Origin of the sequence: Bradyrhizobium sp. SZCCHNRI3052 (assembly GCF_032484895.1) — a bacterium.
In the GTDB taxonomy this organism is placed as follows: Bacteria; Pseudomonadota; Alphaproteobacteria; order Rhizobiales; family Xanthobacteraceae; genus Bradyrhizobium.
This window is the reverse complement of sequence record NZ_JAUETW010000009.1, coordinates 112,885-227,146: the sequence shown is the minus strand read 5'-3', so window position 1 is coordinate 227,146 and position 114,262 is coordinate 112,885. Positions and strand designations below refer to the sequence as shown.

Sequence of the window (114,262 nt, the reverse complement as noted above, 5' to 3'; positions counted from 1 at the left end):
GGAGCAATCCAGAGTCGGGTCCTGAGCCCTGGATTGCTTCGTTTCGCTCGCAATGACGTGCTCCTTAGTTGGCAACTCGCCGCCTGATCGCGACCAGCCAGATCAGTTCGAGCATCAGCACGCCCAACCCGAGCAGCATGCTCAGCTCGGCATCGGTCGCCGTCTTCGGCAGGGTGATCGTCGCGGGCGACGCTGGCACCACCGGTCGCTTCACCGCGGCGAGCTGGACGTCGCCGTTGGCCTCAGCGCGGCGCTCGTTCTGCATTGCCGGCACCCGGCCGTGCTCGCCGAACACCTTCTCGAAGTCCCAGCCGGCCGGCAGGTTGATCGGCAACTCGGCGAGCCTCAGCGGCTCGCCGTCGGGACGGCGCGGCGTCTTGTCGACGGCGACGAGGCTGGTCAGGCGCGTCACCAACTGATGCTCCAGCGCCAGCTTGAGAATGGCGCCGTCGGCTTCCTCCGGCGTCATCTGCCGCATGGTCCTGGCCACCTCGGCGTCGCCGATCTTGCGCCGCGCCCACAGCTTTGAGAGGCCCTTGCCCTCGGCGGCGCCGGACAGCGGCAACGTGATGGTCCATGGCTGGTCGCCGATGCGGCCCTTGAGCTGCAGCGATCCGGCGAGACGGTCGATCTTGGCGGCGAGCACGAGCGGCTCGTTGCGATAGACGTCCGGCAGCACGGCTGGCGTGAGATCGGCGGAGGCTTCCGAGAAGCTCGCGCTGAGCCCGGTCACGATCGGGTTCTCGAGCTTGGCGAAGAGATCGCGCATGCGCCCCTCGACCTGCTCGACCGAGCCGATATGGGTGAAGGCGCCGCGGCCAAGCTCTGAGGCGCGGGTCATCAGATAGGTGTTCGGCGCCGAGCCGATGCCGACCATGAAGATGCGCGAGCGGCCGCGCATTGCGGTAATGGTCTCGAATAGCTGCTGCTCGTTGCCGATGGCGCCATCGGTGAGGAATACCACCTGTCGCACGCGGTCGCTGTCGCTGCCATCATCGGTCAGCGCCGCGCGCATCGCCGGCACCATCTCGGTGCCGCCGCGCGCGTCCAGCGAACTCACGAAGCTGGTGGCGCTGCCGACATGCTCGGCATCGGCCGGCACCGAGGCGGGGAAGAGCACCGTCATGGTGTCGTCGAAGCGGATCACGTTGAAGCGATCGTTCGGCTGCAGCCGTCCCAGCGCATAGAGCAGGCTGGCCTTGGCCTGGCGGATCGAGGTGCCGCCCATCGAGCCGGAATTGTCGATCACGAAGATGACGTCGCGCGGCTGCGGGCGCTGCGCCGTTGCAGCCACCGCCGGCGGCGTGACGAAGGCGAGCAGATAGTCGGCGTCGCCGACCTGCTCGTGAAACAGCCCGACCGACGGCATCGTCGCAGCGGCCGGCTTCCAGGTCAGCTCGAAGTCGCGGTCGGCCGGCACCACGCCCTCGGCCAGGGTGACGACTCGCGTCTTCGCATCGGGGCTGTCGATCGTCACTTGGTGATGGTGGCTCTTGACCTCGCTGAGCGCAAAGCCGGCCTGCAGCCGCACCGCGATCCTGGTTGGATTGACCGGATCATTCTTGGCCGGATCGAGCACCTCCGGGGAGATGCGTTTGCGGTCCGGTACCGGATCGTTCGCAGCGGCGCCCCAGCCGTTGCTATCAGGGCGCAAATCGACGCTCTGCACGATCGGCGCCGGATTGTAGCGCGGCGCGACGACCAGCGGCACCCGCAGCGAGAATTCGCCGGCCGCCTGCGCCACCGGCTGCTGATATTCGATCTGCACCAGCACGGTTTCGCCGGGGCCGATATTGGCGAGCGAGTTGGTGAAGATGTTCGGCCGCTCCTGCTCGGTCAGCGCCGCGGTCTTGCCGTCGCGCTTGGCCTGCTCGTAGATCACCTTGGCCTGTTCGCGCGGCTTGATGTCGCCGACCACGACGCGGTCGCCGACGATCATCTTCAGCGTGTCCACCGCGCTGTCCGGCGGCAGCGGATAGACATAGACCGCCTCCATCCATTGCGAACTCGTGTTCTTGAACAGTTGCGTCACGCGCGCCCGCGCCGTCGGCCCCGACACGACGATATCGACGTCGATGCCGAGCCGCGGCGCCTCGGCGTAACCGGCGTCGCTCTTGAACAGCAGCGCCCCGGAGCGGGCATCGCCCGGCCTGGTCAGCGGCGCCAGCGGCCCTTCGGCGGACCAGCCAGGGGTGACGCTGAGAAACAGCGCCGTGAAGCCGACCAGCAGCACGGCGGCGGCCTGCAGCAGCAGGAATAGCAGCATGGTCACGATCCACGACCGGACCGGATGGGTGCTGCTTCTGATATCGTGGTCCATCGTCTCGCTCATCATTGGCTCCGCAACGAACAATTTCGGCATGCCGACACTGAGCGCAGCCCGCCAGCGCCGCGAGCGGAATGGTCGGTCTTGTTCGGCCGCCGCCCGCCCGCGCATGTCCGGTGGTGGTCGAGAGCGCGGCTGATCTGTCCGGGTTTGTGCTGATTTGTCCGTCTGCTAGAAGAGGTGCGCACCACGCGGCAGGGGACAGGATGTCGATACCGGACAACAGCGAGCTTTCCGACGAACAGAGCCGGCAGGTCGCGGAGACCATCCGCGAGGAGATTGCGCGGCGCCGGATGTCGCGGCAGGCGCTGGCGGAGCAGGCCAAGCTGAGCCTCTCGACCCTGGAGAAGGCCCTCGGCGGCCGCCGCCCGTTCACGCTCGCTACCATCGTCCGGCTCGAGCAGGCGCTCGGCATGTCCCTGCGCAAGCCGCCGAGTGCACCTCTCGCCGCACCTGCCGCAAGCGGCGGCATTGCGCCCGACAGCCTCGGCTCCTATTCGCGGCGGGCTGTGGAGTGGATCGAGGGCACCTACGTCACCTTGCGGCCGTCATTCGGCGACAAGGACGCCGTCTATGCGTACCGCACCGACATCGTCTGGGACGATGCGGCGTCGTCGCTGGTGTTTCGCGAGGGCGCGCGGCTCGATGCGGCGTTCACGCAGTTCGGCGAGGTCGCCGTGCCCAACCAGTCCGGCTTCGTCTACCTCGTCACCAACCGCCACGGCCAGCACCGGCTGATCACGGTGTCGCGTCCCACCATTACCGGCGAGATGTACGGCATCATCACGACCTTGCTCGCCGGCCGCGGCTCGCTGCTGACACCGATCGCCGCGCCGATCGCGCTGCTGCCGCTGCGCAATGTCGATGAGCCGAGCTTCGGCCGGCTCGGCGCGGATGACCGGCACTACCCGCTGTATCGCGAGCACCTGCGCAAGACGGTCGAGGAGCCGTTCGCGCTGTTCGTGCAGGGCGTGCCGTGACGTGTTGGGCGCAAAACTCACCACCGTCATTGCGAGGAGCGAAGCGACGAAGCAATCCAGAGTCTCGCACTCAGCCTGGATTGCTTCGCTTCACTCGCAATGACGGAGCATGTTGGGGGGGGCGGCATCGCCTCAACGCACCCCCGTCATCCCGGCGAACGCCGTGATCCATAACCATAGGGCGTGGGTTGAGGCAGGATAGTCATGAGCATCTCGCCCCTCATGTCTGCTGCGGCGTATAGGTCCCGGATCGGCGCCGCGGCGTGCTGGCGCACGTCACGGCTTGTCCGGGACGACGGGAGGGGAGATCGGATTCACATCTCAAACAGCGCGAACGTTGCGAGCAATTCGGGTCTCAGCAACGCTCGGAAATTGTGAAAGAGGGGCATAAAGATACAGTCTCGCGGCGGGTGACGCCCGAGCTATGCGACCGGTTCGTCCCTCCTGAAAGTGCAGAGGGCGCAGGGAATGCCGGGTGAAGGCCTCACCCATGGCCCGCCTGCGAAAAGAATGCAGGCGGCAGGTACCACAGGCAAAGCCGAGCACGCCGGCATTCCCTGCGCGATGGGTTGAACGCTTATACGCAGTCTCCCTGGTGCGCCGGCTTGTTGGCCACCATGGCGACAATGCGCTTGCGCGCATTGCGCTGGACACCAGCTTCGGGGTGTCAGGACGCTGCGACTTCACGTCCGCGAGCGATCGTTCGTCCGCGCCCTCGTGAGAAGACGCTGCGATCTCTCGCGGCCACCGCATCCCCGCCTCGCGTGTCGTGACGATCGCGCGCAACGCCCCTCTGCGGTGAGGCGGGATGTCGAGAGATGATCATGGATTCGGAAAAATAGCAATAAGTTTTTGGATGGCAGAATGTTGCGTCACGGGCAGTCTGCTCCCCTCCCCCTTGCGGGGAGGGGTCGGGGGTGGGGGTCCACGAAGACCGCTCGAAGTATTGGGGTGATGAGAAGGAATTGTTCTGGGGGGGTGGTTGCGGCGCCGAAATGCGCTGTGCCCTTCACGGCCTTTGGAGTGCGGAGACCCCCACCCCCAACCCCTCCCCGCAAGGGGGAGGGGAGCCGATCGTCGGCGTAGAGAGAGGGGGGCTCAAGCGATGCGGCGCGTCGTTGGACGATTCCGAGTGAGGCGCCGCAGCGACGCTGCTATCCCCCGACGTCCGCGCTGATGATGTCGCCGAACAGGTCCCATTTGCCGCCCTTGAACTGCATCATCTTGAGCTGCTCGATCGGGGCGAAGTCGTTGGGGCCGGTGTTGACCTTGATGCCCGGGATCAGGGTATCCGGCGCGAAGTCCTTGAGGCTGGCGGCCTGCTTCATGACGTTGTCGCGGGTGAGAGTGTCGCCGCACTGTTTCAGGGTCTGCACCATGGTCTGGGCCGCGGCATAGCCATAGGCGAGGTTGGCGTCGGAGATGTTGGCGCCCGGCATGTACTTGTCGATGAAGGCCATGAACTTCTTCATGCCCTCGTCGTCCTTCCACTGGGGGTCCGACGGATCCTTGAGATAGCCGGCGGACAGCACGCCCTCGGACGCCTCGAGGCCGGCCGGCTTCATCACCGCGCCGATCGAGATCGAGACGTCGGTCATCAGATGCATCGGCTTCCATTCCAATTCGGCGATCTTCTTGATCGCCTGCGCCGCGAATTTCGGCGTCGAGATGTTGACGAACACGTCGGCGCCGGTGCCCTTGAGCTTGACGATGTGGGAGTCGATCGACGGCTCGGTGGTCTCGTAGCTCTCCTCGGCGACGATCATGGTCTTGGCCTTGTCGCCGAGCACCTCCTTGATGCCGAGGACGTAGTCCTTGCCGAAATCGTCATTGGCATAGAAGATCGCGATCTTCGCGTTCGGCTTCTCCTTGAGGATGTACTTGGCGAAGATCCGCGCCTCGACGCGGTAGCTCGGCTGGAAGCCCATGGTCCAGGGGAATTCCTTCGGGTCGTTCCATTTGCTGGCGCCGGTGGCCAGGAACAGCTGCGGCACCTTCTTGGCGTTGTGATATTTCTGCACGGCGGTCTGGGTCGGCGTGCCCAGCGCGTTGAACACCAGGAACACCTCGTCGCTCTCGATCAGCTTGCGCACCTGCTCGACCGTCTTCGGCGGGCTGTAGCCGTCGTCATAGGAAATGAAGTTGATCCGGCGGCCGTTGATGCCGCCCTGATCGTTGATCATCTTGAAATAGGCCTCCTCGGTCTTGCCGATGATGCCGTAGGCCGAGGCCGGGCCGCTATAGGCCTCGACGTTGCCGATCCTGATCTCGGTGTCGGTGGCGCCAGTGTCGTATTTCTTTTGCGCAAGCGCGCTCTGGCTCGCCAGTACGGAAAAGGCGGCCGCGGCCGCGAATGAGAGCAGTGTCCTGGTCGTCATCGGCAACATTCCCTGGGCTTCCTCTGGTTGAATTTTCGTGATTGTCGTTCTTGTTCTTGGCTTGCGGCGATGGCGACCATGGAAGGCCGCTCACGGCAACGAGTGGGCAGATGTGTGCAATGCACTGTCTTGCGTCCAGGCGCTGGCCCCGGGAGGCCGGCCGGGCCGACCGGGCGCGCCGCAGGTGATTTTGCCGGTCAGCCACTCCACGCAAGTTGATGCGGGCGTTTCCGGCGCATCTTCGGAAGCGCACGAAGCAGGATGCTCCCGGCACCGCCATGACGAAAAGCCCGTTCTACACGGCCGAGCACGAGGCCTTCCGCGACGTCATCAAGCGCTTCGTCGACAAGGAGATCGCGCCGTTCGCGAGCGCGTGGGACGAGGCCGGAGAATTTCCGCGCGCGCTATATCTGAAGGCGGCGGAGATCGGCCTGCTTGGGCTCGGCTTCCCGGAGGAATTCGGCGGCGTGCCGGCCGACCAGTTCATGAAGATCGTGTCGTCGCAGGAACTGGCGCGTGCGGGTGCCGGAGGCATCAGCGCCAGCCTGATGAGCCATACGATCGGCGCGCCGCCGATCGCGCGCGCCGCGCAGCCGCAGGTGAGGGCGCGCGTGCTGCCGGAGATTCTGGCTGGGCGCAAGATCTCGGCGCTGGCGATCACCGAGCCGAGCGGTGGCTCAGACGTTGCCAATCTCAGGACCCGGGCCGTCCGCAACGGCGATCGCTATGTCGTCAGCGGCGAGAAGACATTCATCACCTCCGGGATGCGGGCCGACTACATCACGGTCGCGGTGCGCACCGGCGGACCGGGGCCGGCGGGCGTCAGTCTGCTGCTCGTGCCGGGCGACACGCCGGGGCTGACGCGCACCAGGCTCGACAAGATGGGCTGGTGGGCGTCGGACACCGCGACCCTGCATTTCGACGGCTGCCGCGTGCCCGTCGAGAACCTGATCGGAGAGGAGGGGCAGGGCTTCAAGCTGATCATGCACAATTTCAACAGCGAGCGGATGGGCATGGCGGCGAGCTGCACGGCCTACGCCCGTGTCTGCCTCGACGATGCGATTGCCTACGCCAAGGAGCGCCAAACCTTCGGCAAGCCGCTCGCGCAGCACCAGGTCATCCGCCACAAGCTGGTCGACATGGCGCAGCGCGTGGCGGCATCGCAGGCGATGCTGGAAATGCTGGCGTGGCGGCTCGAACAGGGTGACAATCCGGTCGCCGAGATCTGCATGATGAAGAACCAGGCGACGCAGACGATGGCCTACTGCGCCTCCGAAGCCGTGCAGATCTTCGGCGGCGCCGGTTTCATGCGGGGTGTCCGCGTGGAACGGATCTATCGCGAGGTCAAGGTCAACGCCATCGGCGGCGGCACCGAGGAGATCATGAAGGATCTGGCGAGCCGGCAGATGGGATTGTGACGCGCGCCTTCTCAGCACGTCATTCCGGGGCAGCCCGCAGGGCTGAACCCGGAATCTCGAGGTTGTTGCAACGAACGCAAAGCAATCTCTGGATTCCGGGTTCAAGGCCTGCGGCCTTGCCCCGGAATGACGAGCGTGACTCGGTCAAATGAGACCATATCGAGATTCCCGGTTCGGTCGCTCGCGATCGCCCCGGAATGACAGGGAATGAAACATGCTCTTCACCGCCGACCACGACGAACCGCGCCGCATCCTGCAGAAGTTCATCGCCGCCGAGATCAATCCTCACGTCGACGAATGGGAGGAAGCCGGCATCTTCCCCGCGCATGAGCTGTTCAAGAAGCTCGGTGACCTCGGCTTTCTCGGCCTCAACAAGCCGGTCGAGTTCGGCGGCCAGGGGCTCGACTATTCCTACGCGCTAATGATGGCGGAAGAGCTCGGCGCCATCAATTGCGGCGCGATCCCGATGGCGATCGGCGTACAGACCGACATGGCGACGCCGGCGCTGGCGCGGTTCGGCTCGGACGAGGTGCGCAAGGAGTTCCTGGCGCCCGCGATCTCAGGCGACTACGTCGCCTGCATCGGCGTCTCCGAGCCCGGCGCGGGCTCCGATGTCGCCTCGATCAAGACCCAGGCGCGCGGCGATGGCGACGACTACGTCATCAATGGCGGCAAGATGTGGATCACCAACGGCACCCAGGCCGATTTCATCTGCCTGCTCGCCAACACCAGCGACGGACCTGTCCATCGCAACAAGTCGCTGATCTGCGTGCCGATGAAGAGCAAGGGTGTGCAGGTCGCGCGCAAGCTCGACAAGATGGGCATGCGCGCGTCGGATACCGCGCAGATCTTCTTCGACAATGTCCGGGTGCCCAAGCGCAACCGCATCGGCGAGGAGGGGCAGGGTTTTACTTATCAGATGATGCAGTTCCAGGAGGAGCGACTGTGGGCGGGCGCCGCCTGCCTGAAGGCGCATGAGTCCATCATCAACGCGACCATCGAGTACACGCGCAACCGCAAGGCCTTCGGGCGCTCGATCCTCGACAACCAGGTCGTCCATTTCAAGCTCGCGGAAATGCAGACCGAGGTCGAGCTGCTGCGCGCGCTGACCTACCAGGCCGCGGAGGCGCTGATCGCCGGCGAGGACGTGACGCGGCTCGCGACGATGGTGAAGCTCAAGACCGGCCGGCTCGGCCGCGAGCTCACCGACGCCTGCCTGCAATATTGGGGCGGCATGGGCTTCATGAACGAGACCCCGGTCAGCCGCGCCTATCGCGATTCGCGCCTGAGCTCGATCGGCGGCGGCGCCGACGAGGTCATGTTGACCATCCTGTGCAAGATGATGGGGACTTTGCCCGGCACCGGCAAAGCTGGGAGCGCCTGATGATCACGCTGTATCATTGCGACGGCGCCCGCTCGTTTCGCCCGTTGTGGATGCTGGAAGAGCTTCGACTTAACTACGAGTTGAAGATGCTGCCGTTCCCGCCGCGGGTGCTGGCGAAGGAGTATCTGGCGATCAATCCGCTCGGCACGATCCCGTTCATGATCGACGGCGAGACGAAAATGACGGAGTCCTCGGGCATCTGCCATTATCTCGGCATCAAGCACGGCCCGACGCCGCTGATGGTCGGGCCTGAGGAAAAGGACTACGGCGCGTTCCTGAACTGGATGTATTTCTCCGACGCCACGCTGACGTTCCCGCAGACGCTGGTATTGCGATACACTCAGCTCGAGCCGGAGGAGCGTCGCTCGCCGCAGGTCGCCACGGATTATGCCAAGTGGTTCCTGGGACGGCTGCGCGCCGTGGAGGCAGCGACCGCGAATGCCGAGTTCTTGTGCGCGGGTCGTTTCACCGCGGCCGACATCGTGATCGGCTATGCATTGCGTCTCGCAGACACGCTTGGGCTCGCCAAGGATTTTGGGCCGAATGTGGCTGCCTATTGGGTGCGATTGCAGCAGCGCGAGGGCTATCAGCGGGCACGCGCCGCCGAGCAGCGTGCGGGCGTGGAGCAGGGCATCGAGCCGCGGGTAAGGCCGTAGCTTTGGGCACGTCATTCCGGGGCGATGCTCACGCGCGCCCCGGAATGACGATCATCTCGGATCGGTGAGTTAACCGCGACAAAAATCGGCAATCGTCGCCGATGACAGGGGCGCGAATTGCGCTATGGTTCTTCTCCAAAGAAGCGGCCGACAGAGCCGCGCCTCAGGAGGAAGACCATGGATGTGACCCGCCGGGACTCCGGCCATCTCATGCTGATCACGCCCGAGCGCGTCTTCTACGCCGGGCTGCTCGGCCGTCCGCGCCAGCGCTGCTCGGGCGCGTGCCATATCTACGTCGCGCTCACCGGCAGCCTGCGGCTGATTCCCGATGGCGGCGAGGAGCGTTGCGGCGAGCTGCTGGTCGTGCCGCCCAACAGGCCGCACACGATCGAGAGTGACTATCGGACCGTCATCGTCGTAACGATCGAGCCGGAGAGCGTGCCGATCGGCACCTTGGATCGCTTCGCGAGCAAGGTCACCCGCGAGGCGGAGGCCTATGCCGGCCGCATCCGCGCCGCCTATGAGGAGCTGGTGCAGCGGCCGCTGAGCGGCGACGTCACCAGCGCCGTGTTCGACCGGCTGTGCTTCGGCGAGGTGCTGCCGCAGCGGACGCTCGATCCCCGCGTGGTCAAGGCGATCGGCCTGATCAGCCGCTTCTCCGGCGAGCCGGCCACGGCCGAGAGCTGCGCCGCCGCCGTCGGGCTCTCGACGTCGCGCTTCCTGCATCTGTTCAAGGAGGAGACCGACATCTCCTTCCGCTCGTTCCGCGCCTGGAAGCGCGCGCGGCATCTGCTCAACTACGCCAACCAGGACCTCAACCTGGCGCATCTCGCGCAGGACATCGGTTATCCGGATTCCACGCATTTCAGCCACTCGATCCGCCGCTTCTACGGGCTGAAGCCGCGCGCGATCTTCTCCGGCTCGCGCGATCTCGCGATCTACCGCGCCGGCGAGGTCGCCTTGACCTGACCTTTCCTGGCTGCGTGCCGCGCGAGCGCGGCGCGCAGCGGAAACTTCGACAGTTCGAGCAGGATCAGCGTGGTCAGCGCGGCTGTCGCGGTCAGCGCGAGATCGTCGGCGTGCAGCGGTCCGAACCGGAACAGCCCCGCGGCGGCGGGCAGCGTCAGGCTGGTCGCGAGCACGGCGACGACGAAGCCGATCACCAGCAGCAGCATGCGGTTCGGCCGCAGCAGCGCCTCGCGCAGCGAGCTCGAGAACGAGCGGTTGACGAAGATCAGGCTGACGATCACCGACACCAGGGTGAAGAACACCAGCGCGCGGAGCTCGTCGTCCGGCATGCCGTTGCGGTGTGCCAGCAGCAGGACGCCGCCCGTGGTGAGCATCGCCAGGATGCCCTGCAGCGCCCCCCACAGCACCAGCGGCCGCGGCAGCAATGGCTCCTGCGGATCGCGCGGCGGCCGCCGCATGATGTCGCTTTCCTCGGTCTCGGCCTCGAACACCAGCGAACAGACGGGATCGATGATCATTTCGAGAAAGGCGATGTGCACGGGTCCGAGCAGCAGCGGCAGGCCCGTGACGAGCGGCAGCAGCGCCAGCCCGGCGATCGGAAAGTGCACGGCGAGGATGAAGCTCATCGCCTTGCGCAGATTGTCGTAGATGCGCCGGCCGAGCCGGATCGCCTTGACGATCGAGCCGAAATCATCGTCGAGCAGCACGATCGCCGAGGCCTCGCGCGCGACGTCGGTGCCGCGGCCGCCCATCGCGATGCCGATATGCGCGGCCTTGAGCGACGGCGCATCATTGACGCCGTCGCCGGTCATCGCGACGATCTCGCCGTCGGCCTTGAGCGCGGTGACGATGCGCAGCTTCTGCTCCGGCATGATGCGCGCGAACGCCGTCGGCGCGCGCGCCGCAAGCGCCAGGGCGTCGTCGTCGAGATCGGCAAGCTCGGGGCCCGCGATGACGCGCTCGGGATCGATCCCGGCCTGCCGCGCAATGGCGGTGGCCGTCGCGGGATAGTCGCCGGTGATCATGATGACGCGGACGCCGGCGGAGCGGCACTCGGCGACGGCATCCTTCACCTCCGGACGCAGCGGGTCGGCGAAGCCGACGAGACCGCGGAACGAGAACGCGAAGTCCTGCTGTGTGTCGGGGAGCGCCTCGCCGCTCCAGCTCGCCTGGGCGACGCCGAGCACGCGCAGGCCCTCGGCGGCGAGCGTCTCGACGCGCGCCTGCAGCGCCGCCAGCTCGCCGCCATCGACGCCGCAGAGCGATGCGATCGCTTCCGGCGCGCCCTTGGCCGCAGCGACGCCGGCGCCGTCGCGCGACCAGACGTTGGTCATCGCCAGCAGGTCGGGGCGCAGACCGTAGCGCCGCTGCAACGTGGCGCCCGCGGTGGTGTCGGCGCCGAGCGCGTGCAGCGCCTGCTCCATCGGATCATGCGACTGCGGGTCGCAGGCGAGCACGGCGGTGGCGACGAGATCGCGGAAGGGCGGTGTGATGGCGTCCGGCGTCGCCGTCGCAGGCTGCAGCGCGCCGCCGTCCGGCAGCACCAGCCGGGCCACCATCATGCGGTTCTGCGTCAGCGTGCCGGTCTTGTCGGTGCACAGCACGGTGGCGGCGCCGAGCGATTCGATCGCCGAAGCGCGCCGCGTCAGCACCCGCGCCTGCGAGATGCGCCAGGCGCCCATCGCCAGAAACACCGTCAGCACCACCGGGAATTCCTCCGGGAGCATCGACATGCCCAGCGCGATGCCGGCGAGGATTCCCTCCAGCCAGCCGCCGCGATACACCGCATAGAGCACGACCGTGATCGCAACCACGATGGCGCCGGCGATCGCGAACGCCAGCACCAGGCGCCGGGTCTGCTGCCGCAACCGCGGCGTCTCGGTCTCCAGGGCGGTCACCGACTGGCCGATCCTGCCGATCGCCGTGTGCGGCCCGGTCGCCATCACCTCGGCAATGCCGCCGCCGCGCACCACCAGGCTGCCGGAGAACACGAAGGGCTGGTCGTCGCCGCCGGCCACGGTTGCCGCGTCCATCGCTTCGCCGGCGGCCGGCCGCTTGCGCACCGGCACGGATTCGCCTGTCAGCAACGATTCATCTGTCAGCAGATCGTCGCATTGCCGCAGCACCGCATCGGCTGCGACGCGATCACCTTCCGCCAGCACGATGAGATCGCCGCGCACCACCTCGCGGCCGGCGATGCGGATGCGCTCGCCGTCGCGGATCACCAGGGCGCGCGGGCTTGACAGGTCGCGCAGCGATTCCAGCACGCGCTCGGTCCGCGCCTCCTGCACGATGGTGATGAAGACGGAGGCCGAGGCGAACACGCCGAGCAGCATCGCTTCCGCCGCGTCGCCCAGCGCGAGATAGATGCCGGCGCCGCCCAGCAGCAGGAGAAGCATCGGTTCCTTCAGAACGTCGGCGACGAGGCGCAGGATCGAGCGCGAGCCCGGCTGCGGCAGCTCGTTGAAGCCTTCCGTCCGCAGCCGACGCGCTGCCTCCGCCGCGCTCAAGCCATTGGGAAACATCGGCGCAGGTTGTGGGTCGATCGACATTGCACGCCCGTGAGGAGAAGCAGGAACCGCTTAGCGCCGTTTCCGGCCGCGGACTTGATGCAAAGCAATATCCGGTTGCGCCGCATGTCACCAGCGAGTCAACGCAAGCAGATCCCGGCGTGCGGCCGTCATATACGGACCCTGTCAGCACAGCGCCGCCTGCGCGCAGCCCATCGAACGAGTGCCATGAGCGACAAAGCCGTCATCACCTGCGCGCTGAACGGCGTGCTCACCGATCCCAGGCAGCACCATGTGCCGGTCACGCCCGAGGAGATGGCGCGCGAGGCGCGGCGCGCCTATGACGCGGGTGCTGCGATCATGCACATCCATCTGCGCCAGCAGGCGCCGGGCAAGGGGCATCTGCCGTCCTGGGACGTCGACGTCTCCCGCGAGATCCAGCAGGCGATCCGGGAGGCCTGTCCCGGCGTGATCATCAATCACACCTCGGGCGTGTCCGGACCGAACTATCAAGGCGCGCTCGACTGCATCCGGCAGACCCGGCCGGAGATCGCGGCCTGCAATGCCGGCTCGCTGAACTATCTGAAGGTCAAGGCCGACAACAATTGGGCCTGGCCGCCGATGATGTTCGACAACTCGGTCGAGAAGATCCAGGACTATCTCGCCGCGATGAAGGACGCGCACACGATCCCGGAATTCGAATGCTTCGATGTCGGCATCGTCCGCTGCGTCGGCATGTATCGCCAGGCCGGCATGTATGACGGCCCGCTCGAATACAACTTCGTGATGGGCGTCGCCTCCGGCATGCCGGCCGATCCCGAGCTGCTGCCGATCCTGCTCAAGCTGAAGCTGCAGGAAGCGCACTGGCAAGTCACGGCGATTGGCCGGGCGGAGATCTGGCCGCTGCACCAGCGCTGCGCCGAGCTCGGCGGCCATCTCCGCACCGGGCTGGAAGACACGTTCTATCTCGCCGACGGCACCAAGGTGACCTCGAACGGCCAGCTGATCGAGGCCATCGCGGCGTGCGCGCGGCGCGCCGGCCGCGAGATCGCAAGCCCGGACGAGGCGCGGCAGATGTTCGGCACGGTGAACTGACGCAGGCAGACGCCGTCATTGCGAGCGCAGCGACGCAATCCAGAGTTCTGCATGACGCCCTGGATTGCTTCGTCGCCTTCGGCTCCTCGCAATGACGTGAATGGGGAGGGAACAGACCAATGACCAATCTCGACGCCACCGGCGGCGTGTCCGGTCCCGGCCGCATCGGCCGGGTTGCGATCGGCGACCTCCTGAAGCGCGCGGCGCGCCGCTTTCCCGAGCGGGTGGCGATCACCGATGGCGCCCGTCAGGTGACGTTCACCGAGCTCGAGCGCGATGCCAATCGGTTTGCGAACCATCTCGTCGCCAAGGGGCTGAAGCCGGGCGAGAAGATCTCGACCGTCTGCAACAACTCGATCGAGTTCGTCAAAGCGCTGTTCGGCATCCATCGCGCCGGTCTCGTCTGGGTGCCGATCAATACGATGCTCGGGCCCGCCGACATGGATTACATCCTCGGCCATGCCGAGGTGCGCTTCGCGCTCGTCGATGACAATCTGTTTGCGCAGCCGGAGCGGCGGGCGGCGCTGGAACAGCGCGGCGTCGAGCTGGTCGCCGTCGATCTCACCGGCACGGCGAGGACCTCGGGGCTCGCCAGCTTCACCGACCTCATCCAGGGGCATTCGGACGTCGAGCCCGAGATCGAGATCAACGATCGCGATCTCGCGATGATCATCTACACGTCGGGCACGACGTCGCGGCCGAAGGGCGCGATGCACTGTCACCTCGCCGTGGTGATGGCCGTCATGAGCAACTGCATCGAGATGCAGCTCTCGCGCGACGACGGCATCACCGGGCAGTTCCCGCTGTTCCACTGTGCCGGTCACGTGCTGCTGCTCAGCTATCTCTCGGTCGGCGGCCGCATGGCGCTGATGCGCGGCTTCGACCCGGTCGCCTGCATGGAGGCGATCGTACGCGATCGGCTGACCGTGTTCGTCGGTCTGCCGCTGATGTACCAAGCCATCCTCGATCATCCGCGGCGGAAGGAGTTCGATCTTTCGCATCTGCGCACCTGCCTCTACACCATGGCGCCGATGGGCCGGCCGCTGCTGGAGCGCGCGATCAAGGAGCTGTGTCCGAACTTCGCGCTGACCAGCGGTCAGACCGAGATGTATCCGGCGACGACGATGTCGCGGCCCGAGGTCCAGCTCGACCGCTTCGGCAACTACTGGGGCGAGTCGCTGTTCGTCAACGAGACCGCCATCATGGACGATGCCGGAAATCTGCTGCCGCCCGGCGAGATCGGCGAGCTGGTGCATCGCGGGCCCAACGTGATGCTGGGCTACTACAAGGATCCGAAATCGACCGAGGACGCCCGCAAGTTCGGCTGGCACCACACCGGCGACCTCGCGGTCATCGACAAGGGCGAGGTGCTGTTCCTCGATCGCAAGAAGGACATGATCAAGTCCGGCGGCGAGAACGTCGCCTCGGTCAAGATCGAGGAGACCCTGCTGGCGCATCCGGCGGTGCAGAATGCCGCCGTCGTCGGCCTGCCGCATCCGCAATGGGGCGAGGCCGTCTCGGCCTTCGTCAAGCTCAAGCCCGGCGCGCAGGCCAGTGAGACCGAGCTGCTCGAGCACTGCCGCAAGTCGCTTGGCGGCTTCCAGGTGCCGAAGCTGGTGCGGGTGCTCGAGGAGATGCCGATGACGGCTACCGGCAAGCTGCGCAAGGTCGAGCTGCGCCAGGCCTACGGCGAGCATTTCGCGAAGAGCGCGTGAGCCGTATCAACGACTTCCGCCGTCATTCCGGGATGGCCCGAAGGGCCAGGCCCGGAATCCATAACCACCATCGGGAGTATGGATTCCGGGCTCGCGCTCCGCGCGCCCCGGAATGACGGCCAAAAGAGAGAACCTCGTTCGTGGCAGTGATCGACAACACCATCTCTCCCGCCGGCGCGGCCTTCCAGGCCAACCGTGACGGCATGCTCGACCTGATCGCGCGGATGCGCGATCTGGAGGCGCGCACGCGCAATGCCTCGGCGGCGGCAAAGGAGCGCTTCCATCAGCGCGGCCAGTTGTTGCCGCGCGAGCGCGTCGCCTTGGTGCTCGATCCCGGCGCGCCGTTCCTGGAGCTATCGACGCTTGCCGGCTACATGTTCGATACGCCGGACCCGGCCAAGAGTGTGCCGGGCGGCGGCGTCGTCGCCGGCATCGGCTTCGTGTCCGGCGTGCGCTGCATGGTCTCGGCGAACGACGCCGGCATCGATGCCGGCGCGCTGCAGCCTTACGGCCTCGACAAGACCCTGCGCGTGCAGGAGCTGGCGCTGGAGAACAAGCTGCCCTACGTGCAACTGGTCGAGAGTGCCGGTGCCAACCTGCTGCGCTACCGCGTCGAGGATTTCGTCCGCGGCGGCAACATCTTTCGCAACCTGGCGCGGCTATCGGCGGCGGGCCTCCCGGTCGTCACCGTGACGCATGGTTCGTCGACCGCGGGCGGCGCCTATCAGACCGGATTGTCCGACTACATCGTGATGGTGCGCGGGCGCACCCGTGCCTTCCTCGCCGGGCCGCCGCTGTTGAAGGCCGCGACCGGCGAGATCGCCACCGAGGAGGAGCTCGGCGGCGCCGAGATGCACACCTCGATCTCCGGGCTCGGCGACTATCTCGCCGAGGACGATCGCGACGCGCTGCGCATCGCGCGCGAGATCATGGGCAAGCTCAACTGGGACCGGCCGTCGCGGGAGTCGTCGCCGGTACAGCCGCCGCGCTACGATCAGGAGGAGCTGCTCGGCATCATGGCGCTCGACCACAAGCGCCCCGTCGACATGCGCCAGGTCATTGCGCGCATCGTCGACGACAGTGACTTCGTCGAGATGGCGCCGAACTACGGGCCTGCGACGGTGTGTGGCCATGCCCACATCGAGGGCCAGGCGATCGGCATCGTCACCAACAATGGCCCGCTCGATCCGGCGGGCGCCAACAAGGCGACGCACTTCATCCAGGCCTGCTGCCAGACGCGCACACCGATCCTGTATCTCAACAACACCACAGGCTACATGGTCGGCCGCGCCTATGAGGAGGCCGGCATGATCAAGCACGGCTCCAAGATGATCCAGGCGGTGACGTCGGCGACCGTGCCGCAGATCACGATCTATTGCGGGGCCTCGTTCGGGGCGGGCAATTACGGCATGTGCGGCCGTGGATTCCACCCGCGCTTCTGCTTCTCCTGGCCCAACGCCAAGACCGCAGTGATGGGTGGTGAGCAGGCGGCGGAGACGATGGCGATCGTGACCGAAGCGGCCGCGGCGCGCCGCGGCAAGCCGGTGGAACGCGAGAAGCTCGACGCCATGAAGGCGCAGATCATCGGCGTGTTCGACAGCCAGATGGACGTGTTTGCGACTTCGGCGCGCGTGCTCGACGACGGCGTGATCGATCCGCGCGACACCCGCGCGGTGCTGTCGGAGGTGCTGGCGATCTGCCGCGAGGCGGAGGCGCGGCAGCCGCAGCGCATGCAGTTCTCGGTGTCCAGGCCATGAGCGGAGAGATGACGGGAATGCAACGCAGGCCGTTCCACAAGGTGCTGATCGCCAACCGCGGTGAGATCGGCTTGCGGATCATGCGCACCGCGCGCCGGCTCGGCTACGGCGTGGTCGCAGTCTATTCCGATGCAGATTTTGAGGCGCCGCATGTCCGGCTCGCCGATCAGGCGGTCCGCATCGGCGCGCCGCCGCCGGCACAGTCCTATCTCAACATCGCAGCGATCATCGCCGCGGCAAAGGCGACGGGCGCGGATGCCGTGCATCCCGGTTATGGCTTCCTCGCCGAGAACGAGGATTTTGCGCAAGCGTGCAAGGAGGCCGGTCTGGTGTTCATCGGGCCATCGCCCGAGGCGATCAAGGCGATGGGCAACAAGGCCGGCGCCAAGGTGATCATGAGTTGCGCCGGTGTGCCCTGCGTACCCGGCTATCAGGGGGAGGACCAGGGCGACGACGCAATGCTGCGCGAGGCGCGCCGCATTGGTTTCCCGGTAATGATCAAGGCCGTCGCCGGTGGCGGCGGCCGCGGCATGCGGCTCGTGGCAGACGCCGGCGCGTTCCCCGATTTGCTGCGCAGTGCGCGCTCCGAAGCGGCCGCCGCGTTTGGTGACGGCACCGTCATCCTGGAGAAGGCGATCGCCAATCCGCGCCACATCGAGATCCAGGTGTTCGGCGATCGGCACGGCAATGCCATCCATCTCGGCGAGCGCGACTGTTCGGTGCAGCGCCGGCACCAGAAGCTGATCGAGGAGGCGCCGTCGCCCGCGGTCGGGCCGGAGCTGCGCGCGCGCATGGGCGCCGTGGCGGTGCAGGCGGTGAAGGCGCTCGGCTATGAGGGCGCGGGCACCCTGGAATTCCTGCTCGACGGCGACGGCCAATTCTACTTCATGGAGATGAACACGCGGCTGCAGGTCGAGCATCCCGTGACAGAGGCACTGACGGGACTCGATCTCGTCGAATGGCAATTGCGCATCGCCGCCGGCGAGCCCCTGCCGTTGCGCCAGGAGCAGGTCAGCTTCTCGGGGCACGCGATCGAGGTGCGACTGTGCTCCGAGGATGCGGCGCACGACTTCATGCCGCAGTCCGGGCGGATGACGCTGTGGCAGATGCCCGGGACGATCCGGGTCGAGCATGCGCTGGAGTCCGGCGCCGACATCCCGCCCCATTACGATTCGATGATCGCCAAGCTGATCAGCCATGCTGCGACTCGTGAGGAGGCGCGCGCAAGACTGATCGCCGGATTGGAGCAGGCCGTTGCCTTGGGCGTCCCGACCAACCGGGCCTTCCTCATGTCCTGCCTGCGGCATCCGGCCTTCTCCGCGGGCAAGGCGACCACCGCATTCATCGCGGCGCATCGTGACGAGCTGCGTGCGCCGGCGGTCGAAGCGGCAGACCTCGCGCTGGGTGCGTTGCTGCTCTCCGTCAGCCATCCGCTCGCGCATCCCGTCCGCCGCGGCCGCTCGCTCGCGGCAGCCTTCGCGACGCCGCTCCGGTTCGAGATCGCCGGTGAGGTGGCCGAGTGCGAGCTGCTGCGCGAGCGTGACGGAATCTATCGCGTGACGCGTGGCGATGCAGAGCATCGCTTCGAGATCGTGTCGCTCACGGATGATGCGATCCGCGTTCGTCACGCCGAGATCGTCGAGAGCGCCCGCTTCGTCCGCGACAACGATCGGCTGTTCGTCCAGCATCGCGACCAGACGCTGGCGCTGCGCGACGTGACGTTGGCGAGGCCGCAATCCTCAGCCGCTGGCGGCGGTGATGGCAGGGTTCGCGCGGCGTTGAATGGTCGTGTGGTCGCGGTGCTGGTGAAGCCGGGCGACAGCGTGGCTGTGGGACAGCCGGTGGTGACGCTCGAGGCGATGAAGATGGAGCACGTCCACACCGCCGGCATCGCCGGAACGGTGACCGCGATCGAGGTCGCCGAGGGCGACCAGGTGACGACGGGGCGGATCGTGGCGGAGATTGCGGCCTGACCGTCGGGCAGGTGGGCGTGAGTTGCCTGCCTGCGTCCTTTCAGGGCGCGACGTCGATGTGGATGGCCGGGACAAGCCCGGCCATGACGACGTGGAAACAGACGGTCGAAAGACGGAGACCGCCACAAGCGATTGCGCTGGCAGTTGCGGGGAGAGGTCGGCTTGTCTCGAAGATGCAACCGCTGCAGCCACGTCACGCGGAAGGTCGTCTCCCGCTGCAACAGACTTCACTGATGCAATTGCCGCTTCAGTGCGGCTACCAGCCGCGACGTCTGGAACGGCTTCGACAGCAGCGGTGCCGTGGCGAATTCTTCCGGGCATTGATCGACGGAATAGCCGGTGACGGCGACGAAGGGCACGCCGGCCGCGACCAAAGCGCGCGCGATCGGCGCCGATGTTTCCTGCCCGAGATTGACGTCGAGCACGGCGAGATCGCAGTGATTCCGCTCCAGCAGATGGAGGGCTTTGTGCACGGTCGCCGCCACGCCGACGACCGTGAATCCGGCGGCTTCGAGCTCGACCGCGAGGTCGAAGCCGATCATGGGATCGTCCTCGACGATCAGGAGATGAGTCTTCTCACTGTCGCGCATGATGACGGTCGCGGCAGAGGCGTTGCAGGGGGCACCTCAGGTGCCAGCGTAGTCCGGTCGGCAGGAACTCGACCTCGACCGTTCCATCCAGGCCGGCGCGTACCAGATCGGAAATCACCCGGCTGCCGAAGCCGGTGTGCTCCGGCGGCGCGACCTCAGGTCCGCCGCTTTCGACCCAGGTCATGTCGAAGCTGTCGTCGATGCGCGTCCAGCGGACCGCGATCCGTCCCTCGTCGTTCGACAGTGCACCATATTTGGCGGCGTTGGTGGCGAGCTCGTGGACTGCCATGCCGATCGACTGCGCGGCCTCCGGCGTCAGCTCGATCGGCGGCCCGTCGATCGCGATGCGGTCGCCGATCAAGTCGCTGAACGCCCCGAGCTGCGAGCGGACCAGGCCGCCGAGTGGAATGAAACGCCAATCGTTCTGGATCAGGAGATCCTGATTGCTCGCGATCGCCTGCAGGCGCTCCAGAAAGCGGTTGAGGTCGAGCTGGCGGCCGTGACGGGTCATCTGCCGGGCGATCGCCTGCACCAGCGACAGCAGGTTCTTGCTGCGGTGGTTCACCTCGGCCAGCAAGGTGCGCAACTGCTCCCTTGTCTGGCGCTTGTCGGTGATGTCACGCACGATCTTGGAGGCGCCGATGATGCGGCCGCTGGAGTCCCGGACCGGCGAGACCGTCACCGACACGTCGATGAGCGCCCCATCCTTGCGCAGCCGGATGGTCTCGAAATTGTCGATGATCGCGCCGGATAGGACGGTGGCGAGGATCCGGTCCTCCTCGGCCTGGCGCTCCTGCGGGATGATCGTGCGGATCGAGCGGTTGATCATCTCGCCTTCCGAGAAGCCGAAGATGCGTTCGGCGCTCTTGTTCCAGCTGGTGATCGTGCCGTCCAGCGTCTTGCTGACGACGCCGTCCGAGGACGAGGCGACGATGGCCGCGAGCATCGCCGCCGCACGCTCGGTCTTCTTCGACAGCGTGACATCGCGGATGACTTTGGAGATGCCGACAATCACGCCGGTGCTGCTGCGGATCGGTGAAAACGTGATGGAGACCTCGATCGGGCGTCCCTGCTTGGTCAGCCGGACGGTCTCGAAGCTCTCGATCGCTTCGCCCGCGTTGACCCTGGCGCGCAAGGCGCTCGCTTCTTCCGCCAGCTCGGGGGGGATGATCTCGGAGACGGATCTGCCGATCATTTCAGCCGCGGTGAACCCCAGCATCCGTTCGCTGGCCGCGTTCCAACTGCGGATGACGCCGTCGGCGGTGGTGCCGATAATGGCGTCGGCCGAGGACTCCACGATCGCCGCCAGATAGGCCGTATCGTCGTCGGTTACGCGTGGGACGGGGGAGGCGCCGGGCATTCCGTGCACGTCGCAGGCTCCTTGCTAACAGGTCGGCAGAGAAGACGCCGTGCACCGGATTACCAACTTGTTTGTGTACAAATGCAAGGGCTATCTCGATCGCTGCTTGTTGTTGGTTTTTCCGGCAACGAGGACAGGACGATTTGCCGTCGGCAGACCCCCTTGGGGCCGTGCGACGTGCTCCAGCTCACGACGGCGAACACAGAGAACGCAGGCATGGGCGTTTTGTTCCAGGGATTCTGCTAAATTGCCGCCGAACGTTCGGCGCCAGGGTCCGCTTGCATCCGGACGCCGCCGACCGGGGGGGGGGCTCAACCCATTGGCGAATGTCGTATCAACTACTTCCTCAGGCTGAGGATGTAGCCTGCCAGATCGGCCGCATCATTCGCACTGAGCGGATTGTTGGCCATCGTCGCGTGGGGAAGCAGGAGGAACTTGGCCAGCATCTCCTTCGTCACGTCATCCCTGGCCGCGATGGCGACGAACGGCCGGGCGCGCCGGAACTTGGTCGGCTCTGTGGCCACGGCGTGGCAGGCGGCGCACCAGCGCTCGGCGAGCTGGCGGCCGTGATCGAGATCCTCGGCGGCCGCCGGGGCGGACAGCAGGACCAGCAGCAGCAGCGATGGTACGGAGGCACGTCGCACGCCCGGCTCTCCTCACAGCGGCTGGTCGTCGTCGGTCGACGGCTGGTCCTGCAGCGAGACGATGTCACCGCCGCCGAACTCGTCCTCTGGCGGCGGATAGACCCACATGTGGTCGCGCACGTTCCTGACGCCCTGGACGCTCTTGGCCGCCACGATCGCCGTGGCCCGCTCCTTCTCGCTGCGCACCGCGCCCGTGAGATGCGCGATACCGTTGCGGACGACGACGTTGAAGCGGCAATGCTTGCAGGCGGCCTGGTCGAGTGAATCGAGGATGGCGTTGCGGATCCCGTCATCGTCAGGGGTGGGGCCTGGAACGGCAGTGGCGAGGTCGGCCACGGTTTGCAGGAAATCCGTATGGGTCACCACGCCGGCCAGCCGGTCGCCACTCATCACAGGGAGACGCTTGATGTTGCGCTTCTCCATGATCTCGGCGATCTCCGCCAGGCTGGCATCGACGCTGACCGTGACCGGAGGCTGGCTCATGATGTCGCCAACCGTACGGCCGTGGGAATGGACGAAGTCGGCGCCGATGCGGCCGCGGCCGACCAGGAGGTCGAGCCAGCGGCCTTGCCTGCGTTCGGTGCCGAGCTCGGCGCGGCGCAGGAAATCACCGTCCGTGACCATGCCGACGAGCGTGCCGGACGCGTCGACCACAGGCAGCCCGCCGATGTGGTTGCGCAGCATGATCCGCGCTGCCTCGGCCACCGGGGTTCCGGGCGTCACCGCGATCACGGATCTGGTCATGATTTGATGAGCGCGCATGTCGTCGTCTCGTGCTGCGATCGCAATTGGCGGAGAATAGCTGCGCGGCACCGCGCGCGCTTGACCAGGATCAATCCGAGGTCGTGCCGCCCTACACGATCCTTGACGTCTTGTTGCCCCAATAGCGGTCGCGCAGCAGGCGCTTGTAGAGCTTGCCGGTCGGCAGCCGCGGCAGCTCCTTCTCGAAATCGATCGAGCGCGGCACCTTCTGCCGCGACAGCGACTGCCGGCAGAACGCGATCAGCTCCTCTTCCAGCTCGGGCCCAGGCATGATGCCCGACATCGGCTGGACCACCGCCTTCACCTCCTCGCCGAGATCGGGGTTGGGCACGCCGAATACGGCGGCATCGGCGACCTTCGGATGCGTGATCAGCAGGTTCTCGCATTCCTGCGGATAGATGTTCACGCCGCCGGAGATGATCATGAAGGTGGCGCGGTCGGTGAGATAGAGATAGCCGTCGGCATCGACATAGCCGACGTCGCCCACGGTGCTCATGCTGCCGTCGGCCGAACGGGCCTCCTTGGTGCGCTCGGGGTCGTTGAAGTACTCGAACGGCGATCCCGTCTTGAACCACACCGTGCCGGCCGTTCCTGTCGGGCACGGCTGCATGGTCTCATCGAGAATGTGCAGGTCGCCGAACAGCACCTTGCCGACGGTGCCGCGATGCGCGAGCCATTCCGCGCTGTCGCAGGCGGTGAAGCCGAGGCCTTCGGTGGCGCCGTAATATTCGTGGATGATCGGCCCCCACCATCTGATCATGTCCTCCTTGACCTGTGCCGGGCAGGGCGCGGCGGCATGGATCGCGACCTCGAGCGAGGAGAGATCATAGCGCGTGCGGATCTCTTCCGGCAGTTTCAACATGCGCGAGAACATCGTCGGCACCAATTGCGTATGCGTGATGCCCCATTGCTCGACCAGTTGCAGGTAGCGCTCGGGGTCGAACGTCTCCATGATGATGGCGGTGCCGCCGACGCGGATGGTGAGGTTGACCGCGGCCTGCGGCGCGGAGTGATAGAGCGGCGCCGGCGACAGGTAGATCATGCCTTCGCGGTAGCGCCACAGTCTTTCCAGGAAGTCGAAGATCGGAAGCTGCTGAACCGGCGGCTGCTCGGGCAGCGGCCGCAGGATGCCCTTCGGCCGGCCCGTGGTGCCGGAGGAGTACAGCATCGCGGTGCCGACGCATTCGTCGGCGATCGGCGTCGCCGGCAGGCCGGCCGTGGCCTCGGCGAGGCCGACGATCCGCTCGCTCTCGCCAAGTTCGTCCCGTCGGCCATCGGCGACGATGCAGAGCTCGATGTCGGGCGCCTGCTTCAGCGCCTCGCGCGCGACGTCGAGCTTGGCGAGGGAGGTGATCAGAAGCCGCGACCGGCTGTTATTGAGGATGTAGGCCAGCTCGCCGGGCGTGAGGTAGGAGTTCACGCAGGTGAAATACAGCCCGGAGCGCTCGCCGGCGCCGCACGCCTCCAGATAGCGGCTGTTGTTCTCCATGAAGATCGAATAGTGGTCGAGCCGCTTCAGGCCGCGTTGGCGGAACAGATGCGCCAGCCGGTTGCTGCGCGCCTCCAACTCGCGATAGGTCACCGCCTCGCCGGTCGAGGCCATGATGAAGGCAGGCTGCAATGGGCGCAGCCGGGCGTGCTTGCCGGTGTACATGTGTCCTCCTGCCGATGCGCGCAGCTCGCCGCGGCGCGGCGCGCAGGCGGGAGGAAGGCGCCTGCCGCGGCACCTCGGCATGGCGACGCGATGCAGACGGTGCTGCCTCACGCGTCCAGGCGGTTTCCTTCCCTGCGCACCATCCCGGCGGGACGGCTCGTTGTTTGGACGCGAATGTAGCGGAGGAGCCTGCGTCTCTCAACATGGCTGTCAGCCGATTGGCTGAGGCGGGAAGGGATGGGCGTGGCCGGGGTTCTGGCATAACATGAGCGCGCATTCCAACGAATGACATCTCAAGACCAAGACATGCGGGGAGAGACCATATGAAATCGGGTTTGCTGGCTTTTGCGGCCGTCGGTGCGCTGCTGGCGGCGGCGCCGGCGTCGGCGCAGGTCAAGATCGGCATCCTCAATGACCAGTCCGGCGTCTATGCCGACTACGGCGGCAAATATTCCGTCGAAGCGGCCAAGATGGCGATCGAGGATTTCGGCGGCGAGGTGCTGGGGCAGAAGGTCGAGCTGGTCACCGCCGACCATCAGAACAAGCCCGATCTCGCCTCGTCGATCGCGCGGCGCTGGTACGACACCGAGGGTGTCGACATGATCACCGAGCTGACGACCTCCTCGGTCGCGCTGGCGATCCAGGATCTGTCGAAGGAGAAGAAGAAGATCGACATCGTCGTCGGTGCCGCGACCTCGCGCATATCGGGCGATGCCTGCACGCCCTACGGCTTCCACTGGGCCTATGACACCCGCGCGCTCGCGGTCGGCACCGGCGGCGCGCTGGTCGAATCCGGCGGCGATACCTGGTTCTTCATGACCGCCGACTACGCCTTCGGCTATGCGCTGGAGAAGGACACCAGCGACATCGTGACGTCGAAGGGCGGCAAGGTGCTGGGCTCGGTGCGCATCCCGCTCAACTCGTCGGACTTCTCCTCCTTCCTGCTGCAGGCGCAGAGCTCGAAGGCCAAGATCATCGGGCTTGCCAATGCCGGCCTCGACACCACCAACTCGATCAAGCAGGCGGCCGAGTTCGGCATCGTCAAGGGCGGGCAGAAGCTCGCCGGCCTGCTGATGACCCTGTCCGAGGTGCATGGTCTCGGGCTGGAGGCGGCGCAGGGCCTGATCCTCACCGAAGGCTTCTACTGGGATCGCGACGACAAGTCCCGCGCCTTCAGCGAGCGCTTCATGAAGCGCACCGGCCGGATGCCGAGCATGATCCACGCCGGCACCTATTCCGCGACATTGTCCTATCTGAAGGCGGTGAAGGCCGCCGGAACCAAGGACTCCGACGCGGTGGCGGCCAAGCTGAAGGAGCTGCCGGTCGACGACGCCTTCGCGCAGGGCAAGGTGCTCGCCAACGGTCGCATGGTCCACGACATGTACCTGTTCGAGGTCAAAAAGCCGTCGGAATCGAAGAAGCCGTGGGACTACTACAAGCAGCTCGCCACGGTGCCCGGCGACAAGGCGTTCTTCACCGCCAAGGAGAGCGGCTGTCCGCTGACGAAGTGATCGTCACACCATCGCCGCCGTCGCGGCGAAAGCCGGGGCGACGGCGATGGGTGCAGCAATCAGCCGTGCAGCATCCGCCACAGGATGGCGATCAGCGCGCCGGCGAGGAGTACGGATGCGGCGAGCGCCTGCACGCCGAAACCGGGGCCGCGCTTCTCCGCGGCCTTCGCATAGGACACCATGTACATCGCGCGACCCGCGATCCAGACGAGGCCGATCAGGGCCGCGATCGGGTCGCTGATATAGATCGCGAACAGCCACAGCGCCGGCAGGAAGATCGGCATCCATTCAAGCGTGTTCACTTGCACGCGATAGGTGCGCTCGAAATCGAGATTGCCGGTGACGGCCGGCGCCTTGACGCCGAACCTGGCGCGCGCTTGCGCGACGCGGACCCCCATGTAGAAATACAGCATGAGCGCGAGCACGGTGACGAGTGCGGTGAAGTGATACATGCGCGGTTCCCCCTGATGACGGCTTGTTAATATCCCGTCAGCTCGAGATAGCCCACCCCGGTGTGGCTGCCCTTGAAGCTGATCGGTCCCTCCCAATAGGGCACGCGGGTGCCCATCCAGGCCTTGGAGTTGAGCGGCGCGGTATCGATGGCGATGCCGAGCGCTGATATCTCGACGCGCCAGCCGACCGGCAGCCTGCGCTCACCGATCGCAACGATATCCTTTGGCGTCATCACGATGCCCCCGGGGCCGAGCGCGCGCGAGACGCCGTCCGCCGTGATCCAGGTGCCGGACGTGTAGTCGCCATTGCCCTGCCGCATCCGGTACAGCATTAGCTTCTCGCCGCCGGAGAAATGCAGCGCGAACCAGTCCCAGCCGCTCTGGTCGGCGGCCAGCGGCTGGCTGCTCCATTCGCGGTCGAGCCAGGCCACGCCTGTCACCTCGACCGGCGTGTCGTCGAAATTGATCTGGCCGCGGGCGCGGTAGAACGGCTGGCTGTAATAGTAAGACGCCTGGCCGCGCTCGGATTTGCGGCTGTAGCCGCCGATGCCCTGCAGCACCACCGGACGGTCGGCCTCCAGATGCAGCGCGTAGGAGAAGTCCGGCCCGGCGGCCGTCATGTCGAGCGGCGCCAGCGATCGATCGTCGGTCGCGGCGGTGCCGCGCAGCTGCCAGTCATCGATCCAGGCCTGGAACGGCTTGGCCTCGACGCCGGCCTGACCGACGCCGCCGCGCGCGAACTTTTCCGTCGATAGGTGACTGTCGGCACGCGTCACCGCGGCATGCGCCATCCAGAGCTGCTGATTGTCGAAACCTTCGCCCTGCGGTCCCGGCCGGGCCGCCGAGCGGAACAGGGTCCATTGCAGGCCATAGGCCTTGCCGCTGCTATCGCTGAGGTTTGCGGTGACGTACCACCACTCGATGCGGAAATCGTCGTGCGGCCCGTGATCCGCAGGGAAGCCGAACGCTCGTCCGGGCGTCACCGGCGCAAAGCCGTCGGCGCTGTCGCTCAGGCCCGCAAAGCCCTGTGCATGTGCGAGGCGCGGCAGGGCCAGCAGGCCGAGCCCGCCGATCAGGCCGCGCCGCGTGATCGTCGTTCTAGCGCTCAATGGTAAAGGTCCTGACCAGATCGGCCGGCTGCATCCGGGCCAGCCGCAGCACCGGCAGCAACGAGGCGATCACCGCCGCGACCAGCGTGACGACTAGCAGCCGGATGAGCTGCAGCGGGAACACGTCGAACGGCAGCCGCCAGCCGAACGCTTTGACATTGACGATCGCGATCAGGCACCACGCCACGACGAGCCCGAGCGGCAGCGCGAGCAGCGCGGTCAGGCCGGCGAGCGACAGCGTCTTCAACAGCTCGACTTCGGCGAGCCGCCGCCGCGTCAGCCCGATGGCCCATAAGGGTGCGAGCTGCGGCAGCCGCGAGTTCGCCAAGGTCAGCAGGCTGGTCAGCAGCGCGATCGCGGCGACGCCCAGCGTGAAGGTGTTGAGCGCGCCGGTGACCGCGAAAGTGCGGTTGAAGATCTGCTTCGACTCCTGCTTCACGGTGGCCTGGTCGATGACGTTGCGGCCGTCCAGGCCGAATTTGTCGGTCAGCGCGCTGATCAGTCCCGGCACGTCGGGCGGCGCTGCGCGCACGGCCATGCGCGTGATGGGCGTCGCCGGGAAGCGGCGCGTCAGCGCGGCGACGTTGACCGTGATCTGGCCCTTGGGATTGCCGTAGTCGGCATAGATGCCGGCGATCGTGATGCGCCAGTCGCCGCCGGATGCGGGGAGGTCGATGCTGTCACCGACAGACAGATGGAGCCGGCGCGCCAACTGCTCGCTGACGAAGCCGGCGTCGCCGCGCACCAGCTGCTTCCAGGCGCTGTCGCCGGCCTGCAGCAGCGGCCAATGGTCGCGATAGGTGTCGTGATCGGGCAGGCCGAGAATGTCGATCGGCGCGCCCGCCAACTGCGTTTCGGCGCGTCCGCCCGGCAGCACGGCCTGGACATCGGGCCGCGCGCGCAGCCAGGTCTGGATGTCGCGCGCCTGCGCTTCATCCGCGGCGCTGACGTAGACGTCGGCGGCGAGCCGGCCATCGAGCCAGACCAGGAAGGTGCGGCTGAAGGTCTCGACCATCGTGGCGACGCCGACATTGACGGCGAGCGCGAGCAGCAGCGCCATCAGCGCCAGCGACAGGCCCGAGATCTGCTGGCGGCTGTCGGCCCAGAACCATTGCGCCAGCGCCGCGCGCGCGCCGCGCTCGCCGAGCCGCAGCACCAGCTCCAGGATCGCGGGCAGCAGCAGCGCCGCGCCGAGCATCATCGCCGCGAGCACGCCGAAGCCGGCCAGCAGCGACTGCCCGAGCCACAGCAACAGGCCGGCGGCGACGAAGAAGGCGAGCGCGACCGCGCTCTGCAAGCGCAGCCAGCGCCGCTGTGCCTCCTGCCACGCATAGGGCTGCGCGGTGGAGAGGATCGGCAGCCGCATCGATTTGACCAGGCTGGTCGTCGCGGCTGCGAGCGCGCCGGCGATGCTGATGAGGAGGCCCGCAAACCACCATTCCGGCTGCAGGCTGAGCTCGCCCGGCACCTGCGCTCCATACAGGCCGCGCAGCGATGCCGCCACGTTCGGCAGCAGCGCGGCGGCGATGACGTAGCCGCACACCAGCCCGACGAGCCCTGCCACCAAGGCAAAGGCGATGAGCTCGCCGATCAGCACGCCGTTGAGCTGGCGCGCCGACACGCCGCAGGCGCGCAAGGTGCGCAGCACCGGCAGGCGCTGCTCGAAGGCGAGGCCGATGGCGGAATTGACGATGAACAGGCCGACGACGAAGGACAGCAGGCCGAAGGCGGTGAGGTTGAGGTGGAAGCTGTCGGTCAGTCGCTCCAGGTCGGTCTCGGCCTCCGGCTGCACGAGCTGTAGCCGGCCGCCCGCGAACGACTGCAACGGCGGTCGTTGGACCGACGTCTTGCCGACCAGCAGCCGCGAAATCTGGCCGGGCCTGTCGAGCAGCCGCTGCGCGTCGCTGATATCGACCACGAGCACGCCGGGCGCGAGCTGCTGCTGCGCCATCAAGGGTGGCAGCAGGGCGTCGTTGCTGAGCCGCGGCGCCGTGCCGTCTTTCAGTCCGAGATCGGCCAGCGTCTCCGGCGAGATCAAGGTGCGATGTGGCGGTGTGAGAAAGGCCTCGAGCTCGCTGCGCCCGACCATCGGCGCATTGCCGACCTCCCGGGGGATGCTGAACGGCTCGATGCCGAGCAGCCGCACCGAGTGGCCGTCGATCTGCACGCGGCCCTCGAGCACCGGCGACACCGGCCAGCGGGCGCGGCGCAATTCCGCGAACACGCTCTGCGGCAGCATCTTGCCGTCGGTCGCGACCAGCATCGGCGTGCGCGCGCCGCCGAAGATCGCCGCGGCGCGATCATAGGAGCTGCGCGCCTGCTGGTTCAGCGCCTGCACGCCGCTCCACAGCGCGGTCGCCGAGATCAGCCCGATCAGCAAGGTCGCGAGCTGCATCGGATGCCGGCGCCAGTGGCTGAGCAGCACGGCGAGAATCCACAGCGCGCGCCTCATGCGATGCGCCCGCCATGCAGGTGGACGCGGCGGTCGAGCATCGCCGCGAGCCGCGCGCTGTGCGTCACCATCAGGAAGCCGCAGCCGGTGCGCGCGACGAGGTCGCGCGTCAGCGCCATCACCTCGTCGGCGGTGTCCTCGTCGAGATTGCCGGTCGGCTCGTCCGCGAGCAGCAGGGCCGGCTTGACCGCCAGCGCGCGGCCGATCGCGACGCGCTGCTGCTGTCCGCCCGACAGTTGCTCCGGATAGCGCTTGAGCAGCGACTTCAGCCCGAGCCGCTCGACAAGCTCGGCGTGCCACGCCGGATCGTGCCGACCGGCCAGCCGCGCCTGGAAACTGAGATTGTCCTGAACCGACAGGCTCGGCACCAGATTGAACTGCTGGAACACGAGGCCGAGCCGCTCGCGCCGGACCGCCGCGCGTGCCGAATCGTCGAGCGCCCCGACCGAAACGCCGTCGAGCAGGATGTCGCCGCTGTCGGCGGCATCGAGCCCGGCGATGAGATGCAGCAGCGTGCTCTTGCCGGAGCCGGATTCGCCGGTCAGCGCGACGCGCTCGCCGGAGGAGACGTCGAGGTCGACGCCACGCAGGACGTGGATCGGCTCGCCGCCGGATCGATAGGACTTGGTGAGATGACGGACGCTGAGCACGAGCATGATCGGGGTTGTTGCGTCACAACATAACAAGGGCCAGCGCGAACATCACGCGCTCGTTCTTCATGACGCCCCTGATGTGATGCCGGCCGCGCGCAATCAGGTTGCGAGGGTATCGCGATGCAGCCCAAGAGGGCGGATTCCCGCGTTGCAGCAATAACTTAGCGCGCCAGCCGGTTGCCTGCGAAGCCGCTTCGTGGGTAGCATCGTCAAAACGCCCGGACGACAGGGGCGGATCATGACAGAATGGGGAAGGACCATGGCCGCGCCAACGACGCTGAAGGGCACATCCCGCGCAAGCGCGACGCCGAAAGGCGCCTGGAAGATCACCTTCCTGCTGTTCCTGTTCATGCTGGTGAACTTCGCCGACAAGATCGTGGTCGGGCTCGCCGGCGTGCCGATCATGACCGAGCTCAATCTGAACGCCGAGCAGTTCGGCCTGCTTGGATCATCCTTCTTCTTCCTGTTCTCGATCTCGGCGATCGTCGTCGGCTTCGTCGTCAACAAGGTGCCGACGCGCTGGGTGCTGCTGGTGCTGGCGCTGATCTGGGCGCTCGCGCAATTCCCGATGGTGGGCACCGTCGGCTTCACCACGCTGCTGATCTGCCGCATCATTCTCGGCGCCGGCGAAGGTCCCGCGGCGTCCGTCGCCGTTCACGCGGTCTACAAATGGTTCCCCGATGAGAAGCGGGCGATGCCGACCGCGATCCTGTCACAGGGATCCGCCTTCGGCGTCATCCTCGCCGTGCCCGCGCTGAACTGGATCATCGTGAATCACGGCTGGCACTATGCCTTCGGCGCACTCGGCGTGGTCGGGCTGATGTGGAGCGTGGCGTGGCTGTGGCTGGGCAAGGAAGGGCCGCTGGCGGAGGTCGAGCTCGCCGGCTTGCGCGAGCGGCGCGTTCCCTATCTGCAACTGCTGACGTCGCGGACCTTCGTCGGCTGCGTCGCCGCGACCTTCGGCGCCTATTGGGCGCTGTCGCTCGGGCTGACCTGGTTCACGCCGTTCCTGGTGAAAGGCCTCGGCTTCTCGCAGCAGCAGGCCGGCTTCATCTCGATCCTGCCCTGGATCTTCGGCGCGTGCGTGGTGCTGACCACGGGCTTTGTGTCGCAGACGCTGATGGCGCGTGGCGTCTCCACACGCATGGCCCGTGGCGTGGTCGGCGCGACGCCGCTCGTGATCGGCGGCGGGCTGATGGCGATGATGCCGCATGTCGACGCCGCTTCGGCAAAGATCGCGCTGCTCGTGGTCGGATCAGGATTGTGCGGCTCGATCTACGTCGTCTGCCCGCCGATGATCGGCGAGTTCACCCCGGTCACGCAGCGCGGCGCCGCCATGGCGATCTACGGCGCGCTCTATACGCTCGCCGGCATCGTTGCGCCCCTCGTGATGGGCAAGATGATCCAGGCCTCTGGCAGCCTGCTCGAAGGCTACATGTCCGGCTTCACCATCAATGCTGTCATCATGGTGATCTCCGGCCTGCTGGGTCTGGCGCTGCTCTGGCCCAACAGCGAGCGTGCGCGCCTGCAGGCGCAGCAGGGTGTGGCGCCGGAATTTGCGTGATACAACCCCCGCCCGGGGTCATCAGGAGGCGGCCTCGCATTCACCCGCGTGAGGTCCCGCATGATGCGCCTGTTCTCTCATATGCTGCAGTACTGGCGCGGCGTGCGATGCCTGACGATCGAGGACTTCTCGGGCGCCATCTTCCACTTCAGCAAGGTGGTTCAGCTCAATCCGCGCAACCATTACGCTTACCACAATCGCGGCGTGGCGCTCCAGGGCATGGGCAGCTACGCCAGCTCGATCGAGGATCTTGGTCTCGCGCTCAAGCTCAAGCCCAACGCGCAGACCTACGGCGCCCGCGGCGTGTCACGCAAATTCCTCGGCGACTTCGACGGCGCCATTGACGACCAGACGCGCGCTCTCGCGCTCGAGCCCAGGCTCGCGGCGGCTCATGGCGAGCTCGCGTACCTTCATCATGTGAAGGGCGATCTGGATCGCGCGATCGCCCAGAGCACGACAGCAGTCGGCCTCGCGCCCAAAGACCCGGTCATGCATCGGGGACGTGGCTATATTCAGTTCTGCCGCGGCAGGTTCGAAGCCGCGGCAGCTGACATGGAACGATCGCTCGCGCTCCAGTTCGAGCCCTATGCGGCCCTGTTTCGTTACCTGTCGCTGGCTCGGTTGCCGGGGCGCGCCAAGCCAGATCTCGCTTCTTTCGCGGCGTACTGGGCGGCGGGGCAGTGGCCCTGGCCCGTGTTCGATCTTCTCATGGAGCGTTCGACGGCGCAGCAGCTGTTGAACGCGGCGGCAACGGCTCCAGAACAGGCTGAAGCCTATTTCTACATCGGTGAGTGGCATCTCCTGCACGGCCGCAAAGACGAGGCCGGCAGGGCACTCGAGATCGCGCTGCGCTCGTTGCCACCCTGGTTCAACGAGCATCCCGCCGCGCAAGCCGAGCTTGCAAGGCTTGCCGAGACAGTCGCCGCGGCCAGTTGACGTCTCAGCTCAGCTGGCGCGCACCCCTCACCAGCCGCCCGGGCCGTGCGCCGGTGGCTTCGCCATGCCGGCGTGTCACCACGCCCGATACGATCGTCGCCTCATAGCCGTCGACCTCCTGCATCAGGCGGCGGCCGCCGACCGGCAGGTCGTAGTGCACCTTCGGCGGATGCAGATGCAGCCGGTCGTAGTCGATGACGTTCACGTCGGCCTTGTAGCCTGGCGCGAGCAGGCCGCGATCGTCGAGGCCGACGGAGAGCGCGGTCTTGCGCGACTGCGCGGCGACGACGAACGGAATGGAGAGCTTGTCACCGCGCCTGCGGTCGCGGGTCCAGTGCGTCAGCAGATAGGTCGGGAAGCTGGCGTCGCAGATGATGCCGCAATGCGCGCCGCCGTCGCTGAGGCCGGGCACGCTGCGCGGGTCGCGCAGCATCTCGTAGGTGGCATCGAGATTGCCGTCGGAATAGTTGAGGAACGGCACGTAGAGCATGCCGCGCCCGCCATCCGTGAGCATCGCGTCATAGGCCAGTTCCTCGGGACGACAGCCGCGCGCGCGGGCCTGGGCGCCGAGTGACCGCGCCGGCGGCTGCTCATAGTCCGGCGGATCGCCGAGCAGATACATCTTGTCGTAGTTCGGCTTGAAGAACAGCGGGTCGTCGGTCGCGCTGGCCTGCTCGCCTAGGATGGCCGCGCGCAGCGCCGGATCGCGCATCCGCGCGACGCGCTCATCCAGCGGCAGATGCGCGATCGCCTGGTAGCTCGGATGCGTCTGCAGCGGGTTGCGCGACAACTCCAGCCCAAGCAGCAGCCCAACCGGGCGCGCCGCGATCTGCGCCGTCACCGACAGGCCGCGCGCGGCGGCGGCGTTGATTTCGGCCAGCGTCTGCCGCCAGCGTTGCGGCGCGCGGTCGTTCTGCGTCACCGAGAACGAGATCGGGCATTTCGTCGTGTCGGCGATGCGCAGCATCATCGGCAGGTCTTCGTGGATGGTGGAGATGTCGAGCACGAATTGCAGCACGCTGCGGCCGGCGCCGTGCATGGCCTGCGCGATCGTCGTCAACTCGTCCTCGCCCGCCTTGAGCGTCGGCGTGTAGTCACCGGTCGATGTCCGATGGTTGAGCGTGCGCGAGGTCGAGAAGCCGAGCGCGCCGGCCTTGACCGCATCGCGTGCCAGCGCCGCCATGGCGCGGTTGTCGTCGGCGGTGGCCGGATCGCGGCGCGCGCCGCGCTCGCCCATGACATAGACGCGCAGCGCTGCATGCGGCAGCTGCGCGCCGATGTCGAGATCGAATTCACGCTTGCCGAGCCACTCCATGTAATCCGGAAAGCTCTCCCATTCCCAGGGAATGCCGGCTTCGAGCACCGGTTCGGGGATGTCCTCGACGCCCTCCATCAACTGGATCAGCCGCTGATGATCGGCCGGCCGGCACGGCGCGAAGCCGACGCCGCAATTGCCCATGATCGCGGTGGTGACGCCGTTCTGCGACGACGGCGAGATGTCATGGCTCCAGGTCACCTGGCCGTCGTAATGGGTGTGGACGTCGACGAAGCCTGGTGTCACGAGTTTGCCGCGTGCGTCGATCTCCTCGCGGCCGGATGCGTTGACCTTGCCGACCTCGACGATGCAGCCGTCCGCAATCGCCACATCAGCTTCGTAGAGTTCGCCGCCCGAGCCATCGGCAATGGTTCCGCCGCGGATCACGAGATCTGGCTGCGTCATGGCGTGTCTTCCCCGGGTGTTGTTGTTGGCCGCATCATCGGCCAGGGAACGGTGATGTCAACACGCCGGAAGTGGGGGCAGCGTTGCGAGAGAAGCCACCGCCGCAGTCATGGGGACTGCGCTCATCTCCTGTGTCCGGGCGCTTTGACGATAAGCTTGATAGTTGCGACTAACAGCTACGCCTTGGCCTTCTTCGGCTCGGTGAAGAACGCGAGCACGATCGTCAGCAGCATGAACACGACGGAGGTGCCGAACACCCAGCGCGGTGCGTTCATGTCCATGATCCAGCCGAACAGCAGCGGGCTGACCACGCCGGCGAAGTTGAAGCCGGTCGACACGATGCCGAAGGCGCGGCCGGCGGCACCCGGAGGGGCGGCGTTGCGCACCAGCATGTCGCGCGACGGCGCGATCACGCCGCTCATGAAGCCCGCGACCAGCATGATCGCCGTGAGCAGCACGGTCGGCAGGTTGATGAAAGTGATCATCAGCACCAGCACGGCGTTGATCGCATAGGCGACGGCCGCGACCAGGTTGTGATGGCGGATGCGGTCGGCGAGCTGGCCGCCGGCGAGCACGCCGACGGCGCTGGCGCCGAGGAACGCGGTCAGTGCGATGTTGGCGGTCGAGAACGAGATGCCGTAGCCGTTCATGAGCGCGACAACGCCGAAGCTGGCGATGCCGGCGTTGGACAGGCTGAGCAGCATGAAGAACACGGTCAGCAGCATCAGCATCGGCGTCAGCAGGCTGGGCTGTTTGACCTTGCTGCCGTCGGCGCTGGCGTGATGCGGATGCGGCGGCACCTCGGGCACGTTGCCGACGAGCAGCAGCAGCGCGGCGAGCGGTCCGACCAGGCCGGCCGCGATCAGCGCGCCGGAGCCGCCGACGGTGGTGACCAGCGCCGCCATCACGGCGGGCGCGACGGCGCCGCCGAGATAGCCGGCGAAGGTATGCACACCGAACGCGCGGCCCATGCGCTTCTCGTCCATGTGTGCGGCCAGCAGCGCGTAGTCGGAAGGATGGTAGACCGCGTTGGCGAGGCCGAGCAGCACCGCCGAGACGACAAGGCTGGCATAGCTCAGGTAGACGCCGAGCATCGCCAGCGACAGGCCACCGAGCGTCAGGCCGATCAGCAGGATGCGGCGGGCACCGGCGCGGTCGACCAGATAGCCGACGGGCGCCTGGGTCAGGGCCGAGACGACCGCGAACACGGTGAGCGGAAAGCCGAGCTCGATGTAGCCGACGCCGAGCTTCTCCTTCAGGTAGGGAAACAGCATCGGCAGCACCAGCATGTGCAGATGGCTGACCCAGTGCGCCAGCGAGATCAGCGCCAATGTGCGCAGCGGCGAGGCGGCCCGGACCGGAGCATGTTGCGGTGCGGCGAGAACGTCAGCCATGGTCGATCCGTTGGCCCCCGGCGTCAGCGATGGAAAGGAGGGCGCGTTGCCGGCAAACCGCCGATGCTCCCGAAATCAGGGGCGCGCGCGACACAACGCCACACTATCGTAATGCGGTTCATTGTCCATGAACGCCCGCGCATGGCACCTGCGCGGGATGGCCGGCGGCCGAGGGGCGGCTTCCCTCCGCGGATGACGTTCCAGATGACGTGGGGCGGAGATGTAGGGTGGCAGCTCCAACACCGGTGTCGTCCCTGCGAACGCAGGGACCCATAACCACCGGCGGACGTTTGTTGCGCGACTCGTGCAACGGGCAGCCTGCCTCAAGTGAGATCACGCGGTATGGCCGGGTCGGCGCCCGCTGACGCTTCGCGTCAACGGGCTTGCCCAGGACGACAGCGAGAGAGCGTGACCTCCTACGGCACCACCGGCCCGCCGGCCTTCTTCCACGCGTCCAACCCGCCTTCAATATGCGCCGTATTCGCCAACCCCGCCGCCTGCGCCGTCTGCACGGCCATCGCCGAGCGCTCGCCATAGGCGCAGAAGAACACGATGCGGCGGCCGGTGGCGGCGGCGACCTCGCGCAGCATGCCGCCCGGCTTGAGATTGTCCTCGATCGCAGGATAGGGCGCGTGCAGTGCGCCGGACAGCGTGCCGTGCTTGGCGCGCTCCGCGGCCTCGCGCAAATCGACCAGCAGCACGTCGGGGCGTCCCAGGCACTCGATCGCCTCGCGTGCCGACAGCGACAGGCCCCGCTTCGCCAACTCCTCCTGATGCAGCCCGACGCGCATGTTGGCGGGCACCGCGACATCCATCATCTTCGGGTTCGGCAACTTCAGATTCGCCATTAGCGCGACGTAGTCGTCGACCGACTTGACCTGCAGGCGCGGATTGTAGCGGCGCTCCTCGCCGATCGTGGAGACGGTGTCGCCTTTGTAGTCGTGTGCGGGATAGACCAGCGTGTCGTCGGGCAGCCGCAGCAGCTTGTTGAAGATGGAGTCGTACTGCTGCCGCGCATCACCGTTCTGGAAATCGGTGCGGCCGGTCCCTCGGATCAGCAGCGTGTCGCCGGTGAAGACGCGGTCGCCCAGCGAGAAACTATAGGAATCGTCAGTGTGCCCGGGCGTGTACATCACGTCCAGGCTGATGCCCTCGATGGCGATCCGGTCGCCCTCGCTGACGCGCATCGCCACCACGTCGGCCTTGGTCTGCTCGCCCATGATGGTGACGCAATGGGTTCGGTCGCGCAAAGCGCCGAGGCCGGTGACGTGATCCGCATGCAGGTGGGTGTCGACGGCCTTCACCAGGCGCAAATCGAGCTCGCGCAAAAGCTGGCAATAGCGCTCGACCTTCTCCAGCACCGGATCGATGATGACGGCCTCGCCGCCGCTGCGGCTGGCGAGGATGTAGCTGTAGGTGCCGGAGACGCTGTCGAACAATTGGCGGAAGATCATCAGCGCCTCCTTCCGATCTGGATCATCGTGGCATTAGCACGACCGGCCCGATGTCACCAATGCGGCGAACGCTCGGTAGGTCGGATTGCATCGCGCAATCCGCTGTCACGATTGCGATGCAAATCCGGGATTGCCGTCGACACCCGAGAGCGTGACCTTGTTCGTTCCGACCAGCACCAGTTGGCCGTTGCGCAGGTGGTTGGCCACCACGTCCCACACCGGCTTGCCGTCCTGCGCGTTCATCGAGGCCCAGCCGGCGACCTTGTAGCTCTTGCGGGCGTCCAGCGGCCGGCCATCGTCGAGCGTGAGATCGGAGATGCGGCGGCCGATCGGCTCGGCGGGCGCGCAGCGGTAGGATAGCCCTCCGGTTCGCACCATGTCGCCGCCCTGCTGCAGATAGGGGTCGGCGTTGAACAGGTTGTCGCAGACGTCCTCGAGCACGTCCTTGATCTCTGCGCCGGACATCCGCTGCACATAGGTCTCGGGATAGGTGATGGCGGTCTGCGCCAGCACGTCCTCGAGCAGGATGGATTGGTTCGCGAGCAAGGTCGGGCCCCAGCGGAATCCGGGCGACAGCGCGATCTCGGCATCGAGCTCGCGGCGCAGCGCCGCGCAGATCAGGTCGTCGGTCGCGCCTTCGAAATTGCCGCGCCGGTAAAGCAGCCGGTCGGACGTCGCGAGCTTCTCGCTCCAGGCCGCGACCTGCGGCTGCTGCGTCTGATCGATCAGCGCCTGCATCGCCGGGTCCGGCTTCAGCAGCTCCGAGTAGACGGGCAGCAGCCGGTAGCGCACATCGGCGACGCGGCCCTTGCCGACGTCGAGATCGAGCACGGCGAGGAATTTGCCGTTGGAGCCGGCATTGGTGACGAGCGTCGCGCCCTTGGAATTGCTGACCGCGACCGGCTGCGGAACCGCGTCATGGGTATGGCCGCCGAGGATGACGTCGATGCCGGTGACGCGGCTCGCCAGCTTGAGGTCGACATCCATGCCGTTATGCGACAGCAGGATCACGGCATCGACCTTGTCGGCGCCGCGGAGGCCATCGACCAGCTTCTGCAGCTCCTCCTCGCGGATGCCGAACGTCCAGTCCGGCGTGAAGCGGCGCGGATGCGCGATCGGCACGTAGGGAAAGGCCTGGCCGATCACGGCAATGCGGGCGCCGCCGATCTCCTTGATGGTGGCCGGCTTGAACACGCGGCCGGAGCCGGGATCGAACGCCTTGGCGTCGTTGAACGCCGCCTCCTCCGTCAGGAACACGTTCTGCGCCAGGAATTCGCCCTTGAAGCGGGCGAGGTTGGTGCGCAGCGCCTCCTCGCCATAGGTGAACTCCCAATGCCCGGTCATGGCGTCGATGCCGAGCAGGTTGGCGGCGCTCACCATGTCGGCGCCGCGCATCGCATTGGCGAGCCCGGTGCCCTGCCAGAGGTCGCCGCCATCGAGCAGCACCGAGCGATGGTCGCCGGCATCGGCGCGCAGCTTGTCGACCAGGGTCTTCAGATGCGCGAATCCACCCATCCGGCCGAAGCGGACGGCGTACTTCTCGAACTCGAACGAGGTGAACGCATAGGCCTCGGCGCTGTCGGGCCGGATGCCGTAGCGGTCGAGGAAGGCGCGCTCGACCAGATGCGGCGGCCGTCCCCACATTTCGCCGATGCCGAGATTGACGCTGGGCTCGCGGAACAACAGCGGCCGCAACTGCGCGTGCGTGTCCGTGATGTGCAGGATGCGCGCGTTGCCGAACTTCTCGATGTCGTAAAGGCTGACGGTGTCAGCGGCGCGGGCGCTGCGCAGCAACGCCGGCGCGGCGAGCGTGGCGACAACTGATGCCTTCAGAAAGTCCCGGCGCCGAATCATGGCTCGCGTCCTAGATCATGATGCGATTCCACGGAATCGCATCATGATCCATCCCTTTGTTTGAGCATGATCTCCGCACAAACGCCTTCGGCGTTCGTCGCGAGGGAAAACCGGTTGCCACTTCTCCGGATCATGCTCTAGCGGATCTCCATGTCCTTCCAGCGCTGCTTCTCGCTGGTGGCCTGGACGACCGAGGCCTTGGCGAGCGCCTCGGCCTCCTGCGCCGACTTCAGCGCAGAATCGAAATTGCCGGAATCCGCTGCCTTCTTCGCAGCGGTGAGTGCGGCCTGGGTCACGGTCCATTGGTTGCGCAGACGTCCGGCTTCCTTGTTGGCGCTCTCGGCCGCCGCGACAGCCGCGAGATAGTCGGCCTCCGACGCGGCCCGCGCGGAGCCGGCGCCGACCGCTGATACCATCATGGCGAACACGATCTTTTTCATGACGCTTGCTGTCGTGACGTTTTTCATGGCCGTGCTCCAGGTCCTGAAACCGGCAGGCCGTTCGACACGTAGGACAGGTAATATTCGAGGTTGCGGTATTCGTCCGATTGCGGCTCCAGCGGCACGGCGCGTGTCTGGCTGTTGCAGGTGACGAAGCGCCGGCTGATCGTGCCCATGCCGCTCCATTCCGAGCGGTAGATCGGCATCGCGTTGAGGATGCCGAGCGCCGGCGCCAGGATCTCGGCGCGGATTCGTTCCCCCGGGCTCTGCACGTGGCAGCTCGCGCAGGAGAAGTTCAACTGGCCGCGGCGGGTGTAGAAATACTCCTTGCCCTTTTCGAAGGCCTCGAGCGCACGCGGGTCGTCGGGGATCTTGATGTCGAAGCGCTTGCCGCGCGACGTGTACGCCATGTAGGCGGTCAGCGATGCCATCTCGTCCTTGACGTAGGAGTAGGGCTGCTCGCCATTGGCCTCGCGGCAGCGGTTCAGCGCCAGCTCGAGGGTGATGACCTTGCCTTCCTTGTCGTCGAAATAGGGATAGTTCTGGCGGATGCCGATGCCGCCGTTCGGGAAGCAGTCGGCATAGGTCTTGCCGTTCTTGAACGGCTTGGCGAACATCTCCCTGCCGGCATCGAGCGCGAACTCGTAGGGCGGAAACTGCTCCTTCTCCTCCCATTGCTTGCGCATGTCGGCGTTCATCGAATACGGCCCGTTGACGAAATCGTCGAACGCCACCTTCGGAAACTTCTTGACGAAGTAATCCTGGAACGCCTTGGCGTCGGCGGCCGGGTTCGGCTTGTCCGCGGCCGCAGCGCCGCAGGCGCCGAGAGCGAGCGCGGCCGCCACGGTCAGCGCGAGGCGCGGCACCCTCATTGGATCGTCGCCGTCAGGCTGTCGGTCGCGCCCTTGCTGTCGACCCAGCTCACCTTGAGCTCGTCGCCCTTGGCCGCGCCCTTGAAGGCGAATTTGACATAGGGGTCCTTCGACACCGCGGTGCCCCAATCGGCCAGGAACACCGTCTTGTCCTTGTGCACGAAGGTGACCTGCTGGATGTAGTGCGCCGGGATCACTTCGCCCTTGGCGTCCTTGACCAGGCCCGTATCCATCGGGTGCTGAATCAGTGTCTGGACCTCGGCGACGTCGCCATTCAGGACGGCGCGGACGCGGATGCTCGATGCCATGATGATCTCCTGATCTTAGCCGCCGCAGCCGCCGACGGTGACCTTGACCTCCTTGGTCGCGCTGTAGAGCTTGCCGCCGGATTCGACGAGCGCGATCACGTTGGAGGTCTTGGCCATCTTGAGCCGGTTCGCCACCGCGGGCACGGTGCCCTCGGGGATGTGGTACGACGCCGCCAGCGCGAACGGATTCTCGCTGACGATGAAGGCGATCGAGGTGACGTTCGGCAGCGACGTCGTCACCGCGATCGGCACCACGCCGCCGTTCTCGGCGATCTCCGGCGCGTCGAGCTTGATCTTGTCGGACGCTTCGTGGTCGCGGCCGTACAGCGCCTTGACCGCGTCGCCGGCATTCTTCTGCTTGAAGGCGTCTTCCGGATATTTGTTGTCATTGGTCGCGGCAAACACGGGGGTCGCGTGCAGCACGGCGTTGCCGAGGCCGATCAGCGCGACGAGGCCGGCGCCCTTCAGGAACAGGCGGCGGTGGGCCAACGGGCCGAACGAGGCAGTCATGGCGGTCTCCAAACGGAATCAGAGGGTCTGCAGGAAGTCGACGATGGCGCTGATTTCCTGCTCGGTCAGGATGCGGTTGCGGCCGAACGGCGGCATCACCGTCAGCGGATTGCGCCTGGTCTCGTCGTTGAGAATCGCGATCAGCTCGGCGCGGTCGTACCTCGCCTTGAGGTTCTCCAGCTTCGGGCCGATCGAGCCCGGCAGGTCGCCGCCCTTGATCTCGTGGCAGGTCAGGCAGTTGCCCTTGCCGCGGTCGAAGGCGAGCTTCTGGCCGTCGACGGCACCGGACTGGGCGTGAGCGGCCATGGACATGGCGAGCGAGAGCCCCATCGCCAGGGCGGTACGCAGGACAGGTGTGATCAAGGTGGAGTTCCGACGTCTCGGTGATCTCGGCAATATAGGCGCTGCAAAGCATAAAGACCATCGGCTGACAATGCAGCTATGGTGGCCGCCGCAACGCGGTTAACGAGGGCCGTCCATGGGGCGGCCGGGAGAATGGTCATGGCGGAATATGTCGTGGAGTTCGGCCGGGACGGTCGGCCGGTGGAACCGGACGGACGGCTGGACGCGGCCGCGTTCCACCGCAACCACCAGCCGATCTGGGCGGTGCTGGAACGGCTGCTGGCGGGCAAGACCGGCGACGTGCTGGAGGCCGGCAGCGGCACCGGCCAGCACGTCGTGCATTTCGCCTCGCAGCGCCCGGACCTGACGTGGTGGCCGAGCGATCTCAACGCCAACCACCTCGCCAGCATTGCGGCTTGGCGCAGCCATGCCGGGTTGTCCAACATCCGTGATGCCCAGCGCATCGACCTGTCAGATCCCGGCTGGCCGGCGGCGTTCCGCGCCGCGGGCGGGCCGTCGCAGCTCGCCGCGATCTTCTGCGCCAACGTGATTCACATCGCGCCGTGGTCGGTGGCGGAGGGATTGTTCGCCGGCGCCGGGCAGGCGCTGTCGGCGGACGGCGCACTGGTGCTCTACGGCCCGTTCAAGCGCGACGGCAAGCACACGGCGGTCAGCAATGCCGTGTTCGATACGTCGCTGCGCGAGCGCAATCCGGACTGGGGCGTGCGCGACATCACCGACCTCGAGGCGCTCGCCGCGCGCCACGGGCTCGCCTTGCGCGAGACGATGGAAATGCCCGCCAACAACATGATCCTGGTGTTCGGTCGGACTTCGTAGGTTTGCGACGGCGCCTCGCCGATCTCCGTCATTGCGAGCGAAGCGAAGCAATCCAGGGTCGCGTTGGGACTCTGGATTGCTTCGTCGCTTCGCTCCTCGCAATGACGGAAGATGGGCCGCTCACTTCGCCTCCAGCCCGACATGCCGCGCCAGAAACCGCGTGCCCAGCGTGATGAAGCTGGCGCGCTCACGGTTGTCGGTGCCGTAGCCATGGCCGCCGGCGGCGGGTTCGTAGAACCAGGCGTCGTAGCCCATGGCCTGCAGCTTGGCGGTCATCTTGCGCGCGTGGCCGGGATGGACGCGGTCGTCGCGCCGCGTGGTCGCGATCAGGATCGGCGGATAGGGCTGGCCGGGCGTTGCGGTGTGATAGGCCGAGTAGGTCGACAACCAGCTCCAATCCTGGTCGCTGTCGGGATCGCCATATTCGGCGATCCAGCTCGCGCCGGCGAGCAGCTTGGTGTAGCGGCGCATGTCGATCAGCGGGATGGTGCAGAACAAGGCGCCGAAGTGCTCGGGGTAGCGCACCAGCATGTTGGTGATCAGGATGCCGCCATTGGAGCCGCCTTGCGCCGCGATGCGCTTCGGCACCGTCACGCCGCGGCGGACGAGGTCGGCGGCGACCGCGGCGAAATCATCATGCGCGAGCCGCTTGCCCGCATAGCGGCCGGCGTCGTGCCAGGCGGTGCCGAACTCGCCGCCGCCGCGGATGTTGGCCTCCACGAGCGTGCCGCCACGCTCGAGCCACAGCTTGCCCAGCGCCGCATTGTAGGCCGGACGGAGCGTGTGACCGAAGCCGCCATAGGCGCTCATATGCACCGGCGCGTCGCCTGTCAGCTCGGCCGGCCCGGTCTGGGTGTAGGGAATACGCTCGCCATCCACCGAGATCGCCTCGTGTCGCGTGACGACGTGCCCCTCGGCGCTGAAGGTGCGAGGCGCCTGCTTCAGCACGATCGGCGCGGCCAAGCCCTCGATCAGTAGCAGCGACGGCGGCGTCAGCGGATCCTGGATGTTGGCGAGCAGGTCGCCGTTGCTTTCGGCCTCGTCGGTGTCGAGACGCCAGACGTCCACCGTCGCGATCTCCGGCAGGCCGGGAAGCCGCTCGCAGCTCCACTCCCCCGGTGACGGCGTCCACACCTCGAACCTTGCCCTGAGCTCGTCGAGGATCGACAGCACCAGCCGGTCGCCGGCCCAGGACAGGCCCTGCAGCGCGCGTCGCGGCGCGGGCTCGAACACGCGGGTGAAATCGCGGCGCCCGGCAAGGAATGCTGAGAGCTGGAGACCGAGCACCACATCTGCGGGATGGGTGACCTCGCCGACGGTCCAGGGCTGGCGCAGCTTGATGGCCATCCAGTCGCCATGCGCTGACATCCAGCAGTCGGTCGGCAGGTCGAGCCTGGTCCGCGCCCCGCCGCCGTCACCGAGCCATAGATATTGGTTGAAGAAGTCGATGCCCTCGGCAAACCACACCCGCGCCGGCGCGACGCTGCGATCGACACCGACATGCACCCATGTCGACTGACTGCCTTCGGCGGCGAAGATCACCTCCGCCTGCTCGACCGGCTGGCCGCGCCGCCAGCGCCGCACCGTCCGCGCGTAGCCCGACGGCGTCGCCATGCCCACGCCGAACGCGCTCGCCAGCAGCAGGGTGTCGGCATCGAGCCAGGCGGCGCCGCCCTTGGCCTCCGAGAGCGTGAAGCCGCCCGTCAGGAAGCGCTTCGTCGCGATGTCGAACTCGCGCAGCACCACGGCGTCGCTGCCGCCCCGCGACAGGCTCAGGACGGCGCGCTCATGCGCCGGCGGCAGGCTCGAGACCCCGTTCAGCGCCCAGTCCTCGCCTTCGTCGGCAGCGAGTCGGTCGATGTCGAGCAGGTCCTCCCATTGCGGTTGCGCCTTGCGGAACTCCGCCATCGTCGTGCGCCGCCACAAGCCGCGCGGATGCGCCGCGTCCTTCCATTGATTGTACAGCAGCCCGCCGCGGCGGCTGACGAACGGGACGTTGTCCGGCCGATCCAAGATGGCGGCCAGCGTGTCGCGGTCGCGTTCGAAGGCCGCATCGCCGAACGCGGCGAGCGTGCGCTGGTTCTGCGCCGCGACGAAGGCGAGCGCGCGCTCGCCGTCGATCTCCTCGAGCCACAGATACGGATCGTCATCGGGCGCCGCGATGGTCGGACGATCGTCGATTGACATGGCTCAAGCTCCGCGGGCGCCGTTGACGCGAGAATACAGCCGGCTTGATTAGCCGGGCAGGTCGGGAGTGTCGAATCACGCTCCGTGGCGCGTTCGCTGCCGCATGGCTTGTCTCCGTTCGCGCCCGTTGCCTCGGGCGCGCGCTTCCCGCAATAGTGCGGCTGAACCAGCAAGGCGGGAGCGTGCGTGCCACGCCTCCGGATACCTGAGATGATCGATCTGACCGTGAGCGAAGACACCTCCGATGATGCCCGCGCTCGCCGTAACGTGGCGCGGCTCGCGGCCGCCCAGGCGCTGACCGGCGCCAACTCGGCCGTGATCTTCGCCACCGGCGCGATCGTCGGTGTCACCATTGCCCCGAACATCGGGCTCGCGACGGTACCGATCTCGATGTACGTCGTTGGCCTCGCCGCCGGCACCTTGCCGACCGGCGCGATCTCGCGCCGCTATGGCCGCCGGGCGGCCTTCCTGATCGGTACCGGCTGCGGCGCCGTCACCGGCGTGCTCGGCTGCCTCGCCATCTTGCGCGGCTCGTTCGCACTGTTCTGCCTGGCGACGTTCCTCGGCGGCGTCTATGGCGCCGTCGCGCAATCCTATCGCTTCGCGGCGGCCGATGGCGCCAGCGCGACGTTCCGGCCCAAGGCGGTGTCGTGGGTGATGGCGGGCGGCATCTTCGCCGGTCTGCTCGGTCCACAGCTCGTGCAATGGACCATGGACGTCTGGCAACCCTATCTGTTCGCATTCAGCTATCTGGTCCAGGCGGCGGTCGCGCTGGTCGCGATGGGGATCGTCGCCGGCGTCGATCTGCCGAAGCCTGAAGCTGCCGATCTCCATGGCGGCCGGCCGCTGTCCGAGATCGTGCGCCAGCCGCGCTTCATCGCAGCTGCCCTGTGTGGCACCATCGCCTATCCGGTGATGAACCTGGTGATGACCTCGGCACCTTTGGCGATGCAGATGTGCGGGCTCACCGTGTCGGATTCCAATTTCGGCCTGCAATGGCACATCGTGGCGATGTACGGCCCGAGCTTCTTCACGGGATCGCTGATCGCGCGCTTTGGTGCGCCTGCCATCGTCGCGGTGGGCCTGGGGCTTGAAGCGGTCGCTGCCGTCATCGGCTTGTCGGGCCTGACCGCGATGCACTTCTGGGCCACCCTGGTCATGCTCGGCGTCGGCTGGAATTTCGGCTTCGTCGGCGCCTCCGCGCTGGTGCTGGAGACACATACATCCGCCGAGCGCAACAAGGTGCAGGCGTTCAACGATTTCCTGATCTTCGGCCTGATGGCGCTGGGCTCGTTCTCCTCGGGCCAACTGCTCGCCAATTTCGGCTGGTCGGCGGTGAACCTCGTGGTGTTCCCGCCGGTGCTGCTGGGATTGTGCGTGCTTGCACTGGTGTGGTCGTCGAAGCGGCGCGAGGCAGCGGCGGGCTGACTAAAACGGGCGTAGTAGTAACGAGGTCGCGCCGCACCCACGGTGCGCTCCCCTCCCCCTTGCGGGGAGGGGGCGGGGGTGGGGGTCCACGAACCGTGCTCTCTCAGATTACAAGGATCAAAGTCTCTCGCTCGGCCGAGCGGTGGATGCCCAGCCTTGAGAGCCGATAGCAGTGCAGATTGATAAGGTCGCACCTCACTTCGCGCAGCGCCCGGAGACCCCCACCCCCGACCCCTCCCCGCAAGGGGGAGGGGAGTGCACCGGCATCGTGGCGACAGCGGCGCATCGCAGCTCACGCGCTTCTCACTTCAACTCCGACACCTCGCCCTCCGGCAGGTCGAACTCGAACGCGTTCAGCGTCATCGACACCATCGTGTAGTAGCCGCACAGGCCGATGATCTCGACCAGGCCGCGTTCGCCGAGCAGCGCGATCGCTTCCTTGTAGAGCGCATCCGTCAGTCCATGGCCCTCATGCAGCGACTTGGCGACGTCGTAGATCATCTGTGCCTTGGGATCGGAGAATTCCGGCGTGCGACGGTCGCGGATGTCCTCGATGATCTCCAGGTCGAGCCCGCCGGCCAGCGCCAGACGCTTATGCGCGTACCATTCGTAATGCGCGGTCCAATGCCGCGCCGTCACCAGGATCGCGATCTCCGAGAGTGCTGCCGGAAACACCGTGTCGTAGCGCAGGAAGGCGCCGAGCCGCGTCGCGTGCCGCGCCATCTCCGGGCTGTTCAGCCAGGCCATCATCGGCGGCGGCGGCGAGCCGCGCTTGCTGGCGATCGACTCGTCATAGGTCTGGCGCTGGTCGGCGCTCATTTCGCCAGGCGAAAGAAGTTTCAGGCGCATGTTCGTTTCCTCGTATTTCACGCGGTGGCATCATGACCATAGAACGCCTGGCAAGGCGAGGGCGCCCGCGGCGACATCGATGTTGAATTCCCTGACGGGCTGAGGTTAGGTCGTTTCAAAGACAGCAATCATGGAAACGCGTGAGGACTTGGCATGGCCGATCTCGACACATTCCGCCGCGAAACCAGGGCCTGGCTGGAGGCCAATTGCCCGCCGGAAATGCGCCGGCCGATGACCTCCGAGGAGGACACGTTCTGGGGCGGCCGCAATGCAAAATTCTCCTCTGAGCCGCAGCGCGTCTGGTTCGAGCGCATGCGCGACAAGGGCTGGACCGTACCGCACTGGCCCAGGGAATATGGCGGCGGCGGTCTCGACGGCGAGGAGGCCAAGATCGTGCGCCAGGAAATGGCGGCGATCGGGGCGCGCGCGCCGATCACCTCGTTCGGCATCTCAATGCTCGGGCCGGCGCTGCTGAAATACGGCACGGACGACCAGAAGCGCGAGCACCTGCCGAAGATCACCGCCGGTCTCATCCGCTGGTGCCAGGGCTATTCCGAGCCGAACGCCGGCTCCGATCTCGCCTCCTTGCAGACGCGGGCCGAAAGCGACGGCGACGACTACATCATCAACGGCCAGAAGATCTGGACCTCCTATGCCAACTACGCCGACTGGATCTTCTGCCTGGTGCGCACCGATCCGGCGGCGAAGAAGCATGACGGCATCAGCTTCATCCTGTTCGACATGACGTCGAAGGGTGTGTCGACCAAGCCGATCCTCCTGATCTCCGGCCGCTCGCCATTCTGCGAGACCTTCTTCGACAATGTCCGCGTGCCCAAGGCGAACGTGCTGGGTACCGTCAACCGTGGTTGGGACGTTGCGAAGTACCTGCTGCAGCACGAGCGCGCGATGATTTCCGGCATGGGCGAGCGCGGCGGCAGCCGGCCGCTCGGCCAGGTCGCGGCGGATTCCGTCGGCAGCGATGCGCAGGGGCGGCTCGACGACGCGCTCTTACGTGCGGACATCGCGACCTTCGACGTCGACGAGGCCGCGCTTGCCGCCGCCGCCGAGCGCATGGTCGATCTCGCCAAGGCGGGACAGGGGCATCCGGCGTTCTCGTCGGCGATGAAGTACTACGGCACCGAGCTCAACAAGCGTCGCCACGAGCTGCTGATGGCGGCCGGCGGCATCGACGCGCTCGAATGGGAGAGTGAGCGCTCCCACGAAGGCGCGCGTCCCCGCGCCTGGCTGCGCACCAAGGCCAACTCGATCGAAGGCGGCACCTCCGAGGTCATGCTCGGCATCGTCGCCAAGCGCATCCTCGATCTGCCGGGGGCGTAGTTCGCACCCACGCCGTCATTCCGGGGCGCCGCGACGCGGCGAGCCCGGAATCCATAACCACGATCGTGAGTATGGATTCCGGGCCTGGCCCTTCGGGCCATCCCGGAATGACAAGACCAAAATTGATTGCCATCGTTGCAACGGGATCTCCCATGCCTCTCCTCCTCACCGAAGAACAATCCATGCTGCGCGACAGCGCGCGCGGCCTCATCAGCGATCACGCACCGATCGCGCACCTACGCAAGCTGCGCGATGATCGCGACGCGACCGGCTTCTCGCGCCAGCTCTGGGCCACCTTCGCCGAGATGGGCTTTGCCGGACTGCTCGTGCCGGAGGAGCACGGCGGCTCCGGCCTCGGCGCGGTCGAAGCCGGCGTCGTGATGGAGGAAATCGGCCGCACCTTGATGCCGTCGCCGTTTCTGGCGACGTCGGTGCTGTCAGCCTCGGCGCTCGCCCGCGCCGGCTCGGCGGCGCAGAAGTCCGAGTATCTGCCGAAGATCGCCAGCGGCGCGCTGCTCGCCGCGCTGGCGCTCGACGAAGGCGCCAAGCATCGTCCTTTGCACACCGCCCTGCAGGCCGTGCGCTCCGGCAACGGCTTCAAACTGAACGGCGCCAAGGCGATGGTGGTCGACGGCCATGTCGCTGATCTCCTGCTCGTCGTCGCGCGCAGTGCGGGCTCGCCTGGCGATCGCGATGGCCTCACGCTGTTCCTGGTCGATCCCAAGGCCAAGGGCGTGGCGATCGAACGCACCATCATGGTCGACGCGCACAACGCCGCGCGGGTCACGCTCGACAACGTCGAGGTCACCGCGGATCACGTGCTCGGCGAGGTCGATGGTGGCGCTGCCACGCTCAGCGCCGTACTCGATCTCGGCCGGGGCGCGGTTGCCTCAGAGATGGTGGGACTGAGCGAGGAGGTGTTCGGCCGCACCGTTGCCTATCTCAAGGAACGCAAGCAGTTTGGCAAGGCCATCGGCGAATTCCAGGCGCTGCAGCACCGTGCCGCGCAGCTCTATATCGAGATCGAGATCACCCGCGCCGCGGTGCTGAAGGCGCTGCAGACGCTCGACGCCGATTCCGCCGGCGCGACGGCCGCCGTGGCCGTCGCCAAGGCCCGCGCGGGCGCGACCGCGACCCGCGCGGTGCAGGAGGGCGTGCAGATGCATGGCGGCATGGGCATGACCGACCAGTTCGACATCGGCTTCTTCATGAAGCGCGCCCGCGTCTGTGAGGAGCTGCTCGGCGATGCGAACTATCACGCAGCGCAGCTGGCTCAGCTCAGGGGGTACTAAGCAAGGCCGCTTGTCGGCACCCGCCGACTCCACACGCTCAGCAGTCATCGTCCGCGAAGGTGGACGATCCAGTACACCGAGAGAGTTGTGATTGACCGAGAAGCCGCAGTGTACTGGGTACCCCGCCTTCGCGGGGTGACTATCGACGGCAACAGCAGACTTCGCAGAAAAAGAGCGCGCCATCACCGATGGCGCGCTCTCATTCGATCAATGATGCATCGCGGTCTTGGCCGGTGGCAGCAGCACCTTGTCGATGACGTGGATGACGCCGTTCGAGGCCATGACGTCGGCCTGCACCACATGCGCGTCGTTGACCTGCACGCCGAAGAAGGTGCCGTCGACGGCCACCGGCTGGCCTTGCGCCGTCTTCACGCTCAGCTTCTTGCCGGCGACGTCGCCGGCCTTCACCGCGCCGGGGATCACGTGATACTTCAGGATCGCGGCGAGCTTGCCCTTGTTCTTCGGCTTGAGCAGATCCTCGACGGTGCCCGGCGGCAGCGCGGCGAACGCCGCGTCGGTCGGTGCGAATACGGTGAAGGGACCCTTGCTCTTCAGCACCGGCACGACACCTGCGGCCTTGGCGGCGGCGACGAGCGTCTTGAACTGACCGGCGCCGACGGCGGTGTCGACGATATCGGCGGCACGTGCCGCGACTGCTGACATGGAGAGCGCGCCCAGCATCAACGCGCCGGCCACGAACGAACGGAATCCCAGCGTCATTCGAGTTTTTCCCTGTGAACTGAACTGATGAGTTGGCTGATGCGCAAAGGGATTTCGGTCCCCCTTGTTCTCCCTGTTGTGCAGGGGCGCATCACCCGACCGGATTGGTCAGGCTCGTTACGATCGCTGCGATTGGCTGGATTTGAGAATGAGTTCACGAACTCGTGAGCGGCTCCCCGAGCCTCCCGGGCAGATCGCGCGAGAGCCATGAATCCGCGGGACTAATTGCTTTGCGGGAGCATCCGCAGTGCCCGTCGGGCCATTTTGTCGCAACCCGACGGGCGTTGTCTCGTCGGGCAAATCAGCCGCACATTCCCCGCCGTCACGGCCCGCAAGAGGGACGCTTCGCGATCGTTACGAAACGTGGGCCAGTGACGCGATGGACGCATCGGATCGCAGCGCGAGTGATCGCGCCGACGAACGATGGCGATGCGGACGTGAAAGCGCGTGGTCCTGGCGCCCCGATGCTGGCGTCAAGTCGACGGGGGATGATCCCGGGCGGCGACGGTGGCTAACAAGCCGGACACCGAGGAGAGCGCGCCATAAGCGTTAACACCATCGCGCAGGGAAGGCCGGGTTGTCCCGGCTGAGCCTGTGGTTCTGCCGCCTGCATTTTTTTACGCAGGCGGGCCGCAGGTGCCAGTCGGCACCTGGCCTTCCCTGCGCCCTCGATTTTCGGAGGGTGGAGAATTTGCAGAGCTCGGGCGCGGAAGACGTCGCGGGGATGATGATGTTTGTTCTGCTCTAAGCACCGGAAAATCAGCCCTCGCGGTGCATATGAATGCGCCTCTCCCCTTGTGGGAGAGGGCTACACAGAAGCCAACTCCAAGCTTGCTTGGGTAAGGGCCTGGTGCGGCAAATGCAGGTCTGAGTTCGTGGCAACCCCTCACCCGGTTTCGATGCTGCGCATCGAAACCACCCTCTCCCACAAGGAGAGAGGGTGCACCGTTCGTGTCGCGAGAGGTGTGAGACCCGTCGAAGCGAAGCCGACAATTCCGACCGGCGTCCTACCTGATCGGCGGCGCGTACTGGACGCCGCCGGCGTTCCACAGCTGGTTCATGCCGCGCGGGATCTTCAGCTTCGACTCGCTGCCGACGTTGCGCTCATAGACCTCGCCGTAATTGCCGACGTGACGGATCACGCGCGCGGCCCAGTCCTTGGTCAGGCCGAGGTCCTGGCCGTAGCTGCCCTCGTTGCCGACCAGCCGCATCACGTCCGGCTTCTTCGACTTCAGCGCCTCGTCGATGTTCTTGGAGGTGACGCCGAGTTCCTCGGCATTGATCATCGCGTACAGCGTCCACTTCACGATCATCATCCAGTCGTCGTCGCGCTGGCGCACCACGGGCGCGAGCGGCTCCTTGGAGATCAGGTCGGGCAGGATGTCGTGATCGCCGGGCTTCGACAGCGTCAGGCGCAGCGCGTAGAGCTGCGAGACGTCGGCGGTGAAGGTGTCGCACTTGCCACTGTCATACGCCTTGATGACGTCGTCGAGCTTGGGAAACTTCACCTCCTCGTACTTCATGTTGTTGGTGCGGAAATAGTCGCCGAGGTTGAGCGCGTTGGTGGTGGAATCCTGCACGCAGACCTTGCTGCCGTTGAGGTCGAGCGCGGTCTCCAGCTTGCGCGACCGCGGCACCATGAAGCCCTGGCCGTCGTAATAGGCGACCGCCGGGAAATACAGGTCGTAGTTCTGCTCGCGCGCCATCGACCAGGTGGTGTTGCGCGACAGGATGTCGACCTTGCGGCTCTGCAGCTCCTTGAAGCGCTCGTTGGCGTCGAGCGGCACGAACTTCGCCTTCTTCGGATCGTCGAAGATCGCGGCCGCGACGGCGCGGCAGAAGTCGACGTCGAAACCGCTCCAATTGCCCTTGTCGTCGGGAATCGAGAAGCCGGGCAGCCCGGCATTGACGCCGCACAACACCTCGCCGCGGCGGATGGTCCGCTTCAAGGTGCGGGTGTCGTACATCTCATAGGTGACGGCGAGCGCCGCGACGAGGACGGCGACGGCGAGCCCGATCAGCAGGCCGCCTCGGAAAGTGCGCATGGTGAATCTCTTTCAGAAAATGTCAGGACAAAGCGATGGCTGAATGTCCGGCGGCGGGCGCCGGCGTCACAGTTCCGGCTTCTGCCGCACCACGACCTTGGTGCCGACCGGCACGCGGTCGAACAGGTCGGCGACATCGGCATTCACCAGCCGGAAGCAGCCGGAGGAAATCTTGCTGCCGATCGTCCAGGGCTGGTTGGTGCCGTGGATGCGGTACACGGTGGTGCCCAGATACATCGCGCGCGCGCCCAAGGGATTGCCGGGGCCGCCGGCCATGAAGCGCGGCAGATAGGGCTGGCGCTGGATCATCTCCGGCGGCGGCGTCCAATCCGGCCACTCGGCCTTCTTGGTGATCGACAGCAGCCCCTGCCACTGGAAGCCGTCACGGCCGACGCCGATGCCGTAGCGGATGGCACGTCCGCCCGGCTGCACCAGATAGAGGTGGCGTTCGGCGGTGGACACGATGATGGTGCCCGGCGGCTCGGTGGTGCGGAAATAGACCACCTGCTTGCGCCATTCGGGATCGAGCTCGTAGCCGTCATCGGCGACGAGACCGGGCTGATCGCCGGGGTCCTCGGACTGGGCAAAACTATGCGATGTGGACAGCGCCAGCGCGATGATGGCGCTGGCCGCACAAAGCAGGCGACGGAAACTCGGCATTCAAAGCTCTCCTCAACGGACCCCTGCGAAGCTTGCCCGATCAAATCCACCCGTCAAATTTCAGGAGCATATTCGCAGCAAAGTCAAGGTGAGCGCAGGGCGCACCCCGTTGTCATCCGAGCTTCATCCAGAGCCGCAGCAGGAAGGCCACTGCGCCGACGGTCGCCACGCCGGCGAGCCAGAGCGCAACGAACCAGGCGAGGCGCTTCGCGAGGGACGCGGGCTCGGGAGCGGGCATCAATGATAGCCGCTGTCGTGCCCGACCTTGCCGCGAAACACCCAATAGGCCCAGCCGGTGTAGCCGAGGATCAGCGGCACCAGTACCAGCACGCCGGGCAGCATGATCAGTTGGCTGCGTTCGGGTGCTGCCGCCTGCCAGATCGTGATGCTCTGCGGCACGACGTAGGGATACATGCTGATGCCGAGGCCCGCGTAGGAGAGGAAGAACAGCGCGAGTGCGAGAAAGAACGGCCAGCTATCGTGCCTCTGGGCGAGGTTCTTCATCATCAGCACGGTGACGCCGACGACGGCGAGCGGCACCGGCGCGGTGAGAATGATCGCCGGCCACCTGAACCAGCGGTCCGAATATTGGATCGTGAGCAGCGGCGTCCACAGACTGACGGCGGCGATGGCGAGCAGCATCGCGAACAGCAGGACCCAGCTGATGCGATAGGCCTTGTCGCGCAGGTCGCCCTCTGTCTTCAGGATCAGCCAGGTTGCGCCGAGCAGCGCGTAGCCGACCACGAGCGAGACGCCGGTGAGGAGGCTGAACGGCGTCAGCCAGTCCCACCAGCCGCCGGCATAGTGCCGGCCCTCGACATGCACGCCCTGCAGGATGGCGCCGAGCGCGATGCCCTGCGCGAGCGCCGCGACCCATGACCCGCCGGCAAAGGCGATGTCCCACAGATTGCGTGTGGCGCGGGTGCGCCAGCGGAATTCGAAGGCGACGCCGCGGAAGATCAGGCCGACCAGCATCGCGATCAGCGGCGCATACAGCGCCGGCATCAGGATGGAATAAGCGAGCGGGAACGCGGCCATCAGGCCACCGCCGCCGAGCACCAGCCAGGTCTCGTTGCCGTCCCACACCGGCGCCACGGTGTTGGTGATGACGTCGCGGTCCTGCTTGCCTGGAAACAGCGGGAAGAGGATGCCGAGGCCGAGATCGAAGCCGTCCATCACGACGTAGATGAACACGGCAAGCGCGATGATGAAGGCCCAGAGGGTGGCGAGATCGATGGCGACGCTCATGATCCGACCACTCCCTGCACGACGCCGGCGGCCGGCGTGATGCCGGCGGTGCGCACCGGCTGCTCGCTGCTCGGGCCCGGCTCGCCGGGATGCGGCGGCTCGGCCATCAGGCGCAGGATGTACAACACGCCGGCAGCGAAGATGATGAAATACACGATGATGAAGGCGAGCAGCGAGGCACCCACGGCTGGGGCCGCGAGCGGCGAAACGGAATCGGTGGTGCGCAGCAGCCCGTATACGGTGAACGGCTGCCGGCCGGTCTCGGTGGTGATCCAGCCGGCCATGACGGCCATGAATCCCGCAGGTCCCATCGCAATCGCGAAGTGGTGCAGGCCGCGATTGATGTACAGCCGCCCGCGCCAGCGCTCCCACAGGCTGAACAGGCCGAGCGCCAGCATCAGCAGGCCCAGGCCGACCATGATGCGGAACGACCAGAAGGTGATCGGCACCGGCGGCCAGTCCTGCCGCGGCACGGTGTCGAGCCCGGCCATCGGCGCGTCGATCTGGTGCTTGAGGATCAGCGAGCCGAACTTGGGGATCCCGAGCGCCCATTTCAGTTCGCCCTTGGCCTGGTCGGGCCAGCCGAACAGGTATAGCGGCGCGCCGTCCTTGTGGCTCTCGAAATGGCCTTCCATGGCCATGATCTTCACCGGCTGGTGTTCGAGCGTGTTGAGGCCGTGCTGATCGCCGACCAGGATCTGCAGCGGCGCCACCAGCGCCGCCATCCACATCGCCATCGAGAACATCACGCGCGGGCCCGGCAGATGCGGATTGCGCAGCAGATGCCAGGCGCCGACCGCGCCGACCACGAGCGAGGTGGTGAGATAGGCCGCCAGCACCATGTGCACGAGGCGGTAGGGGAAGGACGGATTGAAGATGACTGCGAGCCAGTCGACCGAGACGAACTGGCCGTCGGCGTTGACGGCATAGCCCGCCGGCGTCTGCATCCAGGAATTGGCCGAGAGAATCCAGAATGCCGAGATCAGCGTGCCCACGGCGACCATCAGGGTGGCCAGGAAATGCAGCTTCGGGCCGACGCGCTTCAGGCCGAACAGCATGACGCCGAGAAAGCCGGCCTCGAGGAAGAACGCCGTCAGCACTTCATAGGCCATCAGTGGTCCGATCACCGGTCCGACCTTGTCGGAATAGACCGACCAGTTGGTGCCGAACTGGTAGGACATCACGATGCCGGAGACGACACCCATGGCAAACGCGATGGCGAAGATCTTGAGCCAGTAATTGAAGACGTTGAGATAGACGTCGCGGCCGGTCCACAGCCACAGCGCCTCGAGCACGGCGAGGTAGGACGCGAGCCCGATCGAGAAGGCGGGGAAGATGATGTGGAAGGTGACCGTGAAGGCGAACTGCGCGCGCGCCAGCTCAACCGCATCCAAACCGAACATCAGCACCGTCCGTCATTGCCGTGGGGCTTGTAGCACCGCCCCATGACGGAAGATTGCACCGGCAACGCGCGATATCAAATGGTCAAATCGCCCTATTGGCGGGGTGAGCGGTCCCAAACGACGAAGACCCGGCGGGGGCATCCGCCGGGTCTTCGGAGCAACCTTGGAAGGTGGAGGTATCCTTGAATTTGCTCGCTCCAAACCGAGATCAGCTGGGGGACTGAGGCTCGGCTGATGGATAACGTTCTAGCGGCGGAAATTTTCCAGGTGATTTCGCCGATTGTTTCAATTGTTTCGTTCGGCGATTTTCGTGCGTCGTCGTCTTTGGAACCCGCCGGGACCGCAGCCCCGACGAGAATGAAGCTTGGTCAGGCGGCGAGGCTGTGGACGCCGGCACAGCGCAGGAGCTCGGCCAGGTGCTTGCGGGCATAGAACATGCGCGTCTTCACCGTGCTCTGCGGAATGCCGATGATCTGCCCGACCTCCTCCACCGACTTCTCATGGTAGTAGATCAGGGTGATGATCTCGCGATGCGCCGGCGACAGCTTGGCGACGCAGGCGCGCAGGATGGCGCTGGTGGTGGAGCGCTCGAGCGAGGTCTCCGGGGTGTCGGAGTCGTCGGCGATCTCGCGCACCTCGTCCTGGTCGATGTCCTCGAAGCGGCGCTGGCGCAGCGCGGTCAGCGCCTTGAAGCGGGCGATTGACAGCAGCCAGGTCGAGACCTGCGAGCGGCCCTCGAACTGCTTGGCGGTGCGCCAGACGTCCAGGAACACCTGGCTGACGAGGTCCTCGGCGATCGTGGTGTCGCGGACGATGCGCAGGATGAAGCGATAGACCCGCACATTGTGACGCGCATAAAGCGTGTGCATCGCGGTGCGATCGCCATCGGCAATGCTCTCCAGGAGCATGTCGTCCGTGGTCGCCTGGGCGGCGATGATGCCCTGGCTGGCTGCGGAATTGATGGCAACGACGTTCTGCATGGCACTCTCCCGTTCCGCCGCCCCCTTGCGGCGTTTCGACGGGATGGATTGTTAAGGAGTGCCCGTTTCGGGACGTCTGCACGAAAACAGGAAAATGGTTTCGTGCGCCTGCGGAAATGTTTCGTCGCGCCGCACATCGCGAAACAGTCGTGGCGGAATTGTGCCCAATTCCAAAAAGCGGAACGGAATGCGGGTACAGAGGCTGCTTTCGCCGCCGCCGGCCGGCTGTCCTCAGGCCTTCTCGCCGGCCGGGGAGAACAGGTAGCCGCCGCCGCGAATGGTCCGGATCACGGCCGGTTTGGTCGGATCGGGCTCGATTTTGCGACGGATGCGCATGATTCTAAGATCCACGGCGCGATCGAACGCCTCCGCATCGCGGGCATTGGCGAGCTCCAGCAGCCGCTCGCGCGACAGCACCCGCTTCGGGTTGGCGGCGAACACTTTGAGCAGGCCGAACTCGGACGCCGTCAGCGGGTGCTCGTTGCCTTCGTCATCGCGCAGCGCCTGGGCATCGAGATCCAGCCATTTGGTGCCGAACCGCACCAATTGCGGGTCCTTGGCCTGGGCCGGAGCGGTCTCCGTGACGGCCGCCGCAGCCTTGGCCGGTCCGCTGCGGCGCAGCACGGAGCGGATCCGGGCCATCAATTCGCGCAATTCGCACGGCTTGGCGACGTAATCGTCGGCGCCAAGCTCAAGCCCGACCACGCGGTCGATCGGGCTGGCGGTGGCCGTCAGCATGATCACCGGGATGTTGGTGCGGCCCTTGAGATCGCGAATGATCGACAGGCCGTCTTCTTCGGGCATGTTGAGGTCGAGCACGACGAGATCTGCGGGGCCGGTCTCGATGGCGCTGCGCAGGCTCTTGCCGCCGTCGCACAGCGTCACGCTGAAGCCGTGCATCTTGAGGTAATCACCCACCATTTCGCGGGCAGGGGCCTCGTCGTCGACGATGATGATGTGCTGGCTCTGACTCATGACAATTCGGCCGCCGGCAGTGTGATGGTGAAGGTCGATCCGGATCCCGGCCCTTCGCTCCTGGCCGTCACCTCGCCACCATGCATGTCGACGATGCGTTTGACAATCGACAGGCCGAGCCCGGTCGAGCTCTCGCCCGCGGTCGGTTTGGCCGACAGCCGCTGGAACCGCCCGAACAGGCGGCCGAGATCCTCCGGCGAGAGGCCAGCGCCCTGGTCGGTGACGGCGATGATGGTGTTGTCGCCGTCATCTGCGGCGTTCACGGTGATCCTGCCGCCGATCGGGCTGTACTTGATCGCGTTGCTCAAGAGATTGTCGATCGCCTCGCGGATCCGGTCGATGTCGCACATGGTCGACAGCAGCGTCGGCGCCGAGACCTCGATGACCTGCTGCTTGTTGAGGGCGAGCGGCTGGTTGGCCTCGACCACCTCGTGGATCAGGGCCGTGATGTCGACCGGCTCGCGGCGGATGGTGATGTCGAAGGCGTCGGCCATCGCATCCGAGATCAGATGGTCGACCATCGAGGTCAGTCGCTTGGCGGCATCGCGGATATGTCCGACCTGGCTGGTGATGCCCTCTGCGGAGGCGCCGGTCGCGATCAACTCGGTCAGCATTTCCGTGCGGCCGAGGATGACGCCCAGCGGATTCTTCAGGTCATGGGCAACGGTGCCGAGAATCTCGTTCTTGAAGCCGTTGGCGCGCTGCAGCCGCAGCCATTGCGCCGACAGCCGCCGGTTGGCCTGCATCAGCGCGCGGGTGCGCTGGGCGACGCGGTCCTCGAGCTGGGTGTTGGCCTCATGCAGCTGCTGATACAGGATCACGTTGTCGAAGGCGATCGACAGCCGGCTGGAGAAGATCTCGACCAGCGAACGGTCGGTCTCGGACAGCGGCCGCTCCGCCTGCAGCAGCACCACGACTTCGCGCCCCGAGCCGGTGCGGACATAGAGCACGGTGCGGTGGTCTGCGAATTCGTTGCTGCGCTGCCTGAAGGCGGCCTCGACCATGTCGCGCAGATCCGGATCGAGCGAGCGCGAGGTGACGGCGCCGGAGAAGCGGCTGTAGCAGCCGGAGCCGGCCAGCACCGAAAAATCGTCGGTCTGGCTGCCGTCGTCGCGCAGCACCAGGATCCCCGCGCAATCCACGTTCAGCAGCGACGCGATCTGGGTCAGCACGCCCTCGGCCAGCCGCTGCATCGACTTGAAATCATACAGCGTCGAGGCGGCGTCGATGATGATCTCGAGGCCGCGCCGGGTCTGCACCATGCGCTCGAGCTGCTGGTAGCTGCGCAGCGCCGCCGTCAGCGAGGTGAACAGCTTGTCGGCGGTGAGCTCGGTCTTGGCCTTGTAGTCGTTGATGTCGTACTGGACGATGACGCGCCGCTCCGGCGCCTGGCCCGGCTGCCCGGTCCGCAGGATGATGCGGACGGTCTCGTTCTTGATCTCGTTGCGGATGTATTCGACGAGCTCGAGCCCGGCGACGTCGGTCTCCATGATGACGTCGAGCAGCACGGCCGCGATGTCGGTGTGCTCCCGCATCAGCGCGCGGCCTTCGGCCGCCGAATAGGCGGACAGGATTTCGAGCCCCTGGCCGTTCAGGCTGTAATCCGACAGCGCAAAGCGGGTGCCCTCGTGCACGGCATGGTCGTCGTCGATGACGGCGATCTTCCATTTCCGGGCCGAACCGTCGTCCTCGTCGAAACCGGTATCCTCGATCAGTTGGAGGACATCGTCCTGTTCGGCCATTGCGTCGTTCCGTCACCCATTGCTGTCTCGGCGCCGCCCTTGGCGACCCGCGGCATGATAATCCGAAAGGTGGTGCCTTGTCCCTCGCGGGATTCCAGCATCATGCGGCCACCGAGCTGCTGCGTCACCAGATTGTAGACGATATGCAGCCCGAGCCCCGTTCCCCCTTCGTTGCGGCGTGTCGTGAAGAACGGATCGAAGGCCTGGCGCTGCACGTCGGGGGGCATGCCGGCCCCGTTATCGGCGAAAATGATCTCGATGTCATCCGTGCCGCGCGGCCGCGCCGTGATCGAGATGGTGCCCGCGCGGCCGTCGGCAAAGGCGTGGTTGACGGCGTTGAGGAACAGGTTGGTGAGAATCTGACCGTAGAACCCGGGATAGCCGTCGATGAAAAGCCCCTCGGGGACATCGACCGCCAGCGTGATCGGCGCGCGCTTGAGCACCGGCTTGAGGCTGGTGATGATCTGATCGGTCGCCTCGCTCAGGACGAAGGTCCGTCGCTCCGCATGGGAGCGGTCGACCGCGACCTGCTTGAACGACTGGATCAACTCGCCGGCGCGCTGCAGGTTGGCGACCAACTGCTCGGACGCATCGCGCGACGAACGCACGAACTCCTCCAGTTGCGACCGGCGCAGGCCGCCTTCGGGCGACCGCAGCGCCGCCTCGAACATCTCGACGCGGCGCGCGAAGCTGGAGGCCACCGTCAGGCTGATGCCAATCGGATTGTTCACCTCATGGGCGACGCCGGCGACCAGCCCGCCCAGGGCCGCCAGCCGCTCGGCGTCGATCAGGTTGCGCTGCGCGGCGTTGAGCTCGAGCAGCGCGCTCTCGGCCTTTTCCTTCGCGGTGCGCAACTCGTCCTCGGTCTTGCGCTTGGCGATCGCGTTCTCGCGGAAGGTCTCGACGGCGCGGGCCATCGCGCCGACCTCGTCGCGCGCCTCGGTGCCCTGGACCTCGCGGTCGTAGTCGCCCAGCATGATTGCGCGCATCGAGGCCATGATCTGCTGCAGCGGCAGCCGGATCGACAAGGCGATCAGCACGCCCGCGGACAGGATGACTCCCAGGAAGATCACCGCGATCGAAAGGACGCGGCGGGAGATGTCCTTCAATGTCCGATCGAACGTCGCCTGCGCCTTCTGCTCGTGCTGGCGCATCTTCACCGACAGGCCGTCGATGGCGCCGATGGTTTCGGCCTGGCTGGCATCGATGGTGTTGCGCAGCAGTTCGGTGCGGTTGGTGAGCTGATCGGTGAGCTTGGAGAATCCCGCGCGCAGCGCCGCGGTCCGGGCCGACAGCCGCTGCAGCGCCAGCCGCTGCAGATCATTGTCCGCAAGGCTCGACATCACCGGAATGGTCTTCTCGATCGTCTCCGTGTTGCGGCGCGCGTCCTCGGCGGAGGCGGGCGCGAGCGACAGGTAGTAGGAATTGGCCGCGACCAGCATGGCGGTGAAGGCCTCGCGCGACTTGCCGAGCGAGGGCCAGATCTGCGCGTCGCGATGGCCGGTCGCGCCTTCGATCACCGAATAGAGCCCGGCGATGTCGCGGGCGGGGCCGAGAACCTCTTCCTCATAGGTCTTGGAGATCGTCGCCTGCAGACTTCGCAGCTCGCCGAAGCCGTCCAGGAAACGCACGGTGACGCGCTCCAGCTCCTCGACCGACCCCGACAGCATCGGGTCGGTCGAGGCGCGCGTCGTCAGCGTCCCGAGCACGGCCTCGCGCAGCAGCAGGATCTCGGCGAACAGCTCCGGGCTCGGCTGATTGATGTAGCGATGAATGAGGTTCTGCAGCCGGCTCGTCTCGCTTTCGAGCAGGGCCAGCACCTTGTCGGATTCCCGGACCTGGCGAACGTCGTCCCAGGCCGTGCCCAGCACCGTCGCGCCGTTCCAGATCAGCGCCGCCAGCACGATCACGACAGCCGAGTTGAGCGCGGCGATCGAGAGGATGCGCCAGCGGATCGGAACCGCCCGCAGCGCGCGAACGATCCGTGCCCGCCCCAGGACCGCCAGACCGAGCGGCCGCGCGACGGATTTCCGCTGCTCGGATCGCGCCACGATCGCTACCTCGGGCCGGGCGTGCGGAGCCTGCCTGCGTCCGCTCTGCCGCGCGCAGCCGGGCCTGTATGCTGCGGCGCAGCCAGTCGCGCCGCCGAGCATGATGGGCGTGAAAGGGACGAGCGGTACCGCGCGCCCGCCTCAGCGCGCATCAGCACCGGCGTGACGTCCACTCTCGAGATCGACGAAAGATGGGCGCGGTACACAGGCAACACTTTTCCCCCTGATGATGAGGTCGGCCCGGACATGAAAAGGTTCAATGCACTCCCGAACAGGTGCTATAAGGCCATTCTGACGTCAAAGCGATACACGTCAATGGTTTGCTGATAGTTTGTTGCAGCCTTGGGTTGCTGGACCTGATTTTTCGGTCCGATTGCGATCTCAGCCCGAGCCTATTCATTCATCGAATTGGAGTTGCCTCCTGGTGACGGTCCTTCTGCGTTCTGTTTCGTTTGCAATCCTGCTCTGGACGGTTGTTGGCGCAAGCACGGCCAAGGCCGCGACCGAGATCGTGTGGTGGCATGCGATGTCGGGCGAGCTCGGCAGGCAGGTCGACAGGCTGGCGGCCGACTTCAACGCGTCGCAGTCCGACTACCGCATCGTGCCGAGCTACAAGGGCAGCTATACGGAGACCGTGACGGCGGCCATCTTCGCGTTCCGCTCGCGCAGCCAGCCGGCGATCGTGCAGGTCAATGAGATCGCGACCGCGACGATGACGGCGGCCAAGGGCGCGATCTATCCCGTTTACGAGTTGATGCGCGACGAGCAGGAGAGCTTTTCGCCGTCGGCCTATCTGCCCGCGATCGCCGGCACCTATGCCGACGCCGACGGCAACATGCTGTCGTTTCCGTTCAACGCCTCCACGCCCATCCTCTACTACAACAAGGATCAGTTTCGCGCGGCCGGGCTCGATCCGGGCGTGGCGCCGAAGACCTGGTCCGAGCTCGGCAAGGCTGCCCGGCGGCTGCGCGACAACGGTGTCGCCTGCGGCTTCACGACGTCGTGGCCGGCCTGGATCAACGTGGAGAATTTCTCGGCCTTCCACAATCTGCCGATCGCCACGCGAGCCAACGGCTTTGCCGGACTGGACGCCGTGCTGACGTTCAACAATCCGCAGGTCACGCGGCACATCGCCCAGCTCGCGGAATGGCAGAAGAGCAAGGTCTTCGACTATGGCGGCCGCGGTCAGGCTGCCGAGCCGCGTTTCCAGAAGGGCGAGTGCGGCATCTTCATCGGCTCCTCGGCAACGCGCGCCGACATCAAGGCGAATTCGAAGTTCGAGGTCGGCTACGGCATGATGCCGTACTGGCCTGACGTTGCGGCCGCGCCGCAGAATTCGATCATCGGCGGCGCGACGTTGTGGGTGCTCCGCGACCGTCCCGCGGCCGAGTACAAGGGCGTGGCCAAGTTCTTCGCCTATCTGTCGCGGCCCGATGTTCAGGCCGCTTGGCACCAGAATACGGGCTATTTGCCGATCACCCAGGCGGCCTTCGATCTGACGCGCGCGCAGGGCTTCTACGACCGCAATCCAGGAGCCGCGATCTCGATCGAGCAGGTGACGCTCAACCCGCCCACGGAGAATTCGCGCGGACTGCGGCTCGGCTCGTTCGTGCTGATCCGTGATGCCATCGAGGACGAGATGGAGCAGGCCTTCAGCGGCCGCAAACCGGCGCAGGCGGCGCTCGATGCCGCCGTCGACCGCGGCAATCGTCTGCTGCGCCAGTTCGAGCGCGCGAGCCCGGATCGCTGAAAATGACGTTGCCACCGGTCGCCGATGGCGCGCAGCTCCGGCGCCTCCGTGCCGACGTGACGCGCTGGCTGCCGGCTGCACGCGATATTGCGCGCGGCCATGGCTACGACGACGCGCGGCTGGTTCCGTTCGCGGCGGGCACCAATCTGGTCCTCGCGCTGAACGACGGACTGATCCTGAAGGTCTTCCCGCCGTTTCATCGCGGCAAGTTTCAGTCCGAGCGGGCGGCCTTGCGCGTGCTCGCCGGTGGCGTCGGCGACGTCCGTACCCCCGACCTGCGACACGAAGGGGAGCGCGACGGCTGGTGCTATCTGATCATGACCAGGCTCGGCGGCATGCCTGCTTCGGATGTGTGGCGGCAACTCCCGGAGCGGGACAAGCAGCTCTTGCTCAGGCAGGTCGGTCGTCTGATCGCCGCCGTGCAGCGGGTCCCGCCTGGCGAGCTGCTGGCGCTCGGTCCGCGCTGGTCGGATTTTTTGCGGATGCAGATGGCCGGATGTCATGCACGCCATCAGCGGCTCGGCTTGCCGCCGACGCTTCTCGCCGGGCTGGACGATCTCCTGCGCGAGGCCGCAGCACTGCTGCCGCAGGGTCCGCCGCCGGTCATCCTGACCGGTGAATACATTCCGGAGAACTTACTCGTCACGCGCAGCGGTGATGGCTGGCAGCTGAGCGGGCTGTTCGACTTCGGCGACGTCATGACCGGTTTTGGCGAGTATGATCTGCTCGGGCCGAGCGCCTTCATGGCAGCGGGTCATCCCGGGCGCGTGCGTGCCTTGTTCGACGGCTACGGATTTGCGCTGGAGGACATCGACCGGCAGCTGAAGCGACGGCTGCTGGTCCTGCTGTTGCTGCACCAGTACAGCGATCCGCTCCGCCACATCTGCATTCCGGATTGGCCGGCCAAGGTCCGCGACTTCGACGAGCTGCAGGCGCTGATCTGGCCGGAGTGATCCCAACCGGGGCGGCGGTCCAACAGGTGTTGCGTAAATCTGTCGCAGGCTAGCTGAGGTGATTATAAACTCAGCAAATATGCAGCTTTGTATGCAATTGGGGGCGCTGAGCTGTGCCGCTCGGTGAAGACCCCTCGATATTTCAATAGCTTAGTTTTCAGCCGGGCTTGGCACAAAGCTTGCGACCACTGTTCCCGACAGTCGTTATCCTCGGGAGCATTTGATGAAGCGTCGCGATTTTCTGAAATCCGTGTCCGGTCTGGCTGCGGGAGCCGCGCTGCCAATGGCGCCGGCCATCATGTCTTCCGCCAAGGCCGACGCGCGGTCCGAGACGCTGCTGATCGTGTCCGAAGGCGGTCCCAACAACCTCGACATCCACGGCGTCGGCACCAACGTGCCGGGCTACGAGGTGTCCTGGAACTGCTATGACCGCCTGATCAGCCACGAGATGAAGATCGGCCCGGGCGGGGTGCCGTACTACGACCGCGACAAGTTCAAGCCCGAACTCGCCGAGGACATGACCATCGGCGACATGTCCGCCACCTTCAAGCTGCGCAAGAACGCCAAATTCCACGACGGCACGCCGGTCACGGCCAAGGACGTGAAGTGGTCGCTCGATCGCGCCGTCAGCGTCGGTGGCTTCCCGACCTTCCAGATGAGCGCCGGCTCGCTGACCAAGACCGAGCAGTTCGTCATCGTCGATGACCACACCGTGCGCGTCGACTTTCTGAAGAAGGACCGCCTGACGATCCCCGATCTCGCCGTCATTGTACCCTGCGTGGTCAACTCGGAGCTCGTGAAGAAGAACGCGACCGACAAAGACCCATGGGGGCTCGAATATACCAAGCAGCAGACCGCGGGTTCCGGCGCCTACAAGGTGACGAAGTGGACCGCCGGTACCGAAGTGATCATGGAGCGCAACGACGACTGGGTGTGCGGTCCGCTGCCGAAGATCAAGCGTGTGATCTGGCGCATGGTGCCGCAGGCCGGCAACCGGCGCGCGCTGCTCGAGCGCGGGGATGCCGACATCTCCTATGAGCTGCCGAACAAGGACTTCCAGGAGATGAAGTCGAACGGCAAGCATACCGTGATCTCGCTGCCGATCTCGAACGGCATCCAGTATATCGGCATGAACGTGACCAAGCCGCCGTTCGACAATCCCAAGGTCCGGCAGGCGCTCGCCTATGCAATGCCCTATCAGAAGATCATCGATGCCGTGATGTTCGGCCTTGCCAATCCGATGTTCGGCGCGCCGGCGGATAAGGCGACCGAGGTGGCGTGGCCGCAGCCGACCAAGTACTTCACCGACATGGAGAAGGCAAAAGCGCTGCTGGCGGAAGCCGGCTACCCCAACGGCTTCGAAACCACGATCTCCTTCGACCTCAATTTCGCACAGGTCAACGAGCCCTTGTGCGTGTTGTTGCAGGAGAGCCTCGCCCAGCTCGGCATCAAGACCACCATCAACAAGGTGCCCGGCGCCAACTGGCGCACCGAGCTGAACAAGAAGGAGATGCCGCTCTTCACCAACATCTTCTCGGGCTGGCTCGATTACCCCGAATACTTCTTCTACTGGTGCTATCACGGCAACAATTCCGTGTTCAACACGATGAGCTACAAGTCGCCCGAGATGGACAAGCTCATCAACGGCGCGCGTGACGCCGCCGCGGCCGGGGACAAGGCGACGTACGATGCCGACGTGAAGGGCTTCGTCGATCTCGCCTTCGCCGAGGTGCCACGCATTCCGCTGTATCAGCCGTTCGTCAACGTCGCGATGCAGAAGAACATCTCCGGCTATCAGTACTGGTTCCACCGTAGGCTCGACTATCGGGCTCTGGTGAAGGGGTGAGACAGTGATGGGGGGATGTAATATGGGCCGAGCTCTCTCATTCCCTCCCCCCTTGTGGGGGAGGGGCAGGGAGGGGGGTAGCCACACCCACTGCCGTCTGGGTCCACCCCCCTCCCCAGCCCTCCCCCACAAGGGGGGAGGGAGCCGAGTGCGCCGCGCGGACAGGTCTGGGCCAATTCGGGCAGGGGGCTGCTCATGCTGAGCCTCATCGCCAAGCGCCTCGCGTTCGCGATCCCGTCGCTGATCGGCGTCGTGATCGTCACCTTCCTGCTCACGCGCGCCTTGCCCGGCGATCCCGCGGCGTATTTTGCCGGCCCCGCCGCCACCAAGGAGGCGGTGGAGCAGATCCGCAAGAAGCTCGGCTTCGACAAGCCGCTGGTCGAGCAGTTCTTCCGCTACACCGTCGATCTCGCCCATGGCGATCTCGGCAGTTCGCTGACCACAGGCCAGCCGGTCGCCAGCGAGATTCGCAACCGCCTGCCGGCCTCGGCCGAGCTGACCTTGCTCGGTCTGTTGGTATCCGTCGCGATCGCGCTGCCGCTCGGTGTGCTCGCGGCGACGCGGCCGGGGTCGTGGATCGACCATACCTGCCGTATCGTCACGACCGCGGGCGTCTCGCTGCCGGTGTTCTTCACCGGGGTGGTGCTGGTGTATGTGTTCTACTTCCGGCTCGGCTGGTCACCGGCGCCGCTCGGCCGGCTCGACGTGTTTTATAGCGCGCCGAACCCCGTGACCGGCTTCTACCTCATCGATACGCTGATCGCGCGTGACGGCGAGGCGTTCCGCTCGGCGCTGAGCCAGTTGATCCTGCCCGCCGCGACGCTGGCGATCTTCTCGCTGGCTCCGATCGCGCGCATGACGCGGGCCTCGATGCTGTCGGTGCTGTCGTCGGAATTCGTCCGCACGGCGCGCGCCTCGGGCCTGTCGCCCGCGACTGTCACCGTGACCTATGCGTTCCGCAACGCCATGCTGCCGGTCATCACCACGCTATCGATGGTGTTCTCCTTCCTGCTCGGCGCCAACGTGCTGGTGGAGAAGGTGTTCGCCTGGCCCGGCATCGGCTCCTATGCGGTCGAGGCGCTGATCGCCTCCGACTTCGCGCCGGTGCAGGGCTTCGTGCTGACGATGGCGATCATGTACGTCGTCCTCAACCTCGTCATCGACATTCTCTATGGCGTCATCGATCCCCGCGTGAGGCTGGAAGGATGAGCACTGTCGCGCCGACCGTCGAGCCTGCCGCCGTTCCCTCGCGGACGTCGGGACTGACAGCCCTGATCGGCCACACGCGCTATGTCCTGGCCGAGAACAAGGTGACGGGCTTCGCCTTCGGCCTCCTGGTCGTGATCCTGTTTGCAGCCATCTTCGGCCCGTGGATCGTGCCCTATGATCCGCTGGCCAGCGACACCGCGTCCGCGCTAAAGCCGCCGTCGGCGGCGCATTGGTTCGGCACCGATCAGCTCGGCCGCGACATCTTCAGCCGCGTTGTGGTCGCGACCCGGCTCGACACCTTCATCGCGATCGCCTCGGTCGCGCTGGTGTTCTTCCTGGGCGGTCTCGCCGGCGTCGCCGCCGGCTTCTTCGGCGGCTGGACCGATCGCATCGTCGGCCGCATCGCCGACACGATCATGGCGTTCCCGCTGTTCGTACTGGCGATGGGCATCGTCGCCGCGCTCGGCAACACCGTGCAGAACATCATCATCGCCACCGCGATCGTGAATTTCCCGCTCTATGCGCGCGTGGCACGCGCCGAGGCCAATGTCCGCCGCAACGCCGGCTTCGTGCAGGCGGCACGGCTGTCGGGCAACAGCGAGCTGCGCATCCTGCTCGGCCACATCCTGCCGAACATCATGCCGATCATGATCGTGCAGATGTCGCTGACCATGGGCTACGCCATCCTCAATGCCGCAGGCCTGTCGTTCATCGGCCTCGGCGTGCGGCCGCCGACGGCGGAATGGGGCATCATGGTTGCCGAGGGCGCCTCGTTCATGGTGTCGGGCGAATGGTGGATCGCGCTGTTCCCGGGTCTCGCGCTGATGATCGCGGTGTTCTGCTTCAACCTGCTCGGCGACGGCCTGCGCGACATCGTCGACCCGCAGCGCAGGACGTAAGGCGATGAGCGCACCACAAAACGACTCCGTCATTGCCGGGCTTGACCCGGCAATCCATCCCTTCAAGAACACCTTCGTCAGTGTGATGGACGCGCGGGCCTTCGCCGCGCCGAAGGGGCTTCGGCCCCGCAGGCGGGTCAAGCCCGCGCATGACGGTCGTAACAAGCGGAGCCACGGATGACCGCCCAGCCGCTGCTCGACGTTCGCGATCTCACGGTCGAATTCTCCACCCGCCGCGGTATCGTCAAGGCGGTGCAGCATGTCGACATCTCCGTCGCCAAGGGCGAGACGCTCGCGATCGTCGGCGAATCCGGCTCGGGCAAGTCGGTGACGTCCTATGCGGTGATGCGCATCCTCGACCGCGCCGGGCGCATCGCCGAGGGATCGGTGATGTTCTCCGGCGTGGACGTCAGGGCGGCCGAGGAAAGCGCGATGCGCGATCTGCGCGGCCGCGAAATCTCGATGATCTTCCAGAACCCGCGCGCGGCGCTCAATCCGATCCGGAAAGTGGGCCAGCAGATCGAGGATGTGCTGAAGCAGCACGTCCAGGCGGCCGCGACCGATCGCGCCGAGAAGGCGATCGCCGCGCTCGAGCAGGTCAAGATCGCGCGTCCGCGCGAGCGCTACCACGCCTATCCGTTCGAATTGTCCGGCGGCATGTGCCAGCGCGTCGTCATCGCGCTGGCGCTGGCCTGCAACCCGCAGCTCCTGATCGCCGACGAGCCGACCACCGGCCTCGACGTCACCACGCAGAAGGCGGTGATGGACCTGGTCCTCGAGCTGACCAAGAGCCGGGGCATGTCGACGATCCTGATCACGCATGATCTGGGTCTCGCCGCTGCCTATTGCGATCGCGTCGTGGTGATGGAGAAGGGCCGGGTGGTCGAGACCGCCAGGGCCGCCGACATCTTCGCCAACCCGCAGCATCCCTATACACGCAAGCTGATGCGCGCGACGCCGCGCCTCGGCGTGTCCTTGCGCGATCTGCTGCCGGAGGAGGATGTGGCAGCCCCGTCACACACAGCCTCCGTCATGGCCGGGCTTGACCCGGCCATCCATCCATCTTCGCAAGAGTCGCTCCAGGTGATGAACCCCCGGGTCAAGCCCGGGGGTGACGAGCGGAGTGCGGAGGGCGAGCGGAGTGCGAGCAGCGCCAAGCCGCTTCTCCTCGTCGACAAGCTGGTTAAGGAATATCCGCGCCAGGGCGCCTCGGCGACATTGTCGAAACTGTTCGGACGGAGGCCGGCGGTCGAGCCGGAGATGTTCCGCGCCGTCGACGGCATCAGCTTCACGGTCGGTCATGGCGAAAGCGTTGGCCTGGTCGGCGAATCCGGCTGCGGCAAGTCGACGGCGTCGATGATGGTGATGCGGCTGCTCGACCAGACCTCGGGGCGCATCAGCTTCGATGGCGAGGAGATCGGCAACATCCTGCCGCAGGCCTTTGCCCGGCTGCCGCTGCGCAGCCGGATCCAGATGGTGTTCCAGGATCCGACCGACAGCCTCAATCCGCGCTTCACCGCGGCGCGTGCCATCGCCGATCCGATCCTGCAGCTCGGCGACATCAAGGGCCGCGACGCGCTTCGTGCCCGCTGCGAGGAGCTCGCCACCATGGTCGGCCTGCCGCTCAATCTGCTCGACCGTTTTCCGCACCAATTGTCGGGCGGCCAGAAGGCGCGCGTCGGTATCGCGCGCGCCATCGCACTGCACCCGAAGCTCGTCATCCTCGACGAGCCCACGGCGGCGCTCGACGTCTCCGTGCAGGCGGTCGTGCTCAATCTCCTGCAGGACCTCAAGCGGCAGTTAGGTATGAGCTATCTGTTCGTCTCCCATGATTTGAATGTCGTGCGGCTGTTGTGCGATCGTGTGATCGTGATGCGGTCGGGTCGAATCGTCGAGGAAGGCACCTCCGAACGTGTGCTAGGTCATCCGCAGGATGACTATACGCGGGAGTTGCTGACGGCGATTCCGCCCCCGCCATTGCCGGCGCATTGAGCGTGAAAGCTTGAGGAGAAAAGCTGATGGCGGAGCCATTGGACGATTACATCGACGCCGTCGGGCGTGCATTGGCTCTGCCGATCGAGGACGCGTGGCGCCCGGCCATCCGCGCCAATCTCGAGGTCTCGCTGAAGATGGCGGAGCTGGTCGACGAATTCTCCCTGCCTGATGAAGCCGAGCCTGCCAGTGTCTTCACCGCTTAGTTCTCCCGAGATGACCGCGAGCGCCATCGCCTCCGCGGTCGCCACCCGCAAGCTCTCGGCCGTCGAGGCTACCGACGCCGCGCTGGCGCGGATTGCGGTCCGCGATGGTGTGCTCAACTCGTTCACGGACGTGACCGCCGAGCGGGCGCGTGCGAAGGCGCGTGCGGTGGATGCCGACATCGCGGCGGGCAAGCCCGTCGGTCCGCTCGCCGGCGTGCCGTTCGCGGTGAAGAACCTGTTCGACGTCGCGGGGCTGTCGACCCGCGCCGGCTCCAAGATCAACCGTGATCGAGCGCCCGCGACGCGCGACGCGACGCTGATCGAGCGCATGGAGGCGGCCGGCGCCGTCCTCGTCGGTGCGCTCAACATGGGCGAATACGCCTACGACTTCACCGGCGAGAACGTGCACGACGGCCCGTCGCGCAATCCGCATGATCCGACGCGGATGAGCGGCGGCTCGTCGGGCGGCTCGGGCAGCGCCGTCGGCGGCGGCCTGGTGCCGATCGCGCTGGGCTCCGACACCAACGGCTCGATCCGTGTGCCGTCGTCGTTCTGCGGCATCTTCGGCCTCAAGCCGACCTATGGCCGGCTGTCGCGGGCGCGCTCGTTTCCGTTCGTCATGAGCCTGGATCATCTCGGTCCGTTCGCACGCTCGGTCGAGGATCTCGCGCTTGCCTACGACGTGATGCAGGGGCCCGATGCCGACGATGCCGCGTGCACCACGCGTGCGCCGGAGCCGGTCTCAGCTTCGCTGTCGCAAGGGCTCGATGGCCTGCGCATCGCCATTGCCGGCGGCCACTTTCAGAAGAACCTGTTTCCGGAGGCCGCCGAGGCGGTCAGCCGCGTGGCGACCGCGCTCAAGGCGACCGACGTCGTCGAGGTGCCCGAAGCCGCGCGTGCTCGCGCCGCGGCCTATGTCATCAGCACGACCGAAGGCGCCTCGCTGCATCTCGACCGCTTGCGCAAGCAGCCGCAGGATTTCGATCCGGCGGTGCGCGATCGGCTGATTGCGGGGGCGATGATTCCGGCACCGATGGTCGACCGCGCGCAGAAGTTTCGCCGCTGGTACCGCGCCCGGGTGCTGGAGCTGTTCAAGTCCGTCGACGTGCTGATCGCGCCCGCAACGCCCTGCGTTGCACCCAAGCTCGGGCAGGCGACCTTCGTGCTCGACGGCGTCGAGCTGCCGGTGCGTGCCAATATCGGCATTCATACCCAGCCGATCTCGTTCATCGGGCTTCCCGTCGTCGCCGTCCCGATTCCGCTCGCGCCGATGCCCATCGGCGTGCAGATCATCGCGGCGCCCTGGTGCGAACATGTCGCATTGCGTGTGGCCCACGCCTTGCAACAGCTTGGCGTCGCCGCTGCGCCGGCCCCGCGAGGAGTTCTGGAGAATGGAAGTCGATCTGCCTGACGTCGTCGCGGAAGTCACCGCGCAGTTCCAGCGCTACGAACAGGCGCTGGTCGGCAACGACGTTGCCGTGCTCGACGAGCTGTTCAAGCAGGACTCCCGTACGCTGCGCTACGGCATCGGCGAGAACCTCTATGGCTACGGCGAGATCGCTGCATTTCGCGCCGCGCGCTCGCCGGCTGGACTGATGCGGCGGACCGCGCGCACCGTGATCACCACTTACGGCCGTGACGCCGCGGTCGCCTCGACGCTGTTCTATCGCGACACCGCGCCCGGCAAGGTCGGACGCCAGATGCAGACCTGGGTCCGGTTTCCTGAAGGCTGGAGAATCGTTGCTGCCCATGTCAGCATCATCGATGAAGCAAAGGGCGGCTAAGGATGAGCCTGGACGATCTACCGCCGCGAACGCGCCAGCGGTCCGCCCGCGACTCGGAGATCAAGCGCATCGACCGCGCGCCGCCTGCCGTCGCGAAAATCACGCGCGCCGAGGAGCTGCGCCTGCAGCTGGCCGATGAGATCGTGCGCGGCGCGCTGGCGCCGGGCGCGCCGCTGGACGAGACCGAGATCGCCAAGCGCTTCAACGTCTCGCGCACGCCGGTGCGCGAAGCGCTGCGTCAATTGGCGACTTCCGGGCTGATCGAGGCGCGTGCACATCGCGGCGCTGTCGTGGCGCGGCCGTCGGCCGACCGTCTCACCGGCATGTTCGAGGCGATGGCCGAGCTCGAGGGCCTGTGCGCTGGTCTCGCGGCGCAGCGCATGACGCCGGTCGAGCGGCAGCGGCTGGAAGCCATCCACGAGGAGCTGCGCAATCTCAGCCACGCCGGCAACCCCGAGCGCTTCCACGAGGTGAACGAGCGCTTCCACAACGCGATCTATGCCGGCGCGCACAATGCCTACATCGCCGAGATCACCTTGGCGACGCGGGTGCGCGTGCAGCCGTTCCGCCGCGCCCAGTTCCGCAATCTCGGCCGCCTCGCCAAGTCGCATGCCGAGCACGACCGCGTCGTCGTGGCCATCCTGCGCGGCGACAAGGCCGGCGCGGCGAGTGCCATGAAGGCGCACATCGAGCTGGTGCGCGGCGAATACGAGATCTACGCGGTGTCGGTATAGCTAAGCTCGCCGTCTGCCGGGTTGCCGTCATTGCCCGCGCAGCAATCCAGAGGCCTGACCGCAGCTCTGGGATTGCTTCGCTGCGCTCGCAGTGACGAAGTCGCGAGGCGATCAGCTTTTCTGCGCCATATACGCGCGCCAGCCGCCGAACTCCGAGATGTCGCGCGCGCCGTCGAGGGCGGCAGGCTCGACAAGGAAGCCCTTGGCGCTGCGGCCGTTGGCGAGCCGGATGGTGCCGATCGACAATGGCGGCGGGATGAGGTTGACGAATTTGCCGAAGCTCGCGGCCGACAGCGCCCAGAGCTCGACGGCCATTGCCGTGCCCTGGCCGTCGTCGATCCGCAGCATGCCGGGCTTGGGCGGCGTGGTCGACAGCGCGTAGAGCTTGTAGTCAGGCGCGGTGGTCGTCGCCTCGAGCAGACGTCCGCCGAGGCTCGTCAGCTCGTGATTCAATGCCATCCCTGAGAGATGCGCGCCGACGACGACGACGGCGATCTCGTCGCCATGCAGTGCCGGAGACACGGGAGCGAGCGGCGGCAGCGGGACCGGCTTGGCGCCGACCGGCAGCGCCGTGTCGGCATGGAAGGCGCGCCCGAGACTGGCGAGCGTCGCATCGCGGCCGGCTGGCGCCAGTAGGGTGATGCCGAACGGGACGCCGTCGCTGCGCATCGCAGCCGGCACCGCAAGCCCGCAGAGATCGAGCAGGTTGACGAAGTTGGTATAGGTGCCGAGCCGGCTGTTGAGCTCGATCGGATTGGCGAGCACATCCGCGGTGGTGTAGGCGGTCGGCGCCGTCGGCAGCACCAGCGCGTCGATATCGGCGAAGGTACGCTCGGCCACCTTGCGCAGCGCCTGCAGACGATAAAGCGCGGCAAAGGTGTCGGCCGCGCTGCCGCGCGCGCCGCTGATGGTGATCTCGCGCGTCACGGGGTGGATCGCATCGGGATCGGAGGCGAGCAGATCGCGGATCACGAGATAGCGCTCGGCGACCCAGGGGCCTTCATAGAGCAGCCGCGCGGTCTCGTAGAACGGCTCGAGGTCGAACTCGACGAGCTCGGCGCCAAGCTTGACGAAGCGCGCGGCGGCAGCGCTATAGGCGGCGTCCGCCGCCTTGTCGCCGAAGAAGATCAATTGCCCGGGGCGGGGAATGCCGAGCTTCACGCCCTCGGGAAATGCCGTCACGGCCCCAAGCGGCCGGTCGCGCGAGAACGGATCGAGCGGATCCGGCGCCGCCAGCACCGAGAGCGCCGCGACGGCGTCGTCGACCGTCAGCGAGAACACCGAAATGCAGTCGAGCGTGCGGCAGGCCGGCACCAAGCCGGACGTCGAGATCATGCCGAGGCTCGGCTTCAGGCCGACGATGTTGTTGAGCATTGCCGGCACGCGGCCGGAGCCCGCAGTATCCGTCCCGAGTGCGAGCGGCACGAGACCCGCGGAGACGGCGACCGCCGAGCCCGAGCTCGATCCGCCCGGAACGAGATCGGCGCGCACCGGATTTTTCGGAATGCCATAGGGCGAGCGCACGCCAACGAGGCCGGTGGCGAACTGGTCGAGATTGGTCTTGCCGATGATGATCGCGCCGGCCGCGCGCAGCCGCGCCACCGCGGTGGAATCGCGAGATGGCGTGTAGGCGAAGGCGGGGCAGGCGGCGGTGGTCGGCAGGCCCGCCACGTCGATATTGTCTTTCACCGCGACGGGCACGCCGTAGAGCGGCAGCGATCTGTCCCGGTCGGCGAGGGTTTCGGCCTCCGCGAGCGCGTCCTTCTCGCCGCGCAGGCTGATGAAGATGGCGGGGTCGTTGTGCGCGCGGATCCGGGCGTAGCAGCGCGCGATCGTGTCGCTTGGCGTTGTCAGGCCGGCGCGATGGGCGGCGACGATCTCGGCAATGGTCTCGGTCACGCGGCGCTCCGCGTCTCGTCCGAGCCCAAACTCTGGCCTGCCATTTCCTTGCGCTCCGCTTCGCCAATCCGGCTGCGAACGTAGCAAGCCATGTGCCATTGTGTACACGGCGAGGATGCGAGCCTGATAGAGAAAAATCTTGAGAGTCAGTGGGTTGCCGTGCCGTCCGAGAGGCCGTCGGGCGGTCAGATGTGGTTGCCGAAGGCGATTCGCCTAATTTGTGAGCAGGTCGGGCGCCGCAGCCGCCTAGTACCCGCGCCGATCGGCATCCCCGCCCGTGATGCGCGCAAGTCGTGCCTCGGTGGCCGAGCCGGTGCCACGGGCTGTCCGGAACGACGCAGACGTCGGGCGGCTCACCGTGGCTCCCGACGACGGCGCGTCGTCAGCCCCGCTGGGGAAGAACAGCAGCGCAACGCTGAGGCCGAGATTGACCAGGGCGCCCACCCACGTGCCGTGGTGCGATGATGTCGCCGCGTATTCGGGAAATCGGCCGGCGATCACGTAGTCCAGCACCATGACGGCGATCCAGGCCGGGATCACACAGACCGGGTCCCAGCCGATGTCGCGAAAGCGCATCGCCTGCAGCATCAGGTTCGCCACCAGGCACAGGCCGATCAGCACCACGATCGGCAGGCTCACCGTCAGCTCCGACGTCTGCGGGGCGAGGGCGGCAAGACCGACGGCCACGACCACGATCAGGACCACCGAAACCAGCGCAAGACCGAGCGAGGCGAGAAAATATTGCAGACGGCCGAGACGCGCATTGAAACCGAAAATGAACCCCAACATCCGCCTCTCCCCGCAGGCCACGCCGCAATCGGGAGCGCAGCCGACACGGCATATCAGGGCGAAATTGCCGCGCGCCTTCGCCGATAGTTAGAATTTGAAGGACCGAGTGCGACGGCGCTTTCGCGCTGCCGGATCTCATGCGGTCGAAAATATATCGTTGCTAAAGCAACTAATCTGTGGAACGATCGACCCGATCAGCAACGGAGGCGCGGGATGATCCGCGTCTCGAAGAAGGGACGGGAACGTCATGCGCAGCCTGCTCGCCGCAGGCGCGGCCGCTTGCGCGCGCGCCAACAGATTGCCGCAGCAGACGGGGCAGCCGTTCGGCGGCTCGTGCCTGAGCGGCTCAGCTCGCGCCCGTGACGGCGTCGAGATTGTCGTGGATTCGGCGCAGCAGGGTGATCAGGACTTCCCGCTCATCCTTGTCGAGACAGGCGAGCAGGCGCCGCTCGCGTTCCAGCGCGGCGACGATGACCTTGTCGTGCGTCGCGCGGCCCTTGGCCGTCAGCGAAATCGAATGGCTGCGGCCGTCCTCCGGGTCGTTGCGGATCGCGATCAGGCCGCGGCTCTTCATCAGCGCCAGGGTGCGGCTGACCGGCCCCTTGTCGAAGCCGATCACGCTGCAGATGCGCGAGGCCGGGATGCCCGGCTCGATCGCCAGCAGCGACATGATCCGCCATTCGGTGACGTTGACGCCGAAATTGCGCTGATAGAACGCGGTGGCGCTGTTCGACAGCTTGTTGGCGATGAAGGTGATGAAGGCCGGCACATAGCGGTCGAGATCGAGCGTGAGGCCGTGCCCCTCAGCTTCGCGCGGCTGCGCCTTGCGCGGCGTCCCGGATTTCTCGCTCATGATCCCCAGCGTCCATGCATCGCCACTCATACGGATACGAAAAGCCGCATGACAAGGCCAAACTTCGGGAGCTCCGCATGAACCCAACAGGTCTTTCCCCCGCTGCCGGCGTGGCGCCGGTCATCCCGCACCTCGCCATCGACCCGTTCTCGTATGAATTCTTCGACGATCCCTATCCAGCGCATCAGGAGATGCGCGAGGCCGGCCCCGTCATCCATCTGGACGCGTGGAACGCCTACGGCGTCGCCCGCTACGCCGAGGTCTATGCCGTCCTCAACGATCCCCAGACGTTCTGCTCCAGCCGCGGCGTGGGCTTGAGCGACTTCGCCAAGGAGAAGCCGTGGCGGCCGCCGAGCCTGATCCTCGAGGCGGATCCGCCGGCGCATACGCGCACCCGCGCCGTGCTGAGCAAGGTGCTGTCGCCGGCCGTCATGAAGCGGCTGCGCGACGGCTTCATGGCGGCGGCCGAGGCCAAGATCGACGAGCTTGTAGGCCGGGGCTCGTTCGATGCCGTCCCCGATCTCGCCGAGGCCTATCCGCTGTCGGTGTTTCCCGATGCGCTCGGGCTGAAGCCGGAGGGGCGCGAGCATCTCATTCCCTATGCGAGCCTGGTGTTCAACGCGTTCGGCCCGCCGAATGAGCTGCGCCAGCAGGCGATCGAGCGCTCGGCGCCGCACCAGGCCTACGTCATGGAGCAGTGTCAGCGCGACAATCTCACGCCCGGCGGCTTCGGCTCCTGCATCCACGCCTTCAGCGACAGCGGCGAGATCACGCCGGCTGAGGCGCCGTTGCTGGTGCGCTCGCTGCTGTCGGCCGGCCTCGACACCACCGTCTACGGCATCGGCGCCGCGGTGTATTGCCTGGCGCGCTTCCCCGATCAATGGGCGCGGCTGCGCGCCGATCCGTCGCTGGCGCGCAACGCGTTCGAGGAGGCCGTGCGGTTCGAAAGCCCGGTGCAGACCTTCTTCCGCACCACCACGCGTGACGTCGAACTCGGCGGCGTCACGATTCCCGAGGGCGAGAAGGTGCTGATGTTCTTAGGTAGCGCCAATCGCGACCCGCGCCGCTGGGAGCAGCCGGACAGCTACGACATCACCCGAAAAGTATCCGGCCATGTCGGCTTCGGCTCGGGCATCCACATGTGCGTCGGCCAGCTCGTCGCGCGGCTCGAAGGCGAGGCGGTGCTGACGGCGCTCGCCCGCAAGGTCGGGAGCGTCACGATGAGCGGCGAGCCGAAGCGCCGCTACAACAACACGCTGCGCGGGCTGGAGAGCCTGCCGGTCACCTTTACTCCAGCCTGAGCTGTACCATGACCACGATCACCTTCATCCATCCCGACAACCGCAGCGAAAGCGTGGAGGCCGAGGACGGCGCCAGCGTCATGCTGGCGGCGCTGACCCACGGCATCGACGGTATCGTCGCCGAATGCGGCGGCAACGCCGTCTGCGCCACCTGCCACGTCTATGTCGACGACGCCTGGACCGGGAAGCTCGATCCCGTGTCCGACGATGAGGATGCGCTGCTGGACGGCACCGCAGCCGAACGGCGGCCGAACAGCCGGCTGTCCTGCCAGATCAAGGTGCAGCCGGCGCTGGCCGGACTGGTGGTGCGCATTCCGGATCGGCAGAGCTGATTTCGCAACTGGAGACGATCTCCAGTCGCAACGACAACAATCAAACAAGCAACACACGGGGAAGGACATCATGAAGCAGCTGAATTCGTGCGCGCTGGCGCTGGTCGCAATAGTCTGCCTTGCGGGCGCGGCGCGGGCCGGCGAGATCTCGGACAATGTCGTACGCGTCGGCGTGCTCAACGACATCTCCGGCATCTTCCAGGATACCAACGGCATGGGCTCGGTCGAGGCCGCGCGCATGGCGGCGGAGGATTTCAACGGCGGCGGTAAAGGCATCAAGGTCGAGATCGTCTATGCCGATCACCAGAACAAGGCCGATGTCGGCTCGGCAATCACGCGCAAATGGCTCGATGTCGACAAGGTCGATGCCGTCGTCGACGTGCCCAACTCGGCCGTGGGCCTCACCGTCAACGAGCTCTTGCGCAACAGCCGGATGACGTTCCTGGCCTCGTCGACCGCCAGCTCCGATCTCACCGGCAAGGCGTGCTCGCCGAACACCATTCAGTGGGTCAACGACGCCTGGGCGACCGGCAACACCACGGCGGCTGCGATGATGGGCCGTGGCGGCAAGGACTGGTACTTCATCACGGTCAACTACGCGCTCGGGCAGGGCATCGAGGCGGAGGCCACCAACTACATCGAGAAGCACGGCGGCAAAGTGCTGGGCTCGGCCAAGCATCCGCTCGGCACGACGGACTTCGCCTCGTTCCTGCTGCAGGCGCAGGGCTCGAAGGCCAAGGTGATCGGCCTGGCGAATGCCGGCGGCGACACCATCAATGCGGTCAAGCAGGCGTCCGAGTTCGGCATCCAGCAGGGCGGCCAGTCGCTGGTCGCGTTCCTGCTGTTCATCAACGATATCCACGGCATGGGCTTGAAGGCGGCGCAGGGCCTGCAACTGCTCGAGGCCTTCTACTGGGACATGGACGACGATACCCGCGCCTTCGCCAAGCGCTTCGCAGCGCGCCCCGGCATGAACGGCAAGATGCCGAGCGGCAACCAGGCGGGCGTCTATGCCTCGACGCTTGCCTATCTCAACGCGGTCGCTGCCACTGGCAGCGATGATGCCAAGGACGTCGTGCCGCAGATGAAGACGGTGAAGGGCAAGGACAAGCTGTTCGGCGATGTGACGATCCGGGCCGACGGCCGCGTGGTGCACCCGATGTATCTGTTCGAGGTGAAGAAGCCGGAGGAGTCGAAATATCCTTACGACTACTATCGTCTGGTCTCGACGATTCCGGCCGAGCAGGCGTTCCGGCCGATTGCGGACGGTGGGTGTGCGCTGGTGAAGTGATGCGTTCGTAGGGTAGCGAGCAAGTGATATCTACAAGTGACATCTAGAAGTAGATGCCGCGAGAGCCGCTGCTCTTCAGTTGCTCCGTCATGCCCCGGGCTTGTCCCGGGCATCCACGTCGAGCGGCGACTGTCGAGCCGCGTGGATGGCCAGGACAAGCCCGGCCATGACGGCGTGGGGAAGGCGACTTCCTCTCTCATGACCTTCTTCCCGCCTCTGCCGCCTGCTGTGCTGCAGTATCCTTAACACGCACTATAGTTCTTGCCTTTGCCCGTTTCCGGGAATTATGGTGCATGGGTCGATGGCGCGCAGGATGAGCACCGCGCGAATGCTGCGGCGAAACGCCGCCGCAGGTCGTGCTGCTGCGTGGCGGCGACAAAACAACGATAAGAACGATTTGTTTGAGGGGAGGGAAGACCATGAAGAGCTTCTGGCTGGCGAGCGCCGCGGCGCTGCTGTTTTCGAGCACCGCCTTTGCCGGCGACACCATCAAGATCGGCTTCGTCTCGACGTTCAGCGGTCCGACCGCCGTGATCGGCAACGACATGCGCAACTCGTTCGAGCTCGCGCTCGACCATCTCGGCCGCAAGATCGACGGCAAGCCGGTCGAGGTGATCTACGAGGACGACCAGCAGAAGCCTGACGTCGGCAAGCAGAAGACCGAGAAGCTGGTGCAGTCCGACAAGGTCGATTTCATCGTCGGCTACATCTGGTCGAACGTGCTCTTGGCCTCGCTGAAGACCGCGGTGGATTCCCAGACCTTTCTGATCTCGGCCAATGCCGGCCCGTCGCAGCTCGCCGGCGAATTGTGCTCGCCCTACGTGTTCTCGACCTCCTGGCAGAACGACCAGACGCCCGCCGCGATGGGCCTCTACATGAACCAGAAGGGCGTCAAGTCGGTGTTCCTGATCGGGCCGAACTATGCGGCCGGCAAGGACATGCTGGCCGGCGTCAAGAGCACCTTCAGGGGCCAGGTCGTCGGCGAGGAATACACGGTGTGGCCGAGCCAGCTCGACTTCTCCGCCGAGCTCTCCAAGGCGCGCGCCTCGGGCGCCGAATCCATCTTCGTGTTCTATCCCGGCGCGGCCGGCGTGCAATTCCTCAATCAATATTCGCAGGCCGGCCTCAAGGAGAAGATGCCGCTCTACACCGCCTTCACCGTCGACGAATTGTCGCTGCCGCTGCAGAAGGACAATGCGATCGGCGTGCCCGGCGCCCAGGAATGGGTCAACGACCTGCCCAACGAGCAGAACAAGAAGTTCGTCGCCGACTACCGCAAGAAATACACCGGCCTGCGTCCGACCTATTACGGCGCCCAGGCCTACGATGCGGCCCAGCTGATCAACAGCGCCGTGGTTGCGGTCAAGGGCGACACGTCCAAGAAGGACGCGATGAAGGCCGAGATGGAGAAGGCCAACTTCAAGTCGCTGCGCGGCTCCTTCAAGTTCGGCAACAATCACATCCCGATCCAGAACTTCTACCTGCAGGACGTGGTCAAGGACACCGAGGGCCAGCTCTCGCTGAAGACGGTCGCCACCATCGTCGAGAACGACCAGGACCGCTTCCACGACAAGTGCCCGATGAAGTGAGCGAAAAGAATTCCGAGCCAGAGGACGAAACAGGCCTGGAATTTGCTTGAAGCTTAAAACATCTCCGGCCTAAGATCGGGACGGACATGGCGGCAGCGCCTGGAACGGGTTCTGCCGCCGTCTTTTTGAGCGTGAAGTGAGGGGCATGCTTCTCGTCGTCGAACAATTCCTGAACGGGCTGCAGTTTGGACTGCTGCTGTTCCTGCTGGCCGCCGGCCTGACGCTGGTGTTCGGCATCATGGACTTCGTGAACCTGGCCCACGGCTCGCTCTACATGATGGGCGCCTATTTCGCGGCGACCTTCGTGGCCTGGACCGGCAACTTCGTGCTCGGCGCCGTCATGGCACTGGGAGCCACGCTTCTGCTCGGTATCGTGCTCGAATTCACGGCACTGCGCCATCTCTATGGGCGCGATCACCTTGATCACGTGCTCGCGACGTTCGGCCTGATCCTGTTCTTCAACGAGGCCGTCCGGCTGATCTGGGGCCCGGCGGGACTGGCGCTGCCGCTGCCGTCCTGGCTCGCCTTCCCGGTCACGATCCTGCCCGGCATCCAATATCCCGCCTATCGGCTCGCGATCATCGTCGTGGCGCTGCTGGTGGCGCTGCTGCTCTATCTCGGCGTGATGCGGACGCGGATCGGCATGCTGATCCGGGCCGGCGCCTCCAACCGCGAGATGATCGGTGCGCTCGGCATCAACATCAAGCTGCTCTATACGCTGGTGTTCGGCCTCGGCGCCGCGCTCGCCGGCCTGGCCGGGCTGATGCAGGCGCCGATCCTCACGGTGCAGATCGGCATGGGCGAGAACATCCTGATCCTCGCCTTCGTCGTCATCGTGATCGGCGGCATTGGTTCGATCCGCGGCGCCTTTATCGCGGCGATCATGATCGGCCTGATCGATACCATGGGCCGCGCCTTCCTGCCCAATCTGCTGCGCCAGGTGCTGAACTCGGCAGCAGCTTCCACTGCGGCGCCGGCGATGTCGTCGATGCTGATCTACCTCCTGATGGCGATCGTGCTGGTGGCGCGGCCTGAAGGTCTGTTTCCGGCCAACCGCAGATGAAATCCTCGCTCAACGTTTCGACCATCGTGGCCATCATCGTCGTGGCCGGCCTGGTGCTGCTGCCGGTCTATTCGAACCTCTCCGGCAACATCTTCATCCTCACGCTGTTCACCCGCATCGTGATCCTGGCGCTGGCGGCCGTCAGCCTCAACCTGATCATGGGCTACGGCGGCATGATGAGCTTCGGCCATGCCGCCTATCTCGGCATCGGCGGCTACGCCGTCGGCATCCTGGCGCAGGAGGGCATCGGCTCCGGCTATGCCCAGTTCGCGGTCGCCATCGCGGTTTCGGCGCTCTATGCGCTGGTCATAGGCGCGCTCTCCTTGCGTACCCGCGGCGTCTATTTCATCATGATCACGCTGGCCTTTGCGCAAATGGCCTACTACGTCGCGTCCGGCCTCGCCCGTTACGGCGGGGATGACGGGCTCACCGTCTACAAGCGCAGCGATTTCGGCGGCCTGATCAATCTCGGCAACCGCGTGCAGTTCTATTATCTCTGCCTGTTCTGCCTGCTTGCCGTCGTGGTCCTGATCTGGCGGATCGTCAATTCGCGCTTCGGCCTCGTGCTGCAGGGCCTGCGCTCCAACGAGCAGCGCATGCAGGCGATCGGCTTCCCGTCGAAGCGCTACAAGCTGGCGTGCTTCGTCATCGCCGGCATGCTCTGTGGCCTGTCCGGCGCGCTGCTTGCCAACAACACCGATTTCGTCAGCCCTGCCGTGATGTACTGGACCCGCTCCGGCGACCTCATGGTGATGGTCATCCTCGGCGGCATGGGCACCCTGATGGGGCCGGTCGTCGGCTCGGTCGTGTTCCTGGTGCTGGAAGAGGTGCTGTCGCAGATCACCGAATATTGGGCGCTGATCATGGGGCCGCTGCTGCTCCTGATCGTGCTGTTCGGCCGCGGCGGCATCATGGGCATGCTCGGGAGGTTGAACCGTGGCTGAACCTCTGCTTCGCGTCGACAATCTCGTGCGCCGGTTCGGCGGCATCGTCGCGACTGATCACGTCTGTCTCGACGTTGCCAAGGGCGAGATCCACGCCATCATCGGGCCGAACGGCGCCGGCAAGACCACGCTGATCAGCCAGCTCACCGGCCACCTGGCGCCGCATGCGGGTCGCATTTTCCTAGGGGGTCGCGACATCTCGCATTTCCCCGCCTATAAGCGCAGCGCGCTGGGGCTGGCGCGTTCGTTCCAGATCACCTCGTTGCTGACCGACTTCACCGCGGCCGACAATGTCGCGCTTGCGGCGCAAGCCCATGACGGCAAGCACTCGTTCCGTTTCTTCGCCGCCGCGCGCAAGGACAAGCCGCTGCGTGCCGCCGCGCAGGCCGCGCTGGAGCGCGTCGGTCTCGGCCATCGCGCCGACGTGCTGGTGTCGAAGCTCAGCCATGGCGAGCAGCGCGAGCTGGAGCTCGCCGTCGCGCTCGCGACCAAGCCGCAGCTCCTGCTGCTCGACGAGCCGATGGCCGGCCTGGGGGTGACCGAGTCACAGCGCATGGTGAAGCTGCTGAACGAGCTGCGCAAGGAAGTGTCGATCGTGCTGGTCGAGCATGACATGGAGGCGGTGTTCGCGCTCGCCGACCGCATCTCGGTCCTCGTCTATGGCCGCATCATCGCCTCGGGCAGACCGGACGAGATCCGGCAGAACGAGGAGGTCAAGCGCGCCTATCTCGGCGATCAGCATGTGGTGGTCGGCCATGGTTGATCTGGGGACAAGCGCCATGCTGCTCGAGGTCGACGGCATCGAGACCTGTTACGGCCTGAGCCAGGTCTTGTTCGGCCTGTCGTTGGCGATCCGTCCCGGCGAGATGGTCTCGCTGATGGGCCGCAACGGCATGGGCAAGACCACCACGATCCGCTCGATCATGGGTCTGACCCAGGCGCGCGCCGGCCTGATCCGCTTCAGCGGTCAGGAGACACGAAAGCTGCCGTCCTACAGGATTGCTCAGCTCGGCATCGGCCTGGTGCCGGAGGGACGGCAGATCTTTCCGAATCTGACCGTCACCGAGAATCTCGTGGCGGCCTCGGCCAACCGGCTCGGCGCGTCCGATCCCTGGACGCTCGACAAGATCCACGCCTTGTTTCCGCGGCTCGCCGAACGCGGCAGCAACATGGGCAACCAGCTCTCCGGCGGCGAGCAGCAGATGCTGGCGATCGGCCGGGCGCTGATGACCAACCCGAAACTCCTCATTCTCGACGAGGCGACCGAGGGTCTGGCGCCGTTGATCCGAGAGGAGATCTGGAACTGCCTGTCGCTGCTGAAATCGCGCGGGCAGTCGATCCTGGTGATCGACAAGAATGTCGAGCATCTGACCCGCATCTGCGACCGCCACTACATCATCGAGCGTGGCCGCACCGTGTGGCATGGCACGTCGGAGCAACTGATGGCCGAGCCGGAGCTGCAGCACCGCTATCTGGGTATTTGAGGCGGCGCGCTGCCGGCTATTCCGACGTGGAAGCGGATTGACTCAAATCAACATCGCGTCGGGCGTCGGGCGTAGATTTTGACTGCTGCCCCGACATGCGCTGATTTTTCGCATTGAGGTGCGGCTTGGACGGGATTAATTTTCCAGGGTAGTAGTTTGTTTTTCCTTTTATCAGAGGTTGAACAAATGCGTGCACCTCGTATCCGAATCGAATCACCACAGAAGGCCGTGGCCGGCTTGCGCGGCTTCTGGTCTGGTCATTCCGACCTTGAGACGGGGCTGTGTCTCGCCTTCATGCTGATCGTCGGAGTCATCGTGAAAATGACACCGCCACTCTAGACCTCAGCGACGGAACGGGATGTACTTCTGGTACTCCTTCGGCACCCGGCTGCGATAGCGCGACGGCACCGTGCCGCTGCGCAGGGAGTCCTCGACTTCCTTGCGCGTGCTGGTCCTCGTCCGCTTCTTCTTCGGCGCGGCCGCCTCGCTGGCCGGCTTGGCGTCGCCAGGTTTCTCGGCCGAGGCGGCTGGTGCCGGAGTGGCTGTCGGGATGGGGCTCGCGGCGGGAGCAGGTTGCGCCGGCGTATCGGGAGCGGGCGCGCTCTGCGCGAAGGCTGCCTCGGCGGCGAGGCTGAGAGCCAGAATGGTTGCCAATGCGATCCCGGAAGACCTGATCATATCAACGAGACTCCAAGCCACTGCGACTGACGGGCCTGCCTGATGATGTCGCCCCCGTGCACCGGACGGTTCATGCTGTCGTTGCATGGCCGGCGTCGGCTGATGCGCCACCTCGCCCAAGAAGAATTCTGAGTGCCGAATTTTTGAGCACAGCGTGCCGCCGGTTCCGTTGAATCGCAAGCATTTTTCCCTGGCACGCGGATTGCTCCCCTCGTTGCTCAGAGTTGGCAGCTAGGGTTCCGGTTCTCCATCGAGAATGCTGGTCCGAGAGCAGCCGCCAGGGGAGAGCCCTGGTGCACGGCGGGATAAAAACCCGGGAGACCTCAGTGGCCGCGCTTGGCAGGCACGAGGTTCTTCATGCCAGTCCGCGGTCAGAAAACCGATGAGGGACTGGACATGGGAAAAGCGCGAAATCTGTTTGTTGCACTGCTCGCTGCATCGACGCTGGCGACCGCATCGCTGTCATCCGCGTCAGCTGAGAAGAAGAAGGAATTCAACATCGCCTGGACGATCTATGTCGGCTGGATGCCGTGGCCCTATGCGGCCGAGTCCGGCATCGTCAAGAAGTGGGCGGACAAATACGGCATCTCGATCAAGATCACGCAGATCAACGACTACGTCGAGTCGATCAACCAGTACACCGCCGGCAAGTTCGACGGCGTCACCGTCACCAACATGGATGCGCTGACCATCCCCGCTGCCGGCGGCGTCGACACGTCGGCCATCATCATGGGCGACTACTCCAACGGCAATGACGGTGTCGTGCTGAAGAAGGGCAAGACCATGGCCGACATCAAGGGCCAGAAGGTCAACCTCGTCGAGCTCTCGGTGTCGCACTATCTGCTGGCGCGCGGCCTCGAGACCGCGAAACTGTCCGAGAAGAACATCAAGACCGTCAACACCTCCGACGCCGACATCGTCGCCGCCGCGAAGTCGCCGGACACGACGGCCGTGGTCACCTGGAATCCGCAACTACTGGAGGTGAAGGCCGAGCCGGGGGCAACGCTGGTGTTCGATTCCAGCAAGATCCCCGGCGAGATCGAGGATCTCCTGGTCGTCAACAGCGCGACGCTCAAGGACAATCCGGAGCTCGGCAAGGCGCTGGTCGGCATCTGGTACGAGACCATCGCGCTGATGAAGGACCAGAGCGAGAAGGGCAAGGCCGCGCGCGAGGCGATGGCCAAGCTGTCGGGCACCGATCTCGCCGGCTTCGAGACCCAGCTCAAGACGACGTTCATGTACTACGAGCCGAAGGACGCGCTCGCCTTCGTGACCGGACCGGAATTGCCCAAGATCATGGATCTCGTGCGCACCTTCTGCTTCGATCACAACCTGCTTGGCGAGAACGTGAAGTCGAAGGACGCGGTCGGCATCTCCACGCCGACGAAGGCGCTGGGCGCGGCCAGCAATGTCAAGCTGCGCTTCGATCCGACCTTCATGAAGATGGCGGCCGAAGGGAAGCTCTGATCCGCTTCCTGGACCGCCGCCGGTGCCACCCCTCATCCTGAAGAGCTTGCGCGAGCGCAAGCATCTCGAAGGATGAGGCCCACATCGGGGCCTCATGGTTCGAGACGGCGCTGACGCGCCCCTCACCATGAGGACTGAGGGAGCCTGTTGATGCCGCGTGCCATGAACGTCGTTCCGAACCGGGGCAGCCGGCTGTTGCTGGCCCTGTTGCCGTTCCTGCTGATGGCGCTGATCTACGTGGTCGGATCGGCGCAGCGGCGCGCGGACAATCCCGACGACAAGCTGCTGCCGCCGGTCTCCGAGATGGTCGCGACCTCCAAGCGGCTCGCGACCGAGCCGGATCGCCGCGCCGGCGACTACGTGCTGTGGTCCGACACGTCGGCGAGCCTGCAGCGCCTCGCGCTCGGCCTCGGCATTTCCGCTGCCATCGGCCTCGTGCTCGGCCTCGCCATCGGATTGCTGCCGGTGGCCGGCGCCGGCTTCGGCACGCTGATTGCGGTGCTGTCGATGATCCCGCCGATGGCGGTGCTGCCGGTTCTGTTCATCGTGTTCGGCCTCGGTGAGCTGTCCAAGGTGGTGCTGATCATCATCGGCGTCACGCCGACCCTGGTGCGCGACCTCTCGCTCGAGGTGCAGAACATGCCGCGCGAGCAGCTGATCAAGGCGCAGACCCTGGGCGCCTCGACCTGGCAGGTCGCGATCCGCGTTGTGTTGCCGCAGATCACGCCACGCCTGATCCAGGGGTTGCGGCTCATGATCGGGCCCGCCTTCCTGTTCCTGATCTCGGCCGAGGCGATCGCCTCCGATGTCGGGCTCGGCTACCGCATCTTCCTGGTCCGGCGCTATCTCTCGATGGATGTGATCCTGCCCTACGTCGTCTGGATCACGTTGCTTGCCTACATCCTCGACTACGCGCTGGTCTGGTTCGGACGGCACGCCTTTCCCTGGGCATATGCGCGAGGGAGCCGCTGATGAGCACGCTCTCCTTCCGCAACGTCTGGGTCGAATACGGCAACCAGGTCGTGCTCGAGCGCATCAATCTCGAGATCACCTCCGGCACGTTCCTGTCGATCGTCGGCCCGTCCGGCGCAGGCAAGAGCACCTTCCTGCGCCTGATCCTCGGCCAGGAGAGGCCGAGCCAGGGCGCGGTGCTGCTCGACGGCCGGCCGTTTCCGGCCGAGCCCGGACCGGACCGCGGCATCGTGTTCCAGCGCTACTCGGTGTTCCCGCATTTGACCGTGCTCGGCAACGTGCTGCTCGGCTACGAGCTTGCCGGCAGCCCGTTCACGGCGCGGCTGTTCGGATCGGCGCGCAAGGCGGCGATGGAGAAGAGCCTCGCGCTGATCGAGGCCGTCGGCCTGGCCGAGCATCGCGACAAATACCCAAGCGCGTTGTCCGGCGGCATGCAGCAGCGCCTGGCGATCGCGCAGGCCCTGGCGAAGCAGCCGCGCGTGCTGCTGCTCGATGAGCCCTTCGGCGCGCTCGATCCCGGCACCCGGGCCCAGATGCATGCGCTGATCAAGCCGCTGTGGCGCGAGCACAACATGACCATCGTGATGGTCACCCACGACATCAAGGAGGCGTTCGGCCTCGCCACGCGGCTGATCGCGCTCGACCGGCCGCGCAAGGATCCGCAGGCGCCGGAGCGGTTCGGCGCGCGCATCACCTACGATCTCGATCTCACCCGCGACAGCGCCGTGCCCGTGCTCGGATTCATCCGCGCCAGCCTGCAGGCGACGCAATAGTCGGTTCAAGAAACGTCGAAAGAAACGAAGGAGAGTCTTCATGTCATTCCCATTCATGCGCCGGTCGCGCCGCGCCGGATTGCACTCGCAGCGCCGGAGCATGCGCCGTCACCATCCGGACTTCGATAAGATGGCCACGCAAGGCTGGCAGGCGCTGGAGGCCGAGGGCAAGCTGCCGACCAACGGCTGGCGCAAGGAGCGGCAATGGGCGCTCGACATGGGCCTGCCCGGCGCCGACACGCTGACGGATCGCGACATCCCGACCTTCGCCCGCGGCGAGCTGCCGCATTTCGCCGGCATCAACACCTTCATGAAGGCGCCGTATGTCGAGAACGTCCGTGACGTCGGCAAATACGACGCCGCGGTGATCGGCATCCCCTTCGATTCCGGCACCACCTATCGGCCGGGCACCCGCTTCGGGCCGCAGGGCATCCGCCGCATCTCCGCGCTCTACACGCCCTACAACTACGAGCTCGGCGTCGACCTGCGCGAGCAGATGACCTTGTGCGATGCCGGCGACGTCTTCACGATTCCCGCCAATCTGGAAAAGAGCTTTGACCAGATCAGCCGCGGCGTCGCGCATGTGTTCTCGTCCGGCGCGCTGCCGATCATGCTCGGCGGCGATCACTCGATCGGCTTCCCCTGCGTGCGCGGCATCGCGCAGTGCACCGACAAAAGGATCGGCATCATCCATTTCGACCGCCACATCGACATCCAGGAGAAGGATCTCGATGAGCGCATGCACACCACGCCCTGGTACTGGGCGACCAACCTGCCGAACGTCTCGCCGACCAATCTGGTGCAGCTCGGCATCGGCGGCTGGCAGGTGCCGCGCGAGGGCGTCGAGGTCGCGCGCAAGCGCAATACCAACGTGCTGACGATCGCCGATATCGAGAAGATCGGGCTGGAGAAGACCGCCGAGATCGCGCTCGAGCTGGCCTGGAAGGATGCCGACGCGGTCTACATCTCGTTCGACGTCGACTCCATCGATTGCGGCTTCGTGCCCGGCACCGGCTGGCCGGAGCCCGGCGGCTTCCTGCCGCGCGAGGCGCTCAAGCTGCTCGGCCTCGTCGCCGCCGAGGGCCTGTGCGGCCTCGAAGTGGTCGAGGTCTCGCCGCCCTACGACACCTCCGACATCACCGCGCTGATCGGCGTCCGTGTCGTCGTCGAGGCGCTCGGCTCGATGGTCGCCCACGGCAAGCTTGGCAGCCACAAGCATATCATCAACAAGCCGGTCAGCTACTGAGGTCCGCGATGCGTCATCATCACCACCATCACGACCATCATCACGACCACGACCATCCGACGCATGGCCCCGGCCACAACCATCCGCACGGCCACCGTTCGCCGGTGCAATGGCAGACGCCGCATCAGCCTGAGGGCGCCAAGCCCGCGCCGGTCGTCGAGCCCGATCTCGACAAGGTCGAAGCTGCCTTCGTCGACGGCTTCATCGCCGCGCCCGATCCGACCAGCTTCCTGCGGCTGGCCCGCATCCCGTTCGAGATCCTGCGCGACGGCACGAGCCTGAAGCTGCTGCGCGTCGAGATCGACGCGCTGACCGATGTCGGCAGCCTCACCCCGCATCTCGGCGGCAGCACCTTCCGCTACGATCCGCTGCCGTCGAACTTCATCTCCCGCCGCCGCCGCCTGCGCTTCGTCTATTTCGATGGCGCCAGCCTCAAGCCGCTGACCTATGCGGAGCTGCGGGAGATCGAGTGACCAGCTCAGAACTCAAGGCAGCGGCGTTCGCTTGAGCGCCGCTGCAAGCGCCTCGAAGCGACCGGTGACTTCCGGCAGCACGAATGCGCGCACGGTCGAGGCCGCCGCGACGCCGATCACCAGCACGATGACATATTGGGCGGCGAGCAGCAGCGTGACGCGCCGGAGCCAGTGCGATCGCGGGCGCTCGGCGGCGCGCGCCGCGACCGGCGGCGGCGCATCGGAGGCGATCAGCCAGTCATCGTGCTCTTGCGAGGATTCGGACATTGCTCAGTGCCCCGAGAGCAATTGCTCAAGGCGCGATTTGAGCTGCCTGTTGGCGCGCTCCTGCAGGCGCAAGGCGCGCGCCGTTTCGAGATCGATCACCTCGCCATCGTCGTGAAGGAAGGCGAGGCCGGCGCCCGCGCCGTCGCGCCACACCATCTGCGCCGGTCGTGACCATCCGCGCCGTTCGATGCTGATCTCGACGCGGTCCGGCAGCAGCACGCTGCCCTCGAGCTCGACCTTGACGCCGCGGTGGTTGAAATTGCGCACGACGCAGGCCAGCGTCGAGCAGCCTGAATTGAAGGTCAGCACGCCGCCATAGTAGACGCGCTGGCGAGCCTCGCGACGACGATTTTGCATCCCACGTCCTCCAGTGACTTAACGATTGATTAATCAATCGGAGGGTGTGTGGCGAGTCTCGCCGGTATTGAAATGTGGGTGGTGGTTAATGCGTACCGGACGCTTGCGGCGCGATCGAAGTCGCACGACGTCTCACGCCCGCGCGAACATCCGGGCGTCGCCAGTCAGCACCGGCTTCACGGCTTCGCCCAGCCGTGCGGCCGCCGCTTCGACCGACAGTCCCGCCGTATCGACCACCGCATTGGCCCTCGCGTACAGGGGCTCGCGGCTCGCCAGGATGTTGCGCAGCTCGGCCATCGCCGAGCGGTCGTCGGCCATCGGGCGGAGGTCGCCCTGCTTACGCACGCGCCCCATGTGCTCCTCCGGCTCGGCCTTGAGCCAGATGGTGTAGAACGAGGTCAGGATCAGGTCGAAGGTGACCGGCTCGGAGACGATGCCGCCGCCGGTCGCCAGCACCATCGGCTCCTTGCGCGCGAGCAGTTGCACCAGGGCGGCCTGCTCCATGCGGCGAAAGCCTTCCTGGCCGTAGAGCGCGATGATCTCGGCAACCGAAAGCCCGTTCTGCCGCTCGATCTCCTTGTTCAGCTCGACGAAGCTCCAGCCGATCCGCTCCGCCAGCATCTTGCCGAGCGTCGACTTGCCGGCACCGCGCAGGCCGATCAACGCAATGCCTGAGAACGAACGCCGCAGCGGCGCCGATGCGCCCCCGGCAAGCAGCTCCTTGACCTCGGCGATCTGGCTCGGGCTCGCCTTCTTCAGGAGATCGCGAATGACCGGCCAGTCCGGCGATGGCTCGCCGCCGGGGATGATGTCGTCGAGCGGCGCGTTGATCGCGTTGGCGATGCGGCGCAGCAGCACGATCGAGACATTGCCCTTGCCGCTCTCGAGCTGGGCGATGTAGCGCTCGGAAATCCCGGAGACCTCGGCCAGCACCTTGCGCGACATGCCGGCGAGGCCGCGCATCCGCCGCACCCGCTGGCCCAGCTGGTCGAGGAAATCGGTCTCGGCCGCGGACTGGCCGTCGTCGCGCGGGGCATCGCTGTGTGGCGTCATATCCCTGAGGCACTCTTTTGAGTAGGAAACATAATGCCGGGGAGGATTGACAGCAAGCGATGTTGGTGGCCTTGTATGAATTATAATTCAAAAATCCGGGGAGAATGCCGTGAAGTCGTACAATGCGGTATCGTGGCTGCTTGACCGCAATGTCGAGGCGGGGCGCGGCGACAAGCTCGCCTACACGGACACGGTCTCGGAGCTGACCTATCGCGGTCTGCAACAGCAGACCTGCCGCGTCGCCAACATGCTGCGCCGCCTTGGCGTCCGCCGCGAGGAGCGCGTGGCGATGATCATGCTCGATACGGTGGATTTCCCCGCGGTGTTTCTTGGCGCCATGCGCGCGGGCGTCGTCCCGGTGCCGCTCAACACGCTGCTGACCTCTGAACAATACGCGTATGTGCTCGCCGACTGCCGCGCCCGCGTGCTGTTCGTGTCCGAGGCGCTGTATCCGGTGGTGAAGGACATTGTCGGCCGGATGCCGGATCTCGATTGCGTCGTCGTGTCCGGCGCCAATGCCTTCGGCCACAAGCTGCTCACCGAGGAGCTCGCGCGCGAGAGCGATCAGTTCGACACGGTCGCGACCCACGAGGATGAGCCTGCGTTCTGGCTGTATTCATCCGGTTCGACCGGCATGCCCAAAGGCGTGCGCCATCTGCACGGCAATCTCGCCGCAACGGCCGAGACCTATGCCAGCCAAGTGCTCGGCATCCGCGAGAGCGATGTCTGTCTGTCAGCCGCAAAGCTGTTCTTCGCCTATGGCCTCGGCAATGCGCTGACCTTCCCGCTGTCGGTCGGCGCAACCACGATCCTCAACTCCGAGCGCCCGACGCCGGCGCTGATGTTCAAGCTCCTCAACCGCTACAATCCGACCATCTTCTACGGCGTGCCGACCTTGTTCGCCGCGATGCTGCACGATGAGTCGCTGCGCCATGAGAAGGCCGGCAGCGCTCTGCGCATCTGCACCTCGGCCGGCGAGGCGCTGCCGGAATCGGTCGGCAATGCCTGGAAGGCGCGGTTCGGCGTCGACATTCTCGATGGTGTCGGCTCGACCGAGCTGCTGCACATCTTCCTGTCCAACGTGCCCGGGGACATCAAATACGGCTCATCGGGGCGCCCCGTGCCGGGCTATCAGGTTCGTCTTGTCAACGAGGCCGGCCAGGACGTGCCGGACGGCGAGGTCGGCGAGATGCTGGTGCATGCACCGTCCGCCGGCGAGGGCTACTGGAATCAGCGCCACAAGACCCGCTCGACGTTCGAGGGCTATTGGACGCGCACCGGCGACAAATATGTCCGCGACGCCGACGGGCGCTACACCTTCTGCGGCCGCTCCGACGACATGTTCAAGGTCTCCGGCATCTGGGTGTCGCCGTTCGAGGTCGAGAGCGCGCTGATCACGCATCCCTCGGTGCTCGAGGCTGCCGTGGTGCCGGAAGCCGATCCGGAGGGGCTGTTGAAGCCGAAGGCCTATGTCGTGCTGCGCCCGAGCGTCGATCGCTCGACCCTGCACGAGGCACTGAAGGAACACGTCAAGCAGAAGATCGGCCCGTGGAAATATCCGCGCTGGATCGAGGTGGTGGAGTCCTTGCCGAAAACCGCGACCGGCAAGATCCAGCGCTTCAAGCTGCGTGAGGGAGCGGGTCAGTAGTTGGCCCCCACTCTCGGAGTGGTCCTACTCTTGGTTGTCGTCATGGCCGGGCTTGACCTGGCCATCCATTCCGCCTCGACAGGAAAGACGTGGATGCCCGGGTCAAGCCGGGCATGACGAAGGAGAGAGTGACCCGTGCAGCTTTCATCGAACGGCTTCCTCACCATCGATTCCGCCGATCTCGAATATCGCCTGATCGGTCCGCAGCCCTCTGACGCTCCGTGCATCGTGCTGCTGCATGAAGGGCTCGGCTCGGTCGGGTTGTGGGGCGACTTTCCCGACAAGCTCCAGCAAGCCACCGGCGTTTCCGTGTTCGTCTATTCGCGCGCGGGCTACGGCGCCTCCAGCCCGGTGTCTCTGCCGCGGCCGCTCGACTACATGCAGCGCGAGGCGCGCGATGTGCTGCCGAAGCTGCTCGATCAAATCGGCTTTCAGCGCGGTCTTCTCGTCGGCCATTCCGATGGTGCGTCGATCGCGGCGATCTACGGGGGCAGCCACGCCGACCATCGCCTCGACGGCATCGTGCTGATCGCGCCGCATGTGGTCGTTGAGGACATCTCTGTGTCGTCGATCGCCGCGATCAAGACCACTTACGAAACCACGGAACTGCGCACCAAGCTCGGCCGCTGGCACAAGGACGTCGACAACGCGTTTTACGGCTGGAACGGCGCCTGGCTCGATCCGGCATTCCGGGCCTGGGATATCACCGGCGACCTCGCCTACATCCGCGTTCCCGTGGTCGTGATCCAGGGCGTCGACGACCAGTACGGCACCATCCGCCAGGTCGAGACCATCCAGGAGGAGTGCTACTGCCCGGTCGAGGTGACGATGCTGCCCAACACCGGCCATTCCCCGCATCGCGAGGCGCCGGACGCCACCTTGCGGGTCATTGCCGAGTTCGCGGCCGCGACCTTGCCGGCCCCGGCATCACGAACATGAAACAAAGTGCATGTTTCGGCTTTTTGTCGTAGACGACAGCCATAACATGAATTATTGTGCATCTCAACGATAAGCACTCCAACGAAGGGTGACACATGGCCGGGGAAGACCGCGTGCTCGCGGGAGGCAAGACGTTCATCGATTTTCAGACCGATCCCTCCCGCTACAAACATTGGAAGCTCTCGATCGATGGCGAGGTGGCGACGCTCGCCATGGACGTCGACGAGAATGGCGGCCTGTTCGAGGGCTACCAGCTCAAGCTCAATTCCTATGATCTCGGCGTCGACATCGAGCTCGCCGACGCCGTGCAGCGGCTGCGCTTCGAGCACCCGCAAGTGAAGGTCGTGGTGCTGCGCTCGGCCAAGCCGCGCGTGTTCTGCGCCGGCGCCAACATCCGCATGCTTGCGGGCGCGACCCACGCCCACAAGGTGAACTTCTGCAAGTTCACCAATGAGACCCGCAATGGCTTCGAGGATTCATCCGAGAATTCCGGCCAGCGCTTCATCACCGTGGTGAACGGCACCGCGGCCGGCGGCGGCTATGAGCTCGCGCTCGCCACCGATCACATCATCCTCGCCGATGACGGCTCGTCGTCGGTGTCGCTGCCGGAAGTGCCGCTGCTCGCGGTGCTGCCGGGTACCGGCGGTCTCACCCGCGTCGTCGACAAGCGCAAGGTCCGCCGCGATCGCGCGGACGCGTTCTGCACCACGGAGGAGGGGGTCAAGGGCAAGCGCGCCGTGCAATGGCGCCTCGTCGACGAGATCGCGCCGAACTCCAAGGTCGATGCCAAGGTGGCCGAGCGCGCCAAGGAATTCGCAGCCGCCTCCAAGCGCAACGGCAGCGGCAAGGGCGTCGCGCTGACGCCGCTGAAGCGCGTCATCGATGCGTCGAGCGTGCGCTACGGCTTCGTCAATGTCGACATCGACCGCACGGCCCGCATCGCCACGATCACCATCTCGGCTCCCGAGGCCGCGCCACCTGCGGACATCGACGGCATGATCGGGCAGGGCGCTTCCTTCTGGCCGCTGCAGGTCGCGCGCGAACTCGATGACGCCATCCTGCATCTGCGCATCAACGAGCTCGGCATCGCCATGCTGGTGTTCAAGTCGCATGGCGATCGCGCCCAGGTGCTCGCGCATGACGCGTTCCTTGAGGCCAACAAGGCGCACTGGCTGGTCAACGAGGTCAGGCATTACTGGAAGCGGGTGCTGAAGCGCATCGACGTCACCTCGCGCACGCTGGTCACGCTGGTCGAGCCCGGTTCCTGCTTCGCCGGCACGCTCGCCGAGCTGGTGTTCGCTTCCGACCGCTCCTACATGCTGATCGGCACCATCCAGGGCGACAACCGCCCGGCGCCGGCGATCGAACTGTCGGCGATGAATTTCGGGCCCTATCCGATGAGTCACGGCCTGACCCGGCTGGAGTCGCGCTTCCTCGCCGATCCCACCGATCTCGCGCGTGTGCGTGAGCAGGTCGGCAAGCCGCTCGAAGCCGATGAGGCCGAGGAGCTCGGCCTCGTGACCTTCGCGCTGGATGACATCGATTGGGGGGACGAGATCCGCGTCTTCCTCGAGGAGCGCGCCAGCTTCTCGCCCGACAGCCTCACGGGTCTCGAAGCCAATCTGCGCTTCGCCGGCCCCGAGACGATGGAATCGAAGATCTTCGCCCGCCTCACCGCCTGGCAGAACTGGATCTTCCAGCGGCCCAACGCGGTCGGCGAGGAGGGCGCACTCCGGCGCTACGGCACCGGCGAGCGGCCGCAATATGACATGACGCGCGTGTAGTTATCATCCGTCATGGCCGGGCTTGACCCGGCCATCCGCGAGCTAATCGACACGAACGACGTGGATGCACGGCACGAGGCCGGGCATGACCACCGGGAAGATTTCAGGGAGGCACGCCATGAACATGAACATCATGAACGTCGACTACTCGACCAAGATTCCGAACAACGTGAATCTCGCCGAGGACCGCCAGGTCCTCAAGGCGCTGGAAGGCTGGCATCCCGGCTACGTCGACTGGTGGAACGACATGGGCCCCGAGGGCTTCCAGCAGTCGCTGGTGTACTTGCGCACGGCCTATTCGGTCGATCCGCGCGGCTGGGCGAAGTTCGATTACGTCAAGATGCCCGACTATCGCTGGGGCATCCTGCTGGCTCCGCAGGAAGAGGATCGCAAGATCCCGTTCGGCGAGCACTATGGCGAACCGGCCTGGCAGGAGGTTCCCGGCGAATATCGCGCGCTGATGCGCCGCCTGATCGTGATCCAGGGCGACACCGAGCCGGCCTCGGTCGAGCAGCAGCGCCATCTCGGCAAGACGGCGCCGTCGCTCTACGACATGCGCAACCTGTTCCAGGTCAACGTCGAGGAGGGCCGTCACCTCTGGGCGATGGTCTACCTGCTGCAGAAATATTTCGGCCGCGACGGCCGCGAGGAGGCCGACGAGCTGCTGCGCCGCCGGTCGGGCGATGCGGACAGCCCGCGCATGCTCGGCGCCTTCAACGAGAAGACGCCGGACTGGCTGTCGTTCTTCATGTTCACCTACTTCACCGACCGCGACGGCAAGATGCAGCTGCACTCGCTCGCGCAGTCCGGCTTCGATCCGCTGTCGCGCACCTGCCGCTTCATGCTGACGGAGGAGGCGCATCACATGTTCGTCGGCGAGACCGGCGTCGGCCGCGTCATCCAGCGCACGGTCGAGGCGATGCGCGAGGCCGGGATCGACGATCCCACCGACATCGCCAAGGTCCGCGCGCTGGGCGTGATCGACCTGCCGACCATCCAGAAGAAGTTGAACCTGCACTACACGCTGTCGCTCGACCTGTTCGGCTCGGAGGTCTCGACCAACGCGGCCAATGCCTTCAATGCCGGCATCAAGGGCCGCTATCACGAGACCCAGATCCAGGACGATCACCAGCTCAAGAACTCGACCTATCCGGTGCTCAAGCTGGTCGACGGCGAGATCAAGCGGGTCGACGAGCCGGCGCTGACCGCGCTCAACATGCGCCTGCGCGACGACTATTCGCAGGACTGCGTCAAGGGCCTGCTGCGCTGGAACAAGATCATCACGACCGCAGGCTACGACTTCCAGCTCAAGCTGCCGCATACCGCCTTCCACCGCGCCATCGGCGAGTTCAAGGACGTCCATGCGACGCCCGACGGCATCCTGATCGACGAGGGCACGTGGGCGAAGCGCAAGGGCGACTGGCTGCCGTCGGCCGACGACGGCGCCTACATCTCCTCGCTGATGAAGCCGGTCACCGAGATCGGCGAATACGCCTCGTGGATCGCGCCCCCGAAGGTCGGGATCGACAACAAGCCGGGTGACTTCGAGTACGTGAAGATCGAGACTTGATGAGAGGCGAATAGCGAGTTGCGAGTAGCGAATAGGGGAAGTAGCCTATTCGCTATTCGCTATTCGCTATTCGCTATTCGCTATTCGCTATTCGCCCTTCTCAGCTGTCCCATCCCGCACCCGGAATGCCCGGGTTCGCGTAGACGATGCCGCCATCGACCGCGATCGTATTCCCCACCACGTAGTCGCCCGCGCGCGAGGCGAGGAAGATCGCCGTGCCAGCCATGTCCTCGTCGGTGCCGATGCGCCCAGCGGGCACGCGCGAGGCGACCTCGTCGGCGTTGTCGCGCGCGGCCTTGTTCATGTCGGACTTGAACGGTCCGGGCGCGATCGCGGTCACCACGATGTGGTCCTTGATCAGCTTGGCCGCCATGCGCCGCGTCAGATGGATCAGGCCGGATTTGCTCGCCGCATAGGAATAGGTCTCGAGCGGGTTGACGAAGATGCCGTCGATCGAGGCGATGTTGATGACCTTTGCCGGCCGTTCGGCGCTGGCCGCCGCACGCAAGGGAGCTGCGAGCGCCTTGGTCAGGAAGAACGGCGTCTTGAGGTTGAGGTTCATCACCTTGTCCCAGCCGCTCTCCGGGAATTCGTCGAAGTCGGCGCCCCATGCTGCGCCGGCATTGTTGACGAGGATGTCGAGCTTGGGCTCGCGCTTCTTGATCTCGCCCGCGAGCGTCTCGATGCCGGCCATCGTCGAAATGTCGATCGGCAGCGCGACGCATTCGCCGCCATATTCCGTCGTCAGTGCCTTGGCGGTCGCCTCGCAGGGCCCGGCCTTGCGCGCGGTGATGTAGACCCTCGCCGCGCCATGCGCGAGCAGGCCGGATGCGATCATCTTGCCGATGCCGCGCGAGCCGCCGGTGACGAGCGCGACGCGTCCTTCGAGTGAGAACAAGTTCCTGAGCATGAAGCCTCCCTTTCCTTATGTCATGCGCGCTTGTGAGCGGGACGCGCCAGCACGTCAAGTGAGACGCAGTCGCACGAATTCGCCGCAATTCAATCGGAGGGCAACGTTATGGCGGGGCTATGCCGCGTCGATGCGGCGAAAGCCGTTCCACATCGCGGTGGCCGCGCCCGAGGTCAGCACCGGCAGCACGCGGGCGTGCTGGTAATGGCCGTTCAGCGAGACGCGCGACAGGGCCGTGAGATGATCGGCGCTTTCCGCGAAGATCATGCCGGGCCGGGTGGTGACGGCGGTCTTGTAGCCGCTCGCGGCCGCCAGCACGAATTCGCGCTGGGAAGCGGCGGCGCGGTCGCCGTAGGGGTAGGCCATGTGCAGCACCGGCCGCTGCAACTCGTTCTCGATTCGAGCACGGCTGTCGGCGATCTCGATGCGCGCCGTCTCCTCGGTCTGCTTGGCGAGATTGCAGTGACTGATCGAATGCGCGCCGATCGAGATCAGCGGCTCAGTCGACAGCGCCCGGAGCTCGTCCCAGGACAGGCAGAGCTCACGGCAGATCGAGGCCTCGTCGACGTCGTAGCGCGCGCACAGCGCGCTGATCTCACGCCGGACGTCGTGCTCGCCCGGCAGTGCGCGCAGCCAGTCGTGCAGGCGCTGGAACGTCACGCATTTGGCGGCCGGCGTCGATGCATCGAGCTGCAGCGACAGCCCGCCGATCTCGATGTCGATCGCGTCAGTCTTGGCGACCAGCCGCTCCAGCGTCACCCACCAGAGCCGACCCAGTCCCGATGCGAAATCGCTCGTCACATAGATGGTGAACGGCGCATCGAACTCGCGCATGACAGGCAGCGCGAAATCGCGATTGTCGCGATAGCCGTCGTCGAAGGTGAAGCAGGCGAAGCGGCGCGAGAAGTCCTTCGCCACCAGTCGGCTGTGCAACTCGTCGAGGGTAATGATCTCGATGTCGTGGTCGCGCAGGTGCGACAACATCTCGCGCAGGAAATCCGGCGTGACCTCGAGGTGACAATTGGGCTGGAAATCGGCGTCGCGGGGCGGCCGCACATGATGCAGCGTATAGATCGCACCCACGCCCGAGAAGATCGGGCGCAGCCAGACATGCGCGCCGCTCAGATACAGCGCTTCCAGGCCGGCACGGATAAAGGTTTTGCGAAATCGCCTCATCTGAAATATGCGGCCCGGTGAGTGTCGGGACAAGGTTACCGACGAATGATTGAAGAAAACCTTAGCCTGCGGTCACAACGTACCGTGCGGCGCTCCTCATTTCCGGTTTGACAGGCATGCAAGGGTTTGTTTTCTCTCTGCTTCCTCGATGCGACGGATGACGAATGCGCGGACTTTTCAGGTGGAGCGGGAAATGGTGGCCTGGCGTCATTCCGCTGATCGTGCTTTGGGGCCTCGCGGCCTGGACCAGCACCGTTCCCCTGGAGAATGATCTCGCCGGACGCAGTTCGGCCGTCCTGACGGGGGCGGTGCTCGACAGGACAAGCATCACGGTGGACGGCCGCGATGTCTCGCTGCGCGCCAATGCGTTTTCCGAGGCCGGACGCCGCGATGCGGTTGCTGCGGTCGACGGCGTGGCCGGCGTGCGGCTCGTCAACGACGAGACGCGGCTGGTCCCCGAGGCCAAGCCCTTCGTCTGGTCGGCCGAGCGCGACGTCGTCCGGGTGACGCTGGGCGGCAGCGCGCCGCTGCCCGCCTCGAAGGGCAAGCTGATGGACGCGACCCGGGCGGCGTTGCCGGGCGTGGAGGTCGCGGATCAGATGGGCCTGGCGCGCGGCGCGCCGGCGCGCTTCGAGGATGTGGCGCTGCTGCTGATCGGCCAGATCGCCAAGCTGAAGGACGGCAAGTTCACGATCTCCGACGGCGACGTCACATTGTCCGGCATGGCGCGCGAGCTCGGCGGCCGCGAGGCGATCGCGGCCGCGCTCGGAAAGCTGCCGGACGGCTTCAAGGTCGCCAGCAACGAGGTCAAGGCGCCGCCCTATGTCTTCCAGGCCTACAAGGACCCGGTCGCGGTCACCGTGACGCTTGCAGGCAACGTTCCCGACGAGAACATCCACGCCGTCGTCGTCGGCTCTTCATCGCGCAAATTCTTCAGCGAGAAGGTCGTCGACAATCTCAAGAACAGCCTCGGCGCGCCAACCAATTTCGTGAATGCGGTGGTGCCGGCGCTGGGCGCCTTGTCACGGCTGTCGACCGGCACGCTGGTGGTGTCCGACCGTGACATCAAGATTTCCGGTGATGCGCTTTACGACGCCGCAGCGGCCCAGATCCGGACCGGGCTCGCCAAAGATGTCCCACAGGGCTGGCAGGTGAAGGCCGACATCACGGTGAAGCCGGCAGCCGCCCCGGTCGATCCCACGGTGTGCCAGCAGCTGTTCTCCGACCTGCTCGGCAAGGCCAAGATCCGGTTCGAGACCGGCCGCAGCGACCTCGACAGGGATTCCACCGGTCTGCTCGACCGCCTCGTCGAGATCGCGTTCCGCTGTCCCTCCGCCAATGTCGAGATCATCGGGCACACCGATGCCGACGGCGACTCTGCCGCCAATCAGGTGCTGTCGCAGAAGCGCGCCCAGGCGGTGGTCGATTATCTGGTCAAGGCCGGACTGCCGGCCGACCGTTTCAGCGCGATCGGCTATGGCAGCACCCAGCCGGTCGCCGCCAACGACACCGCCGACGGCCGGGCGCAGAACCGGCGCATCGAATTCGTGGTGAGGTAACGTCATGGCCTATCTCGTTGCCTTTCACTGGGGCTGGCTGGCCGGCGCATTCGCCATCGGGCTGGCGATGGGCTGGGTCGCCGTGGTGCATCGCGCCCCGCGCGTGTCGGGCTGGCTGACCTGGCTGCTGGCGGCGCTGGCCGCCGGCCTGGTCGCGACGGCCGTGGCCTGCCTGATTCCCGGCCGGGCCGGCTACTGGCTCGAGCTGCTGCTGATCATGTTCGTGCCCTACCTCGTCGGCTGCGCCATCGGCACCTGGCTTCGGGCGCTGGTGGTGATCCGCAGCATGCGGACGAAATCGACGGCCTGAGACCGCCGCCCCGGACTGCACCCGACGCCATCTGCCGAGACTGCGGCGGCGCGCCCGCCGTCCGCGTGCCCCGGGTCATCGCAACTGCGAGACACGAAGGTTTGACGAGGCGCGAACCTGTCAAACGCGCGGCTCGCGCTTATCGTTGAGCCATGCTGACCCGCCGAACCGCTGGGCGCCCCGGAAGCCCCGGAGATTCGCGTTCCTCACCAAAGTTTAACCTGGGGTTTGCAGGCTGGCGGGGACGTGCGCTGCCCCGCCGTCCTGCATGATGCCTTGTCCGATGCCTTTGCCTGATGTCTTGCCTCATGTGCGGCAAAACGGTGCATCGCATTTCCGCAAAGCCTGCTAAGTATATCCATGTGTACGCTTTTGTTCGCACGCTCCGTGTTCCCCAATGCGTCGAAACGCGCTACGAGGGCGTTGTATGCGCACATGATGCTGCGGCCTCCGGGGCGCGGCGTCCCCGGCCGTCGTGATCGGATCACGGTGAGAGGTGTAGATGCTTGAAGCCATACGCAGAGCGGCCACGTTCCTGCGCGAGAAGCAAGTCCTGCACAAGCTCGGCGTGCTGATCAGCATCGCTGTGATCGCGGTCGCCTGCTACGTCCTCTACCACATGCTGCGCGGCATCGACACCTACGAGGTGCTCGAGGCGATCAAGAGCACGGAGCCGCATCAGATCGCGCTCGCCGCGCTGTTCGTCGCCGCCGGCTATTTCACGCTGACCTTCTACGATCTGTTCGCGGTGCGCGCGATTGGCCACGACCACGTGCCCTACCGCGTCAACGCGCTGGCCGCCTTCACCAGCTATTCGATCGGCCACAATGTCGGCGCCAGCGTCTTCACCGGCGGTGCCGTGCGCTACCGCGTCTATTCGGCCCATGGGCTGAACGCCATCGACGTCGCCAAGATCTGCTTCCTTGCCGGCCTGACGTTCTGGCTCGGCAATGCGGCCGTGCTCGGGCTCGGCATCAGCTATCATCCGGAGGCAGCCGCCTCGATCGACCAGCTGCCGCCCTGGGTCAACCGCATGGTGGCGATCGCGATCCTGGTCGGTCTGTTGGGGTATGTCGCCTGGGTATGGACCAAGCCGCGCGTGGTCGGCCGCGGGCCGTGGACCGTGGTGCTGCCGAGCGGCCCCCTGACCCTGCTGCAGATCGCGATCGGCATCATCGACCTCGGTTTCTGCGCGCTGGCGATGTATGTGCTGGTGCCGGACGAGCCCAATCTCGGCTTCGTCGTGGTGGCCGTGATCTTCGTCTCGGCGACCCTGCTCGGCTTCGCCAGCCATTCCCCCGGCGGGCTCGGCGTGTTCGACGCCGCGATGCTGGTCGGGCTGTGGCAGATGGACCGCGAGGAGCTGCTGGCCGGAATGCTCCTGTTCCGGATGCTGTATTATTTGGCGCCGTTCCTCATTTCTGTAATCTTGCTGACGTTTCGCGAGGTTATCATCAGCACGCGGTCGAAACGGCTGCGGCAGGCCGCGCTCAGCCTCGATCCGGGCCCCCCACCGGAAGCCGCTTTTGTGAGGAAACGCAGCGATTCCGGTGCCTGACGCCAGCTCAAGGGAACAGTAGGACGAGATGGCCCTCGACGCTCCCTCCGACACGCCGCTCTCGATCTTCACCCCCTGGCCGGACCGGCTGCGCCATTCCGCGATCATCCTGCTCGCTGCGGCGCTCGCGCTTGCCGGGCTCGTGCTGCTGGACGAGCTGCTGCCGCTGCGGGCCCTGGCGGTATTCCTGTGTATTTCCGCCGCCGCCCTGGTGCCGTGGCGGCTGCATGGCGCGGTCGCCAAGCGTGAGGAGGAGCGCCACGCCAACCCGGTCGAGGCGCCGGCCGTCAGCGCGGTGGTCGAGGGCATCCCCGATCCCGCCGTGCTGCTCGACCGCGCCGGCCGAGTCATCCACCTCAATGCCGCTGCCGCGCAGCTCGCGCCGGCCCTGCGCAAGGGCGAGCTCGCCCAGTTCGCGCTGCGCACGCCGGAGATCATCACTGCGCTGCGCGAGGCGATCGCCACCACCGAGATCCGCCGTGCCACCTATCACGATCACGTTCCGGTCGATCGCTGGATGGAGCTGATCATCACGCCGGTGCCGGTGCCGACGGCGTTCGGCGGCACGGACAAATGCATGCTGATGACGTTCCACGATCTGACCCCGCTGCGCCGGGTCGAGGAAATGCGCGCCGACTTCGTCGCCAATGCGAGCCACGAGCTGCGCACGCCGCTGGCGGCGCTCTCGGGCTTCATCGATACGCTGCAGGGGCCGGCCAAGGACGATCCGAAGGCGCGCGAGCGCTTCCTCGGCATCATGCACATCCAGGCGACGCGCATGGCGCGGCTGATCGACGATCTGCTGTCGCTGTCACGGGTGGAGCTGTCGGCGCATGTCCAGCCCCACGCCATGGTCGACGTCGTCCCCATCATCCGCCAGGTCACCGACGGGCTGGAGTCGCTGGCGCGCGAGCGCCAGGTGGTGATCGAGACCAGCCTGCCGGACGTGCCGGTGACGATCGCCGGCGACCGCGAGGAGCTGCTGCGCGTGTTCGAGAACCTGATCGAAAACGCGCTGAAATACGGCGCCTCGGGCGGGCGCGTGATCGTCTCGCTGGAGCAGGCCGTCTCCGCCGAGAACGCGCCGGAGATCCGGGTCAAGGTGCGCGATTTCGGCCCCGGCATCGCGCCCGAGCATCTGCCGCGCCTGACCGAGCGCTTCTATCGCGTCGATGTCGGCGACAGCCGCGCGCAAGGCGGCACCGGGCTCGGCCTCTCCCTGGTGAAGCACATCCTCAACCGCCATCGCGGCCGGCTGCTGATCGAAAGCGTGCCGCGCAACGGTGCCGCCTTCACGGCGTGCTTTCCGCAGTCGAAGCCGGCGCGGGGCGCCTGATCGCCCGTCGCATCTGCGGCCCGGCGCGGGCCGGGCTCACGTCCATGGTCGTTGTGAGTTGAGGCCGCCGGAGATCCCAGGGCGATGCGGAGCATCCTCATCGCCCGTCGCGGCCAACTTCCTCAGCGCGTGGTCGACTTCGCCGGCTGGCGGCGGCGGTCGGCCGCGGGCTGATAGGCGACGCGCGAATGCTGCGCGCAATAGGGCAGACCGGAAAGCGCCTTGCCGCCGCAGAAGAAGAAATCCGCGCTTGAGGGATCGCCGACCGGCCAGTGGCAGGTCGCCTCGTTGAGCTCCAGCAGCGACAGCCGCTGGTTCATCGGCACGACGTTGTCGAATGCAACCGGATCGGGCTCCGCCTCAACCTCGAAAACCTGTGCGAGCGCCGTGTTGCCGCGCGCCACCGGGCGCGCCACCCGCATCATCGGCTGTGCCGGGCGGGCCGCCTTGCGCTGGCGCGGTGCCGCGGTGGCCGGGCTCTTGGCGCGGCCGGACAGGCCCAGCCGGTGCACCTTGCCAATCACGGCGTTGCGCGTCACGTTTCCGAGTTCCGCGGCGATCTGGCTGGCCGACAGTCCGGCTTCCCAGAGTTTTTTCAGTTGCTCGACGCGATCGTCGGACCAGGTCAATACGGTCATCGAACCTTTCCCTTCGCGTTGCGCCGGCCAATTCCGGGACGGCGCTGCGATGCTGTCTCAAGAAAATCCCTGGCGGCAGAATCCCTTGTCCCTCGCCGGGCACGCGCAAGGCACCCGGACGTTACGCAAACTCAGAGAACTTCGAGAGGGATCAGAACTGCCGCACGAGATGTCGTACTCGACGTTGAAAACGCTACAATATGGCGTGACTCCCGCGCAAGAGTCGGCGGCCGCAGTCCACACATTCCGTGGTTCCCTGTGGCGTGTCTCGAGGCGTGTCAGGCGTCCGGAATCTCACGGGCCGGCCCCCCATGCATCAGCTGACGCGTAGTTGACTCCCACCGCTGCCCGCATACAATAGATGCACGTGCCGCCTTGAAAAGGCGGCACATTTTGTTTTCCAGGGTGGGGTCCCTGATGCGCGATGGCGCCGCGTGGCGCGTGTCTCGGCCGGCCCGTCAGCTCATGTGATCCGCCATGACCAGTGTTGCCGCTACGCATCTCCTCCCCGTATTCGCCCGGGTCGATCTTTCGTTCGAGCGCGGCGAAGGCGCGTGGCTGATCGCGACCAATGGCGACCGTTATCTCGATTTCACCTCGGGCGTCGCAGTCAATTCGCTCGGCCATGCGCATCCGCATCTGGTCAAGGCGCTGCAGGAGCAGGCGGCCAAGCTCTGGCACATGTCGAACCTGTTCAAGAGCCCGGATGGCGAGCGCCTTGCCGCGCGGCTGTGCGAGCAGAGCTTTGCCGACTACGTATTCTTCGCCAATTCGGGCGCGGAGGCGATGGAAGGCGCGATCAAGATCACGCGCAAATATCACGCCGCCAAGGGACATCCCGAACGGTATCGTATCATTACGTTCGAAGGCGCGTTCCACGGCCGCACGCTCGCCACGCTCGCCGCGACAGGTTCGGCCAAATATCTCGACGGCTTCGGTCCGCCGATGGACGGCTTCGATCAGGTTCCGTTCGGCGACATCGAAGCAGTGAAGAAGGCGATCGGTCCGCACACCGCCGGCATCCTGGTCGAGCCGGTGCAGGGCGAGGGCGGCGTGCGCACCGCGCCGCTGCCGTTCTACAAGGCGCTGCGCCAGCTCTGCGACGACAACGGTTTGTTGCTGGTCATCGACGAGGTCCAGACCGGCATGGGCCGCACCGGCGATCTGTTCGCGCATCGCTGGCTCGGCGTCACGCCGGACGTGATGTCGCTGGCCAAGGCGCTCGGCGGCGGCTTTCCCATCGGCGCCGTGCTTGCGACGGCCGAGGCCGCGTCGGGCATGACGCCGGGCTCGCATGGCTCGACCTTCGGTGGCAATCCGCTGGCGGTCGCCGCGGCCAACGCCGTGCTCGACGTGATGCTGGCGCCCGGCTTCTTCGATCACGTCCGCAAGATGTCGTTGCTGTTGAAGCAGAAGCTCGCCGCCGTTCTCGATCGTCATCCCGACATCATCTCCGAGATCCGCGGCGAGGGCCTTCTCATCGGCGTCAAGGCGGTGGTGCCGTCGGGCGATCTGGTCACGGCGCTGCGCGATCAGAAGCTGCTCACCGTCGGCGCGGGCGACAACGTCGTGCGCTTCCTGCCGCCGCTGATCGTCAACGAATCCGAAATCGAACAATCGGTCGAGATGCTCGATCGCGCCTGTGCGGCGCTGTCGGGCGCGCCTGCCAAGCAGGCGGCCGCATCATGAGCAAGACCATGGGCAATACGCCGCGTCATTTCCTCGATCTCACCGAGATGCCGGTGGAGGAGCTGCGCAACGTGCTGGCGCTGTCCAGCGCGATGAAGAAGACCTTGAAGGCGCGCGAGCCGGCGAAGAAGCCGCTCGAGGGCAAGGTGCTGGCGATGATCTTCGACAAGCCGTCGACGCGCACGCGCGTGTCGTTCGACGTCGGCATGCGCCAGCTCGGCGGCGAGGCGATCATGCTGACCGGCACCGAGATGCAGCTCGGCCGCGGCGAGACCATCGCCGACACCGCGCGCGTGCTGTCGCGCTATGTCGACGCCATCATGATCCGCATCCTCAGTCACGAGGCGCTGCTCGAGCTTGCCGCGCATGCCACCGTGCCCGTGATCAACGGCCTGACCCGGCGCTCGCATCCCTGCCAGGTGATGGCCGACGTGATGACCTTCGAGGAGCATCGCGGCTCCATCGAGGGCCGCACCGTGGCCTGGACCGGCGACGACAACAACGTGCTGGCCTCCTGGGCCCATGCCGCCGAGCGCTTCAAGTTCCGGCTCAACGTCGCCACCCCGCCGCAGCTGTCGCCCGGCAAGCCGATGAAGGATTTCATCCGCGCCACCCGGGCCGACATCCATCTCGGCCACGATCCGGAAGTCGCTGTCGCCGGCGCCGACTGCGTCGTCACCGACACCTGGGTGTCGATGGGCGACAAGGATGGCGAGCATCGGCACAATTTGCTCAAGCCCTATCAGGTCAATTCCAAGTTGATGTCGCTGGCGAAGCCCGAGGCGCTGTTCATGCACTGCCTGCCGGCCCACCGCGGCGAGGAGGTCACCGACGAGGTGATCGACGGCCCGCAGTCGGTGGTGTTCGACGAAGCCGAGAACCGCCTGCATGCGCAGAAGGGCATCTTGGCCTGGTGCTTCGGCGAGCGGGCTTAGGGTTCGACGGCGCAATTTCACCGGTGTCGTCCCGGCCTTGAGCCGGGACCCATACCGCGTGATCGAACTGATTTGCAGCTGTGGCCGTTGCTCGGCGTAGTTGGAGCGATCGTGGTTCGTCGGTTACGGCTTAGCGTCGGCGACTACCACCGGCGTTCCTCGATAGCATCCGCGGTATGAGTCCCGGCTCAAGGCCGGGACGACAGCCGGGGATGCCCTTCCATTCGTTTCAATCATCCCCAAATACGCCCCATGACAACCAATCCCCCCGACACCGACATCAACCTCGATACCAGCCGCGCCCCCTCGGCGGTGCCGGTCGACGACGCCGTGCTGCCGTTCGAGGTCGCGGCGCTCGATCTGCGCGGGCGACTGACCCGCATGGGCCCGGCGCTCGACGACATTCTCACCAAGCACGCTTATCCCGCGCCCGTGGGCAAGCTGCTCGGCGAGGCCATCGTGCTGACGACCTTGCTCGGCTCCGCGCTGAAATTCGACGGCCGCTTCATCCTGCAGACCCAGACCGACGGCCCGGTGTCGTTCCTGGTGGTCGACTTCCAGGCACCCGACCGCCTGCGTGCCTATGCCCGCTTCGACGAAGCCCGGCTGGCTGAGGCCAAGGATTCCGGCGGCCTGCTCGGCAAGGGGCATCTGGCGATGACCATCGACCAGGGCGCCGACATGAGCCGCTACCAGGGGCTGGTCGCGCTCACCGGCGGCAGCCTGGAGGAGGCCGCTCATGAATACTTCCTGCGCTCCGAGCAGATCCCGACCCGCGTGCGCCTCGCCGTCGGCGAGGAGTGGAGCGGCGGCAAGCACCGCTGGCGTGCCGGCGGCCTCCTGACGCAATTTTTGCCGCAGGCGCCGGAGCGCTTGCGCCAAGCCGACCTGCATCCCGGCGATGCGCCCGAAGGCACCGAGCTGCATGCGATCGAGGAGGACGAGGCCTGGGTCGAGGGCCAGTCGCTGGTCGCGACCGTCGAGGATATCGAGCTGATCGATCCCGCGCTGTCGGGCGAGCGGCTGCTGTATCGCCTGTTCCATGAGCGCGGCGTGCGCGTGTTCGACCTCGTGCCGCTGCAGGCGCGCTGTTCCTGCTCGCGCGATGCGGTTGCCAACATGCTGAAGAGCTTCTCGCCCCAGGACCGCGCCGACATGGTCAAGGACGACAAGGTCGTCGTCACCTGCGAGTTCTGCTCCTCGGTCTATCACTTCACCCCGCACGAAGCCGGCGTGACGGAGAACTGACTCTGTTGCGCTCGCTCCGCGCGTCGTACCGATCGTGGTCGAGCGACAACCCTCCGTACGTCATCGCGAGCGCAGCGACGCGATCCGCAGTCGCTGCGACAGCTCTGGATCGCGTCGTCGCTTCGCTCCTCGCGACGACGCTTGATAGGCTGCGTCGCACGGCGTCGGAGAAAACGTCGGGAGTTCGTGTGCGCCGGCGATCTCGATTAGTTCGTTGTTGAAAATCGGCTTTCTCGCTGATCGACGCCACATCCATGCCCGTCGCGTTGATCTGTCGCAGCAACAAACCGCTTGTGCCGTCGGGCAAATCACTGGCACATTTCCGCGCGTCTTGCTGCCGCACGAGGGGCGTTTCGCGACCGTCACGGACCGTTGGCAGCGGGATGCGATGGGCGTGCATGGCCGCAGCGTAGTCAGTCTGCGCGGACGAACGGCGATGCACGCACGGTCAAGTCGCGCGGTCCTGATATCCCGATGCTGATATCAACTCACGCTGAAGCTCCGCTTCGCGTTGAGGATGGTGGCCAACAAGCCCGGCGCACCAGGGAGAACGCGAAGCAGCCGTTAAAACCGTCGCGCAGGGAGGGCCGGGTCGTTCCGGCTGGACCTGTGGTACCTGCCGCCTGCATTTTTTTCTGCAGGCGGGCCGCAGGCCTCAGCCGAGGCCCGGCCTTCCCTGCGCCCTCTATTTGCAGAGGGCGGGTGAATGGACAAGGCTCGGGCGCGGGATGCGTCGCGAGAACGATTTCGTGCGGCGCGGGTGCAGGATCTGTCGTATTGCAGCACAAGAGACAGCGAGCAGACGAGACTTGGGGCAAGTCGGACTGCATGCCTTCTCAGCTAGTTCAACACCCGCTTGCCCTCGGGGCTGTCGAGCGAGAAGGCCGGCACGGCGATGTCGAAGTGCTCGCCGCTCTCGCTCTCCATTTGATACGAGCCGGCCATGAAGCCGGACGCGGTGGTGAGCGGGACACCGGAGGTGTATTCGAAGCGCTCGCCCGGCGCGAGCACCGGCTGCTCGCCGACCACGCCCTCGCCGCGGACCTCCTGCTGCCGGCCGATCCCATCGGTGATGATCCAGTGCCGGCTGCGCAGCCGCACCGTCTCCTCCCCGCTGTTGGTGATGACGACGGTATAGGACCAGAACCAGCGGCCATCGGCCACCGACGACTTCTCAGGCAGGAAGTTCGGTTCGACGGTCACTTCGATGTGGCGAGTCACGGCGCGATACATGGTGGCATTGTAGCGGAAACCCGCGCCGGAACCAATCGCGACGCCATCGTGCTTTCAACACAGTTCCGCATTATGGCACAAGAATCGCGGACTTTGTCGGCCGTACGCGCGATCCGTTCCTTGGACTCGGATCGGGCGCGGCAGGCAGCACCCTGGCGGCGATCGACCTGTCCTGCGCCGTGCGATCGCCCACCAGCCGTCCGCCAAGGTCGAAAAACTGGGCACGGCCCAGCTGATAAGTCCTTCATCGCTTGCGTAAAAACTGCGCAGCCCTACATTTCCCCTGCCGGGCCTCGAAGGCTGGCAGCCTTGACGCGGTGCCTGATGACGTCGATTGTCGATCGCCCTGCCGGACCGTCCGCCCCCGCCGCCAGCGCCGCACCCGCGCCGGCTGCGGAGACTGCCGCCGCGGCGAGCGCGGCTGCATCTGCATCTGCATCTGCATCTGCATCTGCATCTGCATCTGCATCTGCATCTGCATCTGCCGTCGCGGCCGCGCCGGCCGTCACCGCTGCACCCGCCACCACCGCTGCGCCTGCGATCACCTTCCCGGCGGTCGGCGAGCGCGAGCTGCGGCTCGACCTGTTTCGCGGGCTGGCGCTATGGCTGATCTTCATCGACCATCTGCCGCCGAACCTGCTGACCTGGTTCACGATCCGCAACTACGGCTTCTCCGACGCCACCGAGATCTTCATCTTCATCTCCGGCTACACGGCGGCATTCGTCTATGGCCGGGCGATGCAGGATGCCGGCTTCATCGTCGCCACCGCGCGCATCCTGCGCCGCGTCTGGCAGATCTACGTCGCCCACGTCTTCCTGTTCACGATCTTCCTTGCCGAGATCTCCTACGTCGCGACCAGCTTCGAGAACCCGCTCTACACCGAAGAGATGGGGATCATGGACTTTCTCAAGCAGCCGGACGTGACGATCGTGCAGGCGCTGATCCTGCGCTTCCGCCCCGTCAACATGGACGTGCTGCCGCTCTACATCGTGCTGATGCTGTTCCTGCCGCTGATCCTGTGGCTGATGCGCTGGCGTCCTGACGTCACGCTCGGGCTCTCGGTCGTTCTCTACGCACTCACCTGGGAGCTCGATCTCTATCTGACGGCCTATCCGAACGGCTTCTGGGCGTTCAATCCGTTCGCCTGGCAGCTCCTGTTCGTGTTCGGGGCCTGGTGCGCGCTCGGGGGTGCCCAGCGCATGTCGCGCATCATCAACTCACCGATCACGCTCGGGCTCTGCGTCGCCTATCTGGTCGCGGCCTTCTGCGTGACCCTGACCTGGTACATTCCGCAGCTCGGCCATCTGATGCCGCGCCGAATCGAGCAGTGGATGTATCCGATCGACAAGACCGACCTTGACGTGTTGCGTTTCGCGCATTTTCTCGCACTCGCAGCACTCACCGTGCACTATTTGCGCAAGGATTGGCCGCTCTTGAAGTCGCCGTGGCTGCGTCCGCTGATTGTTTGTGGGCAACACTCGCTCGAGATCTTCTGTCTTGGCGTGTTTCTGGCGTTTGCGGGCCACTTCGTCCTTGCCGAAGTGTCCGGCGGCGCCATGATGCACGCGGTGATCAGCCTTTGCGGCATCCTCATCATGTGGGGGGTGGCGTCGTTGATTTCGTGGTACAAGCGTGAGGCCGATAAGGGGGCCGCGCGAAAAGGTGCGCGCAGCAACGCCGATCTGGCGGGAGGGGGCTGATGAAGTCCGTCTCGTGGTTAAGGTTGGGTATCGCAGCGCTGGCTGTTTCGCTGGCGGCCTCCGCGCGCGCGGAAGACGCGCCGCAGAACTGCGAGGTGCCGGCCTACCTGCTGACAACCGAGAGCCCGCTCCCGAAGGTTGCAGACGCCGCCAAGAATGGCCGCACGCTGGATATTCTCGTCGTCGGAAGCCGCTCATCCTCCATTGTCAGCACCTCCGACGCAAATGCCTACCCCGCCCGTCTGCAGGCGGCGCTGAAGGACAAGCTGCCGGCCGTCACCGTCAATCTCAGCGTCGAGCTGCAGCCCAAGAAGACGGCCGAGGAGGTCGCGGGCAATCTCGTTAAACTGGTGGAAGGAAAACGGCCTAATTTGGTCATCTGGCAGACCGGCACGGTCGACGCCATGCGGTCGATCGATCCTGATGAGTTCCGGCAGGCGGTCGACGACGGTGTGGCGACGCTGCAGAAGGCGGGAGCTGACGTCGTCTTGATGAACCTGCAATACAGTCCGCGGACGGAAACATTGATCTCCGTGCCGCCCTATGTCGACAACATGCGTGTGGTGGCGCAGCAGCGCGACATCCCGCTGTTCGATCGGTTTGCCATCATGCGGCAGTGGAACGAGCAGGGCGATTTCGACCTGTTCAATCCGACGCACGGGGTCGAGCTGGCCAGGCAGGTTCATGACTGCATCGGCCGGGCGCTGTCGAAGTTCATCATCGACGCGGCGCATATCGGGCCGGCGCAGCAGAACTAGGATTATGTCGTTCATGACGTCGAATGAGTGTCACCGCGTATCCGGGACATGGGAGAAGCTTTCGGCCGTTGCGGTCATTGCCATCGCCCTCGCGCTGAGCCCGCAGAAGGTACGGGCGCAGAGCGCAGCGCCGGCTGCACCCGCCGCGCTTTCCGATGTGAAGAGCTCCGGTCCGAAGCCTCCGTTGATCAGCGAGCTGCGACCGAGCATCGGTCACATTACATTGGCGCAGGCGAACGATCAGATGCGCGGGCCGATCGCCGCGGTGCGCCCGGCGGCCACGACCTCGCCGCCCGCGGCGACGACCGCGCCGGCCATGACCGATGCACAGCCGCCGGCTGCAGCCGGGCAGGCCGTCGCGGCCACGCCGCCGCAATCGCGCAGCATCACCGAGCGGGCGATCGACAAGGTCAAGCAGGTCGCCAAATCGGCCACCGACATCTTCAACCGCGTGCCGTGCCTGCCGCCGAAGGGTGTCGCCAAGAAGAACTTCATTTCGCTGCCGCACGTCGCCAACAAGCTCGCCTCCGGCCTGCCGGTCGTGATCGTCGCCTTCGGCTCATCGTCGACGCAGGGCTTTGGCGCGAGCGCGCCGGACTACACCTATCCGAACCGGCTCGCCGCGCAGTTGCGCCGGCAATATCCCATGGTCGACATCAGCGTCATCAATGCCGGCGTCGGCGGCGAGGATGCGCCGGAGATGATGAAGCGACTGGAGACGTCGGTGATCGACCGGCGTCCGGATCTCGTGATCTGGCAGGTCGGCACCAATGCCGTGCTGCGCGATCTCGATCCGGCCGAGACCGCCAGGCTGGTCGAGGATGGCGTCGCCAAGATCCAGGCGGCGGCCTCCGATGTCGTGCTGGTCGACCTGCAATATTCGCCGCGCGTCAACGAGCGCTCGGAGAACGCCAGCCGCATGAACAAGCTGCTCGGGCGTATTGCCGAGCTGCATCACGCCGGCATCTTCCCGCGCTTCGAGGTGATGCGCGACTGGCACGAGCGCCAGGCGATCCCGATCAACGAGTTCGTGATCTCGGACGGCCTGCACATGAGCGATTGGGGCTATGCCTGCTTCGCCCAGTTGCTCGGCGACGACATCATCCGCTCGGTCGGCCAGGTCAAGCTCGGCATCAACGCACCGGCCGAGGTGCCGACCTATCGGCCGATGTGATCGAGGGCGAGTGGGGAACAGCGAGTAGCGAATAGGGAAAGAGATCCTACTACTCGCTACTCTCTATTCGCCATTCGCTACGCCGCGCTGAGGGCGGCGTCGAGATCCTCGATCAGATCGTCGGCATGCTCGAGCCCGGCGGAGAAGCGGATGAAGCCCTCGCTGATGCCGAGCTCGGCGCGCGCCTCCGGCGTCAGCCGCTGATGCGTCGTCGTCGCCGGGTGCGTGACCAGCGTCTTGGCGTCGCCGAGATTGTTGGAGATGCGCGCGAGCTTGAGCCCGTTGAGCGTGCGGAACGCCGCCGCCTTGCCGCCCTTGACCTCGAAGCCGACCAGGGTCGAGCCGGCGCGCATCTGCTTGCGGACGGTTGCCGCCTGCGGATGGTCCTCGCGGCC

Annotated in this window: 99 protein-coding genes and 1 riboswitch (1 of these 100 cut by a window edge); of the genes, 54 read left to right on the top strand and 45 right to left on the bottom strand. The window is 66.0% G+C overall.

From position 1 onward, the window contains the following. Positions 1-64: 64 nt before the first annotated feature. The gene (locus QW887_RS24030; protein ID WP_315717054.1) at positions 65-2,332 is read right to left on the bottom strand and encodes a marine proteobacterial sortase target protein; all 2,268 of its coding nucleotides are present in this window, start codon (positions 2,330-2,332) and stop codon (positions 65-67) included. A 200-nt stretch (positions 2,333-2,532) separates the two neighbouring features. Here QW887_RS24030 and QW887_RS24025 point away from each other — a divergent pair, with 200 nt between their 5' ends. After that, complete coding sequence (locus QW887_RS24025; RefSeq protein ID WP_315717055.1) at positions 2,533-3,306, top strand: helix-turn-helix transcriptional regulator; 774 nt, start codon at positions 2,533-2,535, stop codon at positions 3,304-3,306. Positions 3,307-4,460: 1,154 nt separating this feature from the next. Here QW887_RS24025 and QW887_RS24020 read toward each other — a convergent pair. Continuing rightward, on the bottom strand, positions 4,461-5,693 hold the full coding sequence (locus QW887_RS24020) for an ABC transporter substrate-binding protein (RefSeq protein ID WP_315717056.1): 1,233 nt from the start codon (positions 5,691-5,693) through the stop codon (positions 4,461-4,463). Between the two features lie 269 nt (positions 5,694-5,962). On the opposite strand from QW887_RS24020, the gene QW887_RS24015 reads away from it, so the two are divergent. From QW887_RS24015 to QW887_RS24000, 4 genes are all read left to right on the top strand, one after another. Beyond that, the gene (locus tag QW887_RS24015; RefSeq protein ID WP_316195112.1) at positions 5,963-7,102 is read left to right on the top strand and encodes an acyl-CoA dehydrogenase family protein; all 1,140 of its coding nucleotides are present in this window, start codon (positions 5,963-5,965) and stop codon (positions 7,100-7,102) included. Between the two features lie 214 nt (positions 7,103-7,316). Further along, positions 7,317-8,486, top strand: coding sequence for an acyl-CoA dehydrogenase family protein (locus QW887_RS24010; RefSeq protein WP_316195110.1), 1,170 nt, complete (start codon positions 7,317-7,319; stop codon positions 8,484-8,486). Further along, positions 8,486-9,142 carry a glutathione S-transferase family protein gene (locus QW887_RS24005; protein ID WP_315717059.1) on the top strand — a complete coding sequence of 219 codons (657 nt, stop codon included), beginning with the start codon at positions 8,486-8,488 and terminating at the stop codon, positions 9,140-9,142. Before QW887_RS24010 ends, QW887_RS24005 begins: the two co-directional genes overlap by 1 nt. A 177-nt stretch (positions 9,143-9,319) precedes the next feature. Then, on the top strand, positions 9,320-10,111 hold the full coding sequence (locus QW887_RS24000) for a helix-turn-helix domain-containing protein (protein WP_316171975.1): 792 nt from the start codon (positions 9,320-9,322) through the stop codon (positions 10,109-10,111). Here the strand turns inward: QW887_RS24000 and QW887_RS23995 are convergent. Further along, positions 10,081-12,663, bottom strand: coding sequence for a cation-translocating P-type ATPase (locus QW887_RS23995; RefSeq protein ID WP_316195108.1), 2,583 nt, complete (start codon positions 12,661-12,663; stop codon positions 10,081-10,083). The genes QW887_RS24000 and QW887_RS23995 overlap by 31 nt on opposite strands. 186 nt (positions 12,664-12,849) lie before the next feature. Here QW887_RS23995 and QW887_RS23990 point away from each other — a divergent pair, with 186 nt between their 5' ends. The 4 genes from QW887_RS23990 (at position 12,850) to QW887_RS23975 (ending at position 19,161) form a co-directional block, all read left to right on the top strand. After that, positions 12,850-13,716 carry a 3-keto-5-aminohexanoate cleavage protein gene (locus tag QW887_RS23990; protein WP_316195105.1) on the top strand — a complete coding sequence of 289 codons (867 nt, stop codon included), beginning with the start codon at positions 12,850-12,852 and terminating at the stop codon, positions 13,714-13,716. A gap of 119 nt (positions 13,717-13,835) precedes the next feature. Further along, complete coding sequence (locus tag QW887_RS23985; protein WP_316195103.1) at positions 13,836-15,431, top strand: AMP-binding protein; 1,596 nt, start codon at positions 13,836-13,838, stop codon at positions 15,429-15,431. A gap of 140 nt (positions 15,432-15,571) precedes the next feature. Then, positions 15,572-17,188 carry an acyl-CoA carboxylase subunit beta gene (locus QW887_RS23980; RefSeq protein WP_316195101.1) on the top strand — a complete coding sequence of 539 codons (1,617 nt, stop codon included), beginning with the start codon at positions 15,572-15,574 and terminating at the stop codon, positions 17,186-17,188. 17 nt (positions 17,189-17,205) lie between these two features. Continuing rightward, positions 17,206-19,161 carry an acetyl-CoA carboxylase biotin carboxylase subunit gene (locus QW887_RS23975; protein ID WP_316195167.1) on the top strand — a complete coding sequence of 652 codons (1,956 nt, stop codon included), beginning with the start codon at positions 17,206-17,208 and terminating at the stop codon, positions 19,159-19,161. A gap of 227 nt (positions 19,162-19,388) precedes the next feature. Here QW887_RS23975 and QW887_RS23970 read toward each other — a convergent pair whose 3' ends face one another. From QW887_RS23970 to QW887_RS23950, 5 genes are all read right to left on the bottom strand, one after another. Beyond that, the gene (locus QW887_RS23970; RefSeq protein WP_315717065.1) at positions 19,389-19,751 is read right to left on the bottom strand and encodes a response regulator; all 363 of its coding nucleotides are present in this window, start codon (positions 19,749-19,751) and stop codon (positions 19,389-19,391) included. Then, complete coding sequence (locus QW887_RS23965; RefSeq protein WP_316195099.1) at positions 19,738-21,120, bottom strand: PAS domain S-box protein; 1,383 nt, start codon at positions 21,118-21,120, stop codon at positions 19,738-19,740. The genes QW887_RS23970 and QW887_RS23965 overlap by 14 nt, the downstream gene beginning before the upstream one ends. A 329-nt stretch (positions 21,121-21,449) precedes the next feature. Next, a complete protein-coding gene (locus QW887_RS23960; RefSeq protein ID WP_315717067.1) occupies positions 21,450-21,755 on the bottom strand; it encodes a cytochrome c in 306 nt (101 codons plus the stop codon). Positions 21,756-21,767: 12 nt separating this feature from the next. Then, positions 21,768-22,517, bottom strand: a complete 750-nt coding sequence (locus QW887_RS23955; RefSeq protein WP_316165645.1) for a CBS domain-containing protein — start codon at positions 22,515-22,517, stop codon at positions 21,768-21,770. A 91-nt stretch (positions 22,518-22,608) separates the two neighbouring features. Next, entirely contained in the window at positions 22,609-24,171 is a 1,563-nt protein-coding gene (locus QW887_RS23950; RefSeq protein WP_316165644.1) for an AMP-binding protein, read from the bottom strand. Between the two features lie 323 nt (positions 24,172-24,494). Here QW887_RS23950 and QW887_RS23945 point away from each other — a divergent pair, with 323 nt between their 5' ends. After that, on the top strand, positions 24,495-25,682 hold the full coding sequence (locus QW887_RS23945) for an ABC transporter substrate-binding protein (protein WP_315717071.1): 1,188 nt from the start codon (positions 24,495-24,497) through the stop codon (positions 25,680-25,682). A gap of 59 nt (positions 25,683-25,741) precedes the next feature. On the opposite strand, the gene QW887_RS23940 is transcribed toward QW887_RS23945, so the two are convergent. Genes QW887_RS23940 through QW887_RS23925 form a run of 4 tightly spaced genes read right to left on the bottom strand, consistent with a single transcriptional unit; the run spans position 25,742 to position 30,351 of the window. Continuing rightward, positions 25,742-26,134 carry an MAPEG family protein gene (locus QW887_RS23940; RefSeq protein WP_315827924.1) on the bottom strand — a complete coding sequence of 131 codons (393 nt, stop codon included), beginning with the start codon at positions 26,132-26,134 and terminating at the stop codon, positions 25,742-25,744. 26 nt (positions 26,135-26,160) lie between these two features. Further along, positions 26,161-27,243, bottom strand: a complete 1,083-nt coding sequence (locus QW887_RS23935; protein ID WP_316195097.1) for a lipocalin-like domain-containing protein — start codon at positions 27,241-27,243, stop codon at positions 26,161-26,163. Then, positions 27,233-29,695 carry an ABC transporter permease gene (locus QW887_RS23930; RefSeq protein WP_316187892.1) on the bottom strand — a complete coding sequence of 821 codons (2,463 nt, stop codon included), beginning with the start codon at positions 29,693-29,695 and terminating at the stop codon, positions 27,233-27,235. The genes QW887_RS23935 and QW887_RS23930 overlap by 11 nt, the downstream gene beginning before the upstream one ends. After that, positions 29,692-30,351, bottom strand: coding sequence for an ABC transporter ATP-binding protein (locus QW887_RS23925; RefSeq protein ID WP_316187891.1), 660 nt, complete (start codon positions 30,349-30,351; stop codon positions 29,692-29,694). Before QW887_RS23925 ends, QW887_RS23930 begins: the two co-directional genes overlap by 4 nt. A gap of 256 nt (positions 30,352-30,607) precedes the next feature. Between QW887_RS23925 and QW887_RS23920 the strand changes: the two genes are divergently transcribed. Both QW887_RS23920 and QW887_RS23915 read left to right on the top strand, forming a co-directional pair. Continuing rightward, positions 30,608-31,912, top strand: a complete 1,305-nt coding sequence (locus tag QW887_RS23920) for an MFS transporter (RefSeq protein WP_315717076.1) — start codon at positions 30,608-30,610, stop codon at positions 31,910-31,912. Between the two features lie 60 nt (positions 31,913-31,972). Next, a complete protein-coding gene (locus tag QW887_RS23915) occupies positions 31,973-32,848 on the top strand; it encodes a tetratricopeptide repeat protein (protein WP_316187890.1) in 876 nt (291 codons plus the stop codon). 4 nt (positions 32,849-32,852) lie between these two features. Here QW887_RS23915 and QW887_RS23910 read toward each other — a convergent pair whose 3' ends face one another. From QW887_RS23910 to soxX, 9 genes are all read right to left on the bottom strand, one after another. Next, complete coding sequence (locus QW887_RS23910) at positions 32,853-34,568, bottom strand: N-acyl-D-amino-acid deacylase family protein (protein ID WP_316187889.1); 1,716 nt, start codon at positions 34,566-34,568, stop codon at positions 32,853-32,855. Between the two features lie 176 nt (positions 34,569-34,744). Further along, positions 34,745-35,962 carry an MFS transporter gene (locus tag QW887_RS23905; protein WP_316187888.1) on the bottom strand — a complete coding sequence of 406 codons (1,218 nt, stop codon included), beginning with the start codon at positions 35,960-35,962 and terminating at the stop codon, positions 34,745-34,747. A 416-nt stretch (positions 35,963-36,378) separates the two neighbouring features. Beyond that, entirely contained in the window at positions 36,379-37,416 is a 1,038-nt protein-coding gene (locus QW887_RS23900) for an MBL fold metallo-hydrolase (RefSeq protein WP_315827930.1), read from the bottom strand. Between the two features lie 105 nt (positions 37,417-37,521). Next, complete coding sequence (gene soxB / locus QW887_RS23895) at positions 37,522-39,270, bottom strand: thiosulfohydrolase SoxB (protein WP_316187886.1); 1,749 nt, start codon at positions 39,268-39,270, stop codon at positions 37,522-37,524. A 137-nt stretch (positions 39,271-39,407) separates the two neighbouring features. Further along, on the bottom strand, positions 39,408-39,710 hold the full coding sequence (locus QW887_RS23890; RefSeq protein WP_409977916.1) for a hypothetical protein: 303 nt from the start codon (positions 39,708-39,710) through the stop codon (positions 39,408-39,410). Positions 39,711-39,733: 23 nt separating this feature from the next. Beyond that, a complete protein-coding gene (soxA, locus tag QW887_RS23885) occupies positions 39,734-40,582 on the bottom strand; it encodes a sulfur oxidation c-type cytochrome SoxA (RefSeq protein ID WP_316195096.1) in 849 nt (282 codons plus the stop codon). After that, positions 40,579-40,890 (bottom strand): thiosulfate oxidation carrier complex protein SoxZ, encoded by a 312-nt coding sequence (soxZ, locus tag QW887_RS23880; protein ID WP_315827933.1) that lies wholly within the window; start codon positions 40,888-40,890, stop codon positions 40,579-40,581. The genes soxA and soxZ overlap by 4 nt, the downstream gene beginning before the upstream one ends. A gap of 15 nt (positions 40,891-40,905) precedes the next feature. Further along, positions 40,906-41,400, bottom strand: a complete 495-nt coding sequence (gene soxY / locus QW887_RS23875) for a thiosulfate oxidation carrier protein SoxY (RefSeq protein ID WP_315717085.1) — start codon at positions 41,398-41,400, stop codon at positions 40,906-40,908. Between the two features lie 18 nt (positions 41,401-41,418). Beyond that, positions 41,419-41,712 carry a sulfur oxidation c-type cytochrome SoxX gene (gene soxX / locus QW887_RS23870; RefSeq protein ID WP_315717170.1) on the bottom strand — a complete coding sequence of 98 codons (294 nt, stop codon included), beginning with the start codon at positions 41,710-41,712 and terminating at the stop codon, positions 41,419-41,421. Positions 41,713-41,901: 189 nt separating this feature from the next. Between soxX and QW887_RS23865 the strand changes: the two genes are divergently transcribed. Next, entirely contained in the window at positions 41,902-42,579 is a 678-nt protein-coding gene (locus tag QW887_RS23865) for a DUF938 domain-containing protein (RefSeq protein ID WP_316171986.1), read from the top strand. A 120-nt stretch (positions 42,580-42,699) separates the two neighbouring features. On the opposite strand, the gene QW887_RS23860 is transcribed toward QW887_RS23865, so the two are convergent. Further along, a complete protein-coding gene (locus tag QW887_RS23860; RefSeq protein ID WP_316195093.1) occupies positions 42,700-44,766 on the bottom strand; it encodes a prolyl oligopeptidase family serine peptidase in 2,067 nt (688 codons plus the stop codon). A gap of 210 nt (positions 44,767-44,976) precedes the next feature. On the opposite strand from QW887_RS23860, the gene QW887_RS23855 reads away from it, so the two are divergent. Continuing rightward, positions 44,977-46,194, top strand: coding sequence for an MFS transporter (locus tag QW887_RS23855; protein ID WP_315751172.1), 1,218 nt, complete (start codon positions 44,977-44,979; stop codon positions 46,192-46,194). A 303-nt stretch (positions 46,195-46,497) separates the two neighbouring features. On the opposite strand, the gene QW887_RS23850 is transcribed toward QW887_RS23855, so the two are convergent. Next, on the bottom strand, positions 46,498-47,043 hold the full coding sequence (locus tag QW887_RS23850) for a carboxymuconolactone decarboxylase family protein (RefSeq protein WP_315751173.1): 546 nt from the start codon (positions 47,041-47,043) through the stop codon (positions 46,498-46,500). Positions 47,044-47,196: 153 nt separating this feature from the next. Between QW887_RS23850 and QW887_RS23845 the strand changes: the two genes are divergently transcribed. Both QW887_RS23845 and QW887_RS23840 read left to right on the top strand, forming a co-directional pair. Beyond that, positions 47,197-48,381 (top strand): acyl-CoA dehydrogenase family protein, encoded by a 1,185-nt coding sequence (locus tag QW887_RS23845; RefSeq protein WP_315717091.1) that lies wholly within the window; start codon positions 47,197-47,199, stop codon positions 48,379-48,381. Positions 48,382-48,533: 152 nt separating this feature from the next. After that, positions 48,534-49,673, top strand: coding sequence for an acyl-CoA dehydrogenase family protein (locus QW887_RS23840; protein WP_316195090.1), 1,140 nt, complete (start codon positions 48,534-48,536; stop codon positions 49,671-49,673). Between the two features lie 207 nt (positions 49,674-49,880). On the opposite strand, the gene QW887_RS23835 is transcribed toward QW887_RS23840, so the two are convergent. The 10 genes from QW887_RS23835 to QW887_RS23790 form a co-directional block, all read right to left on the bottom strand. Continuing rightward, entirely contained in the window at positions 49,881-50,336 is a 456-nt protein-coding gene (locus QW887_RS23835) for a fasciclin domain-containing protein (protein WP_316165816.1), read from the bottom strand. A gap of 1,064 nt (positions 50,337-51,400) precedes the next feature. Further along, positions 51,401-52,438: an amino acid ABC transporter substrate-binding protein gene (locus QW887_RS23830; protein WP_315767758.1), complete on the bottom strand. Its 1,038-nt coding sequence runs from the start codon at positions 52,436-52,438 to the stop codon at positions 51,401-51,403. A gap of 66 nt (positions 52,439-52,504) precedes the next feature. Further along, on the bottom strand, positions 52,505-53,098 hold the full coding sequence (locus tag QW887_RS23825) for a L,D-transpeptidase (protein WP_315717095.1): 594 nt from the start codon (positions 53,096-53,098) through the stop codon (positions 52,505-52,507). Positions 53,099-53,210: 112 nt separating this feature from the next. After that, positions 53,211-53,336 carry a DUF2474 family protein gene (locus tag QW887_RS23820; protein WP_315827939.1) on the bottom strand — a complete coding sequence of 42 codons (126 nt, stop codon included), beginning with the start codon at positions 53,334-53,336 and terminating at the stop codon, positions 53,211-53,213. Continuing rightward, positions 53,336-54,346, bottom strand: a complete 1,011-nt coding sequence (cydB, locus tag QW887_RS23815) for a cytochrome d ubiquinol oxidase subunit II (RefSeq protein WP_315751177.1) — start codon at positions 54,344-54,346, stop codon at positions 53,336-53,338. The genes QW887_RS23820 and cydB overlap by 1 nt, the downstream gene beginning before the upstream one ends. Then, positions 54,343-55,749 carry a cytochrome ubiquinol oxidase subunit I gene (locus QW887_RS23810; protein ID WP_316195088.1) on the bottom strand — a complete coding sequence of 469 codons (1,407 nt, stop codon included), beginning with the start codon at positions 55,747-55,749 and terminating at the stop codon, positions 54,343-54,345. Before QW887_RS23810 ends, cydB begins: the two co-directional genes overlap by 4 nt. 368 nt (positions 55,750-56,117) lie before the next feature. Next, on the bottom strand, positions 56,118-56,729 hold the full coding sequence (locus QW887_RS23805) for a sigma-70 family RNA polymerase sigma factor (RefSeq protein ID WP_315751179.1): 612 nt from the start codon (positions 56,727-56,729) through the stop codon (positions 56,118-56,120). A 231-nt stretch (positions 56,730-56,960) separates the two neighbouring features. Next, entirely contained in the window at positions 56,961-57,704 is a 744-nt protein-coding gene (locus tag QW887_RS23800) for a response regulator (RefSeq protein WP_315717100.1), read from the bottom strand. Further along, on the bottom strand, positions 57,701-59,446 hold the full coding sequence (locus QW887_RS23795) for a DUF3369 domain-containing protein (RefSeq protein ID WP_315751180.1): 1,746 nt from the start codon (positions 59,444-59,446) through the stop codon (positions 57,701-57,703). The genes QW887_RS23800 and QW887_RS23795 overlap by 4 nt, the downstream gene beginning before the upstream one ends. Beyond that, positions 59,416-61,401, bottom strand: coding sequence for an ATP-binding protein (locus tag QW887_RS23790; RefSeq protein WP_409998644.1), 1,986 nt, complete (start codon positions 61,399-61,401; stop codon positions 59,416-59,418). The genes QW887_RS23795 and QW887_RS23790 overlap by 31 nt, the downstream gene beginning before the upstream one ends. A 520-nt stretch (positions 61,402-61,921) precedes the next feature. Between QW887_RS23790 and ugpB the strand changes: the two genes are divergently transcribed. The 11 genes from ugpB to QW887_RS23735 all read left to right on the top strand — a co-directional run bounded on the left by ugpB (position 61,922) and on the right by QW887_RS23735 (position 72,870). Further along, positions 61,922-63,247: a sn-glycerol-3-phosphate ABC transporter substrate-binding protein UgpB gene (ugpB, locus tag QW887_RS23785; protein WP_315717102.1), complete on the top strand. Its 1,326-nt coding sequence runs from the start codon at positions 61,922-61,924 to the stop codon at positions 63,245-63,247. 2 nt (positions 63,248-63,249) lie between these two features. After that, a complete protein-coding gene (locus tag QW887_RS23780) occupies positions 63,250-64,200 on the top strand; it encodes an aminoglycoside 3'-phosphotransferase/choline kinase family protein (protein WP_315717103.1) in 951 nt (316 codons plus the stop codon). 223 nt (positions 64,201-64,423) lie between these two features. After that, complete coding sequence (locus tag QW887_RS23775; protein WP_315717104.1) at positions 64,424-66,046, top strand: ABC transporter substrate-binding protein; 1,623 nt, start codon at positions 64,424-64,426, stop codon at positions 66,044-66,046. A 195-nt stretch (positions 66,047-66,241) separates the two neighbouring features. Next, positions 66,242-67,255, top strand: a complete 1,014-nt coding sequence (locus tag QW887_RS23770; RefSeq protein ID WP_315717105.1) for an ABC transporter permease — start codon at positions 66,242-66,244, stop codon at positions 67,253-67,255. After that, positions 67,252-68,154, top strand: coding sequence for an ABC transporter permease (locus QW887_RS23765; protein ID WP_315717106.1), 903 nt, complete (start codon positions 67,252-67,254; stop codon positions 68,152-68,154). The genes QW887_RS23770 and QW887_RS23765 overlap by 4 nt, the downstream gene beginning before the upstream one ends. A 4-nt stretch (positions 68,155-68,158) precedes the next feature. Continuing rightward, complete coding sequence (locus QW887_RS23760) at positions 68,159-68,335, top strand: hypothetical protein (protein WP_315751188.1); 177 nt, start codon at positions 68,159-68,161, stop codon at positions 68,333-68,335. Then, on the top strand, positions 68,332-70,146 hold the full coding sequence (locus QW887_RS23755) for an ABC transporter ATP-binding protein (RefSeq protein WP_316195085.1): 1,815 nt from the start codon (positions 68,332-68,334) through the stop codon (positions 70,144-70,146). Before QW887_RS23760 ends, QW887_RS23755 begins: the two co-directional genes overlap by 4 nt. 26 nt (positions 70,147-70,172) lie before the next feature. After that, positions 70,173-70,352, top strand: a complete 180-nt coding sequence (locus QW887_RS23750) for a DUF4089 domain-containing protein (protein WP_316173232.1) — start codon at positions 70,173-70,175, stop codon at positions 70,350-70,352. Between the two features lie 10 nt (positions 70,353-70,362). Continuing rightward, positions 70,363-71,763 (top strand): AtzE family amidohydrolase, encoded by a 1,401-nt coding sequence (locus QW887_RS23745; RefSeq protein ID WP_316173638.1) that lies wholly within the window; start codon positions 70,363-70,365, stop codon positions 71,761-71,763. Then, positions 71,744-72,136 carry an oxalurate catabolism protein HpxZ gene (hpxZ, locus tag QW887_RS23740; RefSeq protein WP_315717110.1) on the top strand — a complete coding sequence of 131 codons (393 nt, stop codon included), beginning with the start codon at positions 71,744-71,746 and terminating at the stop codon, positions 72,134-72,136. Before QW887_RS23745 ends, hpxZ begins: the two co-directional genes overlap by 20 nt. A gap of 2 nt (positions 72,137-72,138) precedes the next feature. Then, positions 72,139-72,870 (top strand): GntR family transcriptional regulator, encoded by a 732-nt coding sequence (locus QW887_RS23735; RefSeq protein WP_315717111.1) that lies wholly within the window; start codon positions 72,139-72,141, stop codon positions 72,868-72,870. 111 nt (positions 72,871-72,981) lie between these two features. Here the strand turns inward: QW887_RS23735 and atzF are convergent, their stop codons facing one another. The 3 genes from atzF to QW887_RS23720 form a co-directional block, all read right to left on the bottom strand. Beyond that, entirely contained in the window at positions 72,982-74,769 is a 1,788-nt protein-coding gene (gene atzF, locus QW887_RS23730; RefSeq protein ID WP_316195083.1) for an allophanate hydrolase, read from the bottom strand. A 246-nt stretch (positions 74,770-75,015) separates the two neighbouring features. Continuing rightward, complete coding sequence (locus QW887_RS23725) at positions 75,016-75,555, bottom strand: DUF805 domain-containing protein (RefSeq protein ID WP_409999279.1); 540 nt, start codon at positions 75,553-75,555, stop codon at positions 75,016-75,018. 349 nt (positions 75,556-75,904) lie between these two features. Beyond that, a complete protein-coding gene (locus QW887_RS23720; RefSeq protein ID WP_315717116.1) occupies positions 75,905-76,411 on the bottom strand; it encodes a MarR family winged helix-turn-helix transcriptional regulator in 507 nt (168 codons plus the stop codon). Positions 76,412-76,488: 77 nt separating this feature from the next. On the opposite strand from QW887_RS23720, the gene QW887_RS23715 reads away from it, so the two are divergent. The 8 genes from QW887_RS23715 (at position 76,489) to QW887_RS23680 (ending at position 84,415) form a co-directional block, all read left to right on the top strand. After that, entirely contained in the window at positions 76,489-77,712 is a 1,224-nt protein-coding gene (locus tag QW887_RS23715; protein ID WP_316195081.1) for a cytochrome P450, read from the top strand. 8 nt (positions 77,713-77,720) lie between these two features. Continuing rightward, positions 77,721-78,044, top strand: a complete 324-nt coding sequence (locus tag QW887_RS23710; RefSeq protein ID WP_315717118.1) for a 2Fe-2S iron-sulfur cluster-binding protein — start codon at positions 77,721-77,723, stop codon at positions 78,042-78,044. 70 nt (positions 78,045-78,114) lie between these two features. Next, positions 78,115-79,335, top strand: coding sequence for an ABC transporter substrate-binding protein (locus QW887_RS23705; RefSeq protein WP_315717119.1), 1,221 nt, complete (start codon positions 78,115-78,117; stop codon positions 79,333-79,335). A 419-nt stretch (positions 79,336-79,754) separates the two neighbouring features. Beyond that, entirely contained in the window at positions 79,755-80,924 is a 1,170-nt protein-coding gene (locus QW887_RS23700; RefSeq protein WP_315751197.1) for an ABC transporter substrate-binding protein, read from the top strand. Between the two features lie 145 nt (positions 80,925-81,069). Then, on the top strand, positions 81,070-81,987 hold the full coding sequence (locus QW887_RS23695; RefSeq protein WP_315751198.1) for a branched-chain amino acid ABC transporter permease: 918 nt from the start codon (positions 81,070-81,072) through the stop codon (positions 81,985-81,987). After that, entirely contained in the window at positions 81,984-82,931 is a 948-nt protein-coding gene (locus QW887_RS23690; protein WP_315827950.1) for a branched-chain amino acid ABC transporter permease, read from the top strand. The genes QW887_RS23695 and QW887_RS23690 overlap by 4 nt, the downstream gene beginning before the upstream one ends. Then, the gene (locus QW887_RS23685; RefSeq protein ID WP_315717123.1) at positions 82,924-83,694 is read left to right on the top strand and encodes an ABC transporter ATP-binding protein; all 771 of its coding nucleotides are present in this window, start codon (positions 82,924-82,926) and stop codon (positions 83,692-83,694) included. Before QW887_RS23690 ends, QW887_RS23685 begins: the two co-directional genes overlap by 8 nt. Before the next feature lie 16 nt (positions 83,695-83,710). Then, on the top strand, positions 83,711-84,415 hold the full coding sequence (locus QW887_RS23680; protein ID WP_315751202.1) for an ABC transporter ATP-binding protein: 705 nt from the start codon (positions 83,711-83,713) through the stop codon (positions 84,413-84,415). Between the two features lie 342 nt (positions 84,416-84,757). On the opposite strand, the gene QW887_RS23675 is transcribed toward QW887_RS23680, so the two are convergent. After that, the gene (locus QW887_RS23675; protein WP_316195079.1) at positions 84,758-85,093 is read right to left on the bottom strand and encodes a hypothetical protein; all 336 of its coding nucleotides are present in this window, start codon (positions 85,091-85,093) and stop codon (positions 84,758-84,760) included. Between the two features lie 220 nt (positions 85,094-85,313). After that, a riboswitch (guanidine-I (ykkC/yxkD leader) is annotated at positions 85,314-85,415 on the top strand. A gap of 74 nt (positions 85,416-85,489) precedes the next feature. Between QW887_RS23675 and QW887_RS23670 the strand changes: the two genes are divergently transcribed. The 5 genes from QW887_RS23670 to QW887_RS23650 all read left to right on the top strand — a co-directional run bounded on the left by QW887_RS23670 (position 85,490) and on the right by QW887_RS23650 (position 90,024). Beyond that, positions 85,490-86,560 (top strand): putative urea ABC transporter substrate-binding protein, encoded by a 1,071-nt coding sequence (locus tag QW887_RS23670; RefSeq protein ID WP_315717125.1) that lies wholly within the window; start codon positions 85,490-85,492, stop codon positions 86,558-86,560. 150 nt (positions 86,561-86,710) lie between these two features. Further along, on the top strand, positions 86,711-87,532 hold the full coding sequence (locus QW887_RS23665; RefSeq protein ID WP_316195077.1) for an ABC transporter permease: 822 nt from the start codon (positions 86,711-86,713) through the stop codon (positions 87,530-87,532). After that, entirely contained in the window at positions 87,532-88,305 is a 774-nt protein-coding gene (locus QW887_RS23660) for an ABC transporter ATP-binding protein (protein ID WP_316195075.1), read from the top strand. Before QW887_RS23665 ends, QW887_RS23660 begins: the two co-directional genes overlap by 1 nt. Before the next feature lie 40 nt (positions 88,306-88,345). Beyond that, the gene (locus QW887_RS23655) at positions 88,346-89,551 is read left to right on the top strand and encodes an agmatinase family protein (protein WP_316195073.1); all 1,206 of its coding nucleotides are present in this window, start codon (positions 88,346-88,348) and stop codon (positions 89,549-89,551) included. A gap of 104 nt (positions 89,552-89,655) precedes the next feature. Then, positions 89,656-90,024: a hypothetical protein gene (locus tag QW887_RS23650; RefSeq protein ID WP_316195164.1), complete on the top strand. Its 369-nt coding sequence runs from the start codon at positions 89,656-89,658 to the stop codon at positions 90,022-90,024. A gap of 12 nt (positions 90,025-90,036) precedes the next feature. Here the strand turns inward: QW887_RS23650 and QW887_RS23645 are convergent, their stop codons facing one another. The 3 genes from QW887_RS23645 to QW887_RS23635 all read right to left on the bottom strand — a co-directional run bounded on the left by QW887_RS23645 (position 90,037) and on the right by QW887_RS23635 (position 91,701). After that, complete coding sequence (locus QW887_RS23645; protein ID WP_316173223.1) at positions 90,037-90,291, bottom strand: hypothetical protein; 255 nt, start codon at positions 90,289-90,291, stop codon at positions 90,037-90,039. A gap of 3 nt (positions 90,292-90,294) precedes the next feature. Beyond that, positions 90,295-90,648, bottom strand: a complete 354-nt coding sequence (locus QW887_RS23640; RefSeq protein ID WP_315717130.1) for a PilZ domain-containing protein — start codon at positions 90,646-90,648, stop codon at positions 90,295-90,297. Positions 90,649-90,780: 132 nt separating this feature from the next. Next, positions 90,781-91,701 (bottom strand): helix-turn-helix transcriptional regulator, encoded by a 921-nt coding sequence (locus QW887_RS23635; RefSeq protein WP_315717131.1) that lies wholly within the window; start codon positions 91,699-91,701, stop codon positions 90,781-90,783. Between the two features lie 109 nt (positions 91,702-91,810). Between QW887_RS23635 and QW887_RS23630 the strand changes: the two genes are divergently transcribed. The 4 genes from QW887_RS23630 to boxB all read left to right on the top strand — a co-directional run bounded on the left by QW887_RS23630 (position 91,811) and on the right by boxB (position 97,642). Further along, positions 91,811-93,349 carry a benzoate-CoA ligase family protein gene (locus QW887_RS23630; protein WP_316173222.1) on the top strand — a complete coding sequence of 513 codons (1,539 nt, stop codon included), beginning with the start codon at positions 91,811-91,813 and terminating at the stop codon, positions 93,347-93,349. A 135-nt stretch (positions 93,350-93,484) separates the two neighbouring features. After that, on the top strand, positions 93,485-94,288 hold the full coding sequence (locus tag QW887_RS23625; RefSeq protein WP_315751226.1) for an alpha/beta hydrolase: 804 nt from the start codon (positions 93,485-93,487) through the stop codon (positions 94,286-94,288). 95 nt (positions 94,289-94,383) lie between these two features. Next, positions 94,384-96,072, top strand: a complete 1,689-nt coding sequence (gene boxC / locus QW887_RS23620) for a 2,3-epoxybenzoyl-CoA dihydrolase (protein WP_316195071.1) — start codon at positions 94,384-94,386, stop codon at positions 96,070-96,072. 118 nt (positions 96,073-96,190) lie between these two features. Then, positions 96,191-97,642, top strand: a complete 1,452-nt coding sequence (boxB, locus tag QW887_RS23615; protein ID WP_315751230.1) for a benzoyl-CoA 2,3-epoxidase subunit BoxB — start codon at positions 96,191-96,193, stop codon at positions 97,640-97,642. 100 nt (positions 97,643-97,742) lie between these two features. Here boxB and QW887_RS23610 read toward each other — a convergent pair whose 3' ends face one another. Both QW887_RS23610 and QW887_RS23605 read right to left on the bottom strand, forming a co-directional pair. Beyond that, entirely contained in the window at positions 97,743-98,552 is an 810-nt protein-coding gene (locus tag QW887_RS23610) for an SDR family oxidoreductase (protein ID WP_316173221.1), read from the bottom strand. Positions 98,553-98,669: 117 nt separating this feature from the next. After that, the gene (locus QW887_RS23605) at positions 98,670-99,728 is read right to left on the bottom strand and encodes a polysaccharide deacetylase family protein (protein WP_316173220.1); all 1,059 of its coding nucleotides are present in this window, start codon (positions 99,726-99,728) and stop codon (positions 98,670-98,672) included. A gap of 164 nt (positions 99,729-99,892) precedes the next feature. On the opposite strand from QW887_RS23605, the gene QW887_RS23600 reads away from it, so the two are divergent. The 4 genes from QW887_RS23600 (at position 99,893) to QW887_RS23585 (ending at position 104,491) form a co-directional block, all read left to right on the top strand. Then, positions 99,893-101,287 carry an OmpA family protein gene (locus tag QW887_RS23600; RefSeq protein ID WP_315751234.1) on the top strand — a complete coding sequence of 465 codons (1,395 nt, stop codon included), beginning with the start codon at positions 99,893-99,895 and terminating at the stop codon, positions 101,285-101,287. Positions 101,288-101,291: 4 nt separating this feature from the next. Further along, a complete protein-coding gene (locus QW887_RS23595; RefSeq protein ID WP_316195069.1) occupies positions 101,292-101,597 on the top strand; it encodes a hypothetical protein in 306 nt (101 codons plus the stop codon). Between the two features lie 502 nt (positions 101,598-102,099). Then, positions 102,100-103,155, top strand: a complete 1,056-nt coding sequence (locus tag QW887_RS23590; RefSeq protein ID WP_315751236.1) for a lysylphosphatidylglycerol synthase domain-containing protein — start codon at positions 102,100-102,102, stop codon at positions 103,153-103,155. A gap of 28 nt (positions 103,156-103,183) precedes the next feature. Beyond that, positions 103,184-104,491: an ATP-binding protein gene (locus QW887_RS23585; protein WP_315717141.1), complete on the top strand. Its 1,308-nt coding sequence runs from the start codon at positions 103,184-103,186 to the stop codon at positions 104,489-104,491. Positions 104,492-104,613: 122 nt separating this feature from the next. On the opposite strand, the gene QW887_RS23580 is transcribed toward QW887_RS23585, so the two are convergent. Beyond that, complete coding sequence (locus QW887_RS23580; protein ID WP_315717142.1) at positions 104,614-105,129, bottom strand: GcrA family cell cycle regulator; 516 nt, start codon at positions 105,127-105,129, stop codon at positions 104,614-104,616. Positions 105,130-105,606: 477 nt separating this feature from the next. Here QW887_RS23580 and QW887_RS23575 point away from each other — a divergent pair, with 477 nt between their 5' ends. The 3 genes from QW887_RS23575 to QW887_RS23565 all read left to right on the top strand — a co-directional run bounded on the left by QW887_RS23575 (position 105,607) and on the right by QW887_RS23565 (position 109,001). Next, positions 105,607-106,818 (top strand): aspartate aminotransferase family protein, encoded by a 1,212-nt coding sequence (locus QW887_RS23575; RefSeq protein WP_315751238.1) that lies wholly within the window; start codon positions 105,607-105,609, stop codon positions 106,816-106,818. A gap of 8 nt (positions 106,819-106,826) precedes the next feature. After that, positions 106,827-107,753: an ornithine carbamoyltransferase gene (argF, locus tag QW887_RS23570; RefSeq protein WP_315717175.1), complete on the top strand. Its 927-nt coding sequence runs from the start codon at positions 106,827-106,829 to the stop codon at positions 107,751-107,753. A 252-nt stretch (positions 107,754-108,005) separates the two neighbouring features. Next, the gene (locus QW887_RS23565; RefSeq protein WP_315717144.1) at positions 108,006-109,001 is read left to right on the top strand and encodes an Hsp33 family molecular chaperone; all 996 of its coding nucleotides are present in this window, start codon (positions 108,006-108,008) and stop codon (positions 108,999-109,001) included. An 840-nt stretch (positions 109,002-109,841) separates the two neighbouring features. On the opposite strand, the gene apaG is transcribed toward QW887_RS23565, so the two are convergent. Continuing rightward, positions 109,842-110,234 (bottom strand): Co2+/Mg2+ efflux protein ApaG, encoded by a 393-nt coding sequence (gene apaG / locus QW887_RS23560; protein WP_315717145.1) that lies wholly within the window; start codon positions 110,232-110,234, stop codon positions 109,842-109,844. 324 nt (positions 110,235-110,558) lie between these two features. On the opposite strand from apaG, the gene QW887_RS23555 reads away from it, so the two are divergent. Genes QW887_RS23555 through QW887_RS23545 form a run of 3 tightly spaced genes read left to right on the top strand, consistent with a single transcriptional unit; the run spans position 110,559 to position 113,867 of the window. Continuing rightward, the gene (locus QW887_RS23555; protein ID WP_316195068.1) at positions 110,559-111,935 is read left to right on the top strand and encodes an OpgC domain-containing protein; all 1,377 of its coding nucleotides are present in this window, start codon (positions 110,559-110,561) and stop codon (positions 111,933-111,935) included. Further along, positions 111,935-112,693, top strand: coding sequence for an SGNH/GDSL hydrolase family protein (locus QW887_RS23550; protein WP_316195067.1), 759 nt, complete (start codon positions 111,935-111,937; stop codon positions 112,691-112,693). The genes QW887_RS23555 and QW887_RS23550 overlap by 1 nt, the downstream gene beginning before the upstream one ends. A 13-nt stretch (positions 112,694-112,706) precedes the next feature. Next, complete coding sequence (locus QW887_RS23545) at positions 112,707-113,867, top strand: GDSL-type esterase/lipase family protein (protein WP_315751241.1); 1,161 nt, start codon at positions 112,707-112,709, stop codon at positions 113,865-113,867. A gap of 77 nt (positions 113,868-113,944) precedes the next feature. On the opposite strand, the gene QW887_RS23540 is transcribed toward QW887_RS23545, so the two are convergent. Further along, positions 113,945-114,262, bottom strand: partial view of an O-succinylhomoserine sulfhydrylase gene (locus QW887_RS23540; RefSeq protein ID WP_315751242.1) — the 3' end only. 891 nt of this gene lie beyond the right edge of the window; 318 of the gene's 1,209 nt are visible here — the last part of the coding sequence; the start codon falls outside the window, past its right edge; the stop codon is at positions 113,945-113,947.

Bases quoted from the DNA above. Each gene is read 5' to 3' on its own strand.
- QW887_RS24030 (WP_315717054.1), bottom strand. From the start codon at position 2,332: ATGAGCGAGACGATGGACCACGATATCAGAAGCAGCACCCATCCGGTC.
- QW887_RS24025 (WP_315717055.1), top strand. From the start codon at position 2,533: ATGTCGATACCGGACAACAGCGAGCTTTCCGACGAACAGAGCCGGCAG.
- QW887_RS24020 (WP_315717056.1), bottom strand. From the start codon at position 5,693: ATGTTGCCGATGACGACCAGGACACTGCTCTCATTCGCGGCCGCGGCC.
- QW887_RS24015 (WP_316195112.1), top strand. From the start codon at position 5,963: ATGACGAAAAGCCCGTTCTACACGGCCGAGCACGAGGCCTTCCGCGAC.
- QW887_RS24010 (WP_316195110.1), top strand. From the start codon at position 7,317: ATGCTCTTCACCGCCGACCACGACGAACCGCGCCGCATCCTGCAGAAG.
- QW887_RS24005 (WP_315717059.1), top strand. From the start codon at position 8,486: ATGATCACGCTGTATCATTGCGACGGCGCCCGCTCGTTTCGCCCGTTG.
- QW887_RS24000 (WP_316171975.1), top strand. From the start codon at position 9,320: ATGGATGTGACCCGCCGGGACTCCGGCCATCTCATGCTGATCACGCCC.
- QW887_RS23995 (WP_316195108.1), bottom strand. From the start codon at position 12,663: ATGTCGATCGACCCACAACCTGCGCCGATGTTTCCCAATGGCTTGAGC.
- QW887_RS23990 (WP_316195105.1), top strand. From the start codon at position 12,850: ATGAGCGACAAAGCCGTCATCACCTGCGCGCTGAACGGCGTGCTCACC.
- QW887_RS23985 (WP_316195103.1), top strand. From the start codon at position 13,836: ATGACCAATCTCGACGCCACCGGCGGCGTGTCCGGTCCCGGCCGCATC.
- QW887_RS23975 (WP_316195167.1), top strand. From the start codon at position 17,206: ATGCAACGCAGGCCGTTCCACAAGGTGCTGATCGCCAACCGCGGTGAG.
- QW887_RS23970 (WP_315717065.1), bottom strand. From the start codon at position 19,751: ATGCGCGACAGTGAGAAGACTCATCTCCTGATCGTCGAGGACGATCCC.
- QW887_RS23955 (WP_316165645.1), bottom strand. From the start codon at position 22,517: ATGCGCGCTCATCAAATCATGACCAGATCCGTGATCGCGGTGACGCCC.
- QW887_RS23950 (WP_316165644.1), bottom strand. From the start codon at position 24,171: ATGTACACCGGCAAGCACGCCCGGCTGCGCCCATTGCAGCCTGCCTTC.
- QW887_RS23945 (WP_315717071.1), top strand. From the start codon at position 24,495: ATGAAATCGGGTTTGCTGGCTTTTGCGGCCGTCGGTGCGCTGCTGGCG.
- QW887_RS23940 (WP_315827924.1), bottom strand. From the start codon at position 26,134: ATGTATCACTTCACCGCACTCGTCACCGTGCTCGCGCTCATGCTGTAT.
- QW887_RS23930 (WP_316187892.1), bottom strand. From the start codon at position 29,695: ATGAGGCGCGCGCTGTGGATTCTCGCCGTGCTGCTCAGCCACTGGCGC.
- QW887_RS23925 (WP_316187891.1), bottom strand. From the start codon at position 30,351: ATGCTCGTGCTCAGCGTCCGTCATCTCACCAAGTCCTATCGATCCGGC.
- QW887_RS23920 (WP_315717076.1), top strand. From the start codon at position 30,608: ATGGCCGCGCCAACGACGCTGAAGGGCACATCCCGCGCAAGCGCGACG.
- QW887_RS23915 (WP_316187890.1), top strand. From the start codon at position 31,973: ATGATGCGCCTGTTCTCTCATATGCTGCAGTACTGGCGCGGCGTGCGA.
- QW887_RS23910 (WP_316187889.1), bottom strand. From the start codon at position 34,568: ATGACGCAGCCAGATCTCGTGATCCGCGGCGGAACCATTGCCGATGGC.
- QW887_RS23905 (WP_316187888.1), bottom strand. From the start codon at position 35,962: ATGGCTGACGTTCTCGCCGCACCGCAACATGCTCCGGTCCGGGCCGCC.
- QW887_RS23900 (WP_315827930.1), bottom strand. From the start codon at position 37,416: ATGATCTTCCGCCAATTGTTCGACAGCGTCTCCGGCACCTACAGCTAC.
- soxB (WP_316187886.1), bottom strand. From the start codon at position 39,270: ATGATTCGGCGCCGGGACTTTCTGAAGGCATCAGTTGTCGCCACGCTC.
- QW887_RS23890 (WP_409977916.1), bottom strand. From the start codon at position 39,710: ATGAAAAAGATCGTGTTCGCCATGATGGTATCAGCGGTCGGCGCCGGC.
- soxA (WP_316195096.1), bottom strand. From the start codon at position 40,582: ATGAGGGTGCCGCGCCTCGCGCTGACCGTGGCGGCCGCGCTCGCTCTC.
- soxZ (WP_315827933.1), bottom strand. From the start codon at position 40,890: ATGGCATCGAGCATCCGCGTCCGCGCCGTCCTGAATGGCGACGTCGCC.
- soxY (WP_315717085.1), bottom strand. From the start codon at position 41,400: ATGACTGCCTCGTTCGGCCCGTTGGCCCACCGCCGCCTGTTCCTGAAG.
- soxX (WP_315717170.1), bottom strand. From the start codon at position 41,712: ATGTCCATGGCCGCTCACGCCCAGTCCGGTGCCGTCGACGGCCAGAAG.
- QW887_RS23865 (WP_316171986.1), top strand. From the start codon at position 41,902: ATGGCGGAATATGTCGTGGAGTTCGGCCGGGACGGTCGGCCGGTGGAA.
- QW887_RS23860 (WP_316195093.1), bottom strand. From the start codon at position 44,766: ATGTCAATCGACGATCGTCCGACCATCGCGGCGCCCGATGACGATCCG.
- QW887_RS23855 (WP_315751172.1), top strand. From the start codon at position 44,977: ATGATCGATCTGACCGTGAGCGAAGACACCTCCGATGATGCCCGCGCT.
- QW887_RS23850 (WP_315751173.1), bottom strand. From the start codon at position 47,043: ATGCGCCTGAAACTTCTTTCGCCTGGCGAAATGAGCGCCGACCAGCGC.
- QW887_RS23845 (WP_315717091.1), top strand. From the start codon at position 47,197: ATGGCCGATCTCGACACATTCCGCCGCGAAACCAGGGCCTGGCTGGAG.
- QW887_RS23840 (WP_316195090.1), top strand. From the start codon at position 48,534: ATGCCTCTCCTCCTCACCGAAGAACAATCCATGCTGCGCGACAGCGCG.
- QW887_RS23835 (WP_316165816.1), bottom strand. From the start codon at position 50,336: ATGTCAGCAGTCGCGGCACGTGCCGCCGATATCGTCGACACCGCCGTC.
- QW887_RS23830 (WP_315767758.1), bottom strand. From the start codon at position 52,438: ATGCGCACTTTCCGAGGCGGCCTGCTGATCGGGCTCGCCGTCGCCGTC.
- QW887_RS23825 (WP_315717095.1), bottom strand. From the start codon at position 53,098: ATGCCGAGTTTCCGTCGCCTGCTTTGTGCGGCCAGCGCCATCATCGCG.
- QW887_RS23820 (WP_315827939.1), bottom strand. From the start codon at position 53,336: ATGCCCGCTCCCGAGCCCGCGTCCCTCGCGAAGCGCCTCGCCTGGTTC.
- cydB (WP_315751177.1), bottom strand. From the start codon at position 54,346: ATGAGCGTCGCCATCGATCTCGCCACCCTCTGGGCCTTCATCATCGCG.
- QW887_RS23810 (WP_316195088.1), bottom strand. From the start codon at position 55,749: ATGTTCGGTTTGGATGCGGTTGAGCTGGCGCGCGCGCAGTTCGCCTTC.
- QW887_RS23805 (WP_315751179.1), bottom strand. From the start codon at position 56,729: ATGCAGAACGTCGTTGCCATCAATTCCGCAGCCAGCCAGGGCATCATC.
- QW887_RS23800 (WP_315717100.1), bottom strand. From the start codon at position 57,704: ATGAGTCAGAGCCAGCACATCATCATCGTCGACGACGAGGCCCCTGCC.
- QW887_RS23795 (WP_315751180.1), bottom strand. From the start codon at position 59,446: ATGGCCGAACAGGACGATGTCCTCCAACTGATCGAGGATACCGGTTTC.
- QW887_RS23780 (WP_315717103.1), top strand. From the start codon at position 63,250: ATGACGTTGCCACCGGTCGCCGATGGCGCGCAGCTCCGGCGCCTCCGT.
- QW887_RS23775 (WP_315717104.1), top strand. From the start codon at position 64,424: ATGAAGCGTCGCGATTTTCTGAAATCCGTGTCCGGTCTGGCTGCGGGA.
- QW887_RS23770 (WP_315717105.1), top strand. From the start codon at position 66,242: ATGCTGAGCCTCATCGCCAAGCGCCTCGCGTTCGCGATCCCGTCGCTG.
- QW887_RS23765 (WP_315717106.1), top strand. From the start codon at position 67,252: ATGAGCACTGTCGCGCCGACCGTCGAGCCTGCCGCCGTTCCCTCGCGG.
- QW887_RS23760 (WP_315751188.1), top strand. From the start codon at position 68,159: ATGAGCGCACCACAAAACGACTCCGTCATTGCCGGGCTTGACCCGGCA.
- QW887_RS23755 (WP_316195085.1), top strand. From the start codon at position 68,332: ATGACCGCCCAGCCGCTGCTCGACGTTCGCGATCTCACGGTCGAATTC.
- QW887_RS23750 (WP_316173232.1), top strand. From the start codon at position 70,173: ATGGCGGAGCCATTGGACGATTACATCGACGCCGTCGGGCGTGCATTG.
- QW887_RS23745 (WP_316173638.1), top strand. From the start codon at position 70,363: ATGACCGCGAGCGCCATCGCCTCCGCGGTCGCCACCCGCAAGCTCTCG.
- hpxZ (WP_315717110.1), top strand. From the start codon at position 71,744: ATGGAAGTCGATCTGCCTGACGTCGTCGCGGAAGTCACCGCGCAGTTC.
- QW887_RS23735 (WP_315717111.1), top strand. From the start codon at position 72,139: ATGAGCCTGGACGATCTACCGCCGCGAACGCGCCAGCGGTCCGCCCGC.
- QW887_RS23720 (WP_315717116.1), bottom strand. From the start codon at position 76,411: ATGAGCGAGAAATCCGGGACGCCGCGCAAGGCGCAGCCGCGCGAAGCT.
- QW887_RS23715 (WP_316195081.1), top strand. From the start codon at position 76,489: ATGAACCCAACAGGTCTTTCCCCCGCTGCCGGCGTGGCGCCGGTCATC.
- QW887_RS23710 (WP_315717118.1), top strand. From the start codon at position 77,721: ATGACCACGATCACCTTCATCCATCCCGACAACCGCAGCGAAAGCGTG.
- QW887_RS23705 (WP_315717119.1), top strand. From the start codon at position 78,115: ATGAAGCAGCTGAATTCGTGCGCGCTGGCGCTGGTCGCAATAGTCTGC.
- QW887_RS23700 (WP_315751197.1), top strand. From the start codon at position 79,755: ATGAAGAGCTTCTGGCTGGCGAGCGCCGCGGCGCTGCTGTTTTCGAGC.
- QW887_RS23695 (WP_315751198.1), top strand. From the start codon at position 81,070: ATGCTTCTCGTCGTCGAACAATTCCTGAACGGGCTGCAGTTTGGACTG.
- QW887_RS23690 (WP_315827950.1), top strand. From the start codon at position 81,984: ATGAAATCCTCGCTCAACGTTTCGACCATCGTGGCCATCATCGTCGTG.
- QW887_RS23680 (WP_315751202.1), top strand. From the start codon at position 83,711: ATGCTGCTCGAGGTCGACGGCATCGAGACCTGTTACGGCCTGAGCCAG.
- QW887_RS23675 (WP_316195079.1), bottom strand. From the start codon at position 85,093: ATGATCAGGTCTTCCGGGATCGCATTGGCAACCATTCTGGCTCTCAGC.
- QW887_RS23670 (WP_315717125.1), top strand. From the start codon at position 85,490: ATGGGAAAAGCGCGAAATCTGTTTGTTGCACTGCTCGCTGCATCGACG.
- QW887_RS23665 (WP_316195077.1), top strand. From the start codon at position 86,711: ATGCCGCGTGCCATGAACGTCGTTCCGAACCGGGGCAGCCGGCTGTTG.
- QW887_RS23660 (WP_316195075.1), top strand. From the start codon at position 87,532: ATGAGCACGCTCTCCTTCCGCAACGTCTGGGTCGAATACGGCAACCAG.
- QW887_RS23655 (WP_316195073.1), top strand. From the start codon at position 88,346: ATGTCATTCCCATTCATGCGCCGGTCGCGCCGCGCCGGATTGCACTCG.
- QW887_RS23645 (WP_316173223.1), bottom strand. From the start codon at position 90,291: ATGTCCGAATCCTCGCAAGAGCACGATGACTGGCTGATCGCCTCCGAT.
- QW887_RS23640 (WP_315717130.1), bottom strand. From the start codon at position 90,648: ATGCAAAATCGTCGTCGCGAGGCTCGCCAGCGCGTCTACTATGGCGGC.
- QW887_RS23635 (WP_315717131.1), bottom strand. From the start codon at position 91,701: ATGACGCCACACAGCGATGCCCCGCGCGACGACGGCCAGTCCGCGGCC.
- boxC (WP_316195071.1), top strand. From the start codon at position 94,384: ATGGCCGGGGAAGACCGCGTGCTCGCGGGAGGCAAGACGTTCATCGAT.
- boxB (WP_315751230.1), top strand. From the start codon at position 96,191: ATGAACATGAACATCATGAACGTCGACTACTCGACCAAGATTCCGAAC.
- QW887_RS23610 (WP_316173221.1), bottom strand. From the start codon at position 98,552: ATGCTCAGGAACTTGTTCTCACTCGAAGGACGCGTCGCGCTCGTCACC.
- QW887_RS23605 (WP_316173220.1), bottom strand. From the start codon at position 99,728: ATGAGGCGATTTCGCAAAACCTTTATCCGTGCCGGCCTGGAAGCGCTG.
- QW887_RS23600 (WP_315751234.1), top strand. From the start codon at position 99,893: ATGCGCGGACTTTTCAGGTGGAGCGGGAAATGGTGGCCTGGCGTCATT.
- QW887_RS23595 (WP_316195069.1), top strand. From the start codon at position 101,292: ATGGCCTATCTCGTTGCCTTTCACTGGGGCTGGCTGGCCGGCGCATTC.
- QW887_RS23590 (WP_315751236.1), top strand. From the start codon at position 102,100: ATGCTTGAAGCCATACGCAGAGCGGCCACGTTCCTGCGCGAGAAGCAA.
- QW887_RS23585 (WP_315717141.1), top strand. From the start codon at position 103,184: ATGGCCCTCGACGCTCCCTCCGACACGCCGCTCTCGATCTTCACCCCC.
- QW887_RS23580 (WP_315717142.1), bottom strand. From the start codon at position 105,129: ATGACCGTATTGACCTGGTCCGACGATCGCGTCGAGCAACTGAAAAAA.
- QW887_RS23575 (WP_315751238.1), top strand. From the start codon at position 105,607: ATGACCAGTGTTGCCGCTACGCATCTCCTCCCCGTATTCGCCCGGGTC.
- argF (WP_315717175.1), top strand. From the start codon at position 106,827: ATGGGCAATACGCCGCGTCATTTCCTCGATCTCACCGAGATGCCGGTG.
- QW887_RS23565 (WP_315717144.1), top strand. From the start codon at position 108,006: ATGACAACCAATCCCCCCGACACCGACATCAACCTCGATACCAGCCGC.
- apaG (WP_315717145.1), bottom strand. From the start codon at position 110,234: ATGTATCGCGCCGTGACTCGCCACATCGAAGTGACCGTCGAACCGAAC.
- QW887_RS23555 (WP_316195068.1), top strand. From the start codon at position 110,559: ATGACGTCGATTGTCGATCGCCCTGCCGGACCGTCCGCCCCCGCCGCC.
- QW887_RS23550 (WP_316195067.1), top strand. From the start codon at position 111,935: ATGAAGTCCGTCTCGTGGTTAAGGTTGGGTATCGCAGCGCTGGCTGTT.
- QW887_RS23545 (WP_315751241.1), top strand. From the start codon at position 112,707: ATGACGTCGAATGAGTGTCACCGCGTATCCGGGACATGGGAGAAGCTT.